At 39.2% G+C, this 105,783-nt stretch carries 101 protein-coding genes, 1 other RNA gene and 1 pseudogene (1 of these 103 only partly in view); 58 read left to right on the plus strand and 45 right to left on the minus strand.

Annotated elements, in window-relative coordinates:
* The 12 genes from LCM09_RS13525 to dacB form a co-directional block, all read left to right on the plus strand.
* Positions 1 to 651, plus strand: partial view of a nitric oxide synthase oxygenase gene (locus tag LCM09_RS13525; RefSeq protein ID WP_318246517.1) — the 3' portion only. 417 nt of this gene lie to the left of the window's left edge; 651 of the gene's 1,068 nt are visible here — the last part of the coding sequence; its start codon lies beyond the left edge, outside the window; the stop codon is at positions 649 to 651.
* Between the two features lie 21 nt (positions 652 to 672).
* The gene (locus LCM09_RS13530) at positions 673 to 966 is read left to right on the plus strand and encodes an antibiotic biosynthesis monooxygenase family protein (RefSeq protein WP_224882645.1); all 294 of its coding nucleotides are present in this window, start codon (positions 673 to 675) and stop codon (positions 964 to 966) included.
* Positions 967 to 1,072: 106 nt separating this feature from the next.
* A complete protein-coding gene (locus tag LCM09_RS13535) occupies positions 1,073 to 1,504 on the plus strand; it encodes a DUF4395 domain-containing protein (protein ID WP_224882647.1) in 432 nt (143 codons plus the stop codon).
* 86 nt (positions 1,505 to 1,590) lie between these two features.
* Positions 1,591 to 2,904, plus strand: coding sequence for a lysine N(6)-hydroxylase/L-ornithine N(5)-oxygenase family protein (locus LCM09_RS13540; RefSeq protein ID WP_224882649.1), 1,314 nt, complete (start codon positions 1,591 to 1,593; stop codon positions 2,902 to 2,904).
* Between the two features lie 76 nt (positions 2,905 to 2,980).
* Positions 2,981 to 3,601, plus strand: coding sequence for a methanogen output domain 1-containing protein (locus LCM09_RS13545; protein WP_224882651.1), 621 nt, complete (start codon positions 2,981 to 2,983; stop codon positions 3,599 to 3,601).
* A gap of 80 nt (positions 3,602 to 3,681) precedes the next feature.
* Complete coding sequence (locus LCM09_RS13550; protein ID WP_224882653.1) at positions 3,682 to 3,873, plus strand: hypothetical protein; 192 nt, start codon at positions 3,682 to 3,684, stop codon at positions 3,871 to 3,873.
* A 90-nt stretch (positions 3,874 to 3,963) separates the two neighbouring features.
* Positions 3,964 to 4,098 (plus strand): hypothetical protein, encoded by a 135-nt coding sequence (locus LCM09_RS20800; protein WP_263622945.1) that lies wholly within the window; start codon positions 3,964 to 3,966, stop codon positions 4,096 to 4,098.
* 124 nt (positions 4,099 to 4,222) lie between these two features.
* Entirely contained in the window at positions 4,223 to 4,861 is a 639-nt protein-coding gene (locus LCM09_RS13555; protein WP_404800825.1) for a sterol desaturase family protein, read from the plus strand.
* Positions 4,862 to 4,945: 84 nt separating this feature from the next.
* Positions 4,946 to 5,491, plus strand: coding sequence for a hypothetical protein (locus tag LCM09_RS13560; protein WP_224882658.1), 546 nt, complete (start codon positions 4,946 to 4,948; stop codon positions 5,489 to 5,491).
* A 110-nt stretch (positions 5,492 to 5,601) separates the two neighbouring features.
* A complete protein-coding gene (locus LCM09_RS13565) occupies positions 5,602 to 6,777 on the plus strand; it encodes an acyl-CoA dehydrogenase family protein (protein WP_224882659.1) in 1,176 nt (391 codons plus the stop codon).
* 180 nt (positions 6,778 to 6,957) lie between these two features.
* Positions 6,958 to 7,101: a hypothetical protein gene (locus LCM09_RS13570; protein ID WP_224882661.1), complete on the plus strand. Its 144-nt coding sequence runs from the start codon at positions 6,958 to 6,960 to the stop codon at positions 7,099 to 7,101.
* Positions 7,102 to 7,273: 172 nt separating this feature from the next.
* Positions 7,274 to 8,725 carry a D-alanyl-D-alanine carboxypeptidase/D-alanyl-D-alanine endopeptidase gene (gene dacB, locus LCM09_RS13575; protein WP_404800835.1) on the plus strand — a complete coding sequence of 484 codons (1,452 nt, stop codon included), beginning with the start codon at positions 7,274 to 7,276 and terminating at the stop codon, positions 8,723 to 8,725.
* Between the two features lie 59 nt (positions 8,726 to 8,784).
* On the opposite strand, the gene LCM09_RS13580 is transcribed toward dacB, so the two are convergent.
* Complete coding sequence (locus LCM09_RS13580; RefSeq protein ID WP_224882667.1) at positions 8,785 to 9,816, minus strand: YeiH family protein; 1,032 nt, start codon at positions 9,814 to 9,816, stop codon at positions 8,785 to 8,787.
* A gap of 106 nt (positions 9,817 to 9,922) precedes the next feature.
* On the opposite strand from LCM09_RS13580, the gene LCM09_RS13585 reads away from it, so the two are divergent.
* The 6 genes from LCM09_RS13585 (at position 9,923) to kynA (ending at position 17,621) form a co-directional block, all read left to right on the plus strand.
* Entirely contained in the window at positions 9,923 to 10,792 is an 870-nt protein-coding gene (locus tag LCM09_RS13585) for a LysR family transcriptional regulator (RefSeq protein WP_224882669.1), read from the plus strand.
* A gap of 325 nt (positions 10,793 to 11,117) precedes the next feature.
* Entirely contained in the window at positions 11,118 to 13,331 is a 2,214-nt protein-coding gene (locus LCM09_RS13590) for a DEAD/DEAH box helicase (RefSeq protein WP_318246518.1), read from the plus strand.
* Between the two features lie 53 nt (positions 13,332 to 13,384).
* On the plus strand, positions 13,385 to 14,608 hold the full coding sequence (locus LCM09_RS13595; RefSeq protein ID WP_404800826.1) for an MFS transporter: 1,224 nt from the start codon (positions 13,385 to 13,387) through the stop codon (positions 14,606 to 14,608).
* A gap of 130 nt (positions 14,609 to 14,738) precedes the next feature.
* Positions 14,739 to 16,127 carry a bifunctional metallophosphatase/5'-nucleotidase gene (locus LCM09_RS13600; RefSeq protein WP_224882671.1) on the plus strand — a complete coding sequence of 463 codons (1,389 nt, stop codon included), beginning with the start codon at positions 14,739 to 14,741 and terminating at the stop codon, positions 16,125 to 16,127.
* A 139-nt stretch (positions 16,128 to 16,266) separates the two neighbouring features.
* Positions 16,267 to 16,626: a nuclear transport factor 2 family protein gene (locus LCM09_RS13605; protein ID WP_224882676.1), complete on the plus strand. Its 360-nt coding sequence runs from the start codon at positions 16,267 to 16,269 to the stop codon at positions 16,624 to 16,626.
* 155 nt (positions 16,627 to 16,781) lie between these two features.
* Positions 16,782 to 17,621, plus strand: a complete 840-nt coding sequence (gene kynA / locus LCM09_RS13610) for a tryptophan 2,3-dioxygenase (RefSeq protein WP_224882684.1) — start codon at positions 16,782 to 16,784, stop codon at positions 17,619 to 17,621.
* An 85-nt stretch (positions 17,622 to 17,706) separates the two neighbouring features.
* Here the strand turns inward: kynA and LCM09_RS13615 are convergent, their stop codons facing one another.
* Positions 17,707 to 18,357: an MtnX-like HAD-IB family phosphatase gene (locus tag LCM09_RS13615; protein WP_224882694.1), complete on the minus strand. Its 651-nt coding sequence runs from the start codon at positions 18,355 to 18,357 to the stop codon at positions 17,707 to 17,709.
* A gap of 169 nt (positions 18,358 to 18,526) precedes the next feature.
* Here LCM09_RS13615 and ilvA point away from each other — a divergent pair, with 169 nt between their 5' ends.
* From ilvA to LCM09_RS13680, 13 genes are all read left to right on the plus strand, one after another.
* Positions 18,527 to 19,783 carry a threonine ammonia-lyase IlvA gene (gene ilvA / locus LCM09_RS13620; RefSeq protein ID WP_224882696.1) on the plus strand — a complete coding sequence of 419 codons (1,257 nt, stop codon included), beginning with the start codon at positions 18,527 to 18,529 and terminating at the stop codon, positions 19,781 to 19,783.
* 180 nt (positions 19,784 to 19,963) lie between these two features.
* Positions 19,964 to 21,889, plus strand: coding sequence for an ATP-dependent DNA helicase (locus LCM09_RS13625; protein ID WP_224882698.1), 1,926 nt, complete (start codon positions 19,964 to 19,966; stop codon positions 21,887 to 21,889).
* Positions 21,890 to 21,954: 65 nt separating this feature from the next.
* Positions 21,955 to 22,908, plus strand: a complete 954-nt coding sequence (locus LCM09_RS13630) for a phosphotransferase family protein (RefSeq protein ID WP_224882700.1) — start codon at positions 21,955 to 21,957, stop codon at positions 22,906 to 22,908.
* Positions 22,909 to 22,986: 78 nt separating this feature from the next.
* On the plus strand, positions 22,987 to 23,949 hold the full coding sequence (locus LCM09_RS13635; protein WP_224882701.1) for an MBL fold metallo-hydrolase: 963 nt from the start codon (positions 22,987 to 22,989) through the stop codon (positions 23,947 to 23,949).
* A gap of 97 nt (positions 23,950 to 24,046) precedes the next feature.
* Positions 24,047 to 25,360 (plus strand): TrkH family potassium uptake protein, encoded by a 1,314-nt coding sequence (locus LCM09_RS13640; RefSeq protein WP_224882703.1) that lies wholly within the window; start codon positions 24,047 to 24,049, stop codon positions 25,358 to 25,360.
* A gap of 16 nt (positions 25,361 to 25,376) precedes the next feature.
* Positions 25,377 to 26,036, plus strand: a complete 660-nt coding sequence (locus LCM09_RS13645) for a potassium channel family protein (RefSeq protein ID WP_224882705.1) — start codon at positions 25,377 to 25,379, stop codon at positions 26,034 to 26,036.
* A gap of 229 nt (positions 26,037 to 26,265) precedes the next feature.
* Entirely contained in the window at positions 26,266 to 29,019 is a 2,754-nt protein-coding gene (ppc, locus tag LCM09_RS13650) for a phosphoenolpyruvate carboxylase (protein WP_224882707.1), read from the plus strand.
* A gap of 144 nt (positions 29,020 to 29,163) precedes the next feature.
* On the plus strand, positions 29,164 to 29,982 hold the full coding sequence (locus tag LCM09_RS13655; protein ID WP_224882714.1) for a CAP domain-containing protein: 819 nt from the start codon (positions 29,164 to 29,166) through the stop codon (positions 29,980 to 29,982).
* A gap of 141 nt (positions 29,983 to 30,123) precedes the next feature.
* Positions 30,124 to 31,494: an FAD-binding oxidoreductase gene (locus tag LCM09_RS13660; RefSeq protein ID WP_224882721.1), complete on the plus strand. Its 1,371-nt coding sequence runs from the start codon at positions 30,124 to 30,126 to the stop codon at positions 31,492 to 31,494.
* Between the two features lie 118 nt (positions 31,495 to 31,612).
* On the plus strand, positions 31,613 to 32,464 hold the full coding sequence (locus LCM09_RS13665) for a 3-hydroxyacyl-CoA dehydrogenase family protein (protein WP_224882723.1): 852 nt from the start codon (positions 31,613 to 31,615) through the stop codon (positions 32,462 to 32,464).
* A gap of 44 nt (positions 32,465 to 32,508) precedes the next feature.
* Positions 32,509 to 33,699, plus strand: a complete 1,191-nt coding sequence (locus tag LCM09_RS13670) for a thiolase family protein (RefSeq protein ID WP_224883077.1) — start codon at positions 32,509 to 32,511, stop codon at positions 33,697 to 33,699.
* 78 nt (positions 33,700 to 33,777) lie between these two features.
* The gene (locus LCM09_RS13675) at positions 33,778 to 34,272 is read left to right on the plus strand and encodes a GNAT family N-acetyltransferase (protein ID WP_224882725.1); all 495 of its coding nucleotides are present in this window, start codon (positions 33,778 to 33,780) and stop codon (positions 34,270 to 34,272) included.
* A gap of 42 nt (positions 34,273 to 34,314) precedes the next feature.
* The gene (locus LCM09_RS13680) at positions 34,315 to 35,799 is read left to right on the plus strand and encodes a flavin monoamine oxidase family protein (RefSeq protein WP_224882727.1); all 1,485 of its coding nucleotides are present in this window, start codon (positions 34,315 to 34,317) and stop codon (positions 35,797 to 35,799) included.
* Between the two features lie 28 nt (positions 35,800 to 35,827).
* Here LCM09_RS13680 and LCM09_RS13685 read toward each other — a convergent pair whose 3' ends face one another.
* Positions 35,828 to 36,280, minus strand: a complete 453-nt coding sequence (locus LCM09_RS13685) for an SRPBCC family protein (RefSeq protein ID WP_224882729.1) — start codon at positions 36,278 to 36,280, stop codon at positions 35,828 to 35,830.
* A gap of 153 nt (positions 36,281 to 36,433) precedes the next feature.
* On the opposite strand from LCM09_RS13685, the gene LCM09_RS13690 reads away from it, so the two are divergent.
* The gene (locus LCM09_RS13690) at positions 36,434 to 36,628 is read left to right on the plus strand and encodes a hypothetical protein (protein WP_224882731.1); all 195 of its coding nucleotides are present in this window, start codon (positions 36,434 to 36,436) and stop codon (positions 36,626 to 36,628) included.
* Between the two features lie 21 nt (positions 36,629 to 36,649).
* Positions 36,650 to 36,898 (plus strand): annotated as a pseudogene (locus tag LCM09_RS20995) (OsmC family protein); the annotation flags it as partial.
* Between the two features lie 73 nt (positions 36,899 to 36,971).
* On the opposite strand, the gene LCM09_RS13695 reads toward LCM09_RS20995, so the two are convergent.
* The gene (locus tag LCM09_RS13695) at positions 36,972 to 37,856 is read right to left on the minus strand and encodes a LysR family transcriptional regulator (RefSeq protein WP_224882733.1); all 885 of its coding nucleotides are present in this window, start codon (positions 37,854 to 37,856) and stop codon (positions 36,972 to 36,974) included.
* Positions 37,857 to 38,024: 168 nt separating this feature from the next.
* Here LCM09_RS13695 and LCM09_RS13700 point away from each other — a divergent pair, with 168 nt between their 5' ends.
* The 5 genes from LCM09_RS13700 (at position 38,025) to LCM09_RS13720 (ending at position 42,675) form a co-directional block, all read left to right on the plus strand.
* Positions 38,025 to 40,199 (plus strand): malate synthase G, encoded by a 2,175-nt coding sequence (locus LCM09_RS13700; protein ID WP_224882734.1) that lies wholly within the window; start codon positions 38,025 to 38,027, stop codon positions 40,197 to 40,199.
* A gap of 185 nt (positions 40,200 to 40,384) precedes the next feature.
* A complete protein-coding gene (locus LCM09_RS13705) occupies positions 40,385 to 40,636 on the plus strand; it encodes a hypothetical protein (protein ID WP_224882736.1) in 252 nt (83 codons plus the stop codon).
* A 100-nt stretch (positions 40,637 to 40,736) separates the two neighbouring features.
* On the plus strand, positions 40,737 to 40,967 hold the full coding sequence (locus tag LCM09_RS13710) for a hypothetical protein (RefSeq protein ID WP_224882738.1): 231 nt from the start codon (positions 40,737 to 40,739) through the stop codon (positions 40,965 to 40,967).
* Between the two features lie 121 nt (positions 40,968 to 41,088).
* On the plus strand, positions 41,089 to 42,156 hold the full coding sequence (gene rlmN / locus LCM09_RS13715) for a dual-specificity RNA methyltransferase RlmN (protein WP_224882745.1): 1,068 nt from the start codon (positions 41,089 to 41,091) through the stop codon (positions 42,154 to 42,156).
* A gap of 138 nt (positions 42,157 to 42,294) precedes the next feature.
* Positions 42,295 to 42,675, plus strand: coding sequence for a hypothetical protein (locus tag LCM09_RS13720; protein ID WP_224882747.1), 381 nt, complete (start codon positions 42,295 to 42,297; stop codon positions 42,673 to 42,675).
* A 2-nt stretch (positions 42,676 to 42,677) separates the two neighbouring features.
* Here the strand turns inward: LCM09_RS13720 and LCM09_RS13725 are convergent, their stop codons facing one another.
* Genes LCM09_RS13725 through LCM09_RS13740 form a run of 4 tightly spaced genes read right to left on the minus strand, consistent with a single transcriptional unit; the run spans position 42,678 to position 46,744 of the window.
* Positions 42,678 to 43,763 carry a GerAB/ArcD/ProY family transporter gene (locus LCM09_RS13725; RefSeq protein ID WP_224882749.1) on the minus strand — a complete coding sequence of 362 codons (1,086 nt, stop codon included), beginning with the start codon at positions 43,761 to 43,763 and terminating at the stop codon, positions 42,678 to 42,680.
* 19 nt (positions 43,764 to 43,782) lie between these two features.
* Entirely contained in the window at positions 43,783 to 44,019 is a 237-nt protein-coding gene (locus tag LCM09_RS13730; RefSeq protein WP_224882751.1) for a hypothetical protein, read from the minus strand.
* A gap of 11 nt (positions 44,020 to 44,030) precedes the next feature.
* Positions 44,031 to 45,191 (minus strand): Ger(x)C family spore germination protein, encoded by a 1,161-nt coding sequence (locus LCM09_RS13735; protein ID WP_224883079.1) that lies wholly within the window; start codon positions 45,189 to 45,191, stop codon positions 44,031 to 44,033.
* 5 nt (positions 45,192 to 45,196) lie between these two features.
* A complete protein-coding gene (locus LCM09_RS13740) occupies positions 45,197 to 46,744 on the minus strand; it encodes a spore germination protein (protein WP_224882752.1) in 1,548 nt (515 codons plus the stop codon).
* 159 nt (positions 46,745 to 46,903) lie between these two features.
* Here LCM09_RS13740 and LCM09_RS13745 point away from each other — a divergent pair, with 159 nt between their 5' ends.
* Genes LCM09_RS13745 through LCM09_RS13755 form a run of 3 tightly spaced genes read left to right on the plus strand, consistent with a single transcriptional unit; the run spans position 46,904 to position 50,606 of the window.
* Positions 46,904 to 48,373, plus strand: coding sequence for a spore germination protein (locus LCM09_RS13745; protein ID WP_224882754.1), 1,470 nt, complete (start codon positions 46,904 to 46,906; stop codon positions 48,371 to 48,373).
* Between the two features lie 26 nt (positions 48,374 to 48,399).
* Positions 48,400 to 49,497, plus strand: coding sequence for a GerAB/ArcD/ProY family transporter (locus LCM09_RS13750; RefSeq protein ID WP_224882756.1), 1,098 nt, complete (start codon positions 48,400 to 48,402; stop codon positions 49,495 to 49,497).
* Complete coding sequence (locus LCM09_RS13755) at positions 49,494 to 50,606, plus strand: Ger(x)C family spore germination protein (protein ID WP_224882757.1); 1,113 nt, start codon at positions 49,494 to 49,496, stop codon at positions 50,604 to 50,606. Before LCM09_RS13750 ends, LCM09_RS13755 begins: the two co-directional genes overlap by 4 nt.
* A gap of 82 nt (positions 50,607 to 50,688) precedes the next feature.
* Here the strand turns inward: LCM09_RS13755 and LCM09_RS13760 are convergent, their stop codons facing one another.
* Positions 50,689 to 52,851, minus strand: a complete 2,163-nt coding sequence (locus LCM09_RS13760; RefSeq protein ID WP_224882759.1) for a GDYXXLXY domain-containing protein — start codon at positions 52,849 to 52,851, stop codon at positions 50,689 to 50,691.
* Positions 52,852 to 53,112: 261 nt separating this feature from the next.
* Here LCM09_RS13760 and LCM09_RS13765 point away from each other — a divergent pair, with 261 nt between their 5' ends.
* The 7 genes from LCM09_RS13765 (at position 53,113) to LCM09_RS13795 (ending at position 60,540) form a co-directional block, all read left to right on the plus strand.
* Positions 53,113 to 54,321: an acyl-CoA dehydrogenase gene (locus LCM09_RS13765; protein ID WP_224882760.1), complete on the plus strand. Its 1,209-nt coding sequence runs from the start codon at positions 53,113 to 53,115 to the stop codon at positions 54,319 to 54,321.
* Positions 54,322 to 54,338: 17 nt separating this feature from the next.
* A complete protein-coding gene (locus LCM09_RS13770) occupies positions 54,339 to 55,112 on the plus strand; it encodes an SDR family oxidoreductase (RefSeq protein WP_224882762.1) in 774 nt (257 codons plus the stop codon).
* A gap of 98 nt (positions 55,113 to 55,210) precedes the next feature.
* A complete protein-coding gene (locus tag LCM09_RS13775; protein ID WP_224882764.1) occupies positions 55,211 to 55,780 on the plus strand; it encodes a TetR/AcrR family transcriptional regulator in 570 nt (189 codons plus the stop codon).
* Positions 55,781 to 55,844: 64 nt separating this feature from the next.
* Positions 55,845 to 56,729, plus strand: a complete 885-nt coding sequence (locus tag LCM09_RS13780) for a 3-hydroxyacyl-CoA dehydrogenase family protein (RefSeq protein ID WP_224882766.1) — start codon at positions 55,845 to 55,847, stop codon at positions 56,727 to 56,729.
* Between the two features lie 89 nt (positions 56,730 to 56,818).
* Positions 56,819 to 57,883, plus strand: coding sequence for a phosphotransferase family protein (locus LCM09_RS13785; protein ID WP_224882768.1), 1,065 nt, complete (start codon positions 56,819 to 56,821; stop codon positions 57,881 to 57,883).
* 51 nt (positions 57,884 to 57,934) lie between these two features.
* Positions 57,935 to 59,674, plus strand: a complete 1,740-nt coding sequence (locus LCM09_RS13790; protein ID WP_224882769.1) for an acyl-CoA dehydrogenase FadE — start codon at positions 57,935 to 57,937, stop codon at positions 59,672 to 59,674.
* Positions 59,675 to 59,748: 74 nt separating this feature from the next.
* Positions 59,749 to 60,540, plus strand: coding sequence for an enoyl-CoA hydratase/isomerase family protein (locus LCM09_RS13795; RefSeq protein ID WP_224882770.1), 792 nt, complete (start codon positions 59,749 to 59,751; stop codon positions 60,538 to 60,540).
* A 432-nt stretch (positions 60,541 to 60,972) separates the two neighbouring features.
* Here LCM09_RS13795 and LCM09_RS13800 read toward each other — a convergent pair whose 3' ends face one another.
* Both LCM09_RS13800 and LCM09_RS13805 read right to left on the minus strand, forming a co-directional pair.
* On the minus strand, positions 60,973 to 61,458 hold the full coding sequence (locus LCM09_RS13800) for a hypothetical protein (protein WP_224882771.1): 486 nt from the start codon (positions 61,456 to 61,458) through the stop codon (positions 60,973 to 60,975).
* Positions 61,459 to 61,661: 203 nt separating this feature from the next.
* The gene (locus LCM09_RS13805; RefSeq protein ID WP_224882772.1) at positions 61,662 to 62,831 is read right to left on the minus strand and encodes a MalY/PatB family protein; all 1,170 of its coding nucleotides are present in this window, start codon (positions 62,829 to 62,831) and stop codon (positions 61,662 to 61,664) included.
* 95 nt (positions 62,832 to 62,926) lie between these two features.
* Here LCM09_RS13805 and LCM09_RS13810 point away from each other — a divergent pair, with 95 nt between their 5' ends.
* Entirely contained in the window at positions 62,927 to 63,571 is a 645-nt protein-coding gene (locus LCM09_RS13810) for a DUF4184 family protein (protein ID WP_224882773.1), read from the plus strand.
* A gap of 48 nt (positions 63,572 to 63,619) precedes the next feature.
* Here the strand turns inward: LCM09_RS13810 and LCM09_RS13815 are convergent, their stop codons facing one another.
* From LCM09_RS13815 to LCM09_RS13835, 5 genes are all read right to left on the minus strand, one after another.
* Complete coding sequence (locus tag LCM09_RS13815) at positions 63,620 to 64,279, minus strand: TVP38/TMEM64 family protein (protein ID WP_224882774.1); 660 nt, start codon at positions 64,277 to 64,279, stop codon at positions 63,620 to 63,622.
* Between the two features lie 100 nt (positions 64,280 to 64,379).
* The gene (locus tag LCM09_RS13820; protein ID WP_224882775.1) at positions 64,380 to 64,877 is read right to left on the minus strand and encodes a metal-dependent hydrolase; all 498 of its coding nucleotides are present in this window, start codon (positions 64,875 to 64,877) and stop codon (positions 64,380 to 64,382) included.
* Positions 64,878 to 65,023: 146 nt separating this feature from the next.
* On the minus strand, positions 65,024 to 67,450 hold the full coding sequence (gene parC, locus LCM09_RS13825) for a DNA topoisomerase IV subunit A (protein WP_224882776.1): 2,427 nt from the start codon (positions 67,448 to 67,450) through the stop codon (positions 65,024 to 65,026).
* Positions 67,443 to 69,425 carry a DNA topoisomerase IV subunit B gene (gene parE / locus LCM09_RS13830; RefSeq protein ID WP_224882777.1) on the minus strand — a complete coding sequence of 661 codons (1,983 nt, stop codon included), beginning with the start codon at positions 69,423 to 69,425 and terminating at the stop codon, positions 67,443 to 67,445. The genes parC and parE overlap by 8 nt, the downstream gene beginning before the upstream one ends.
* Before the next feature lie 247 nt (positions 69,426 to 69,672).
* Positions 69,673 to 70,029 (minus strand): hypothetical protein, encoded by a 357-nt coding sequence (locus LCM09_RS13835; RefSeq protein ID WP_224882778.1) that lies wholly within the window; start codon positions 70,027 to 70,029, stop codon positions 69,673 to 69,675.
* A 263-nt stretch (positions 70,030 to 70,292) separates the two neighbouring features.
* Here LCM09_RS13835 and LCM09_RS13840 point away from each other — a divergent pair, with 263 nt between their 5' ends.
* Positions 70,293 to 70,880 (plus strand): biotin transporter BioY, encoded by a 588-nt coding sequence (locus tag LCM09_RS13840; RefSeq protein WP_224882779.1) that lies wholly within the window; start codon positions 70,293 to 70,295, stop codon positions 70,878 to 70,880.
* A 63-nt stretch (positions 70,881 to 70,943) separates the two neighbouring features.
* Here the strand turns inward: LCM09_RS13840 and LCM09_RS13845 are convergent, their stop codons facing one another.
* The 4 genes from LCM09_RS13845 to LCM09_RS13860 form a co-directional block, all read right to left on the minus strand.
* Positions 70,944 to 72,119 carry an MFS transporter gene (locus tag LCM09_RS13845; protein ID WP_224882780.1) on the minus strand — a complete coding sequence of 392 codons (1,176 nt, stop codon included), beginning with the start codon at positions 72,117 to 72,119 and terminating at the stop codon, positions 70,944 to 70,946.
* Between the two features lie 166 nt (positions 72,120 to 72,285).
* A complete protein-coding gene (locus tag LCM09_RS13850; protein ID WP_224882781.1) occupies positions 72,286 to 73,275 on the minus strand; it encodes a sodium:calcium antiporter in 990 nt (329 codons plus the stop codon).
* 143 nt (positions 73,276 to 73,418) lie between these two features.
* Positions 73,419 to 75,725 (minus strand): ATP-dependent DNA helicase, encoded by a 2,307-nt coding sequence (locus tag LCM09_RS13855; protein ID WP_224882782.1) that lies wholly within the window; start codon positions 75,723 to 75,725, stop codon positions 73,419 to 73,421.
* A gap of 94 nt (positions 75,726 to 75,819) precedes the next feature.
* Complete coding sequence (locus LCM09_RS13860; RefSeq protein ID WP_224882783.1) at positions 75,820 to 77,055, minus strand: aminopeptidase; 1,236 nt, start codon at positions 77,053 to 77,055, stop codon at positions 75,820 to 75,822.
* A 100-nt stretch (positions 77,056 to 77,155) separates the two neighbouring features.
* On the opposite strand from LCM09_RS13860, the gene LCM09_RS13865 reads away from it, so the two are divergent.
* The gene (locus LCM09_RS13865) at positions 77,156 to 77,797 is read left to right on the plus strand and encodes an SIMPL domain-containing protein (protein WP_224882784.1); all 642 of its coding nucleotides are present in this window, start codon (positions 77,156 to 77,158) and stop codon (positions 77,795 to 77,797) included.
* Positions 77,798 to 77,826: 29 nt separating this feature from the next.
* Here LCM09_RS13865 and LCM09_RS13870 read toward each other — a convergent pair whose 3' ends face one another.
* From LCM09_RS13870 to LCM09_RS13880, 3 genes are all read right to left on the minus strand, one after another.
* The gene (locus tag LCM09_RS13870; RefSeq protein ID WP_224882785.1) at positions 77,827 to 78,240 is read right to left on the minus strand and encodes a CoA-binding protein; all 414 of its coding nucleotides are present in this window, start codon (positions 78,238 to 78,240) and stop codon (positions 77,827 to 77,829) included.
* A 61-nt stretch (positions 78,241 to 78,301) separates the two neighbouring features.
* Positions 78,302 to 79,186, minus strand: coding sequence for an alpha/beta fold hydrolase (locus tag LCM09_RS13875; protein ID WP_224882787.1), 885 nt, complete (start codon positions 79,184 to 79,186; stop codon positions 78,302 to 78,304).
* A gap of 42 nt (positions 79,187 to 79,228) precedes the next feature.
* Positions 79,229 to 79,573, minus strand: coding sequence for a carboxymuconolactone decarboxylase family protein (locus tag LCM09_RS13880; protein ID WP_224882789.1), 345 nt, complete (start codon positions 79,571 to 79,573; stop codon positions 79,229 to 79,231).
* Positions 79,574 to 79,827: 254 nt separating this feature from the next.
* On the opposite strand from LCM09_RS13880, the gene LCM09_RS13885 reads away from it, so the two are divergent.
* The gene (locus tag LCM09_RS13885; protein WP_224882790.1) at positions 79,828 to 81,042 is read left to right on the plus strand and encodes an MFS transporter; all 1,215 of its coding nucleotides are present in this window, start codon (positions 79,828 to 79,830) and stop codon (positions 81,040 to 81,042) included.
* A 214-nt stretch (positions 81,043 to 81,256) separates the two neighbouring features.
* Complete coding sequence (cspD, locus tag LCM09_RS13890; RefSeq protein WP_224882799.1) at positions 81,257 to 81,457, plus strand: cold-shock protein CspD; 201 nt, start codon at positions 81,257 to 81,259, stop codon at positions 81,455 to 81,457.
* Between the two features lie 49 nt (positions 81,458 to 81,506).
* Here cspD and LCM09_RS20920 read toward each other — a convergent pair whose 3' ends face one another.
* From LCM09_RS20920 to LCM09_RS13910, 3 genes are read right to left on the minus strand one after another with little or no spacing between them, the layout of a single operon-like run.
* The gene (locus tag LCM09_RS20920; RefSeq protein ID WP_318246524.1) at positions 81,507 to 82,370 is read right to left on the minus strand and encodes a GNAT family N-acetyltransferase; all 864 of its coding nucleotides are present in this window, start codon (positions 82,368 to 82,370) and stop codon (positions 81,507 to 81,509) included.
* The gene (locus LCM09_RS13905; RefSeq protein ID WP_224882801.1) at positions 82,367 to 82,528 is read right to left on the minus strand and encodes a hypothetical protein; all 162 of its coding nucleotides are present in this window, start codon (positions 82,526 to 82,528) and stop codon (positions 82,367 to 82,369) included. The genes LCM09_RS20920 and LCM09_RS13905 overlap by 4 nt, the downstream gene beginning before the upstream one ends.
* The gene (locus LCM09_RS13910) at positions 82,521 to 82,940 is read right to left on the minus strand and encodes a hypothetical protein (protein ID WP_224882802.1); all 420 of its coding nucleotides are present in this window, start codon (positions 82,938 to 82,940) and stop codon (positions 82,521 to 82,523) included. The genes LCM09_RS13905 and LCM09_RS13910 overlap by 8 nt, the downstream gene beginning before the upstream one ends.
* Before the next feature lie 744 nt (positions 82,941 to 83,684).
* On the opposite strand from LCM09_RS13910, the gene LCM09_RS13915 reads away from it, so the two are divergent.
* Positions 83,685 to 85,055, plus strand: a complete 1,371-nt coding sequence (locus LCM09_RS13915; protein WP_224882804.1) for a YjiH family protein — start codon at positions 83,685 to 83,687, stop codon at positions 85,053 to 85,055.
* Between the two features lie 141 nt (positions 85,056 to 85,196).
* Here the strand turns inward: LCM09_RS13915 and LCM09_RS13920 are convergent, their stop codons facing one another.
* The 4 genes from LCM09_RS13920 to LCM09_RS13935 all read right to left on the minus strand — a co-directional run bounded on the left by LCM09_RS13920 (position 85,197) and on the right by LCM09_RS13935 (position 88,382).
* Positions 85,197 to 86,135: an NADP-dependent oxidoreductase gene (locus LCM09_RS13920; RefSeq protein ID WP_224882806.1), complete on the minus strand. Its 939-nt coding sequence runs from the start codon at positions 86,133 to 86,135 to the stop codon at positions 85,197 to 85,199.
* 33 nt (positions 86,136 to 86,168) lie between these two features.
* Positions 86,169 to 87,059 carry a hypothetical protein gene (locus LCM09_RS13925; protein ID WP_224882808.1) on the minus strand — a complete coding sequence of 297 codons (891 nt, stop codon included), beginning with the start codon at positions 87,057 to 87,059 and terminating at the stop codon, positions 86,169 to 86,171.
* A gap of 124 nt (positions 87,060 to 87,183) precedes the next feature.
* Positions 87,184 to 87,588 carry an acyl-CoA thioesterase gene (locus tag LCM09_RS13930; RefSeq protein WP_224882810.1) on the minus strand — a complete coding sequence of 135 codons (405 nt, stop codon included), beginning with the start codon at positions 87,586 to 87,588 and terminating at the stop codon, positions 87,184 to 87,186.
* A 17-nt stretch (positions 87,589 to 87,605) separates the two neighbouring features.
* Entirely contained in the window at positions 87,606 to 88,382 is a 777-nt protein-coding gene (locus LCM09_RS13935; protein WP_224882812.1) for an enoyl-CoA hydratase, read from the minus strand.
* A 160-nt stretch (positions 88,383 to 88,542) separates the two neighbouring features.
* Here LCM09_RS13935 and LCM09_RS13940 point away from each other — a divergent pair, with 160 nt between their 5' ends.
* Complete coding sequence (locus tag LCM09_RS13940; RefSeq protein ID WP_224882813.1) at positions 88,543 to 88,989, plus strand: hypothetical protein; 447 nt, start codon at positions 88,543 to 88,545, stop codon at positions 88,987 to 88,989.
* 38 nt (positions 88,990 to 89,027) lie between these two features.
* On the opposite strand, the gene LCM09_RS13945 is transcribed toward LCM09_RS13940, so the two are convergent.
* Positions 89,028 to 90,551 (minus strand): carboxypeptidase M32, encoded by a 1,524-nt coding sequence (locus LCM09_RS13945; RefSeq protein ID WP_224882819.1) that lies wholly within the window; start codon positions 90,549 to 90,551, stop codon positions 89,028 to 89,030.
* Between the two features lie 171 nt (positions 90,552 to 90,722).
* Between LCM09_RS13945 and yppF the strand changes: the two genes are divergently transcribed.
* Positions 90,723 to 90,929 carry a YppF family protein gene (gene yppF, locus LCM09_RS13950; RefSeq protein ID WP_224882821.1) on the plus strand — a complete coding sequence of 69 codons (207 nt, stop codon included), beginning with the start codon at positions 90,723 to 90,725 and terminating at the stop codon, positions 90,927 to 90,929.
* A gap of 261 nt (positions 90,930 to 91,190) precedes the next feature.
* Here the strand turns inward: yppF and LCM09_RS13955 are convergent, their stop codons facing one another.
* Entirely contained in the window at positions 91,191 to 91,460 is a 270-nt protein-coding gene (locus LCM09_RS13955; RefSeq protein ID WP_224882822.1) for a hypothetical protein, read from the minus strand.
* Positions 91,461 to 91,530: 70 nt separating this feature from the next.
* Complete coding sequence (locus LCM09_RS13960) at positions 91,531 to 91,815, minus strand: DUF4359 domain-containing protein (protein ID WP_224882824.1); 285 nt, start codon at positions 91,813 to 91,815, stop codon at positions 91,531 to 91,533.
* A 113-nt stretch (positions 91,816 to 91,928) separates the two neighbouring features.
* Here LCM09_RS13960 and LCM09_RS13965 point away from each other — a divergent pair, with 113 nt between their 5' ends.
* On the plus strand, positions 91,929 to 92,168 hold the full coding sequence (locus tag LCM09_RS13965; protein ID WP_224882825.1) for a hypothetical protein: 240 nt from the start codon (positions 91,929 to 91,931) through the stop codon (positions 92,166 to 92,168).
* A 48-nt stretch (positions 92,169 to 92,216) separates the two neighbouring features.
* On the opposite strand, the gene LCM09_RS13970 is transcribed toward LCM09_RS13965, so the two are convergent.
* The 12 genes from LCM09_RS13970 to LCM09_RS14020 all read right to left on the minus strand — a co-directional run bounded on the left by LCM09_RS13970 (position 92,217) and on the right by LCM09_RS14020 (position 105,216).
* The gene (locus LCM09_RS13970; protein WP_224882827.1) at positions 92,217 to 93,356 is read right to left on the minus strand and encodes a THUMP domain-containing class I SAM-dependent RNA methyltransferase; all 1,140 of its coding nucleotides are present in this window, start codon (positions 93,354 to 93,356) and stop codon (positions 92,217 to 92,219) included.
* 131 nt (positions 93,357 to 93,487) lie between these two features.
* Positions 93,488 to 93,876, minus strand: an RNA gene (gene rnpB, locus LCM09_RS13975) — RNase P RNA component class B.
* A 155-nt stretch (positions 93,877 to 94,031) separates the two neighbouring features.
* The gene (gene gpsB / locus LCM09_RS13980; protein ID WP_224882836.1) at positions 94,032 to 94,352 is read right to left on the minus strand and encodes a cell division regulator GpsB; all 321 of its coding nucleotides are present in this window, start codon (positions 94,350 to 94,352) and stop codon (positions 94,032 to 94,034) included.
* A gap of 78 nt (positions 94,353 to 94,430) precedes the next feature.
* Positions 94,431 to 95,006, minus strand: coding sequence for an SLOG family protein (locus LCM09_RS13985; protein ID WP_224882837.1), 576 nt, complete (start codon positions 95,004 to 95,006; stop codon positions 94,431 to 94,433).
* Positions 95,007 to 95,057: 51 nt separating this feature from the next.
* Positions 95,058 to 95,606: a CotD family spore coat protein gene (locus LCM09_RS13990; RefSeq protein ID WP_224882839.1), complete on the minus strand. Its 549-nt coding sequence runs from the start codon at positions 95,604 to 95,606 to the stop codon at positions 95,058 to 95,060.
* A gap of 112 nt (positions 95,607 to 95,718) precedes the next feature.
* Entirely contained in the window at positions 95,719 to 95,853 is a 135-nt protein-coding gene (locus LCM09_RS20810; RefSeq protein ID WP_263622960.1) for a hypothetical protein, read from the minus strand.
* A gap of 161 nt (positions 95,854 to 96,014) precedes the next feature.
* On the minus strand, positions 96,015 to 96,737 hold the full coding sequence (locus tag LCM09_RS13995; RefSeq protein ID WP_224882841.1) for a 3'-5' exonuclease: 723 nt from the start codon (positions 96,735 to 96,737) through the stop codon (positions 96,015 to 96,017).
* 2 nt (positions 96,738 to 96,739) lie between these two features.
* A complete protein-coding gene (locus tag LCM09_RS14000; protein ID WP_224882843.1) occupies positions 96,740 to 98,644 on the minus strand; it encodes a DUF294 nucleotidyltransferase-like domain-containing protein in 1,905 nt (634 codons plus the stop codon).
* Positions 98,645 to 98,653: 9 nt separating this feature from the next.
* On the minus strand, positions 98,654 to 99,901 hold the full coding sequence (locus LCM09_RS14005; protein ID WP_224882845.1) for a ribonuclease H-like domain-containing protein: 1,248 nt from the start codon (positions 99,899 to 99,901) through the stop codon (positions 98,654 to 98,656).
* 79 nt (positions 99,902 to 99,980) lie between these two features.
* The gene (locus tag LCM09_RS14010) at positions 99,981 to 102,239 is read right to left on the minus strand and encodes a DEAD/DEAH box helicase (RefSeq protein WP_224882852.1); all 2,259 of its coding nucleotides are present in this window, start codon (positions 102,237 to 102,239) and stop codon (positions 99,981 to 99,983) included.
* Between the two features lie 136 nt (positions 102,240 to 102,375).
* A complete protein-coding gene (locus LCM09_RS14015) occupies positions 102,376 to 103,101 on the minus strand; it encodes a nucleotidyltransferase domain-containing protein (RefSeq protein WP_224882854.1) in 726 nt (241 codons plus the stop codon).
* 51 nt (positions 103,102 to 103,152) lie between these two features.
* Positions 103,153 to 105,216 carry a thioredoxin domain-containing protein gene (locus tag LCM09_RS14020; protein WP_224882856.1) on the minus strand — a complete coding sequence of 688 codons (2,064 nt, stop codon included), beginning with the start codon at positions 105,214 to 105,216 and terminating at the stop codon, positions 103,153 to 103,155.
* A gap of 147 nt (positions 105,217 to 105,363) precedes the next feature.
* Here LCM09_RS14020 and LCM09_RS14025 point away from each other — a divergent pair, with 147 nt between their 5' ends.
* The gene (locus LCM09_RS14025; protein ID WP_224882858.1) at positions 105,364 to 105,636 is read left to right on the plus strand and encodes a hypothetical protein; all 273 of its coding nucleotides are present in this window, start codon (positions 105,364 to 105,366) and stop codon (positions 105,634 to 105,636) included.
* The last annotated feature ends 147 nt before the right edge of the window (positions 105,637 to 105,783 follow it).

Genomic DNA, 105,783 nt, shown 5'->3' on the forward strand with positions numbered 1-105,783 from the left:
GACCCTGCTTCAATCAAACTTACGAAAGAAGTTAACAAACTAGGATGGATAGGGGAAGGGAGTTCTTATGACGTCTTACCGCTAATCTTTCAACTAAATAATAATGAACCATCACTGGTCTCTATTCCGTCAGAATTAGTTCTCCAAGTAGATCTTAGACACCCTGAATACGACCTAACATCCCTACATGCTCGCTGGTATGCTGTTCCGATTATATCTGACATGAGACTTGAAATAGGCGGCATATCATACGACGCTGCTCCTTTTAACGGATGGTATATGGGTACAGAAATAGGAGCTAGAAATCTAGCTGATGAAACGCGATATCATATGCTACCTCAAATGGCAGAAATTATGAAACTAGAAACATCTTCGAATGCAACATTATGGAAAGACAGAGCTTTAATTGAACTCAATCGTGCTGTTTTATATTCCTTCCAGGAAGATCAAGTAAGTATTGTCGATCATCATACAGCTGCACGACAATTTCATAAGTTCGAAGAAAATGAAGCACGTGCTGAAAGAAAAGTGACTGGAAATTGGACTTGGTTGATTCCTCCCATTTCTCCAGCTACGACACATATTTTCCACAAACCATATAAGAATACGATCGTCTCTCCTAATTACTTTTATCAAGATCGACCTTATTAAAGAAGAAAGAAGTGAAAGTAAATGGTAATCGAGAAAGCCTGTTTCACCGTTCATAAAGGGATGGAAGAAGACTTCGAAGAAACGTTTTCAAAGGCTGTAGAGTTTATTTCTGTTACACCTGGATTTATTAATCACCAGTTAACGAAATCCATTGAAACAAAGAGCAAATATGTCATTCTTGTAGAGTGGGATTCGCTTGAAGCGCATACTGAAGGATTCATGAAGTCAGAAAGGTTCAACGAATTCGTATCCATGATGGATCCGTTTTTAGATACAGTAGAAATGGAACATCTTGAGCCGATCTCTGGTAACTAACCCCCGCTGTTAAGCGGGTTTTCTTATGGGCAAAACACTATACAGATTTAAGAAAACACTATACAATTAAAAGTGTATATTCCTATAAGAAAGGTTGGATTTTTAAATGTCTGGTATTCCACGTCCATTAGTACGAGTCAATCAATGGTTTATCTTTATATGTGCGACAGCTTTCATCGTGACACTTCATCCTATGTTCTTAATCATTCCTCTATCTGTAGGGGTTTCAAGTTTGTTTTTTAATTCAAACCCAGTCATGAAGGTAGGTAAGTTATTTTTACGAAAGCCGATGACATCATATCTATTAGAAGACAAAGAGCAACAAGCATTTAATCAAAAAATAGCGGTTAGCCTATTGACGCTCGCGTTAGTAGCAAGCTTCGTAAGTATTGAATGGCTTGCGATTACTTCCGCTATCATGGTAGCTCTTGCTACGTTCATTGCGATCCTAGGATTTTGTATCGGATGCTTTGTTCGATTTCAATGGAAAAGATATCAATATAAGAGGACTCTACACACACAATGTAAAGGCAGCTGACAAGGCTGTTTTTTATATTGAAAAATAAAAAATTCTGATTTCTGCTATACTTATTATTAGAGAGATAGTAGAAAGGATAGGATTGTATGAGAGAAAAAGTATATGATGTTATTGGAATTGGAATAGGACCATTTAATTTAGGCCTTGCTGCTTTGCTAGACCCCATCAAAGAAATCGAATCACTTTTCTTTGAACAAAAAGAGAAATTCGATTGGCATCCAGGTATGTTGATCGAGGGTACTAGGCTTCAAGTTCCTTTCATGGCTGATTTGGTAACCATGGCTGATCCGACAAATGAATTTAGTTACTTAAATTATTTAAAACACCAAAACAGGCTTTATAATTTTTATTTCTTACAAAGACTCGAAATGCCAAGAAATGAGTACAATCATTATTGCCAATGGGCTTCTGAACGTTTGGATAGCTGTCAGTTCAATAGTAAAGTTGTATCGATCACACCACTCGAACAGCCGATCAAACACTACGAGGTGACAGTAGAAAATACTACTAACGGTGAAATTACTACATATCTTACAAAGAATTTGATTTTGGGTGTAGGGACGATCCCTTCTTTGCCTAAATCACTTCAAGGGATGTCTGAAGAAGATGTGTTTCATTCATCAACTTTCTTACATCATGAAAATCGTTGTAAAAGAGCAAAAAGTATTACGGTGATCGGTTCAGGGCAAAGTGCAGCAGAAATATTCAGGGAGTTACTAAAGGAGCGAGCTGATCATGGCTACTCCATCAATTGGATTACAAGATCAAAAGGATTTTTCCCAATGGAAGAAACTAAATTAAGCCTTGAACATTTTTCACCTGAGTATATTGATTATTTCTATGAGCTCCCACAAGACCAAAAAGATGAGATATTCAGTAATCAGCAGCTCTTGTATAAAGGAATAAGCCCTCACACAATAACTGATATTTATAACCTTCTTTATGAGCAAACAGTTGGCGGAAAGGAAATGGATGTCACGCTGATGCCATTAACTGAAGTGAATGGCATATCTCAAACTGAAAACGAAACAGGTTATGAATTAAAATGTCGCCAATGGGAAAAAGGGAAGTCGTTTCTTATTGAAAGTGAAGTTGTGATCGGTGCAACAGGTTATCGTCCTTTTATACCAGATTGCTTAAACGGATTGAAGGATCTAATTCAATGGGATGATTTAGGAAGATACAACGTTTCCAAAGATTATAAGTTGATGTTGAATGAAGAAGCGACTGGTGAAATTTTTGTGCATAGTGGTATGCAGCATACACATGGAGTAGGTTCGACTAACCTTGGCCTTGCTGTTAACCGAAATAAAATTATTATCAATCAAATAGCAGAAAAAGAAATTTATCCAGCTCTCGAAAATAACATTTTTCAAAAATTCGAACATAACATCGATTAATTTTCTAATTATTCTATCAATTTACACCAATTTGCATTATGATTAAAGAAACACGATAGAAGGACAGGTGGTGAGTATGACTGGTAAAGACCCTTTGTCAGCATCTAACTTCTTATGTAAACTGATTACTCAGTATGCTCATATCCATCATCGTACGATTGGTTCAAAAGCTCAAGAATATATCACACAGCTGGGTATCCGTACAGGAGAATGGTTTGAATCTCATTATCAGATAGCGGATTGGACCCCTGATGAGTATGCGAAGGTTATCGTAGACATCAAAAATTCAATTGGTGGAGAATTCTTCATATCAGAAGTAACGTCAACATATGTTATTGTGAAAGCTAATTCTTGTCCATTCGGTGAGTTTGTGAAGGACGCCCCTCACTTATGTAAGATGACGGCTAGTGTTTTTGGAGGAATAGCTGCAAGACATTTTAACTATGGCGAGGTTAATTTGCGAAAACGAATTGCATTAGGGGATTCAGGTTGTGAAGTGTTAATTGCATTTGAACCCGGGATAGAAGACGGATATAAGTTTGAAAACCTAAAGAATATTCCTGATAATAGTGATCCCTTCACTTGGGAAGAAGATACGATAACCCTACTGAATGAAGAGTTAAAACAAAGCGACGCGATGGTTCTTACGCTTTTAGATGAACTTGAAGACCTAAAAGAACAAGTTAATCGATCATAAACTGAGACAGGCTTAGTGCCTGTCTTTTTTGTATGAAATGATTATTTCTAACAAATAATAATAATAAAAGGGGGTACACGATGCAAAAGAATGCAAGAGGGTATTTGCAGGAAACATGCAGGGAATTAAAAGAAGCTGAAAAAAGTCTACAACAAGCATTAGAAACTGTTGAGAAAGAGCCAAATAGACAACGAATACAAGAATCACTTCAGCAATTGAGCGCTGTGCAAGCCTATTGTAGCGAAACTGAAGAAATACTTGAAGAACACTAAAATTTTCTTGTAAGAAATTTTCCAAATTAAGTTTTAACCATAAAAAAATCGGAAATTGGTGTGTAATGTTATTTTAAGGAGGATTCAATTATGAGCCTGTTATTCGGGAAGGGTATGGCAGCATTTGAACAGGATGCGAAATCAGAGAGAGAATTGGTGAAAACATCTCCCGCCGCTCATCAAAATCGTAAATCAAAGCTTAAACAAAAGCCCACTAAAGTATAACCATCCTGTTGGATGGTTTTTTTTTGAAGGGATTTATCTCAACATAGAGAATAATTGTAACAATTGGGTATAGGTCGATTAGATTTAATCGTAAGTATATAAAAACAAGAGAAGAGGAAACGTTGTGGAAATAAATGGCGTTCGGAAGTTTGTTTTTGTAAAGGATATTACAATTATCATTAGTTTACTTATGGTTTGTATGGTTTTCATACTTTTCCAAGGCCTTTCGCTAACCGCTTCTGTCTCATTTATTGCAGGATTATTGGTTTTCATTTTTAATGAGTATTTAACTCACAGATTCCTCTTTCATTTGAGGCCTCCAAAGAACCTCATAGCACTTAAAGTTCTAAAGAGGTTGCACTATGATCATCATAAGGACCCAAATGATTTACACTTGATGTTTCTACCTATCTGGTATAGCCTACCTCAAATTGGTGCTATTTCTCTTTTGTACTACGTTTTATTTTCTTCCTTCCCAAATTCAGTTGCATTCTCATCAGGTCTTATGACAATGCTTCTCGTATATGAATGGAAGCATTTCGTTGCACATCAACCGATCACACCGAAAACGAAATTTGGCAAATGGCTGAAACAAACACACTTACTTCATCACTTTAAAAATGAAAATTACTGGTATGGCGTGTCGAATCCATTTATAGATATGCTGTTTGGCACTCATAAGGATGGAAAAAAGGTGAATAAGAGTAGAACGGTACGGGATATTGAAGGTAACCACTCTAATAAGAATACTGCGAAGTTTTAGTTAAAACAGCCTTTTATTAAAGGCTGTTTTTATTTGGAACTTTTTATATGTGGCTTCGTCTAAATGGTTAGAGGGGGATTATAGATGAAGATGTTATTGATAGGAGTAATGATGAGTTTGTTGATCACGGCATTTTTTACTGGTGCGTGGTATACCATGATTAGGGAGCCAGAAGTGGCAACAGAAAAAACAATTGCAGAGGAGAAAACTGTTCCTAACCAAGAAATGGTGTTTAAGGATGGAGAAGTTTTTATTGAAACCGATCAGGATGATAATGAATTATTTAAACTACAAGTGAAGAAGTTGGACACACTTCCTGAAGATGCAGATGTAGAGGAGCTTTCAAAAACCCAGAATTATGCCATATTTGAATTATATGTAGAGAACTTTGAGGATTACGGTAAGGGGTTTAAAGGGTACTATTCAAACTTAATAGTCGGCAAAGAAAAAATATCGCCCTCGGATTTCGTAATAGTCGATAAAAAGGGGTGGAATAAAATCAGGCTAGAGTCCGGCGGACATGTAAAAATGATTTTGATATACCTCATCGACAACAATACAAACGAAATGGACCTCTTGATCTCACCAGAGTTTTACTATAAGGATATCATCTATCGTTTTGAAGCATAAATCGTAGTAATGTCACATCTTCCTATTTCCGATCAGTATACTAGAGATTAGCGCAAGCATTGGTGTATGATAAAAGATAAGATGAACGGATTGGGAAGGAAGGCAGTGCTATGTATCTATACGATTCTTATCTGAAAGATCATCGTCAAAAGGAATTATTAGACCTTGCGGACGGTTTAGCTAACTCTTTTGCAGAGCGGGCAGACGACATTGACAAAGAAGGACGATTTCCTTTCGAAAATTTCAAGGAAATGAAAGAAATAGGTTATACTGCCCTCACAGTGCCTGAGAACCTTGGCGGTAGAGGAATAAATTTATACGAGTTTGTTATGCTTCAGGAAAGAATTGCCACTGGAGATGCTTCAACAGCTTTATCGGTTGGCTGGCACCTTGGCATTATGCTCGAGATGGTAGATGATCAAGAGTGGTCAGATGACTTATTTGAGCGTATGGCGAAGTTAGTAGTGGATGAGAAAGCCTTGATGAATAGAGCTGCTACAGAGCCTGCTAGCGGTAGTCCTACTCGGGGTGGAATGCCTGAAACAAAAGCAATCGAACATGACAACGGATGGCTAATGAATGGAAGAAAAAGCTTCACTTCCATGGCTCCAGCACTTGATTATGTACTCGTTTCAGCAGAGATTAATCAGTCAGGTAAGAAGGGGTTTTTCCTCGTAGACATGAAATCTGAAGGAATTCGTATTGAAGAGAAATGGAATACCATGTCAATGAGAGGTACAAGAAGTGATGACCTTGTATTACAAGATGTAAAGCTACCACTTGATTCTCTTATTGAGGAGTCTGAAAATCCGAAAGGGATGAAGCTTCCAAAAGCTTGGTTACTTCATATACCTGCATGTTACCTCGGCGTCGCGATCGCAGCAAGAAACTATGCAGTCAAATTTGCTTCTGAGTATAGCCCTAATAGCTTGCCAGGACCAATAAAAGACGTAGCTGAGGTACAACGAAAAATTGGCGAAATGGAATTAGAATTATTAAGAGCAAGGGAAATGATGTACAGTATTGCTTGGCGTTGGGTTACAGAACCTAAAAAAAGGGAGAATATGGCTGGTGAATTAGCTGCTGTAAAACATGTAGCAACAAATGGAGCCTCAAATGTTGTTGATCTTGCTATGAGAATTGTAGGAGCTAGAGGATTATTTAATGAAAGTCCGATGCAACGTTACTATCGCGATGTTAGGGCTGGATTACACAATCCTCCGATGGATGATGCTGTCGTGTCTCTACTTGCATCGAATGCGTTTAAACACCAGGAACCGAAATAATGGTTCATGGTGTTTTTTATCTAAATATAGGCTTATTTTACTGTAAATACTCTAAATTTCGCCATAGCTATAACGCTTTGACAAGCTTTTAGGAAGAAAGATATAATTTTGACTTAAAAAGAGGAAAAAACCATTCGGTTGACGAAAAAGTACACAAACAATCGAAAAGGAGATGAAAGCATGCGTGAAAGAAGGACTGTATCGTTGAGTGGAAGTTTGCTTTTTCCTGACGGATGGGGACTTCAGATGCAAGTAGAAGAAAACAAAAAAGAAGAGAAGATCGCACGAATTAAACATGAACGGGAGCTGAAACATACTAAATGATTGGACATATTCTAACAAATAAACAATATAACTTGTAATGGAGTCAAGCGAATTGAATATAATCGCTATGACTCCATTTTTATTTTACATATAAAAGGAATTTAGAAAAGCAGTAAAGAACTAAGGAGGAGAGAAGCTTTTGAAATTCACATATAAGGTAGGCGTTGGCATCATGCTTAGTGTCATTCTATTACTCTCCAACTTATCATATGGAAAAGAAAACCAATCTGAGGCAGAACAAGATGACCAAGATTTATCTAGAAACATTCATAAGATTCTTTCTGATGAAGGACTTAAGGGAGCTATTGCAGGTGTTAGCGTTCGATCAGCTGATACTGGAGAAATTCTGTTTGATCATCACGGCGGAACGAGATTGACTCCTGCTTCTAATATGAAACTTATCACTGCTGCGGCAGCGTTAGAAACCCTTGGTCAAGACTATCAATTTATTACTGATGTAGCTACAAATGGGAAGATTAAAGGCGACAAATTAATTGGTGACCTTTATCTGATTGGTAGAGGAGATCCAACGATTCTAAAGCAAGACTTAGATGGTTTCGCAACTTCACTAAAAGATAAAGGAATTAATAAGATACAAGGAGATCTTATTGGAGATGAATCTTGGTATGATACTCAAAAACTTTCTGAGGATATGATTTGGACCGATGAAAGTGAATATTACGGTTCTCAGGTTTCAGCGCTAACAACTGCTCCTAATCGAGATTACGATGCAGGAACGATTATCGTTGATGTGTTCCCGGGTACTAGAGAAGGTGAGAAAGCAAAAGTTACCACTTCACCAAAAACAGAGTATGTTACGATACAAAATTCAGCAACTACGGTTAGTCAAGAGCAAGAAACGGATATTCTAATAAACCGAAAGCATGGAACAAACATCATAACCGTCGAGGGTAGTATTTCCTTGGACAATGCAAACGAGAGAAGTTGGATTGCAGTTTCCGATCCAGCAAAGTACGCACTACATTTGTTTGAGCAGTCTTTAAAAGATGTCGGCATAACGATAAATGGGGATTTACGGATTAAAAAAGCTTCTGAAGATGTCACTAGTTTGGCGAACAAAAAGTCAATGGAGCTTCATGAGTTACTCATCCCATTTATGAAACTAAGCAACAATGGGCATGGAGAAATCTTAGTGAAAGAAATGGGGAAGCGGAAGAAAGATGTGGGAAGCTGGGAAGCTGGATTAGAAGTAGTGAATGACTATCTGTTGAAAGAAGGATTACAGCCAGATGATATGCTGATTAGGGATGGGTCAGGAATTTCTCATGTTACCTTGATTCAGCCTCATCAAATTAGTCAATTACTATTCAAATTACAGTCGAGAGAGTGGTTCGATTCCTATTTCACTTCTCTCCCCGTTGCAGGATCCAACGGAAGATTTGTAGGTGGTACGCTTAGAAATCGGATGAAGGGGACTGCAGCAGAAAATGTTGTATTCGCAAAAACAGGGACACTACAAGGTGTTTCGTCACTATCAGGGTTCGTGAAACATGAGAACCCCATGGTCTTCTCAATCATTATCAATCAGTTTTTAGATGAAGATAAAATTGAAGAAATTGAGGATCGAATCGCGATCACGCTAGCTGAATATAACTTTAAATAGCTTAAAGAGGCATCGTCATAGACGGTGCCTCTTTCTTTAGATATACAAAATATTGGAACTTAATAGATTGCTTTTACAATGATAAAAGTAAGCACCGATAGACTAACAGATACTAGTAACAATATAAGTACTGGTTTTAAAGCTTTAGATCTCAAGTCTTTTAAACTTACATTTAGTCCAAGACCAACCATAGCAGCTGTCAAACACCACGTGGTGATGGTATTAACTGTTTGGGCCGCGTTCTCAGAAAATGGTATGACAGGACCTAGAAGGTACGTACCCACTAGACTCATAACAACGAACCCAACTAGAAACCATGGAAATGGAACGGCGTTACTTGTTTCATGCTTTCGTTTTCGATTCATTACATAAATCAATAGTAAACAAACAGGGACCAATAAGAATACTCTCCCTAATTTCGCAAGGAGCGCCATTGCTAGTGCATCCTCACCACCTGGTGCAGCTGCAAGAGCTACATGAGCAACTTCGTGGAGAGAAATTCCTGCCCATACACCATACTCAGCTGGGCTGAGAGGCAGCAAAGGGCGTATCAATGTATACAGAACTGAAAAAATCGTTCCGAATAAGGCAATGATACCGACTCCAATTGCTGTATCTTCATCTTTCGATCTGAAGATAGGTGCAACGGCTGCAATGGCTGCAGCCCCACAAATCCCCGTTCCAGCAGCAAGTAGAGAAGTGATGGAACGATCTGCTTTAAACAATTTCGCTAGCCACATGCTAGTTGCGAAACTGAAAAGTACAACTCCCGCTCCTATCAGTAAGATGGAAAAACCATCTTGTAATATGAAGCCTACATTTAGCTTTATACCATATAGAATAATGGCAAAACGCAGGATTTTTTTAGATGAGAAGGTAATGCCCTCTCGTAAAATTTCTGGATACCCTGCTACTTGTCTATAGATGATCGCGATAAAAATTGCTGAAGCGAGTTGGCCTGTTAGCTGAAATCCAGGTAGTTTTGCTACGTAATACCCTAGAAAAGCAATAGCAAAAGTAAATAAGACCCCCGCGCCATAGCGTATTTTGTATGATAGCTGAAATTGATGTTTCATCGTATTAATGTTCATATCCGCACTCCCCAATCCTACTTCATTGTAAAGCGATGTTTGTTATAAGTGAAATAAATAATTATAATGGTATCTATAATGAATCACTTATAATGGGAGTGTATCTATGGATCAACAGTTAAGAGTATTTGTCTCAGTCGTCGAAAACAAGAACTTCTCAAAAGCTGCTAAAGACTTACATATGACGCAACCTGCAGTAAGCCAGTACGTTAAGAATCTAGAACAAACACTCGGAACGAGGCTACTTGAACGCGATAACCGTACAGTGTCCTTAAACAGAGCAGGGGATATCGTTTATCATCATGCAAAAGAATTATTAAACTTATATACGAAGATGAATGATTTGATCGATGAGTTAACGAATAACACAAGTGGTAAAATTAAAATTGGAGCGAGCTATACATATGGAGAATACGTGCTGCCTCAAGTACTCGCACGAATCCATCAGAGATATCCGCTAATATCTCCCAACGTAAAGATTGGAAATTCAACGGAAATAGGAGACTTAGTCTACTCGCATCAGTTAGATGTTGGCATTATTGAAGGAGATCCTCCTTTGAAAGAGCTATCGGTAATGAACTTTACTGAAGATGAAATGGTTGTCGTTGCGTCACCCGATCACACTCTTGTAAATAATAATCATATAGGATTAACAGACGAAACGTGGATCGTACGTGAAACAGGATCAGGTACGAGAGAAGCTACTGAAAATATGTGGCAAGAACTCAGTGTTACGCCTAAAAAAACTATGGAATTCGGTAGTACTCAGCTTATTAAGGAATCTGTAGAAGCTGGAATCGGAATTAGTTTTTTATCTAAATGGGCGATACGAAAAGAGCTGAAGCTCGGTACATTAGCAGTAATCGATCTCCCAGAGTTTGTATACAAACGTACTTTTTCGATCGTAATGAGATCGCCATTTCAAACGAAAGCACTGGAAATTTTTCTTCGTCATGTTAAAGAGCATCAAATCTAGCAGTAGAGAGATTTTTCAGTCCGTGATATAGTGTTTAAATTGAAAAGCTATATGGCTCAGATCGTTGAGAAAGTAGTAAGGAGCATTCGCCATGGATATGGTAGTGATTTCCGCTTCAGGATGCTCGCTTTCCGCGGGGCGGGCGGTGAGTCTCCTCGTCGCTTTCAAAACGCTCCTGTGACGGCTTTTTGTCGGCGAGGAGGCTCGGGCGCTCGTCCACAGGAATCTTGTGGTATTTAAACTCCTACGGCATAGGGAACATAATAATCAGGTTTTTCTACAAACTGAGCCATGTGGCTTTTTTATTTTGTAAAGGAAGCGATCGATGATGAGAAAGATTCTTGAAGAATGGCAAAAAGCACTTCAATCAGAAATCTCCTTTTTAAGGAAATTTGGAAGTAAACCAAACATAATTCTAAATGGGCAATTATTGTCTAATAAGAATGGAGAATACAGATATTACTTTGAAACTACGATTAACTTACAAATACCGACTGGATCTAAAATACGTATCGAAATTCAGCATATTAAGAAGGAAGGACGAATTCTTTCTTCTGAAGGTAGAAATGTCATAGTTAAACTAGATGGTGGCTTTGGGAATGTGATACCTGAAGCCGAGCTCTTTCATGATCCATGGGAGTTATTAGAAGAATTAATCCTGCGACTCGATGAAGTAAAGAAAAGCGAAAAAAGGCTAGAACGAGTCAAGAGATTAATGAATCCATCAACAATTACAAAGCACCCAAAAGATAAGATAAAAAATAGCTTACATGAACTGATCCTTCGGTCTAAATATAATCCTGTAACATATGTATGGGGACCACCCGGAACTGGTAAAACACATAAATTAGCTCGAACGGCTGCTAACCATTACTTTAAAGGGCATAAGGTACTGATTCTTTCTCATAGTAATCAAGCTGTAGATGTGTTAATGCGAGAAACGGTTAATTTTACAGATAACAAGAGCAAGTATGAAGAAGGAAAGGTAATGAGATATGGGTTACAACGTAATGTGAAATCCCATCTCCCTTTATTTACTGATCAACTACTAATGGAGAAATACCCTGGTTTAGCATCTGAGAAAGAACGGATCTTTGAAGAACGAAAGAAATTAAAAGAAGATCTATCAAAATCTTTCAGTCGCCGTGATTCAGAAGAATTGATTACTCTTGAATCAAAGCTAGCACAAGTGCTGGAGAAGATTCGCGGGAAAGAAACAAAGTTTGTTAAAGAAGCATCAGTTGTTGGAACTACGCTATCTAGAGCTGCTATAGATGAAACGATTTATAAGAAACGGTTTGACTTAGTGATTATCGATGAAGCGAGTATGGCTTACGTTCCTCAAGCTGCTTTTGCTGCATCGCTAGGAAAAAAAGTAATCGTGTGTGGTGATTTCAAACAACTTCCTCCGATTGCTTCTGGGAGAAGTTCATTAATAACGAAATGGTTACGTGAGGATATCTTTCATTGCTCTGGAATTGTTAAAGATATCCATCACTCACACATTCATCCAAATTTATTTTTATTAAATGAACAAAGACGTACACATCCTGTCATTTCAGCATTCACAAATCAATATATCTATCACTCTCTTGTGAAAGATCATGAATCCACGCTTCATTCACGAAAGTCGATTTCAACTAGAGAACCATTCGGGTCCCATCCGTCTGTTCTACTCGATACAAGTTTTACAGGGCAGTTTTGTTTTACTGGTAACTCTTCTAAATCAAGGATGAACCTGTGGCAATTGCTACTATCTTTTCAGGCGATTTTTGAAGCAACAAAAGATGGGATGACTTCAATAGGCTATGTAACCCCTTATCGATCACAAGCGAACCTCATGAGTCTTCTACTAGAAGAGATGTTCGAAGGATACGACGAACTAGATTTATTAGCAGCTACTGTTCACCGGTTTCAGGGGAGTGAAAAAGATATGATGGTGTTCGATACAGTTGATGGTGACCCAATGAACCGTGCAGGTATGTTGATTACGGGGCAGAACAGCGAAAGGCTTATTAATGTAGCAATGACGAGGACGAAAGGAAAGTTTATTCATGTGAGCAACGTGAATTTCGTCCTTAACAACATATCTACCACAAAAACGTTACGTAAACTGGTTGATCATCAAATTAAGAAGGGTGAAAAGGTAAGCCCAGAGGAAATTGGAAGTTGGATAAAAAATCAGCACAAGAAACTAACCTGGTCACATGCAATTAAAACGGATCGAGTATTCGATGAAATGAAAAGGGCGAAAAAAATTTTGCTCTCTATTCCTTCTGGTACTGAACTAACTGTGGAGTGGAAGGAACTTATCGACCAACTAAAAGATAAGGTTACGATCATTACCAACACCAATAGCTCTGGAATAGAAAGCACAATCTCTTTCCCTTTCGTTGCCATTGATCGACAGACCCTATGGGTCGGGATGCCATTTGAAGGAATGAAGGGAACAAAGCCACCCGCTGTTGCAGCAAGATTAGAGGCTCCTAGAGTGGTAGAGGAATTTCTTGCACAAATTATGACGCGCGGTGATTTATAATAAGTGACCTTATATCACGAGCATATTTTACGATATCTCTTGTAGGATGAGTTATGATGAAAAGGACAATGAATAGTGAAAGAAGGTATGTGATGACACAAATCCCAAAGGATAAAATATGGACGCGAGACTTTATTTTTATTTGTTTTTCAAATTTCTTTATTTTCGCTGGTTTTCAAATGACGCTTCCCACTCTTCCTTTGTTTGTGAATAAACTTGGAGGTAGTGATCAGCTTATCGGACTAGTCGTAGGTGTTTTTACACTTTCTGCACTTTTGATCAGACCATGGAGTGGACATATGCTCGAGTCTTACGGCAGAAGGTTCGTATATTTGATCGGTCTTTTTGTGTTTGTCCTTTCAGTTGGTTCCTATGCATTTACAGGTAGTCTTGCTTTACTATTCCTAATGCGAATCGTTCAAGGCTTAGGATGGGGAATGTCTACTACTGCTGTAGGTACCATCGCTACAGATCTTATTCCGCCTAAACGTAGAGGAGAAGGGATGGGATATTTTGGACTTGCAGGTAATTTAGCAATGGCATTTGGACCTGCTTTAGGACTATTACTTATTCCATTCATTAATTTCTCAGGTTTATTTATGATAGCGGCTGGTGGAGGATTAACTGCATTTTTCATTGCAGCATTTATCCACTACAAGCCGACCGATAAGCCGACTGAAAAGAGGAAAAGATGGGATGTTTTTGAGAAAACAGCATTAATGCCATCGGTCTTGTTATTTTTTATTACGATGGTTTTTGGGGGCATCGCTACGTTTTTACCACTATATACGACAAGTTTAGGTGTTGATGGAATCGAACTGTACTTTGTCATTTTTGCCTTTTCTTTGATGTTTGTGCGTACATTTGCGGGCAAAATCTATGATCGAAAAGGACATAAAGCAGTTTTTCTACCAGGAACCTTACTAGTCTTTGTTGCGATGATCGATTTATCTTTGTTAAGTAATGAATTCATGCTTTTAACGGCAGCACTCCTGTTTGGAATGGGATTCGGCACAGTATTACCAGCATTACAAGCATGGGCCGTTCAAGAAGCGCCCTTAAACCGAAAAGGTATGGCAAATGCAACCTTCTTCTCTTTTTTTGATTTAGGAGTTGGACTTGGAGCAATATTGTTCGGACTCATCGCTTCGAAATTTAGCTACTCAGATATTTACTTAGCTTCTGCTGTTTCAGTAGGAATAGCGATGGTCATCTATATGATATACGTTAAACGTCATGCTCCTCAGCAGTCCCGTGAGGCAGTACAATATAAGTAATCGAATCCCTCACATAAAAATGTGAGGGATTCATTATGTCGAATAATGTATAACTATTGCAGGACTTTTATTATTCATTAAGAATACATACTATTGGAAGAAAATAAGCGGTTCACTATTGGAGGCAGCCATGAAGCTAAACATCATACATACAAACGATATTCATAGCCATTTCGAAAATTACTCGAAAGCCGTGTCATTAATTCGGGATTATATGGATGGAAATACGCTCTTACTCGATGGGGGAGATTTTGCAGATTTCAAGAGCATCGAACTTCAGGGAACAAGAGGAGTTGCAGCTGTAAAGCTACTCGAATCTGCAGGATATTCAGCTATTACAATTGGGAACAATGAATTGTTTAATGGAATCGATACACTAGAACATATGGCAACAAATAGTACGTTACCTTTTATTAGTTGTAATTTAACTAGGGTAAATGGAGATCCGATAGTAGGAGTTAAAAGTAGCGTTATTCTTCATCATAATGGGCTACGAGTATTTGTTACTGGAGCTTCTCCTGATCTACAGGACTTTAATGAACTGATGGGTTTTGCAATATCAGATTACAAACAAGCGATTGAAGAAGAAATCAAGAAACACCGTGGTGATTACGATCTTTGTGTAGTCTTGAACCATGTTGGTACCGAAGCTGACTTAGAGCTTGCTGAAGCGATCGATGGAATAGATGTTATTTTATCAGCGCATGACCATGTGTTGTATGATGAAGCAAAGGTCGTAAACGGTACGATCATAAATTCAGCAGGTAACTATGGAGAGCATATTGGGATTATTGAACTAGAAATCACAGAAACATCTGTAGAGTTGCTAGCTTCTTCTACGATTTCGACTGCTAAGGCACAGCAGGACGAAGAGATTTTGGATATTCTAAAAGCAAGCAAAGTTGAAGCGATTAATCAATTGAGCAAGCCTCTTTATGCTGTAGATAAGCCGCTTTGGCATGATGTATTGGAAGAGAATCCACTTTCCAATCTGATAGCAGACGGTTTGCGAGATCGATTTTCGAGTGAAATCGGATTGATTAATAGTGGAATAGCAAATGCAGGAATAATTCAATTCGTTTCGGAGAAGAAACTGATTGAAATATGTCCTTCGCCATTAAACCCGACCTATTTTGAAATACAAGGAAAATTTTTGAAAGAAGCGCTTCAAGATTCACTCGACAGCTCTGTGTGTATGGCTGATGGAAGAGGACCAGGGTTCAGAGGGAAGTATGTTGGACGCCTTCACGTGTCAGGTGTAGAAATAGAATACGATGGAGGAACGGTCGGATCGATAAGAGTAAACAATGAACCATTAGATGAGGAAAGATGGTACAGTGTAGCATCATCAGATTATCTATTACGCGGCTCTGGTTACCAAGCTCTAGCTAATAACAGGAACTATTTGTATCAACCTGATGAAATTAAAGATGTGATCAGAGAATATGCAAAGAAGAAAGAGTATGTATCTCAATCCTATGAAACTAGATGGAAGTCAACAAGTACTGTAGTTAGCTGAGAGGGGAGCATAAGCCCTTCCCGAATAAAAGTCTGACTTTTCAATAATTTCAATTACCGTATTATTTATATAAAATATAATAATAGTTATTAACACTCTCACATCAAATCCATAAAAACAATAAAAAAGGAGCAACTAATTGACCGAAAATGAACCTTTAATCATTGAACTTGAAAAACAATTATTACAACCAGAAATAAGAAGTTCAAAAAAAGACGTTGAAAGATTATTAGATGATGATTTCGAAGAATTTGGTAAATCCGGAAGAAGATTAAATAAAGAAGACGTGTTGAAGGGACTTTCTGAGGAAAAACCAGTCCAATTCACAATGGATAGTTCGAAGGTAGTTGCATTATCGGATGACGTGATGCTGATTACATATTCGTTGATAAAGGACGATTGTCAATCTAAAAGCCTTCGAAGTTCAATCTGGAGATGCAAGAATGGGAAATGGAAAATGTTTTTCCATCAGGGAACCAAAGCAAATAGCACAAGCTAAATGTGATGCTTTTTTATAGTGATGAGAATCTCAAAAACCAAAAGAAGTTTCAACTGAAAATAGTAGAGTGATATACTTTCCATATGAGTTTGCTTGTCACATTTTAGTTAACAAGTAACGAAAATGAATGCGTTTTCAATACTAGGAGGGTTACTTTGGATAAGAAACATATCGATCCTACAGAATCAACCGTACATACGGACTTTAAAGACAACATGACCTATGGTGAATACTTAAGCTTGGATCAGATACTTTCTGGACAAAATCGGCTTTCAGATCATCACGATGAAATGTTGTTCATCATTATTCACCAAGTTAGTGAGCTTTGGATGAAGTTGATACTCCATGAATTAAAAGGGGCGATCAATGCGATCGAAAACGATGAATTATCAACTGCTTTCAAGATGCTTGCAAGAGTTTCGAAGACTCAAACCCAGATTATTCAAGCCTGGGACGTGTTATCGACACTTACTCCTTCAGAATATATGGAATTTCGAGATTCATTAGGGCAGGCTTCTGGTTTTCAATCTTATCAATACCGTATGATTGAATTTGCACTTGGGTACAAAACTCCACATGTATTAAAAATCTATGAAAAAAATCTTACATTACACCAAACATTAAAAGAAGCCTATCACGAACTCAGCATCTATGACGCTGCCATTCGAGCACTTGACCGTGCTGGCATCAAAATAGATAAAGAAGTATTAGAAAGAGACGTTACAAATACATATGCAGGGGATGAGTCTGTTAAGGAAGCCTGGTTAACAGTGTATCGAAACACTGATCAATATTGGGATTTGTACGAACTTGCAGAAAAACTCGTTGATATAGAAGATTGGCTACAGCAGTGGCGATTCAGGCATATGAAAACAGTAGAGCGAATCATAGGGTTTAAGAAAGGTACAGGCGGATCGTCAGGAGTAGGGTATTTGAAGAAAGTATTAGATCACAGATTTTTCCCTGAACTGTGGGATATTCGAACAGAGCTATAAGATAATAGTATTATGTTAATAGACAAAAAGGATGCTAATTTTGCATCCTTTTTGTTATGCAGTACTTTAAAGCACAGAGCGCTCATTATTTTAATCTACCTTTACTTTTAAGATCAGCTTCAATATCCTCGAATGATTCAACAGGGATATAGGGAGTACCACTATTTTTCAAAATATGTTGAAGCACATCTTTTGCGAAGGTTAAGTCTGCCTCTTTTGCTCCATGAGAGTCAGGCTCGCTGTCGCCAGCAAAATAGACCTCATCATAACGTTCCTTCAATTCTTTGATTACGAGAGATTTATCTATCCCATACCTTGCAGAATAGTGTTTATGGGTTGAATCAATCGATAGATGAACATTGTTCTCTTCGTAGTAGCCTTTGTTTGAAAAAACCGGAACGTCTTCGATACCGTAATGAGTTAGTAAATGATTAATATAATAATCCGTACCAGCACTTAAAATATAAAAATCCCCACCATTTTGTTGAACGGTTTTAATAAATGACGGAACATGAGAATCGATGGGTAACGTTTTTATATCTTCAATAATTTGCGCTTCATCTTTATTGATTGATTTGAACACCTTGCTTAGAAAATCAATGTCCTTTATCTTTTCATCTTTCCAGTCTTTATATAACGCTCTTCCTTCAGGATAGTAATTTTCAATAACTAGCCAATAGAAATCCTTTTTAGAAATCGTACCATCAAAATCAGAAACAAATGCCCATGTAGCCATTTCTCTTACCTCCTAATTCTACTCCTATCACTCTTTTACGAATTGTAGCACGAGAGGATGCTAAATGAAATTAAACTCTATTAATACAATAACGTAAAACTGTGCTAAAGTATGTTAAAATGATTTCTAAAAAGTTAGACTATTCTTATTAACTAGAGGGAGAGCGAGAATGAGTAAAACAATTAGCAAAGTACAAGTAGAAGATATCATTATCGCAAATCAGGTGTTGAAGGATGTAGCTGTTAGAACGCCACTTCAGCGCAATGACATCCTTTCAGAACGTCATGATTGCAACGTTTACTTAAAAAGAGAAGACCTTCAAAACGTAAGGTCTTTTAAAATTAGAGGGGCATACAACCATATCCAAGGTTTGAATAATGACCAAAAGGCTAGAGGGGTTGTTTGTGCAAGTGCAGGAAATCACGCTCAGGGAGTGGCATATTCATGTAAAACACTTGGTATACAAGGTCATATTTTTATGCCAGCAACAACACCGAGACAGAAGGTTTCACAAGTAGAGCTGTTCGGGGGGGCTTCCGTTGACGTGATCCTAACAGGAGATACATTCGATGATTCTTTCAAAACAGCGATAGATTTCTGTAACAGTGAAGACAAAACCTTTATCCATCCGTTTGATGATTATCACACAATCGCAGGACAAGGAACAGTTGGCCTAGAGATTATGAATGATTTAGATCATGTTGATGTTGTCATGGTTCCAATTGGCGGAGGAGGTCTTGCTTCAGGGGTAGGATCATTTGTGAAGAGTATCAATCCTGACACAAAGATCATTGGGGTTGAACCTGAAGGCGCTCCAGGTATGAAAAGTTCGATAGATCACAATGAAATGGTTGCTCTCGATTACATCAATAAATTTGTTGATGGTGCAGCGGTCAAACAAGTAGGCAAACTGACACTTGAAATATGCAAACAGCTACTTGATGATGTCGTTCTCGTTCCAGAAGGGAAAATTTGCACGACTATTCTTGAACTATACAACCAAAATGCAATTGTAGCAGAACCAGCAGGCGCACTCTCCATAGCTGCTTTGGATTTCTATCAGGATCAAATTAGAGGAAAAAATGTGGTTTGTATCATTAGTGGTGGTAATAATGATATCAATAGGATGCAAGAAATCCAGGAACGCTCATTAATCTATGAAGGGCTAAAGCATTATTTTATCGTACATTTCCCACAGCGTGCAGGAGCATTAAAGGAATTTATGGCTGATGTACTTGGACCAACTGACGATATTACACGGTTTGAATATACGAAAAAGAATAACCGAGATAAAGGACCTGTACTTGTAGGAATCGAATTAAACAGGGTGGAAGACTATGATCCATTAGTTAAGCGGATGGAAGTGAGTGGCTTCTCTTATATCGAAATTAACAAAGATCAGAATTTATTTAACCTTTTAATTTAAAACGCCTGAAAAGGCGTTTTTTAGTGAGATAGAATCGCTTAGGCCCTTTTCGTTTCTATTCACTGAAAAATCACACCATATGTTAAAGGATAAATCAACACTTTTCCTAGTATATCTGTTATGATAAGGGTTGGTTTTCTTGAAAAAGAGGACGGACCAATCTAGAAGAGGAGACCGTAAATGACTCAACCATTACCGTTTGAAATAACAAAAGAAGATTCATTTTATGATGTGCTAGGGGACTATATTGGAGATGTTTTTTACGACATTCTTCCAGAGCACGGTTATGAGCTTCGCGATGAACAGATCTTTATGGCCTTTCAAATCGAACAGGCTTTCAAAAATAAAAGTGTCGTATTTGCTGAAGCAGGTGTAGGAACAGGGAAAACATTTGTCTATTTGCTATACGCTATTTGCTATGCTAGATACACGAGAAAACCTGCAATCATTTCTTGTGCAGATGAAACGCTTATTGAACAGCTAGTCAAAAAAGGCGGAGACATCGAGAAGCTAGAAAAAGCACTTGGTCTTAATGTCGATGTACGACTAGCTAAGGCAAGAGAACAGTATGTGTGCGTGAAAAAACTTGACTACCTTGCCCATCGTACTGATGATGAAGATATCTTAAGTGTTCATGATGAAATACCAGAGTTCGTCTATGAACCGGCAGCTTCCATGCAGTCATTCTATCGTTACGGAGATCGTAAGGAATATCCGTGGGTTCCGAATGAGAAATGGGAGACAATCGCATGGGATCCTCTACAACAGTGTTCTACATGTGATTGGCGCCACCGATGCGGGCAAACTTTAAACAGAAAACATTACCGTCAAGCAAGTGATCTCATCATTTGCTCACATGACTTTTATATGGAACATATTTGGACGAAGGAGTCACGTAAACGAGAAGGGCAGCTGCCTCTATTACCTGAAGCGAGCACGGTAGTATTTGATGAAGGGCACCTTCTAGAGTTTTCAGCTCAAAAAGGCCTTACGTATCGATTCCACTCTGAAACATTATCTAGTGTCTTAACAGGATACATGGACCAGGATGTCCGGGAAGAGTCACTTACGCTAGTGGAAGATATCCTCGAGCTACATGATGAGTGGTTCTCTCGCCTAAGTAAAAACGCTCGAACCATTGAAGGGTCTGTTCGTAAAGATGTAGAGAGAACAGAATCCATCGTTTCGATGGCTGAAACAATGGTGACTAAAGTTGATGCACTTCTTGAACAGCTTGTATTTGATTCAGAATTATATGTGATGGACGATTATCACGTGAAGATTATGGAAGAATATTTGGAGTTCTTTGCTTATGGATTAAGAACCTTCCTAAAAGATGGCGAAGGAATTCATTGGCTAGAAGAAACGTCTTCCGATACAAGCCTTGTCATTATGCCTCGGCTCGTTGAAGATATTTTGAGGAAAGAAGTATTCTCACAAAAAATTCCGTTTATCTTCTCATCAGCAACGTTATCTCAAGCTGGTGATTTCTCTTACATCGCTAGTAGCTTAGGAATTCAAAAACACGCGTCATTCTCAGTAAACTCCCCATTTGATTATGAAGAACAAATGGAGATAACTGGGAACGTTGAGACAGACGAAGAAGAGAAATGGGCAAGTATTCAAGATTCACTTATTAAAAACCAAGGTCATTCTCTCATTCTCTTCTCATCATTGGAGGAAATGAACCGTTTTAAAACTTGGTCTGGCAACAAAGATTGGGCGTTTAACATGATATTTGAAGGTGATCGTGAAATAAGTGAAACCGTAAGAGAATTCCAAGAAGATGCTTCTTCGGTTCTTTGTTCTTATCACCTTTGGGAAGGCCTTGATGTTCCAGGTGAATCGCTTACTCAAGTGATCATCTCGTCTCTTCCATTTCCACCAAATGACCCTGTTTTCCAAGCCAAGCGAAATCATTCATCGAATCCTGAAGAGCATGTCGATCTCCCATATATGCTGCTTCGACTTCGTCAAGGGATAGGTCGTTTAATTCGAACAAGCCAAGATAAAGGTTCTGTGAGTTTATGGATGTCTAACGATCAAAAGCAGAAATACGAAAAGAAAATCCAAGACGTCATGCCTTTACCTATAAAGTGGGACTAATTCAAAGAGCTCTTTCAAACATGAAAGAGCTCTTTTTCAAAAGAACGCAAAGTGGAGGTGAATAGATGAAAACGAACTGGGAACGTAACAAACCAATTATAGAACCAAATTTCGAAAGCTTTTCGGAAATCATACATAGCTATTATCCAGATGGAAGGATTAATGAAATCGAACTATTAACAGGTGGGTTGAGTCACTCCAACTATAAAATAGAGCTAATAGATAGTACATGGCTTGTTGCAAGATTTACCACGAACAAGAAAACTCTTATACTTGAACAGAACCTGCATAGGATTCTTCCTGAACAGGTAAAAGCACCAAGGTTCTTATACCTTTCACATAAACCAGAGTATAGTGTTGCTCTCGTAGAATGGAAGAGGGGGGTATTACTCCGAGATCGATTATCATCGTCCGCAAATGAAATGTATGCAATCGGTCACTCAGTAGGTGAACAACTTGCGTCCTTACGACAACTTACCTTTCCATCACAAGGGTTTCTCGATAAGCATGTGAAAGTTGAGCAGCCATTTCGCCTTACACCTGAGTCTTTTTATTCTATAATCGAATCTTTTATTGAAAAAGGTCCTATGACATCTAGAATATCAAAGTCATTAACCAATCGGATTCTTGTATTTGCAAAAGAGCACGCTTCACTTTTCCTTGAAGACGAAAGTGAAGCCCGTCTCGTTCACGGTGATTTCAACGGACTTAACATATTGATCGAAGGAACAGAAGTTAGCGCTGTATTAGATTGGGAATTTGCATTTGCAGGTAGTATCTATTTAGATATCGGAAATATGATCAGGTATGATCACTTTCCAAATATGGAATCATTTGAGGATGGCCTATTATCAGGATTAAGAAATAACGGTATCGTGTTATCTCCAAACTGGAGAAAATTAGCAAAACTAGCTGACCTCGTTGCATTGTGCAGTTTGCTTGATAGCAAATATGGTGGAGAAAACAGATTTAAAGATATAACACGCTTGATTGAAAAAACGTTGCGATCTTACTCGTAGGATTATTTAGAGGAATAAGGGGCTAAATCGAGAACCTTTCTACATATAAGGAAAAATTGATAGGAAAGGAAGATTTCGATGACCCAACCTGAACTGATCGGGGAAGACCTATTCCTGGTAGATCTTCATGATTTGAAGCTAGAAAAACGAACAGGAAGCTATATTTTACTTGAAGATGAAATAACGATTATCGAGACGAGTGCTAGCCCGTCAATCCCACATCTCCTAAAAGGATTAGAAGCATTAGAAGTTGATTTAAAAGACATTCGCAACATCGTCGTCACACATATTCACCTAGATCATGCAGGAGGCGCAGGGTTGTTACTTGAGAAATGCCCTAACGCAAGAATACTCGTTCATAAGAAAGGTTATCGCCATCTAGAGAATCCATCCCGTTTGATTCAAGGAGCAAAGGCAGTATACGGAGAGAAGTTCAATAAACTTTTTGACCCTATACTTCCTGTTCCGTCAGACCGCTTACTTGTAATGGAGGATGGTGACGAACTGACACTCGGAGAAAATCGAGTTCTAACATTCATAAATACACCTGGACATGCAAAGCATCACTATTCAATTCATGATTCCAAAACAAATGGGGTATTTGTAGGTGATACGGTAGGTGTCTACTATCCACTCATCGACGTTGATCTTTATTTACCATCCACGTCACCTAACCAATTCAATCCTCATGACATGCTTTATTCAGCAGAACGAATAATGGATTTTCATCCTGACGCCATCTATTTTGGACACTATGGAAAGTCAGATGCACCTCTGGATGTCATTGAACAACTTGCATACTGGTTACCTGTATTTATTAAATCGGCTGAGACAATCACCTTGGCTAATAAAGAAAAAACACCAGAGCAAGTCAGTGAACTCATTGCGAATGATTTATTGTCTGAAGTGAAAACAACACTCGGTAAACAAGGGATTTCAAACGATCATGAGGTATACCGTTACATAACATTAGACTTGCAAGTGTGTGCCATGGGACTTTATGATTACATTACAAAACAAAAAGTAAATCAAACTCCTTAAGTGTTCTTAAGGAGTTTTTTCATGCTTAAACTTTGTTTATGATATAGTGAATATGCTGTAAATAATTGTGAAGATTACCTCTAGTTGGAGAGATGTTATGTATAAGAATAAGTCGACCATTCAATCTTTTCGTTATATTTTCATAATGTACGTAGGGACAATATTATTATTTAGTCTCTTCTATTTTATGCCCTTTTCAAATGTTAGTGGGTTACCATTTGTTGATGCACTCTTTGTGTCTACAAGTGCACTTAGCGTGACAGGGTTATCCGTAATCGATGTTTCGACTGAATTAACAAGAATAGGCCAGACAGCATTGATAATAGAAATGCAGCTAGGGGGAGTGGGAATCCTTGTCCTCATCAGTTATTTATTCATGATGATGGGAAAAAAACTTACCATGTCTAGTATGCTTTTATTATCTAAAGACCAGAATCAATCAAAACTTAAAACGATTAAGTCATTGAGTATCTCTGTTTTAATGATCGCCATCATCGTTGAAGCGATAGGCTTTGCCTTGATGTTCAGTGGCATTCGAAACGAATTTTCCTCTACTAATGAAGCAATATTTGTCACGGTGTTCCACAGTGTTGCTAGCTTTACAAACGCTGGCTTTGACCTCTTTGGAGATAGCCTCATTGGATTTCAGGAAAGCAAGCTTTTTTTATTAACCACAATGGTGATGATCTTCATCGGGAGTTTAGGCTTTCCAACCATTGTAGAATACATAAACCCGTTTCGACGGAAAAGGAGTCTGTTTTCAAGAATCAACATTCGACTCCACACAACGTTATTTCTTACGGCTGCAGTCGTATACTATACGATTGAGCATAATGGTATCTTTGCACACCTTTCATTTCCTGATAAGCTGTTCAACTCTTTTTTCCTTTCGGCCACAACAAGAAATGGTGGGTTAACAACGGTTGATATTTCATCATTACATATCACAACGCTTCTTATCTTGATGATTCTTATGTTCATTGGAGGAGCATCATCTAGTACTGGTGGGGGCTTGAGGTTAACGACATTCTCTGTATTAATGGCAAAGATGGTATCTGTGGCTAAATCACAAGAGCATACCACTTTAATGAAAAAGACCATTTCTCAAGATTCCATCAATAAAGCATTTCTTATTTTTGTAAGCTTTGTATTTCTATTTGGATTGTCTACAGTTGCTCTTTCGTTGTTTGAACTACAGGAAATCGAAATGATCGCTTTCGAAGTCCTTTCTGCACTCACGAATACGGGGCTTTCAATGGGAATTACAGGAGAACTAGCAACTTTTTCGAAGCTATTGCTTTGCATATTGATGATTATTGGGCGAATTGGTATTTTCAGCTTCATTTATGTGGTGTTCAAGATTGAAAAATCCAAAACACGTTATTTAAAAGAAGATCTAGCAGTAGGATAAGAAGGGGTTTGATCGATTGAGAAAACAATTTTTAGTACTCGGTGCAGGAAGATTTGCTAAAGGCATTATTCAAGAACTATACGCACAAAAATGTGATGTCATTGTTTGTGACAAAGATGAGGGCCCTCTTGAAGATATCGAAGAATACGCTACACATTCGATTGTTGGAGACCTAAGGGAAAATGGTGTGATGGACGACTTAAACGTTGAACAATTTGATGCCGTTTTCGTTGCCATCGGTACAGACTCATATTCAGCGATTCTCATCACAAATCGATTGCGTGAGCGCAATGCAAAGGAAATCATCGTAAAGGCAACAAGTAAAGAAATAGGGGAGATCCTATCTAATTTAGGCGCGAATCGTGTGATTTATCCTGAGGAAGAAGCAGGGATGAAAGTAGCTAGACAAATAACGATGCCAAATGTGATCGAGTATATCGAAATCACAAAAAATGTCTCAGCAGTTGAATTAAAAGTTCCTGAAGAATTAGTTGGGAAGACTTTGCTTGAGCTTGATTTCTCAAGAAAATACGACCTGAACGTCTCACTTATCTTGAGAGAAGATTCTCCTATACTGAGCCGTTATGCAGAAGTGGCTTTCCAAAGTGACGATGTAATCCTAATTGTCGGTGAAAACAAAAAAATCCAACAGTTCAGAAAGAAATTTGATTTATAATAGGCCTTTAAAAAACCTGCTAAATAAGCAGGTTTTTTGCTTTAATTATGATAAATTTTCAAAAGTTTTGTATCCGCTTTCATTACTGATTCGATGGTTGTTACCGAAAACACCAAGATCTCTAACCAATTGCTAATCACGTGACAAAAATAAAATTTCTTGTATATAATAGAAATATTGAAATAATTTTAATTATTCGCATTAACAATTTCTGAAAGGATGGTCGTAGATGACGAAACTAGATACAGCAACCACTTCACAACAAAACCACCACGTTGCACTAAGACGTGACATCAACATGTTAGGAAACTTACTAGGTGACGTTTTAGTGCAGCATGGCGGACAACACCTTCTAGACACAGTAGAATCTATTCGTGAAAAAACAAAGTCGATAAGACAAAATGCTCAAGACGAAATAACGAAAGAACTAGAAGATACGATCCAAGGTCTACAATCTCCACTAAGAAAACAAGTTATCCGAGCTTTTGCATTGTATTTTCATTTAGTCAATATCGCAGAACAAAATCACAGAATTCGAAGACGAAAAGATTATCAAATGCTTGATGAAAATAGTTCACAGCCAGGGTCTATTCCGCATGCAATTTCAACATTGAAGGAGAATAATGTACCTGGAGAGCTAATCGAAGAGACGCTACAGTCTCTATCGTTAGAGCTTATTCTTACTGCTCACCCAACTGAAGCCACTCGTAGGACGGTTCTTGAAATCCATAAGAGAATCGCAAATGCTCTCCGTGAGATGGACAATCCGCTCTTAACTTCAAGAGAGAAGAAGAGCATCAAGGACTCCATCTATAATGAAATCACGACGCTTTGGCAAACTGATGAACTTCGCCATAAGAAACCAACTGTCATGGATGAAGTAAATATGGGGCTGTTTTATTTTGAAGAAACGCTATTCGATGTTCTTCCAGAAATTCATGAAGAACTTGAAGAATGTTTAAAGGAACATTATCCAGACGTATCATGGAACATCCCGAACATTCTCAACTTTGGATCATGGATTGGTGGAGATCGTGATGGGAACCCGTTTGTAACTCCTGACGTTACTTGGAACACACTCGAAAAGCAGCGTGAAGTTGTTGTATCAAAATACAAACAATCCGTTAAAGACCTAATGAGAAAGTTAAGTCAGTCCTCAAACAGAGTTCCAATCTGTGGTGAGTTGATTGCATCCATTGAAAGAGATGAAGAACAGCTTCCACATGTTAAGAGGTGGGGAGTTCCTCACGAATCATATCGAGTAAAGCTTTCATATGTTCTTGAGAAACTAGATAAGATCGGTACTCCTATTGGATATCACGATGCAGAAGATTTCATTAGTGATTTAAAGTTGCTAGAAAATAGCTTGCGTCAGCATTACCCAGAAGGTTTTCACTTTGATGATCTCCATAAACTTATTCGACAAGTTACGCTCTTCCGCTTCCACTTAGCGACGCTTGATATACGAAACCATAGTGGTAAGCATGAAGGTGCTGTAAATGAACTATTACAGCGTGTCAATATATCGGATGACTATTCTTCACTGTCAGAAAAGGAAAAAGTTAACCTTCTTGCCGAGGTTCTCGAGGATCCACGACCGGTTTTATCAACCTACGAAGATTACACGACAGACACGCAAGAAATTCTAGATATATTCTCTATGATAAGAAAAGCTCACGTTGAATTTGGAGAAGAATCCATTTCTGTATACTTAATTAGTATGACGCAATCAGCAAGTGATCTACTTGAAGTTCTCGTACTCGCAAAAGAAGCTGGAATTTATCGCCTTCACTCAGATGGCAGCATTGAAAGTAATTTGAACGTTGCACCACTTCTTGAGACGATCGATGATCTTAAAGCTGGAGCAAGTACAATGGAAGAGCTTTTTAATCTAGACGTTTATCAAAAACACCTTGAACAAGTAGGCAATCGCCAAGAAATTATGCTTGGCTATTCAGATGGTAGTAAAGATGGTGGAACATTAACAGCAAATTGGAAGCTATACCAAGCTCAACAAGAGATCAGTCAAATTGCAGTAGAACGAAACATAAAGCTAAAGTTCTTCCACGGTAGAGGTGGGGCACTTGGGCGAGGCGGTGGTCCATTAAGAAGAAGCTTGCTTTCACAACCTCCTGAAACCTATACCGCAGGTGTCAAAATCACAGAACAAGGTGAAGTCCTTTCTTCTCGCTACCTACTTTATGATATTGCTTACAGAAGTCTTGAACAGGCTACGACGACGTTACTCTCTGCAGCTGTTTCAGGAATCAAAAAAGACTCAAGGCAAGACGATTGGCAGAGAGCGATGGAGCATATTTCAGAACTCTCACTCGATAAGTATCAATCGTTGGTGTTTAATGACGAAGGGTTCTTGACTTACTTTACAAATGGAACTCCATTGCCTGAATTAGGAGCTCTGAATATCGGTTCAAGACCTATGAGTAGAAAAGGAACAAATAGCTTTGACGATTTAAGAGCGATTCCATGGGTATTTGCTTGGACACAAAGCCGCCAGCTAATGCCAGCATGGTATGCATCAGGTACTGGGTTGAACCAATTTGCCTCAACTCCAGAGGGACTCAATGAACTGAAAGAAATGTACGATAAGTGGCCATTTTTCGCATCGCTAATCGACAACTTACAGATGGGACTTATGAAAGCCGATTTACCAACAGCTGAAAAGTATATGGCGTTGATTAAAGATGAACAAGTCGCAACACGTATTTTTAATATGATCGTTGAAGAGTATCATCTTACGAAAAACGTGATCCTTACTATTACAGGGCAAGATGAGCTACTGGATGGCACGCCTAACATTAAAGATTCCATTCGTCTCAGAAACCCTTACGTAGATCCATTAAGTTCCTTACAGGTAGAACTAATATCAAAATATAGAGCGAGCGACAGTTCTGATGATGAACTACTGAAAGAAATTCTACTTACCATCAACGGTATTGCCGCTGGTCTAAGAAATACAGGTTGATCAAGAAACCTCTCTGCAACAATTGCGGAGGGGTTTTTTTGTTATTGGGTAATTCATTATGATTTCTCGATTTTTACCACAAATACTTTGCTCTTTTGATGCAAAACTAAGGATGTAAGAAAAATTGCACAAGGAGGGCAAAACATGTACAAAAAACTGATGCCGTTATTACTGCCCGGGTTATTGTTGCTCGGAGCATGTAATGCGAACGGTGATAATGATAAAAACGAAGCGATGAATAATATGAATACTACAAGTGCACCAACTGAAGGTATTCAACGAATTAATTCAGGGCAAATCACAATTGACCCTAACTCTTACAGTACGGAAACGCCTAGTAAAAAATTCCCTCACGGTGAGATCGTTCAAAAGGGACAGTTTGAGTTTAAAGAGGCTATTCCAGGGATTGATCCAAGAGAGTATCTTCCTGAAGGTTTCCCTGAGCAATACGGAATCGGTGGAGGAGATGAGCAAGCGAAGCAACGTGCAAGAGATGGGCAGAACAACAACCAAGGGCAAAATAATCAACAACCAGCCCAAGGTAATGAAGGTAACAATACAAATCAAGCAGAACCTTCAGGGGAAATCAGTAAAGAGGTTCAGCAGGTTATCGATTTAACGAATAAGGAGAGAAGAAAGCAGGGTCTTCCTGATCTGAAAGCATACACAAAGTTAAGTGATGTTGCTCAAGAAAAGTCACGTGATATGCAGGAAAAGAATTACTTCTCTCATACGAGCCCTACTTATGGATCTCCATTCGATATGATGAGAGACTTTGGTGTTGATTTTAACACGGCCGGTGAAAATATCGCTCAAGGTCAACAAACACCTCAATCAGTAGTGGATGCCTGGATGAAGAGTGAAGGGCACCGTAAAAACATCATGAACAAAAGCTTCACGCACATCGGTGTAGGCCTAGTACAAGATGGTCATTATTGGACACAAATGTTTATAGGAAAATAATAAGAGAGCCAGGTACATTAAGATGTGCCTGGTCCTTTTTTAATGTCATCCCATTGTTCTTTCACCACTTTTGGTTCATAATGGAAGGGGTAGTTATCTGAATAATAGTAATTTTACATAAGATTGGAAGGTGTAATCGCTTTGAATATCCTGGACGTTCTTTCTGATCTACTAGAACCAGAACAAATCAGTACAAACGAAACGATTATCGATCAACATAGTAAGGATGAATCGTATCATACACCACACAACCCAGATGTTGTGGTATTTCCAAAGAACGCGGAAGACATTAGTAAAGTAGTTGCAGCTGCAAACAAGAACAATATTCCAATCGTTCCGTTTGGGCTTGGTTCAAGCCTCGAAGGACATGTTATTCCGTATCAAGGTGGGATTTCGATCGACTTCCAGCTAATGAATAACGTAATCGAAGTACGTCCTGATGATTTTCTAGTTCGCGTACAGCCAGGTGTAACACGTTCACAATTAAATAAAGAATTAAAAAAGTACGGATTATTCTTTACTGTAGACCCTGGAGCTGATGCAACAATTGGCGGGATGACTTCAACGAATGCGAGTGGAACAACATCAGTACGCTATGGAGTTATGCGAGATGTTGTTCGTGATATTGAAGTTGTTCTTCCTGATGGGCAAATCATACATACGGGAAGCTTAACGGCTAAGTCATCTTCAGGTTACCACCTCACTAGTCTCTTTGTAGGTTCTGAAGGCACGCTCGGAACATTTTCTGAGATCACCTTAAAGGTATACGGAATTCCAGAGACCATACTTGCAGGTAGAATTGTTTTTCCTACGATCGAGAATGCAGTGACAACAGTTACAAACATTCTCCATGCAGGAATTCCAGTAGCCAGAATGGAACTCGTAGATGCACGTTCCATTCAACAAGTGAACAAAACAAATGAAACGGATTACTTAGAAAAACCGACAGTCTTTATTGAGTTTCATGGGAACGAGGCAGGTTTAAAACAGGATGTCGCTTTTGCAGAAAGCATCGCTCAAGATAACGATTGTGATGAATTTATCTTTGAGCATGATTCAAAGAAACGAGCACAATTGTGGGAGGCCCGTCATAATCTAGCCTATTCTTTCAGTCACAGTTCTCCAGGTAAGAAAATGATGGTAACGGATGTTTGCGTCCCCATTTCAGAACTAACTGGTGCTATTATTGATGCAAGACAAGCAATAGAACAATATGGACTGGACGGCGCATTAGTAGGTCATGTTGGGGATGGTAATTATCATGCTATCCTCATGCTAGACCCTGAAAATCCAACAGAGCTAGAAAAAGCTACTCAATTAAATCAGCATCTTGTGCATTATGCTTTAGATAAAGGCGGTACGTGTACTGGAGAGCATGGCGTCGGAACAGGTAAAATGAAATACCAACAAATGGAGCATGGACCGGCTTTCGAAGTGATGCGAGGTATAAAGAAAACACTTGATCCAAACGGAATCATGAATCCTGGCAAGATCTTTGAGATAAACTCATAATTTTGATTAGCAACTCCTATGCTATCGGTATTCTTTAAAAGTGTGGCGAACTCTTTTGAAGAATACCATTTATTCTACGCAAATTTGAAAGCGTTATCACAAAAGGGGTGGAATGTATATGTCGATAAAGAAAGTAGCTATTATTGGTTCTGGCACAATGGGACGAGGAATCGCTTATGCAGCAGCTATTTCTGGATTATCGGTTAACCTTCAAGATATTAACGAACCTTCGTTAGAAGATGCTAAAGCATATCACAAGAAAGAATTTGATCGAGCAGTAAAAAAAGAAATTTTAACGAGAGAAGAAGCGAACCGATCGTTTGAAGCGATCAACTATACAACAGATATGAAAGAATCAGTAAAAGATCGCGACCTCGTAATCGAGGCAGTATTAGAAATTATGGAATTGAAAGCAAGTATCTTCAAACAACTCGATGAGCTGACGCCTGAGCATGCGATACTCGCAACTAACACATCAACGATGTCTCCAACTGAAATCGCTGCACAAACGAACCGGCCTGACAAATGCATAGCACTTCACTTTTTTAACCCCGTACCACGTATGAAGCTAATAGAAGTGATCTGTGGGTTAGAGACTTCTGAACAAACGATTGAAAAAGCATTCGAATTTGGAGAATCAATCGGTAAGGAATGTGTGAAGATCAATGAATTTCCAGGCTTTGCTGTAAGTCGTATGAATTGCCTAATCGGTAATGAAGCAATGAATATGGTGATGGAAGGAGTAGGCTCTCCAGAAGACATCGACAAGGCGATGAAGTTAGGGTTGAATCATCCGATGGGGCCCCTAGAACTTGCTGATTTAGTCGGACTTGATACAAGGCTCCGTAACATGCAGTACCTCTATGAAACACTAGGTGAGAAATATAGACCTTGTCCGATTTTAACAAAGTATGTGAAAGCTGGGCATCTTGGCAAAAAGACAGGGAAAGGATTCTATACATATTCGTGATAAATAAACCTTTATTAAACATGGCAACATAGGGGGGAACCATGATGAAAGAAAGTATCGTTATTGTTGAATCAGTACGGACACCAGTTGGACGTTATGGAGGCGCACTTAAAGATCTTAATTCAGGGGAGCTAGCCGCGATTGCGATCAAAGAATCGATTAAGAGAGCTGGAATCTCACCTGATATCATCGATGAAGTCATTCTAGGAGAAGTTAGGCAGACAACAGAATCGTCAAATGTTGCAAGAGTTGCTGGACTCAGAGCAGGGATTTCAGAAACAGCACCTGGATTCACGATAAACAGACTCTGCGCGTCAGGGATACAGGCTATTGCATCTGCCGTACAACAAGTGCAATCTGGGCAAGCTGAGATTGTCGTAGCAGGTGGGACCGAAAGCTTGAGTAATGCACCGATCTATTTACGAAACAGTCGATTTGGTGGAGACAAAACACAATTGGTTGATTCCAACACTGAAGCAGGGCAACAGCCAATGGAACTATTTGGCTCTAAGTTAGGTATGGGGATAACAGCAGAAAATGTTGCTGACCGTTACCATATTTCTAGAGATGACCAAGATCGGTTTGCAGCGGAGAGTCAAAGAAGAGCTGCTTCTGCAATAGAGAAAGGCATATTCAAAGAAGAAATAACTCCAGTTGAAATCAAATCAAAACGAAATACTTTTACATTTGATACAGATGAACACCCAAGACCAGGCACAACATACGAGAAGCTTTCTAAATTAAAACCAGTGTTCAAGGAAAACGGTTCAGTAACCGCTGGGAATGCTTGCGGAAGGAATGATGGAGCCGTTGCAATGCTTATTATGAGTGAAGAAAAAGCTAGAGAACTGAATGCAAAACCTCTTGCAAGAGTCGTCGATTGGGCAACCTCTGGCGTATCACCTGAAATAATGGGAGTAGGTCCAGTACCAGCTGTAAAGAAGCTTCTAGAAAAGAGCAACATGTCACTTCAAGAAATCGGTTTAATCGAACTAAACGAAGCATTCGCTGCACAGGCATTAGCTGTCATGAGGGAATTAAACTTGGATGAAAACAGAGTGAATGTTAACGGCGGAGCCATTGCACTTGGTCATCCGCTAGGAGCTACTGGAGCAAGAATATTAACATCATTAATGTACGAAATGAAGCGAAGAAATGAACGGTATGGAATTGCAACGTTATGTGTTGGTGGTGGGCAAGGTATGGCCATGCTTGTTGAAAATATGAATATGTGATGGAATGAAGAGAGACAGTGCTCATTCGCACTGTCTTTTGTTTGTGAAAATGATAAAAAAGTGAGAGGTGTAACTTAAATGGAGATAAGAAGGTTTGTTGAAAGAGATATTCATGCGATACTCGATTTATTTTATGAAACCGTTCATACGGTTAATAAGAAAGATTATTCACCTGAACAGCTAACAGCATGGGCAAGCCCTTTGGAAAGAGAACAAAGGCACCTCGAATGGCTCAGAACCCTTCGCTCTCACTTTACACTAGTTGCTGAGGAAAATAACCAGGTGATTGGATTTATAGACTTAACAGCTGAGGGGCTTTTAGACCGCCTGTATGTTCATAAGGATTTGCAAAGACAAGGGGTTGCGTCAGCATTACTTGATGGAATCCTTCAACATGCGAAGCAACTAGAGTTAAGTGAAATAAAGACGGAAGCGAGCATAACCGCAAAACCCTTTTTCAAAAAGCATGGTTTTAGAGAAATAAAAAAACAGCAGATTGAAAAAAACGGAGTTATCTTGACCAATTTCTTAATGTACCTGGAAATAAATGGTGTCACCTCTCCAAGCATATGAGCACATTCGCCTACATAGGTTGATAAAAAAGGAGGGGGTCAGATGTATCAACCAATATCTCAATCTCTTCGTTACCCTGATGATATGCTTGCCATTATTCGAAATGGACTCAGGGAACAAAACCGCAAGTTAAACGTTACGATTGTAGGTGGTGGTATGTCTGGACTTGTGTCAGCTTCCCTTCTGAAAAAAGCAGGGCACAATGTAACCATTCTTGAAGGGAATAACCGTGTAGGAGGAAGAGTCTATACTGTTAGAGACCCATTTACTAATGGAAAGTATCTTGATGTTGGTGCTATGAGAATTCCCGTCACCCACAAACTAACGTATGAATACATCGATCGGTTTCAATTACCGATTAATAAATTCATAAATAGTTCTCCAAAAGATATTTTATATGCAAATGGCATCAAAGCTAGTAGGGCTGAATACGAAAAAAACCCCGATATCTTAGGATTTCCAGTAGAGCCAGATGAAAGAGGAAAAACAGCTACTGAATTATTCCTTAGTGCAGTACAGCCTTTTTATACGTTATATGAAAATGGTGATCAGAAACAAAAAGAATTCCTTAGAAGAAAATTCGATAGGTATTCTATGGAAAACTTTTTACGGTACAATCCAATCGGGCCGTCCTTATCACCTAATGCTGTTCGAATGATCAAGGTGCTTCTAGGAATCGAAGGATTTTCTGAGCTATCATTCGTCGATATATTAACAGATATAGTAAACACCGTGTTTAATACAGACTTAGAATTCAATGAAATAACGGGGGGCAATGATAAACTACCTGAAAGCTTTATTCACCAACTAGAAGATAATTTTTTATACAATGAAAAAGTACACAGGTTGATACAGAGACCTCGAAACATAGTCGTACAAACGCGCAATCAAAAGACAGGTGACATAAACACATTTAAGAGTGACATCGTAATCATGACGGTACCTTTTTCCGTATTTCAATTTATCGAGGTATTACCATATCATTCTTTTTCATTCGAGAAGTGGAAAGCGATTCGAGAGCTTCACTATGTGGCTTCTATGAAAATTGGAATTCAATTTAAAGAGCGATTTTGGGAGAAAGAAGGTCTTAAAGGAGCGAACCTCATATCGGATTTTCCAAACCGATATACATATACACCAAGTAGAACTGAAGATGATCCATCATCTAGTGGGGTTTTACTTGCGAGCTACAGCTGGGAAGACAACGCCATGCTTTGGAACAGCTTATCATTGGATCAACAGATCACTCAGTCACTAGAAGATCTTGCGAAGGTTCATGGCAAACGAGTATTTGATGATTATCAAGTTGGAACCTCATTTAGTTGGAGTCAGAATGAGTTCTCAGGAGGTTGTTTCACGCTTTACAAACCTAATCAGATAACAGAGTTTGAAAATGTGGTTACTAAACCAGAAGGTCGAGTCCACTTTGCTGGAGAGCATACCTCTTCTTTTCATGGCTGGATTGAAGGGGCAATCGAGTCGGGAATTAGGGCTGCATTTGAAGTCAATAATAGAAAAGATATATAAATGAAAAAAGCCAGAAATTAACTGGCATCTATTCTCTGTTCTCCGAGACACGCTTCACTCTGTTTAAAAATTCATTAACCACTTTATCTCCAGATAATAAAACAAACGGTTTAATGTACCATTTCAACGGTTCATTGAAGCCCGTATATCGAAGTTTCGTTACTTCTTCAGATTGTTTAAACAATTCATATGTACCTTGGATATCAAACATCCCACCTAGGTTAAAAGCAATTGTTAGCTTCTTCTCATCTTCTTTGTTCATGTACGCTAACGTATGTACATCATATTCCATCACGCGTTTTCCTTCGCGATATTTTTGCCTCGAAATACTTCCTACACCTTCATCTGTTACTTTAATGGGTGTATTTTCAACGACGTTCGGCATGATTTTTTGCATATTTTCTAATGATCCATCTAAATAACCCCACACTACTTCAATCGGTGCTTGTATTTCGATTGATTGATCCCATTTCTTAGGCATTCCAATACCCCCTTGAATCTTTATTCTACCTTATTCTTTTTAGCTCATTTGTTTTCCTTCTTTTATTAGTAGGTTTGGGAGGATTTAAGAAATAGTTTATAGAAAGACATGGAGAGGAATGGATGAAGTATTGGAAATAATAGGAGGGGTAGAGTGAGCAAACCGATTGAAATATCAAACATTCGAATCGAGCAAGACAAAGGCAAGGACCGTCGTGCTTATATAGCAAATTTCGAAGAACCTGTTCAATATGGTGTGCATGGAGGTGTAAAGGATTTCTATAACGTCTCTGTTGAGGAAGAACATCCTTCTACATTAGACCATATTGTCGCAGCAGCTGGTGGCTGACTAACCGGTACATTATCAGGTGCGCTGGAAGCGCGCCAAATACCGACGTTTCCAAATAAGCTGTCAGGGCAGTTCGAAGGCATAATCGAAGCACCGGATGGTGTATTAAAAATCACAAAAATAAAATGTACGTACAGTCTTGTGATTCCACAAGGGAAAAGAGATGCTGCTGAACGAGCATTATCTGTTTTTGAACGCGGATGTCCAGTCGCTCAAACCCTAAAGGGATGTGTAGAGTTCGAACACCAGTGGGAAATCACAGAAGAATAGACGACAAAACCCGATGGAGAGAAGCTTCATCGGGTTTTATATTATATCAGGACAACAATCATCCCGCTTCAATTTATTCAATTGCCTCTGGCTTAGCTAGCTTAATAAATTCTCTTACTGCAAAAGATAAATACTTATCCTTCTTCCAAATTAATCCTAGTTCCAGGCTTACTTCAGAGTTTGTAATGTGAAGGGCCTTGATCGAAGGATTTTGGATACTCATAGCAATTTTATCAGGTAGCAATGCAATACCGAGCTTTGCTTCTACCATTTCAATCATGAAATCTTTTTGAGAACTATGACAAACGATAGTTGGGTAAAAACCATGCTTGTCACAAGCTTCGATGATTCGATCATGTAACGTGAAATCTTCACGATACATAATAAAAGGTTCGTTTTGGAGTTCATTTATCGTAACGTTACTAAACTTGCTTATGGGATGATCTACGTGCACAATCAACATTAAAGGATCTTTTATTACAGGAAGTGTCTCGAAGTTTGTTTTTCGTACTGGCAGGTTACATACCATTCCAACATCCAACGACCCATCTTCTACACCTTGCTTAATTCGTTTTGATCCAACTTCTGTTAGTAGAATCGTAACACTTGGATATAATTCTTTAAATTGGCTAATTAGTTTCGAAAAGAACGCTGCCCCTATAATCGGAGGGATTCCTATCTTGATTTCACCTTTCTTTATTGCTGTGATATCAGATAGTTCAGCCGTCATATTATCAAACGATTGAAGCACTTTCTTTGCGTTCACAAGAACAGCTTTACCGGCATCTGTTAACTCCAATTGTTTTGAACGATAAAAGAGTGGGACACCAAGCTCATTTTCTATCTGTTTAATCGATTTACTTATTGAAGGTTGTGAAACATGTAAAGTAGATGCGGCTTTCGTAAAGCTTAGCTGCTTTGCAACTTCAGTGAAGTATTCAAGATGACGAATTTCCATATGTACCACTCCTGCTAGTAGAATAGTAAACTTACGCCCTATAACCAAACCGAATATGTAACATTCCAAATATGTATTATATTTAAGTTAACTTCTATTATAAGATATTACATAACGATAGGACAGTTTGATTTATACAAACTGCAAAACACGGGAGGAGTCTAGCTTATGAAAGATTATGTTCAAGAAGAATATCTACAGGTAGCTAATGAGCTCTATGAATTTATTAATGGTGATGTACTACCAGAAAGCGGCGTATCGAAAGAAGAGTTTTGGAACGGTTTAGGTGAAATCGTTCAAAACCTCGCTCCTAAAAACAAAGAATTGCTCAGAACTCGTGACGATATGCAAGAACGGTTAAACGAATGGCATCAATCGAATGAAACGTACGATCAAGATGAATACAAAGCTTTTCTGAAAGAACTAGATTATCTAGAACGTGAAGTAAGTGACTTTCAAATCACCACACAAAATGTTGATAACGAAATCGCTAATCAGGCAGGTCCTCAGCTAGTCGTACCTGTAAATAACGGCCGGTACGCGATCAATGCTGCCAATGCACGGTGGGGCAGTTTATATGATGCGTTGTATGGAACAGATGTTATCAGTGAAGAAGAAGGCGCAGAACGAACAAGTAAGTATAACCCTAAACGAGGCGCAAAAGTCATTTCTTATGCAAAAGGCGTCTTAGATAAAACAGCTCCACTTAAAGACTTCAGCCATAGTGATGTAAGCAAATATTTCATCGATAAGGGAGAACTAAAAGCACGTGTTGGAAATAATGACAGCGTTTTAGTAGATTCTAATCAATTCGTAGGTTTCAATGGGGATGAATCAAACCCAAGTGCAATTCTACTGAAGAACAATGGCATTCACTTAGAAATTCAACTAGACCGCTCTCACCCGATTGGTTCTAATGACCATGCCGGTGTAAAAGATGTATTCGTTGAATCGGCATTAACGACCATCATGGATTTTGAAGATTCCGTTGCAGCGGTTGATGCAGAAGATAAGGTCGTTGTGTATCGTAACTTCTTAGGACTCATTAAAGGAAACCTATCTGTTTCTTTTACAAAAGGAGCGAAGAACGTATCAAGAACATTGAATCCAGATCGAGAATACATGAATTCCAATGGTGAACGCTTCACTTTACCTGGACGATCACTGATGTTCGCACGAAATGTTGGCCACCTGATGACCACAGATGCGGTTTTAGATCGTGACGGAAACGAAATTCCTGAGGGCATTCTAGATACGGTTATAACAGGGCTAATCGCAAAGCATGATGTTTTAGGACATGGGAAGTATCGAAATTCAAAGAAAGGCTCTATTTACATCGTAAAACCTAAAATGCATGGTTCAAAAGAAGTCGCTTTTGCTAATGAATTGTTTAACAAAACGGAAGACCTTCTTGGTCTAGAACGAAACACGATGAAAATTGGGGTAATGGACGAAGAACGTCGAACAACGCTGAACCTTCGAAACTGTATTAAAGAAGTAAGTGAACGAATCGTCTTTATCAATACAGGATTTCTCGATCGTACCGGAGATGAAATCCATACATCAATGGAAGCCGGCACAGTAATTCGAAAACAGGATATGAAAAACTCAATCTGGCTTCAAAGCTATGAGAAATCCAATGTGCAACAAGGTCTTAAAACAGGCTTCACAGGTGTCGCACAAATTGGGAAAGGGATGTGGGCGATGCCCGACCTTATGGCTGACATGGTAGATCAAAAGGGAAGTCAGCTTATTGCAGGAGCTAATACTGCTTGGGTACCGTCTCCAACTGCTGCAACTCTGCACGCCTTACATTATCATGAAGTAAATGTCCCAACCGTACAGTCGGAGCTTTCAAAGAAGAACGCAAATTATCAGGAAGACATTCTGCAAATTCCAGTAGTCGATGTAGCAAAATGGAGTAAGGAAGAAATACAAGAGGAACTTGATAACAATGCACAAGGTATCCTTGGTTACGTAGTACGCTGGGTAGAACACGGTGTTGGCTGTTCTAAAGTACCCAACATTCATAATGTTGACTTAATGGAAGATCGTGCAACACTTAGAATTTCTAGTCAACATATGGCTAACTGGCTACGTCATGGTATATGCAGCAAAGATCAAGTATTGGAAACGATGAAACGGATGGCAAAAGTTGTCGATAAACAGAACGCAGATGATTCAGAATATCGACCAATGGCAAGCAACTACGACGAATCCACTGCATTCCAAGCAGCTTGTGAACTTGTATTAAAAGGAATCGATCAACCAAACGGGTATACAGAACCGATTCTCCACAAGAGAAGAAAAGAAGCGAAATCTAAAATTCTTGCTAGTAAATAGACTTCTTTGCAAAGTAGTTAAACGTTCTTTTTACGCAAAACATTAAAAGATAAAACGGAAAGAAGCACCTGCTTAATTTGGCAGGTGCTTCTTTCGTCCGAAATATACAGAAAATTTACATTTTTATGTATAAAGGAAATCGCGTCCGTCCATACTGTATTCAAGAGCATAAGGAGGGATAATGCATGGATCGTTATAGAATCATGTTTACATACAGAATGAGAAGTGTTGGATTTTTATGTATCCATTGTTTTGATACCTTTGAAAAGCAGATTGTAACCGTCCCTATTTATAGTAGTTATGATGGAATAGATCCAGCTCATGGAACCTTCACAAAGTTACCTCCTGAGCTTCAGAACACGTTGCTTTCAGAAAAAGAGAACATCAATAGTGGCTATTATTCGATAAGAACATGGGATGTCGAAAATTTAGGTTAAAGAAGTACAGCTGTTAATCAGCTGTTTTTTTATTGTAAAATAAGTGTAGACGAAGCTTATAATGAAATGGAACAGGGAAAAAAAGAGGAGGAGGGATAAGATGTTAAACAAAGTTGATTATTATTTATACAAGGTGGATGTAACGCAACCCACAGGTGCCGAGGTTTCATATTTTTGGGAGATTAGCGTTGCAGAGTTTGATGGTAAGATTTTTTCGTATGCGAAAGCTGATGAATTCGGAAGAAAAATCCGGTGGCATGAAAGTAATGAGACCGATAAAGAAAGTGCTCTTGCTGCTATTAAAGAGAGGTGTAAAGCTCAGAGTAAATAGGAGTTACATGAGTTGATTTTTAATCCTCACATCTAAGGAAACTCGTCTTAGCCCATTGATTCTTGGGCATACTTCTAGTAGTATAGGAACGAATGGCTAAGAATTGAAAAGAGGGTTACAAATGAAACAATCTATATACGGACTGACTTTTGATCAGTTGACCGATTGGCTTATGGAACACGGTCATAAGAAATTCCGCGCTTCTCAAGTATGGGATTGGCTATATAAAAAGCGTGTAAAAGAATTCTCACAAATGAACAATGTTAATAAAGAGTGCATCCAACTACTAAAAGACAATTTTGTTATCCAAACGCTAGAACAAGAAATCAAGCAAGAATCTTCCGACGGTACGATCAAGTTCTTGTTCAAATTGCAGGACGGTAATGTTATTGAAACAGTACTCATGCGCTTCCATTACGGACTATCCGTTTGTGTCACAACACAAGTAGGCTGTAATATCGGGTGTTCGTTCTGTGCGAGTGGACTTTTAAAGAAAAGCCGTGATTTAACAAGCGGTGAAATCGTTGAGCAAATTATGAACGTTCAGCACGCTCTAGATGATAAAGGACAGGAAGAGCGTGTGAGTCATATCGTAATCATGGGTATCGGTGAACCATTCGATAACTATCAGAATATGATGGACTTCCTTCACGTTGTTAACTCACAAAAAGGACTTTCGATCGGAGCTAGACACATAACGGTATCAACAAGTGGCTTAGCAGATCAGATTTATGATTTCGCAAATGAAGACTTGCAAGTTAACCTTGCCATTTCACTTCATGCGCCAAACGATGAAATACGAACGAAGATCATGAAGATCAACAAAGCATATCCACTAAGCAAACTGATGCCAGCGATTGATTACTATCTTGAGAAAACCAATCGCAGAATTACGTTCGAGTATATTATGCTTCGTGACGTTAACGATCATAAGGAAGAAGCTGTACAGCTTGCAAAGCTGTTAAGTGACAAGCGACACCTTTCATACGTGAACTTGATTCCGTATAATCCAGTTGATGACCATTCGTATCAACGGAGTGAGAAGGAAGCTATCCTAGCATTTTATGACACGCTTAAAAAGCACGGTATCAACTGCGTGATTCGTCATGAAAATGGAACGGACATCGACGCAGCTTGTGGTCAACTAAGAAGTAAACAAGTGAAAAAGTTAGAAAAGACCGGTAAGTAAGTACAAGCACACCTTTTGATAGGTGTGCTTTTTTGTGTTTTCAATTTAACAACCATTCACGTTCACCCTCAAAGAGGCTTCTTTCACGGTTTTCATCACAATGAATAAGCTGTAGAAAAAAAGAAGTGAGGGGACGATATGAAAGGGTTAATCATTACTGGGGTACTAATAGTTGTACTCGTTTTCTCAGGAATGTATAAACAACATCAACTTTACATTGCACCGTATGAAAGTGACCAAGACGATATCGGGGTCATGTCAGGATATAACCACATACATGTGTTGATAGATGAAGAGCGTTTCGTTCGACTAGATGTGTACAATAAAGATAAAGAACGTTCGAATAGCTATTCATCTTACGACATGGATCAGCTTTTCCCTTCTGCAGAATTTGTAGAAGTGTTCGAAGAAGAAGAGAGACTTTATGCATTATATAAAGATACTGAGGAAAAAGAATCGATCAAGAAACTAGTTGTAGGAACAAGAGGAAATCTTCAGTTTGCACAAGAGCGAAAGTAAGATTACCGCTTCACTAAACTCCTTCCTGCAACGATTAGTAGAGGTATGAATCCAAGAGATACCGCAAGAATCGTTTCCATTATTAGACCACTCTCACCGAGCTCAATTTCATTATTGAAGCTTGTAGTCGAAAAGAGATAAACGAGTAATCCTAAAGGGAAAACGAACGCTCGTTTATTTGATAAGTCAAATAGCTGTGTAATGATTTCATTGATGATAAATAGCATCATTGTTATTTTCATATAGGTTCCAATGATCAAGGCAATCCCAAACACCGATTCTACCCGCTGAATAATCTCGCCTATTTCAATAATTCTTGCGAGTTGGAAGATCGGAAACTTTTCATACGTTACCATAGGTCCGAATACCATTATCGATGCAATAATGGTGACAGCTAGTATGATTCCATTTAATAAAAGCCCTGCGTACATCCATCGTTTAAAAGGTTTATCTTTTTCTCGTTTCAAATAAGGTAAAATCATCGCAAAATACATGATATCCATGTAAGGAAAGCCAATTCCTACATATGTTGCATGTAATACAGGCTTCCACCCTGATAAGAGTACTGGTTGAAGATACTCTGGATGATAGTGAGTGATATTTAAGACTAATATAGAGAGGATGATGAAGAAAAGGAAGTACAGCATGCCATGAAACATCCGCGCCATCACTTCAATTCCCTGGCGGACGGTTAAGGAAGCAACCATAATGATCAAAAAATGGAAAATGTATAATGGGCTCTCTTTCAACATCGAGGTCGTTAGAAATTGTCCCATACCGTACGTAATGTTTGCTGTGAACAAAATAACGATCAATGCAAGAGAGATACCAAACAAGTAAGCTATCGGTTTCCACATCAAAACCTTTGTATATTGAACATACGATAAAGTAGGATATCGCTCATACATAAATAAAACGATCATCATCACCACAGCACCCAAACCGTTTGCAAGAAGGATCGAAATCCATGCACCGTTTTCTGCAATTCCAATGAATGGTCCTTGAATATTAATAATCGTTGACCCTGTGATAAAAGCTTGAAACAACAGGATCATTTGTAATGTGTTGATCGTTTCTATTTGTTTCATACATGCACGCTCCTTTCGTCTAGGATGTGAAGTAGTTGAAAATCATTCGAGCAGGACGTTCGAACGGAATGTCCAATAAATCATCTAAATTAAACATCGCTTTGCCACTTATAAAGACGAAGCTTAAATACCCAGAAATACATACTAGTCCCATGTAAAACATGAAATCTTTGCGGTTTTTCTTTTCTTTATCTAGGAACCATGTGTAGACAAGTAAAAGATACATAACAACCGTAACAATTATTCGTTCAATCATCTTACACTTCCTTAGTCAAAGAATGCTCTGCCAATATCTGATCCCGAATTACCAATGTCCATTTCGACATTCACCTGGAATTTCGCTTGACTAAAAATCTCTGGCCATTCAGCCTTTATTTTTTTCCACTGTTTAGGATTATCACGATAAATTTCATTTCCAATCCCAATCAAATCAACTTTATCTTCCTGTAAGTCAGTTAGAGTCTTATTAACTGCTTTCTTTACGACACCTGCAACTTTTTTATTGTACTTATTGATCTTTTCAGTAGTATCGATATTCGTACATTTTAACTCACCAATGTCGCCTAACATGCTGATGTCGACTTTTACACTGACGTCATTGGTTTTGGATAACGTTGGTTTAATCGATGTTTCAACATGGTTGATCTCGATGGACTCTTTCAGCTTAGTTTTCGAACCTTCACATGGGACTTCGATAATCCCTGATTGGGCTTCATTCATTAATTTCAGTAGTGACTCTGTTTCTCTCGGAGATAAATGCCCTGTTAATTTGCCTTTTTGGAGATAGGTAATTCCATAAACAATCGGCTCACCTGTAGATGAAAATTTGTAATATGGAAGTTTTGCTGTTGCTGTTTCGCTCTTTAGTTCTCTTCCGAAAATCAATAAATTTATATCGATTGATTTTGAATTATACTTGAAGGAAGACGTTTCAATTTCTTTCAGCTGCTGACTGATCGTATTCTCAATAAATGGCTTATTCTCAAGATAATCTTTTGCCTTTCCCTCCATAATCGCAATGCTGATCATCAATCGCGGTTCATGATCACGATAGAAAAACTCTAATATTTCCCCAACATTTCGTTCTTTTGCTAGTTCCTCGCTTATTAATATAATCCTTGTGTGACTCCACTGAGCTTTACGGCCTAGGTGTGTTGCAATATCTCTAATCGCTTCAAACACACTATCACCTGTTGTTTCAATGTTAAAAAACGCTTTGTCTCCACCACCTCCAGCACTACCGATCTTAGGAGATGGCTTAATAAATTGTGTTGTTAAATCAATTTTACCTTCATCACCTTCATGTAAATCAATTGCTACTGCTTGAACAAACCCAAATTCGGGTAGTTCTTCATGATCCCAACAACCGCTTAGTAGAAGGGAGGTAGTAACTAAACAAGTTAGTAAAGATAAACTCCTTTTGTTCATCAAAGTCAGCTACCTCCCTTTTCATTTGCTTTTGAAAGTACGTTACTTTGTTTATGTTTCCGTAATTGTTTAGAAAGGGGGGACCGAAAGATGAAATCGTATAAAATCCCATTACGAATCGGACCAAGTGGCGCAAAATAAGGTTGTCCAAGAGAGCGCAAGCTGATGAGATGAAGATAGATTAAAATAAACCCAATCATAAGTCCAAAACCTCCCAATGTAGCTGCACCAAGCATTAAAGGGACCCTTAGGATACGAGATGATGTACCAAATTCATACTGAGGAATCGAGAAAGATGCGATTCCTGTTAAGGCCACTACTACAACCATCATCGGAGATGCTATTCCTGCGTTGATCGAAGCATCTCCAATAACGAGAGCCCCTACGATACTTACCGCAGAACCAATCGGGCGCGGAAGTCGTAAACTAGCTTCTTGTAATAATTCAAAGAAAAATAACATGATTAACGCTTCTACTAGAGCGGGGAAAGGCATACCTTCTCGAGTGTCTAAAATCGCGAGCAACAAGACAGAGGGTATCAACTCAGTATGAAAAGTTGAAAGAGCGATATAAATACTTGGTAAGCTTAAGCTGATAATGTACCCCGTGATTCGAAGCATTCTGATAAGGGACGAAAACAATGTCCGCTGATAATAGTCAGAAGGAGATTGAAAGAACTCTACAAATAACCCGGGACATATTAAAACCGTTGGCGTCCCGTCAACAAGCGCAATTATTTTACCACCAAGTAGCGCAGATACTGCAACATCTGGTCTTTCAGTGGTTTTAAATTGAGGGAAAGGAGAATAAGTTGAATCCTCCATAAGCTCAGCAAAATAGGATGTTTCGAGAATTTCCTCATCATTAATTTCATCGAAACGTTTCTCAAACTCTTTTAATGTATCAGCAGGAACCGTTCCTTCTAAGTATGCATAAGCAACTTTTGATTTCGTTTGTTCACCTTTCTTTTGAATTTTCACCTTAAGCTTATCTGACTTCAATCGCGAGCGTATCAAACCCAAGTTTTTCGTTAAGTTCTCGATCGTACCTTCTCTTGGACCGATAACAGATACTTCGTTCTGAGGCTCCCCGACAGATCGCTTTTCAACTGCAAATGCATCGTACGCCAGTGCTTTGTTCCATCCTTCAAACATTACAACGATGAAACCCTCTAACAATTTCTCACTGACTTGCTCAAGCTTATCTATTACATTGACAGCGCGGGACGTTACACCGTGTTCAATAAAAAACTCTTTTATCTCTTTTAGTTCTACTTCCGTAGCGTTGCCAACCTCATGGGGGATAAGATCCTGCATGACCTCTTTGAGAAGATTGGCTTTTTCGTTTTGAACGATCGTTTCACAAAACACCACTAACGCCTTTTCATTGTATTGGCTACTGTATTGAAACTTGTTATAAATAATATCCTCGCAATCCGTAAAAATAGCTTTTATAGCTGTTTCATTATCTTCTAATTTTCTTGATAGTTGCGTTTTTGGTGAACTATCTTCCTGCTGATTATTCTCTGAACGCCTATGCCGTCTCACTTTCATCGTAAAAACTCCTCTACGACTATTTATTAAGTAGTTTCTCAAAAAAAGAAGGCATTATTCATAGAGGGGTGAGGTAGTATTGGCGACTTTCTCATTATGAATAGATGAATTATAGGATGCACATAGTAATAAAACGTAATTTCTGTTGAGGTGACGATAATGAGAAGAAGAAGGAGAAAAATTAAAGATTTAATACAGGAACAAACTCCATCTCAAGATGAGGTTATTTCAACATCTTTAACAATTAACAAAGAATACCTTGACCAAACACCGAACCTTCCAGGACTAACAGTAAGGGAAATAACTATATTTGACGGGCGAAATGCGCTTGTTACATACATTGATAATATTTCAGATACGCCATTTATTAGTCAGAATGTTTTAAGCCCATTGTTATCAACAAGGGAAAAAGATCGGACAGTAGCGAACGTCATAACAGTACCCAAAATAAGATTAGTAAACAAATGGAAAGATATCGAAACACATCTACTTCAAGGCTCCTGCCTTCTTTTTCTCGAAGGCGACAAAGATGCTCTTCTTGTCAATGCACTGAAAACGCAAAAGAGAAAGCCTATGGAGCCAGCAAACGAACGAACGATTCGTGGTTCTCATATTGGTTTTATCGAATCGCTCGAAGACAACATATCTATGCTCCGACATTTTTTAACAAGTGATCAATTACGAATCCAATATACGTTTGTTGGGAAGGAAAATAAAACAAAGATTGGGATCGTATACCTTGAAAACCTTGCAAATCCCGAAGCCCTCGAAGAACTGATGACTAGAATTGAAGGAGTAAAGTACAAAACCATACTCGACTCCGGAGAACTAGAGCAAATGATTGAGGATAATCCATATTCCATTTTTCCTCAGTTTCTCGCATCAGAGAGGCCAGACAGTGTAGCTGCAGACCTACTTCAAGGACGCTATGCAATTATCGTAGATCGGTCTCCTAGTGTTATTGTAGGACCAATAAATTTCAATTCGTTTTTTCAGAGTATCGATGATTATAGTTCAAGATGGATCTCTTCATCATTTATACGAATTCTCCGGTTTATTAGTTTTGTTATCGCTATTTTCTTACCATCTTTCTATATCGCGATCATCTCATTTCATTATGAAATATTACCACTCGAACTCCTTCTTTCTATTGGACAATCGAGAAGAGAGGTACCGTTCCCACCAATCATAGAAGCATTTTTAATGGAGTTTATTCTTGAAATGCTAAGAGAAGCTGGATTACGGTTACCGAAATCAATCGGTCAAACAGTTGGTATCGTTGGAGGTATCATCATAGGACAATCAGCAGTAGAGGCGGGAATCGTGAGTAACATTATGGTAATCGTTGTTGCGATGACTGCAATATCTTCGTTCGTAATGCCTAACCCCGAAATGGCATTCGGTATTCGATTTATCCGATTTCCGATGATGCTCGTCGCTTCTTTCTTCGGAATGGTCGGAATTATCATCGGCTTTATGGTTATCGTGATGCACTTAGTCAGCCTTGAATCACTTGGGACACCTTACGGAATACCATTTGGTCCACTTAAGTGGAAAGACTTAAAAGATTCCGTTATCCGATTTCCTCTATGGGCGATTGAAAAGGTTAAAACATCACGTAGCAACTAGATGCATAACAAATGGAGTTGGTGAACGTGCCTAATTTCAAAAACAATACGATTACCTTAACGCAGTTTTCTTTGCTACTATATGGAACTCAATCTGGAATTGGGATTTTATCTTTGCCAAGAGATTTAGCTGAAATTGGAGACACGAGCAGCTGGATCGCACTATTTATTGGATATGGGTTAAGTGTCTTAGCGTCTATACTCATTGTTCAAGTTATGAAAAATTACCCAGGCGATACGATCATTCAACTTTTCAAACGTTTTTTTGGAAAATGGCTAGGTTCATTCCTTTCTGTTTGTTGGATCGTATACACAACCTTTGGAATGTTTCTTATTACGGTTACAACAATCTTTATCATCAACACTTGGGTTTTGCCTAAAACAGCTCCTTACCTTATTCTTCTGATCATTACAATTCCAAGCTTTTACCTAGCGCGAAACGGCCTGCGAATCATTAGTCGATTCAGCGTACTCGTATTCCTCTTTACCTCATGGATGGCAATTTTATTTATGTATCCTATGTTTACTGGTAATCTTCTGCACTTGTTGCCGATTATCAAGGACGGTATCATGCCAATTTTAAAATCAGTACCTAACATTACTTTTTCTTTTTTAGGGATAGAATTATTATTTATCATTTATCCATTTTTAGAAGATAAATCAAAAGCTGTGAAAGGAATTCTAATTGCGAACGGGATAACCTTATTAAGTTATTTAGTCGTTACATTCAGTTCATTTATCTATTATGGACCGTATGAAGTTGTTGAATATGTATGGCCAACGTTAAATTTAGTAAAGCCAATCGAATTTCCATTTCTAGAACGTTTTGAAATTATTTTCTTATCGTTCTATTTATTAATACTTGCTACTACTGGAATACCGTATTACTTTGCCTCTTCTTTTAGTATTGCACAACTTCTGGGGCGTAAAGACCATCAACTCGCTTTGCTTTTTTTACTACCTGTTGTTTATATCAGCTTCTTCTTCTTCACAAATTCTTTAACGAATCTAGATAAACTCGGAAACATATTTAATAAAGTTGGATTAGGAATTGCGTTTATATTACCAGTCTTGTTACTGTTCTACGGATGGGTATTCAGGCTCTTTAGGAGGGAAAAAACGTGAAGCACTCCTACAAAAAGTTCTTAAAATCATGCATGGTCTTTCTACTAATTTTCTTAGTAGGGTGTCGCTCTGATCAGCTTTCCTTAGAGAGAACTTCCATCGCATTAGTAGTAGGCATTGATCAGAGCCAAGAAGAAGGAGATATGACAATTTACCAAACAAATCCCGTGTTCAGTAGAGAAGCAACCGACACTGTTTCTACATTACAAACAACCGCTCATTCTTTACGTCAAGCAAGAGATAACCTAGATTCCCAAAGTGCTGGAACAATAGTCGGTGGGAAACTTCAAGTTTTATTATTAGGGAAAGAGTTAATGAAAGAGCAAGCAATGTTCGAGGAGTTGGATGTGTTCTATCGAGATCCTAAGAATTCCCCCAACGCAAGAGTTGCAATGGTAGATGGCCCAATACGAGAAATAATGGAATTTAAACCAGAAGACAAGCCTCGTTTAGCCGTTTACTTGTCAGACCTCATCGATACGACTCATTTAAGAGAAAATGCTGTTCTAACCACGTTACAAGAATTTCATTACGCTAATTTTGAAAAGGGAATAACCCCTGCGGTTACAGAAATTCTTTTTAAAGGTGAAGAAATACAAGTTAAAGGGTCAGCTTTGTTAGATGAAAATGGAAAATATGTATTTTCTGCCGGACACCTCGAGAGTTCAATCATTCAGATGCTTAGAAAAGATGTACAAGAACCTATTCCAATTTCTCTTGTAGTCGAAAAACCCAATAAAGTTCTTAGTGTCGGTGTGACACGAATCAAGAGAAATATAGATGTTTCTTACAAAGATGACCAACTTGTCTTTGATATTGACTTCAAACTGAAAGTGTCCATTACTGAGAACACATCTTCTTTAGACCTAATAAAGGATTCCTCGAGAATCGAATCCATAATTTCGAAGAAAATAGAAAAAAAGGCTGATAAGCTTATCAAGAAAGTGCAAGATGAGAAGATCGAACCATTTGGTCTAGGGGTTTATGTTCGAGCTTATGAGTATGATAAGTGGAAAACGTTCGAAGACGATTGGCCGGAAGAATTCTCAAAAGCAAAAGTTAACGTAAAAACATCAGTATCGATTATCGAACATGGAGTAATTCAATAAACCAATGCAGAAACCAGTTCTTTAGGAAGGCCGATTGCAAAGAAAAAGCGCCAGAGCGGGCGCTTTTTCTTTGCAATGGAGCTTATTCTACTAGTTCTGTAAGGATAGCATTCCCGTTAGAACCGACCCTTACGAAGGCGTAATTCATTGTTTCGTAATCATTCCCAGTCCCTTCTGGAATAAAAAAGGTTTCAATTCCATACTGGACTGACCCATCTCCGCTCAACACTCCGTTTATCAGAACATCAGAACTTGCTGGTTTATAGGAGTTGTTCCATTCTCCATTCACCTTATAAAAACCTGAATACTCAAAATATCCCTCGTTGTTTTTCCGCAACACGACGTTTATTTTTTCCTGCCGTTCTGTAGATGCATTGTCGAGATTAGAGATATCATAACTAAGGCGAACGTAGTCACCTTGCAGCATCGACCTAGGGTCAATCGGAGCTAGCTTTAGCTTAATTTCAGTACCATTTCGAACCGTCCATTCACTTTGCACACCTTGATAGGTGAGAAATGCTGCCATCATAACGACGATGAGTAACAATGGCTTCATTTTTATTTTGACGAAAGATGGCGTAACGTCACCGCTCGATTTATACTGTTTCGAAACAAACCAGGTGATCCCAAAGACGAGGAGAGAAGCGATCAATAAGGTGATCGACTTATGAAGTAGCGTCCATACAAAATCATAGTATTTGTAGAGTAGAAATGCATATAGAAATACGATTCCTAGCCAGTAAGAAAAGAGATGCCGCTTCGTCTTAAAGAATACCATGGTAAACACGACGAGAAGAAATAGGCTGTTATAAAACCAGTAGATCCACTCACCCTCGTTCGTGAATGTGAGTGCGAACAGAAGTGTTATGGAATAAACAAGTGCATTATAACGAATCCATTCTCGTTTGATCGCGAAAAAGAAGCCCATATTCACAAGAACCATCAAGAAGAAATAATGATCGAATTCAAGACGAGTCACGCCACGATCTTCACTGAAAACAATAAAAGAAACAAGAATAGAACCATTAAGTAAGAAATAGAGATACATCTCAATCCATCTATGGTGCCAGATTTTCAATAAGACGATAATGAGTATGATTGTGACAAGAGAATAGTAAGGTATCCGAGCCTCATCGTTACTAAAAGCATTTGATATATGATGGATAAATCCGCTTCCAAATACGATTGATATACCAGCTAGAAGCAATATATGAGAAAGAAGTGCAAGGTGTGGCTTAACAAACAATGATGGCAGTAGGAGTAGCCCTATAGCAGATAGAAATACCGCTAAGAAGGAAGATGTACTTAATGCTAGTAGACCTGTGAAGGCACTGATCAGCATCAATGTACAGAATACTGTTACGACTGCGGTAATAGAAGATTTCATTCGTTGTTTCCATGTATCAGAAACCTTGCTAAGTTCTAAACGTTTTAAATAGGTGATGGTCAAAACGATAATCACGACGATTAAGGCGAGAAAGATGAAATATAAGCCGCTTCCAATCACCTCATACACTTCAGATATGCCTTTGAAAAATAAAAATAAAGACAAACCAAGTCCACTTACAATTAACCAAACTCGATTTTCAGCCTTCTTCCACAAGTACAAGCTAGTGAGAATATACCCAATATACATCCATGCGATGACTTGACTATAGGAACTATAACCAAAGCTTTGAGTTAGAAATAAAACGTGCATGATTCCAAAACTTCCGTATTCGATCCACTTCGATTGTAAATATTTCGAGCGCGAGAGAAAAAACCACAGATGACAAAACGATAAAAAGAGTACTAAGAACCCAAACTCCTGAAATTCTGTCCAACCAGGGTCATATGAAGTAGGGAAGACAAAAAAGAAATAGGCGGCAACCGTCAAGAGAAATGCCAAAACAAAAAGCGGCTGGTATCGCGCTAAGATAGCGAACGCTAATACAGGAAGAAGCCATACTAAATAAAGCAAATAAGAGTCTGCATGAGAATTGTAAGTTTGACCGATCACAGCGACACTTATTCCGAATGCTATTGCTCCTGCTACCCATAGCCACCTTTCCAAAAACCTGTGAGAGTGTTGAAACCTTGATAGAACAAAAGAAAATAGGAAGAAAGACACCATAAGAATAGCCGCAAGGAAGATCTTCTCAGTGCGTTCAAATACGTACCAGTTCGAAGCAAAGAAATAAATAATACTACTGATCAATAAAGATATTGCGATTAAATAACCTGTATGGATTCGTTTACGATTCATTGCATGCATCCTTTCTTCAAAGAGCGATCATTCGTTTATGGGTACACTTCCTTTAATGATATGTCTTGTTTCTTGTTTACTTGTTGAAATCCTTTCAGGTAAGTAACATATTTTCAAACTCCATCATTGAGGCAGCAAACGGGTGATAGCTTTTAAACGCTATTTTAACGAATGTATTGAATATTCAGAAATGACTATATATACTAAACATATAAACATACCAACCGGTTAGTTAGTTACGGATATGAGGAGACGGATACAATGAACTTTGCTTATTCCGAGGTTTGCCAAACTTACCTCGAACGAGTAACAACATTTATGGAAACACATGTGTACCCGAATGAAAAAGTATATGAAGAGCAACTCTCAAAGCAGGAAAGCCGTTGGACAGCTGTACCTCCTATCATGGAAGAGTTAAAACAAAAGGCAAAAGACGCCCGCTTGTGGAATCTCTTTTTACCTGATAGTGACTATGGTGCAGGTCTCACAAACACGGATTATGCTCCCATATGTGAAGCGATGGGACGCTCGATGATTGGACCTGAAGTCTTTAACTGTGCCGCACCGGATACAGGAAACATGGAGGTACTCGTTCGGTACGGAACTGGTGAACAGAAAAAGAAGTGGCTCGAGCCCTTACTTTCTGGAGACATTCGCTCATGTTTTTCGATGACAGAACCTGATGTAGCTTCTTCAGATGCGACGAACATTCAGGCTCGCATCGAGCGGGATGGCGATGAATATGTGATCAATGGTACGAAATGGTGGTCGTCTGGTGCTGGAGATCCTAGGTGTAAAATTGCAATCGTGATGGGGAAAAGCGACCCAGCTGCTCCGAAACATGAACAACAATCCATGATTTTAGTGCCTCTTGATACAGAAGGTGTGACAGTCAAACGAATGCTTCCCGTGTTTGGCTATGACCATGCTCCTCATGGGCATGCAGAAATTGTATTCAAGGATGTCCGAGTACCCTCTTCTAATATCATCTGGGATGAAGGAAAAGGGTTTGCAATCGCACAAGGAAGGCTCGGTCCAGGCCGAATTCACCACTGTATGCGTTTGATTGGCACAGCTGAGCGTGCGCTTGAAGATTTATGTAAGCGCGTACATAGTCGTGAAGCGTTTGGTAAGAACATCTCTGAGCAGGGTGTGGTAAGAGAATGGATTGCTGATTCAAGAATTGAAATCGAACAGGCTAGATTACTAACACTAAAAGCCGCTCACATGATGGATACGGTTGGAAACAAGGAAGCGAAAGCAGAAATTGCGATGATAAAAGTAGTGGCACCAAACATGGCCTTAAAAGTGATCGATCGGGCTATTCAAGCATGTGGTGGTGCAGGAGTGAGTGATGATTATACGCTCGCTGCTCACTGGGCTAACGCAAGAACATTACGACTTGCTGATGGACCTGATGAAGTTCATCGGAATGCAGTCGCAAGGCAAGAGCTAAGAAAGTATAGCTAGTAAAGGAGGAATCGCACATGAACGTAATGGAGTTATTCAGTTTAACTGGTAAAACAGCCATCGTGACTGGTGGTGGAAGAGGGCTCGGAAAGCAGATTGCAGTGGGGTTCGCAGAAGCAGGAGCAAACGTTGTTGTTTGTTCAAGAAAGCTTGAAACATGTGAAACGGTTCGTAATGAGTTAGAAGCGATGGGAGTTAAATCACTTGCCTTCAAATGCGATGTGACGAACCAGGAAGACATCCAACGAGTCGTTGACGAAACCTTGAAAGAATTTGGTGGAATCGATATTCTCGTCAACAACAGTGGAGCAACATGGGGAGCATCTGTCATTGATATGCCTCTTCCAGCCTGGCATAAAGTGATGGAGGTGAATGTAACAGGCACATTCCTTTTTGCACAAACTGTTGGCAAAGAAATGATCAAGCAGAAGAGCGGTAAGATTATTAATATCGCTTCTGTTGCTGGACTAGGTGGCGCTGATCCCCGTTACATGAATGCGATCGGGTATAACACGAGTAAAGGCGCAGTTATTACGTTTACAAAAGACCTCGCAGTAAAGTGGGGAGAATATAACATTAACGTCAATGCGATTGCACCAGGTTTCTTTCCAACAAAAATGTCTCAAGGCTTGATCGAAGCTGGTGGAGAAAAAATACTAGATTCGACGCCGCTAAATCGATTCGGGTCAGAAGACGATTTGAAAGGAGCCGCTTTATTTTTGGCTTCAAATGCATCGAGTTATGTAACAGGAGATGTTCTTATCGTCGATGGGGGACAGCACGCGATGTGACCGTAATGTTTCTCTCGTAGCAAGCAAGGCAACATGAGGTGTGCATCGGAGTAACCTCCATGTGATATAAAACAACGATAGATTGAGAGGATACTGCCATGAAACACGAACTAACAGTGAAAAGTATAGAGCTATTTGAGAAAAAGGGATTCAGCGAAACATCGATTCAAGACATCGTTGATGCGATTGGTGTTACGAAGGGAACGTTTTATTACTATTTTAAGAGTAAAGAAGCGTTATTGATGGACATTCATTCTTCTTACATTGACAACATGATCAAGCAGCAAAAGGAGATTTTAGAAGATCGTTCGAAGGATTGTAGGACGAAGCTATACGACATGGTATACATGCTCATTCATAATATTGAGCTTGAAGGAAAAAGTGCTCGCGTTTTCTTCCGTGAAATAAAGAACCTAAAAGAAGAGAATCTATCTAAGATTTTGCCGAAGCGAGACCAAATTCGCTATTATTTTGAGGACCTTTTAAAACAAGGCGTCGCAAATGGAGAATTTCGAAACGACCTGAACATTGAAATTGTCACGTTTGGCATTCTAGGAATGACAAATTGGACCTACCAATGGTATCAACCAGACGGACCAGTGTCAGATAAAGAGGTCGCTCAAATGTTCGTGGATATGGTGCTAAATGGCATAGAGGAAAGTAGCTAAGTTTTTTGGAAACGATTACTAAGTAACCATTCTAACCGGTCAGTACTTTAAAGGAGGAACTAAAATGAATCCTAAAGAAATCAAGAAGATCACAGTCCTAGGATCAGGGTCGATGGGGCATCAAATTGGTATGTTATGTGCTCTCGGAGGATATGAAACAACCATTCAGGATATTAACGAAGCGGCTTTACACGATGCACGTGAGAAGCTTAATGCCATCATGACGAAGTGGGTGAAGAAGGGGAAAATTACTGAAGAAACGTTAGAATCTGCTTCTAGTAGATTACAGTTTACTACAAGTCTTGAAGAAGCGGCTGTTAGAGCTGATTTTATTATCGAAGCGATCGTTGAAAAGTTGGATGCGAAACGTGAAGTGTTCGAAAAAATCGACGTATACGCTGCGCCAGATGTTATTTTCGCAACAAATAGTTCAACGATCGTGAATTCATTGATTGCTTCTGTTACGAATCGTAAAGATAAGATCGTAAACATGCATTTCTTTTTCCCACCACTTGTCATGGACTGTGTGGAAGTAGTAAAGAGTGACGACACGTCAGAAGAAACAGCTAATGTAACGATGGAAGTGTGTGATCGCATCAATCGAACGGGTGTCTTATTGAAAAAAGAGATTTCAGGATTCGTTGCTAACCGCATTCTAGGTGCGCTCCAAAAAGAAGCGATGTATCTTTACGAAGAAGGCATCGCAGATTTTGAGGATATCGACCTAATCTGTAGAAAAGCACTCAATCATCCGATCGGTCCGTTCGAATTAATGGATCTATCAGGTATTGATGTTGGCTACTATGTGATGCAGCAACGGTACAATGAAACTGGTAATCCTGAGGACAAACCTTCCCACTCGATAGAGGAAAAGGTAAAAGCAGGGACACTAGGACGAAAAACCGGTAAAGGCTGGTATGATTACACAAAAAGTCAGGTGAAAAATTAATTGGCCGCTACAATGCGAAGCTCGTAAATAAAAGAACGAAATCAATGCTAGGCACAAATTCGAAGATTTAGTTAGCAGGAGGGTAACCTATGTCGATTTCACTTGATACGATTCCTGTCCGTGATGGAGAAGAGCTGAATAGACGAAAGCTAGAATCCTTTATAAGAGAAAACTTCGACCAATTAAGTGATGATTCACTCACTATTCGGCAATTTGGTACGGGAAGCTCAAATTTAACATACCAAGTGTCCATTGGTGATTGGGAAGCCGTACTTAGAAGACCTCCTCTTGGACCAGTTGCTCCAAAAGCACATGATATGAAGCGAGAATTTACTATCTTGAAGGAATTACATCCTATTTTCCCCCTTGCTCCTAAGCCATATCTCTATAATGAAAGTTTGTTAGATGCTCCATTCTTCCTAATGGAAAGAAGAAGAGGAATTGTCCTTGATACCTCATTCCCTGATGGTTATCAACCAACAGAAGCTCTATGCAGAAGCATTTCTGAAAAGATGGTGGACACGCTTGTAGATCTTCATAGTATTAATCATGAACATACAAAATTGGGTGAGATTAGTCATCCAGATGGGTTTATGGAACGGCAAGTTCATGGATGGATCAAGCGCTACAACCGTTCGAAAACAGATGACATTAAAGGAGTTGACGAGCTAACGAATTGGATGGCGGCTAATATACCAAAGTCGCAAAGTCCCGCTGTGATCCACTATGACTTTAAATTAAACAATACAATGTTCTCACACGATGACTACAGCAAACTAGTTGGTTTGTTTGATTGGGAAATGGCTACAGTTGGAGATCCTCTCGCAGATCTCGGTGCTGCGATGGGGTACTGGCTACAAGAAGATGATCCTGAAATACTCAAAAAAGGTATGGGAAAGCCACCAGTTACCGTGATGAAGGGGTTTATGACAAGAGAGGAATTTATTGAATCGTATGCAAGTAAATCCGGTCGCGACGTTTCACAAATGAACTTCTATTTAACTTTTGCTTATTTTAAGCTTGCTGTTATTTGTCAGCAAATCTACTACAGGTGGAAAATGGGACAAACATCCGACGAACGCTTTCGTCATCTGAATCACTTTGTTGCAAGCTTAATCAGTCATGCCAGGAACAATGCGAGTGTAAATCGGTAGTAATATTAGAAAATACTACAGTTTTTCATCACCATCTTGAGGAGGTATCCTATGGCAAAAACAAAGTCTAATCAGCCTAGGGCTGACTTTCTTAATAAAAGGACATTACCAGATGATGTTTATACTCCTGAAGAGTTTACAGAAGAACACCGCATGATTGCAAAGACAGCTTACCAATTCGTTGAGAAGGAAGTTGATCTTCATAGAGAGGCAATCGAGCATCAGGACTTTGACCAGGTCGTTTCCCTACTTAGAAAAGCGGGTCAACTCGGGTTACTTGGTCACAGTATTCCTGAAGAATATGGTGGGTTAGGGCTCGATAAAATCTCAAAATGCATCGTAGGAGAAATCATTGGGAAGACGAGCAGTTATGGTGTGGCGCATTCCAACCATACATGTATCGCTACGTTACCTATCACCCATTTTGGTACGCAGGAGCAGAAGAGTAAGTATTTACCTAAGCTTGCTTCAGGTGAGTATATCGGCGCTTATTGTTTAACAGAACCGAACGCGGGGTCAGATGCGCTAGCGTCCCAAACAACAGCGGTACTGAATAAAGAAGGAACTCACTATCTTCTGAATGGAACAAAACTCTATATCACCAACGCCGTATTCTCAGATACCTTCATCGTGTATGCAAAGATTAATGGAGAACAGTTTTCAGCATTCATTGTAGAGCGGGATTTTCCTGGACTATCACTAGGACCAGAAGAAAAAAAGATGGGGATTAAAGGCTCATCGACGAGATCAGTGATTTTTGAAGATTGTATGGTTCCGGTTGAAAACCTCCTAGGTGAAGCTGGGAAGGGCCATGTGATTGCTCTGAACGTGTTAAATTTAGGACGATTTAACCTCGGGTCAGCTTGTACAGGAGGAGCAAAGCATGGGTTTAGGTTAGCGCTACAACACACAGATGAACGTAAGCAGTTCGGTCGAACCATTTCTAAATTTACAGCTACTCAAGAAAAAGTTGCCCGTATGATGGCAAGAATCTACGCTTCTGAATCACTTCAATATAGAACCGCTTCCTTATTAGAAGAAGCTATGAAAGGGCTTTATGAAGAAACGAATCATACCATCGTTCGGGACCAAATGATGGAATATGCTGTTGAGTGTGCCATCTGTAAAGTATTTGGCTCTGAAACACTTGATGAGGTCGTAGATGAATCTCTTCAATTACATGGTGGTGCCGGGTTTATACAAGAATATCAAATCGAGCAGATGTACCGTGACTCAAGAATCAACCGTATTTTTGAAGGTACGAACGAAGTGAATCGATTGCTTATCATTGGAACGCTCTTAAAGAAGGCAATAAAGGGAGACATTCCACTTGAAGAGTTAGTGGAGAAAGCGACACGTGATTTAACAGAGCGTAATCATGCACCAATGAATGAAGAATCCGCCATCCAAAGCATACGGAATGTCTTTCTGTTTTGTGTTGGAAAGGCGTTCGAGAAACACGGAGAGCGGTTGATGGATCACCAGGAAACTGTGATGAAGCTTTCAACAATTGCGATTACCTTATTTGCAGCTGAATCTGCTGTACTTCGAGCTGTAAAACACGAGAGTGAACTAAAAACCATGCTAGCAAGAACGGTTTTAGAAGAAGCTCTCCTAACTGTTGAATCATCATCTCGTATGCTGCTTATGAGTATTCTATCGAATGAAGAGAAACAACAGGCTGTTAGACTGGTCTTTAACGAAATCTCAATGTACGATTTCGGAAGCTCGATGGAACGGAACAGGCAGATTGCACATTTTAGCTACAAGAAACAAAAATATGATGTGTAGAGACCAGAAATTGTAAGAAAGCTGTAAAAAATAGAATCGATGACTAGCTCATCATAAAAAAGGGAGAGATCGATATGGAAACGACAGTAAAAACAGATCATCTAAACGTAAATGTTCAGGGTGCTGTACTTCACCTTACTCTAAACCGTCCTGAAGCTTTAAATGCATTTAGCGAAGAGATGATTCTAGGGCTGATAAATGTCATTCAAGAGGCAAAAGAAAACGATGAAATTCGTGTTGTCATGCTTTCTGGCGCTGGTCGATCCTTCAGTGCTGGAGGAGATGTTAAGACAATGGGGGATACATCTCCAACCGAAGTATATGAACACATAGGGAAATTGAATGAACTGGTGCTTGCCATGAAAGATCTCGATAAACCAATCATTTCAGTCATTCACGGATTTGCTGCTGGAGCTGGATTTAACCTCGCGCTTGCGAGCGATATTATCCTAGCAGCGGAAGACAGTAGCTTTGTCTTAAGCTTCTCACAAGTAGGGCTAATCTCTGACGGGGGAGGACTTTCGTTTTTACCTCGTTTAATCGGTCCATACAAAGCAAAAGAACTTTTCTTCTCAGCACAGCCAATCACAGCAAAAGAAGCAAAAGAATTAAGAATCGTTAATCAAACATATCCATTATCACAGCTACAGGACGAAGCGATCGCATATGCAGAGAAACTCTCTAAAGGGCCTAGTAAAGCATTTGGATTTATCAAGAAGATCGCAGATTCATCACTCACTGCATCGCTACCAGAGGTTCTCGAGCAGGAACGAATCACGCAGGCTATGATGGTAACCACGGAAGATCATAAAGAAGGTGCTGCAGCATTCAAAGAAAAGCGCGCACCACAATTTAAAGGGAAATAATCAGTTCAAACCGGAGATGCAATGCATTTCCGGTTTGGTGTGAAGGTTTATGGGTTCGCATATGAGAATGAGTGAAATTATACACTAAAAGCAGATTAAAAATACGAAGTAATTGAAACATAAGGAAACTTGAGATCTAAATTAGAAATCGTTAGTTACGAGTGAAATATTATAAAGCTATAGGAATGTAAAATCGATGTAGAATAATTTGAATGAATTTAATGGTTAAGAAACTTATAACTTCATTGTTATAGAATTACTTTGGAATCCCAACATAAAGAGGGGGAAGTTCAAGAATGGATGATATAAGAAAGTACTCTGTTATTATTTTATTTCTTAGTTAACATAATATATATTATAGGAAGTCAGTCAAAATAATTAAATTCCGTCTCAATCGTTAAGTAAACTTAAGATAGTGAGACGGAATAAAATTTATTTTCCTAATAGATTTCTAATATCTTCCGTTAAGCTATAATCATTTACTAAATAACTTTTAAACTTCTTATTCTCGTTATCGTTTCTGGAAATCACAATTGAATCATCATCGACGTTAATTCGCATTTCTTTACCTGTTTTAAAATAAATAATGATGTCTGCTTTTTCAACAGTTACTCGATGTGTTGGCACCTCAGTAATGTTGTTACGTTCAAATTTGTTGATCCACTTGATTAACTTTTCTTCATCTTCGTTTGAAGTCACCACTTCTTTAGCAGCATTTTCCAAACTATGTAAGTGGATTTCGTAAATATTCTGTTCTTCGATCTTCTGGTGCAAACTGATATCGAGACTAATTGCACTCGCAGTGTTTTTATATTTATCATTCTTATAGTCTACATATACTTCAGCAACTTTTAGATAACTAAATGCAAGAACAGAGAAAAGTAGGATGGTTAAGAGTCCTTTAGTGGCTTTTTTCACATCATCACCCGCTTTCCTTATCTAGCGACTACTGTATAAATCCAACCTCTACTATCATAACAAAAATTCAGATTCTTCGGGTGAATATGTAACAACTTCTATAAGTTACACAGATTTGTAACAAAATTCACTTCCTAGAAACAATAATTGAGCACAGAAAGGCACCTGTAACATAGCTAAAGGTCCCTTCTATGCAATGATTCTTACTTTCTTAACGCTTGCTCTAACCGTTTGAGACCTTCTTCCAACGTGGAACGAGTACAAGCGATATTAATACGTTCAAACCCCTTCCCTCCATCTCCAAAGATATATCCTTCATCTAATGCTAACATGGCATCATTTTGTATAAATTTCTCTAACTCTTCGTGATTCAAATTGAGTGATCGGAAATCTACCCATACAAGGTACGTTCCTTCGGGTTGAATAACACGAATTTCCGGCAATCGTTCTTCAATAAATGATGTCAAAAAGGTAAGGTTTTCTTCGAGATAAATAAGAAGTTCTTCTAACCATTTCTCCCCATGGGTATAAGCTGCTTCAACCGCTAGAATCCCAAGCGCATTTGGAGCAAACAGCCCCATCTTTCCCATATATGCTTCGTACTGTTCTCGTTTCTTTTCGTCAGGAATAATGATTGTCGACAACTGCAATCCAGCAAGGTTAAAGGTCTTGCTTGGTGCAATACATGTAATGGTATTCGCCTGAATATCAGATGAAATTGTTGAGATTAACGTATGATGATGCCCTTTGAAAATTAAATCAAAGTGAATATCATCTGATACGATCAATACATCATGTTCAACACATAGATTTGCTAGTGTTACTAGTTCTTCATAACTCCACACTCTTCCTACTGGATTATGAGGATTACAAAGAAGAATCATCTTAACCGCTGGATCTTTGACTTTTGTTTCAAGGTCTTGAACGTCCATCTTATATGTATCTGAATCTAGTACAAGTGGATTATCAACCACGACACGATCGTTCTTTTCGATCATATCACGAAACGGATAATAAACTGGTGACTGTATTAAAATTTTATCTCCTTGTGAGGTATACGTATTGATCGCTGCTGAAATTGCTGGAACGACGCCTGGCGTAAAAACAATCCACTCTGTATCGATCGACCAATTATGCCTACGATCTAACCATTTTTGAACGGCGAATTTCGTATTGTTCGTGGGCATCGAATACCCGAAAATTCCGTGCTCAACCCGCTCTTTAATAGTATCAATCACTGCTTTTGGAGCTTTGAAATCCATATCAGCTACCCACATCGGAAGCAGTCCCGCTTTTTGATAAATCTCTTCTGTATGATCCCATTTTACTGAATGTGTGTCATATCTATTGATTTCTTCATCGAACGTGGTCATAAGATCCCTCCAAACGAATGTCCTTATAGAATACTCTATCAAAACTTCTCTTAGGTGTCTGACTGTACGCTTGTGAAAAATTGCTAGGCGTTTTGGTGAGCAAAACGATACTGAGTGATGATAAGATAGGTGTCAATGCTAGTACTAAGCGAGGTATCGATATGAATACATTGCACCATGCGTTTTGGAGTTATTTCTTTTTTAGAAAGAAGCAGCGTAAAACAGTCAAATCAATTGTTATAGGTGGAATTGCGCCTGATATCATTTATTATGTTATGTTTCTGTACTTGATCACAGAGTATGGAATTCAAAAACTATTAGGTTCAGAGCAAGCGTTCTCGTTGCATTTTATCGTCCATGGGTTATTCGACCACCCTGTTGTTGATGTTCTTAGGAAGTTAGGTCATTCTATCGTAATTTGGCTCATCGCTTTTATTATACTCATGATCCTTCATAAAGGCTTTAAGCTTACGCCTTTATCAGGTTTTGTTTGGGGCTGGTTCCTACACGTGTTCGTTGACTTCTTCACACATGTTAGTGACGCTGTTCCTATTTTTTATCCCATAAGTGACAAGGTTATCCCAGGTATTGTGTCCTACTGGCATCCAGATTACTACGGCTATGAATTCGGAATTTCTCACTCGATCGTACTCGTTTCCACTATTATATATTTAGTCATCGAGCGGCGTAAGTCTAAGAAAGCAAAAAAGCTTATGAAAGAAAAGAAATTCGATATGTAAAAAAAGGATCCAACCACATGACGTGGTGAGATCCTTTTTTTCGTTCATTCACTTCTTCTGTAATGAAGGGTCCTTCTTCGCATACTTATTTCTGATTAAGATAGGAATGACAGATAATATGAGAAATACTACGACTGCAGTCCCTATTACCATCGGATCCCCTGACACAAGACTACTGCCTAGAAAGTTGTATGCAAACGTTCCTGGAATAATTCCAATTAATGTACCAAATAAATATGATGAGAACTTTACTTTTGATAAACCCGCTGAATAACTAATTAAATCAAAGTTGAACAACGGAACAAATCGGAAAAATAGTACATAGAAAAAGCCATTTTTCTCAAGCTGTTCTTGTAACTTACGCCCTTTTCCTTGCCAGTCTTTGTTCGCAATTGACTTTCCTAACGTTCTTGCAACGATGAAAGATAATACTGCACCAGAGGTCGCACCTAATACCGTATAGATTGTCCCAAATAATGACCCGAAAGCAAGTCCCCCCGCGATCGATAAGACACTTGCAGGAAAGAATATTAACGGTCGTATCGTGTAGATGACGATGTATACAATTGGAGCTAAAATTCCGAATGATAAGATCCAGTCGCGTATATCATTTACACGGAAATTTAAGTAAGTACGGCTAAACCAGATGAGTCCAATAACGACTAGGATGATGCCGCCCCACTTTAACCACGTACTTGGTTTCTTCATAGTTCCATCCTTTCTACATTTGCCTAAACTCTACCTTACTATAGGTCAGTCATTTTTGAATGTAATCCGGCTTACATTGAGATAAAGTGCCATTTTTACGCTATGAGAACATTTGTTTGTATACAAAGAATAACGTTAAGAGCATTAAGCTACTGTTTACGGCCGCTTCCCCTTTTGAAGCTGTTTTTAAGTAGAGAGGAAATCGAACTCTTACAGGAATCGGGTAAAATAACTGAATTCCTCTTACTGTTAGCGCGTCAAGGACTAAGTGACTTGCTATTCCGACGAGTAAGCCTGTTTGCACCACCTCGTTATACGTAAAAGTAAATGTTGTGGTTAACCAATAGATCAAGATGAGGAACAATACACTATGTGTAATCGTTCTATGACCAAAGAAGCGGCTTATGTTTTTGGATAATAGCTTTGCTTTTCTACCTGTCCATGACCCAGGGTGACAGATATCAGGTAGCAATGCTCCAAACAAACAACTTCCATAAAAGACGAGGAGCTCTGGGATAGGCAATAGTTCAGTTATGTAGTAACTATGAGCGGCTGCCCCAAAACAAAGACCTCCCATCAAGTGTGTTTTTCCTTCCATTCTTCTCAACTCCCTTGTTGTTTTAGTCTTAGATGAGTAAAAAAGTGCGAGTTTACGGGAGGGCAATCATATGTTCGCATTCTATAAGTATAGCATATTTTAACAAACGAAAAGAACCTGTTCTTCAATGAACAGGTTCTAGTCAATTATTCAGTGTTTGTTTCTTTCTTTAATTCACAGGCATTACCTGTCTCTCCTACATCTACGATAAACGATCCGTTACTATACCGGTCATTTGGTCGATAGCTTGAAGGATCAACGATAACAGGTTCTCCTTTTTCTGTTCGAACGATAACTTTATCCCCTTTCGTGACAGTGGTTACACCAATGACTCGATGAGGATTTGATTTCAGTTCTCGTAGCATGACGACTCCTCGTTTTGCTCGTGACGTGATGTCAAATTCACTCAATGGCATCTTCTTCACAGCACCTCGTTGCGTGAGTAAGAATAAATCGTTCTTGGTCGTTGAATCGAACAATATCCCGCTCACAACATAGTCATCATCTTTTAAATTAATTCCTTTTACTCCACTAGCCCTCTGTCCAACAACATTCACATCTTCTTCTTTAAAACGCAATCCATATCCAGTATGGGTCGCGATGAATACTTCATTCGTACCGTTCGTTACATACACATCAACAAGTTCATCTTCTTTTTTCAGCTTAAGTGCCATCAACGGTTTTGAGTACCGCTGAGCTTTATACTGTGATAGCTCCGTTTTCTTTATCATACCTTGCTTGGTCACGAAAACGAGGTATCGCTCTTCATCAAATTCATTGATCTCCATCGCCTCGATGATTCGCTCATCAGAATCAATCGCGCATATATTCGCAACATGCTGACCAAGATCTTTCCACCTTATATCAGGAAGGTTATGCACTGGTAAGTAGATATAACTTCCTTTATTCGTAAAGAGGAGAAGTGTGTTTGTTGTATTGCTATCAAACTGACGAAGTAATGAATCGGTTTCTTTCATTCCGAATTCTTTTCCGTTCGAAGCTGCATAGGACCTTGGACTTGTACGCTTTACGTATCCGTCTTCTGTAACGGTAACGACCACATCTTCAGAAGGAACCATCACTTCAAGGTTGACTTTGATTTCTTCAATTTCTTCCTCGATTCGAGTCATGCGTCCATCTGCATACTTTTTACGAATTTCGAGAAGTTCTTTTTTAATGACTGAAACAAGCTTCTTTTCACTTCCAAGAATCGCTTCAAGCTTTTGAATCAATTTATCTAGTTCGTTTGATTCTTTTTCAAGCGTTGTGATATCTGTATTTGTTAAGCGATAAAGCTGTAAAGTTACGATCGCTTCAGCTTGAGCCTCTGTGAAGGAGTATTCGCTGATCAAATTGTTTTTTGCATCACGCTTGTCGTTAGACGAACGGATCGTTGCGATTACTTCATCTAGAATTGAAACCGCTCGTATTAGTCCTTCAACGACATGTTGGCGGTCTTTTGCTTTTCTAAGGTCATGCTCAGAACGACGTGTAACAACTTCTTTCTGATGTTCGATATACGCTTTAAGGATTCGTTTCAATCCCATTTGCTTAGGCGTTTTATTGTAGATCGCAACCATATTATAGTTATATGTGATCTGAAGATCTGTCGCTTTATATAAGAACTTAAGAATGCCTGATGCATCTGCTTCTTTCTTAAGCTCAATAACAAATCGAAGCCCAGTTCGATCTGTTTCATCTCGTACTTCAGAAATGCCTTCTACTTTTCGATCGACTCGTAGTTCATCGATTTTCTTAACAAGATTCGCTTTATTCACTTCGTAAGGAATTTCCGTTACGACGATTTGCTGACGACCTCCGCGGAGATCTTCAATTTCCGCCTTCCCTCTAAGGATGAATTTCCCTTTACCGGTTTCAAAAGCCTTTTTAATCCCTTCTGTACCTTGAGCAATTCCTCCAGTAGGAAAATCCGGTCCTTTAATAGCCGTCATTAATTCATCTACCGTGACATCTGGGTTTTCCATCTGCATGACCGCTGCATCGACGACCTCACCTAAATTATGCGGTGGAATATCTGTAGCATAACCCGCGGATATTCCAGTTGATCCATTAACAAGTAGATTTGGGAAACGAGCAGGAAGAACGATCGGTTCCTCCTGTGTATCATCAAAGTTAGGCGCAAATTCAACCGTATCCTTCTCGATATCTCTTAACAACTCAGAAGAGATCGCAGCAAGACGTGCTTCTGTATAACGCATAGCAGCAGGCGGGTCTCCGTCGACACTACCATTGTTACCGTGCATCTCAACAAGCACGTTCCGAACTTTCCAATCCTGACTCATACGAACCATCGCGTCATAAACGGAAGTATCACCATGTGGGTGGTAGTTACCGATTACGTTACCAACTGTTTTAGCAGACTTTCGGAAAGGTTTATCTGCGATATTCCCTTCATGGTGCATTGCGTATAAAATACGACGCTGCACTGGTTTCAGTCCGTCTCTCGCATCAGGAAGCGCACGGTCTTGAATAATATATTTACTATACTTACCGAATGCATCACCAAGGACGTCTTCTAGTGGTAAATCTAAAAATTTCTCTGCGTTAGCCAATGTTATCCTCCTCAATGATGGAAATATTCTCGTTTTCGATGATGTTGGTATCTTCATTCAACCCGAAGGCCACATTTGATTCGATCCATTGTCTACGAGGTTCAACTTTGTCCCCCATCAGAACTGAAACGCGTCTTTCAGCTCTTGCAATGTCCTCAATCTTCACACGGATCAATGTGCGGCTTTCTGGATTCATCGTTGTTTCCCATAATTGATCGGCATTCATTTCACCAAGACCTTTGTAACGCTGGATCGTATAGCCTTTTCCTACTTTTTTCATCGCTTCTTTCATGCCTTCTTCATCCCAAGCATATTCCACGACTTCCTTCTTGCCTTTTCCTTTACTTACTTTATAAAGTGGAGGAAGAGCGATAAAGACTTTACCATGCTCGACAAGCTGCTTCATATAGCGGTAGAAGAATGTTAATAAAAGAACCTGAATATGAGCGCCATCCGTATCCGCATCCGTCATGATAACGACTTTGTCATAGTTCGTATCTTCAATGTCAAAGTCAGGACCGACTCCTGCTCCGATCGCATGAATGATCGTGTTGATCTCTTCGTTCTTAAATATATCCTGAAGCTTTGCTTTCTCTGTATTGATTACTTTCCCTCGTAAAGGCAGTACAGCTTGAAAACGACGGTCTCGTCCTTGCTTTGCTGAACCTCCCGCCGAGTCACCCTCAACAAGGTAAAGTTCATTCTTCTTAGGGTTACGAGAAGTAGCTGGTGTAAGCTTACCACTCAAAATGGTTTCTTTACGTTTGCCCTTCTTCCCTGAGCGTGCATCTTCACGTGCCCTTCTAGCTGCTTCTCTCGCCTGAGCGGCTTTGATCGATTTCTTAATAAGCATCTCACTCGTCGATGGGTTCTCTTCTAAGAAATAGGAGAATTGACCAGAAACAACTGCATCTACAGCAGAACGTGCTTCACTTGTGCCGAGCTTACTTTTCGTTTGCCCCTCAAACTGAAGAAGGTGTTCTGGGATTCGAACTGACACAATTGCAGTAAAGCCTTCTCGAATATCATTACCTTCAAGGTTCTTATCTTTTTCTTTCAAGAGATTCACTTTTCTAGCATAATCATTGATCACACGAGTAATCGCTGTCTTCATGCCTGACTCGTGCGTACCACCGTCTTTCGTTCGAACGTTGTTAACAAACGAAAGAACGTTTTCAGAAAAGCCGTCGTTATATTGAAACGAGAAGTCGAGCTCGATGCCATTGCTTTCGCCTTCAAAGGCAACAACAGGATGAAGCGTTTCTTTATCTTCGTTCAAATAGTCGATAAAGGCTTCGATACCCGTTTCAAAATAAAATTGTTCACTTCGATCATGACGCTGATCTTCAAGCGTAATTTTTAACCCTTTTAGAAGAAAAGCGGCTTCACGCAGTCTCTCACTTAGCGTGTCATAATTGTAATTCAACGTGCTGAACATCCCTGTATCGGGTTTAAAGTGAATCAATGTGCCAGTCTTGCGTGTTTTTCCGATATTCTCAAGGGTTGTTGCAGGTTTACCTCCATTTTCAAATCGTTGCTTGAATGTAAACCCATCACGATGGATCGTTACTTCAAGCCACTCCGATAAGGCATTGACTACTGAAGCCCCAACTCCGTGTAAACCTCCGCTCGTTTTGTATCCACCTTGGCCGAACTTACCACCTGCATGAAGGACTGTTAAGATGATCTCAGGCGTCGGTTTACCAAGCTTATGCATTCCGACAGGCATACCTCGTCCATTGTCTTGAATGCTTACACTGTTATCTTCATATATCGTTACTTTAATTTCATCTCCATATCCCGCTAGTACTTCATCTACGGAATTATCAACAATTTCATATACGAGGTGATGCAATCCTCTTGAGTCCGTACTCCCAATGTACATTCCTGGGCGTTTCCTAACTGCCTCAAGACCCTCAAGCACCTGAATCGAATCATCACTGTATTCGTTTGCTTGTTTTTGTTTTGTTGCCATGTTTTTCCCCTTTCAAAACTCTGTATAGAATAGCCTATCATATGAGAACAAGTGTTTCTATCTCTTTTTTATATCTCATTTTGTTCAGCATTGCCAGTTATAGACCGTTTTAATAGTTTATCGACTACTTAGCAGGTCAGTTCACAACGCCATGACATCACTTATATTCGAAATAAAGTCGTTGTATATAAAAAATCCTGCACAGTGGCAGGAGAGAAAAACATCGAACCGTATTGTACCTTATTGTCTATTCTTCATCAATTGTTTTTAATCTATGTACATTGCCAGGTTCATACCCAATCGTGACGTGATCCCCTTCATCAACCGTGTTCCATAGGGATTCATCGGTTAGATAGGGCGTTTTATTTACAATAAGATAAAAATAAGGTTTTTCAACAACCGAATCAGTTGTTTCTTCTGCGTTCCCGCTCTCGTCTTTTTTGTTTTCCGTTAGTTGTGGTTCTTCATACCGCACCATTTTCTTTTGTACTTCTCCAGTCACAAAAACCAGCTCATCCTTTTTCTCATTACTAAAGGCAGTTCCTATAGCAAGAACAATACAAAGGGATAGAACTGATAGAATGGTACCTCTCAGTAAATTCATACAGAGGCTCCTTTCAACGTACTTTCGTAATTAAGTTTACCATACATTATGAATTAAAGTAGTAGTTTTCAAGGCGAAGCCTGACATTTCGATCCTGACCTTTTCCGTCACGCTAACATATTTCACATCCTTTTACGCTGTCTTTCTTCTATGTCGGCATTATGAAAGGGATTTATTAATTGTTAACTAATTAAAAATATAAGTTGACACTAAGTGTGATTTCTTTTACGATTCTTTATAGAAACTGAAAGAGAGGGCTACTGATGAAAAAAATGAAAACGATTGATCTAGTATACGCAGGCATGTTTGCTGCCTTAATGGCGGTTGGAGCAAACATTGCGCAATTTTTAGTCGTAGGTGGAATTCCCATCACGCTTCAAACATTTTTCGCAATTCTAGCAGGACTACTACTTGGAAGTCGCCTAGGCGCGATTTCAATGACTGTGTACGCATTGGTGGGGTTTGCAGGTGCACCTGTGTTCGCTCAGTTCACAGGAGGTCCTGGCATTCTTCTTAAACCGACTTTCGGATTCATCTTATCTTATATTTTAGTAGCTTATATTGCAGGTAAGATCGTTGAATCAAAAGCAAAACCTACAGTACGCACATTCATGATCGCAAGTTTTACTGCATTTATTCTCAATTACGTACTCGGCACAAACTACATGTATTTTGCTTATAAATTCTGGGCGATGGCGCCAGAGGGCTTCACATATGGCATGGCATGGACGTGGATGTTAGCGCCACTTCCTAAAGATATCATTCTCTCCATTGTTGCAGCTGTTATCTCTCCTCGAATTTACAAAGCGGTCTCCAAATCATCTCAACGATCTGAACGTCGCGTCGCATAGCACGACTTCAATATCACGTTAAAAGCAAGAAACCCGTTGGTCACTAGACCAACGGGTTTCTTATTACTCACTTTGTGTTTGACTAGACTTTTTCGTATTGAGTAGCAAGGAACTAATAAACATAAGTCCTAGGAATACGATGATTAAGCTAAATCCACCTTGATCACCGAATGCTTCAGAAACAATACCGATTAAATACCCGGCAAGACCGCCACCTATACCAGCAGCTACATAAATTAGACCAAGTGCTGAACCTGGATTTTTTGAGATAGTTGTTCCGAATGCAGTAGCGGTTGGAAATAGCGCTGAGAAGAACAATCCTGCACCAGCAAAGAGATAAGGCATCTGATTTGCGAATAAGAAGCTAACTCCGACAATAATCACAGAACCAAGCGAGAATGTAATCATGATGAGTCTTTCGTTAATTTTGTTCGCAAGATACGCAACCCCAAGTCGACCGATCATAAAGAAAACCGAAAATAGAGATAGGATTGTAGCGACCATATCAGACTTCGCTTCTTTTGAGATTCCGCCAAGATCAAGAGACTTCAAATAAGATGGAAAGAAGTTTGTAAACGAAACTTCAGCTGACACTTCAAAGATAAGGAAGAACATCAGAAAGACCATTTGAGCATCTTTTAGCATAGGAATAAATGCTTTCAAGTTAACTTTCTGTGGCTTACCTTGAGGAAAAGCAACTGACGTAACATAGAAGATCACGAGTACGTTAAGTGCTGCGATTCCGACATAAAAATATCTCCATGATGCAAATTGGAATAAGAAATTTAGTACTTGCGGAAATAGAATCATTCCGAGTCCATAAATACCCATCGCTAAATTGAACATCTGGTTTTGCTTATTCGGATATGCAGCAGGAACGATCGCGTTCGACGCTACCCCGAGAGCTCCTAGACCGAAACCGATCAACATATAGAAACCAAGAAAGAACGTAATGGTAGGAGCGAAACCTGTACCTAAGAATCCAAGTGCCATTAAAGCAGTTGCAACGATTACCATGATCCGGAGTCCTTTTTTATCCGTTAGATAACCGAAGATTAAACTTGCAAATGTAAAACCAAGTTGGAAAATCAGAACCACGAGTCCAAATTGACTCATATCTAATCCTATATCTGTTTCAACCTGATTTAGGACAATCCCTTTTGTGTTTGTAACTCCCCCAGATATAAACTGTGTGAACAGTAAAATGATGAGAGCGTGAATGCTTTTCCCTTTTGACATGTGTGTAACCTCCAAGATGTATTCTATCTCGGGGGATTCCACGTGGTTACCATCTGTAAACCTGTTTGAATATTTATTACATTTATGTAAAGCGCTCCCACTACCACTGTGTCAACTTTTATTTTGTTTAAAAAAAATGACAGAAGGGTTGGAACCCCTCTGTCATTCACCTCATTTGATAGACCGCGAAGGTCGCAATAAAATAAATAACCACAATGGTTAACGGAGGTAGCACGTAATAAAACGTCGTTCGATGATTTCTTCTTGTAATGCTATATAAAATGACCAGAATCACGAGGACAGATGATAATGTCGTAATGATATTTGACGTACTCGCATGCTTGAAAATATTTGTTTCTAAATACAGGACATCTGTAAAGGACAATAGCATGATATTAAACGCATTACTCCCTAGTAATGAACTAACTCCCATATTGTAATTCCTCAATTTCAATGCTGTAGCAACACTTACAGCATCTGGAAGAGAAGTACTTGCTCCTACTAAAAATGATCCAACAAACGAAGCACCAAGACCCGTTACGGATGCAATTCGATCTGCTGTTAAGGTTAGGACCGTTCCTACAATCATTATTCCAACTGCTGAAAGAATGAACCGTGTAAGAACCTTTTTGTACGTGAAATCATTGTATTGCTCATTCTTCCGACTCTTTCGCTTAACCTTTTCTTCAGTCTTCTTATTGATCAGCTTTATCCCTACGATATAAACAAAGACGAGGATGACGGAACTGTATCCTATATGAAAGACTGAGGCTGGCAATGTTAATGACAGCCCTGCCACTACAATTAACGTCATCAGAATAACAAGATAAATGTATAACTTACTGCCGATATCTGTCTTTCCCATTATCTGTTCTTTACGGTAGACGATATCTAGAACTGCTAGGGCTAATAAGTTAAATAAGTTACTCCCTAACAGGTTTCCAATCGCAAGATCCGGGCTATCGATCGCAATAGCAGTGACGCTCGACGTTAGCTCAGGCAATGAAATAGCTGCACCTATAATGATCCCCATGAATGCTGAGGATGTTTTTGTTTTTTCGCTAAGGGCATCACCATACATGGCGAGCCGTGTCGCAACAAAGTATGTTGCGATTGCTGCGACAATAAATAAGACAAAGACCAAGATAATGTTCATTTAGTTTCTCCTTCAAGTTTGATTCATCTTAATCTATTACCTGTTATGTTAGGTGCTAAACTTGTAATACAATACCGGTTATAAATTGCAAAGTTTTGAGAAAAATGAAATACAAAAACCCGCTATAAGCGGGTTAGTACTCTTTACTCATCATCTACGAACCTCTCTCCCTGATTAATCACAGTGTAATCCCGCCATTCCTCAGGTAGCAATTGTGTATACCGGGGTTCTAGATAACGGCTATCAACTAAAATAAGAACTCCTTTGTCTGATTCCGTACGAATCAAACGACCACCTGCTTGCTGGACCCTATTCACCCCTGGATAAACATACGTATATTCAAAGCCATTCCTTCCATCTAGATCAAACCGTTCTTTCATCAGTTTACGTTCCGTATCAAAGTTGGGCAAGCCAACGCCAACAATAACGACACCATTGAGGCGATCTCCTTTTAAATCGATTCCTTCAGAGAAAATACCACCTAGCACTGCAAATCCTACGAGACTTCTAGAACGATCTGATGTGAACGTTTCGAGAAACTCTTCCCGCTCAGGTTCTGTCATATGTTGCTGCTGTATAATCGTATCTGTAGGTGTTTCACGTAAGAGGAACTCTTCATAAACGCGTTCCATATAGCCGTAAGAAGGAAAGAAAAAGAGATAATTCCCTTCTTTATCTGTAACCACCTTTTCTAACAAATCGACGAGCGGCTTCATCGTCCTTTCTCGATCCCGATATTTTGTAGATAAGGGCGAAACATAGACCTTTGTATTCTCTCTTGGAAAAGGTGAAGGAATTGAAACCTTGTAGTTTTCATCCTCCCATCCAAGCATGTTTTGGTAGTATGATAAAGGCGAAAACGTCGCCGAGAAAAAGACAGTCGAAAGAAAGCCTTTCCTCATTTTGTTGAGCTGATTAGAGGGATCGAAACAAAACAATTTCATCGTAACTTCTGATTTTCCTACATGTACGAGCGTGAAAAAGTGATCATCGTAAAGCTTTGCGATGCGAATGAAAGTTTGACAAAGAAAATATGCCTCCAACAGTTCTTCATCATTTCCCCCTAGAAGCAATTCCTTCTCACTTACCGAGACGAAGGTATCGAGCTGTACGAGTAATTCTTCATCGACCTCATTTACTACTGCGATACCACTATCTGCAGAGTTTCTTAATTCGATAAAAAATTTATTGATCGCACCAGCAGCATCCGCTATTTCTTTATTGCTCGATTGAAAAGCTCTCTTAATCTGTAAAAATACGGACTTTTGTAATTCTGCAGAATACATCCCTCTGGCTCGATCAACAAGATTATGAGCTTCATCAACCAATACTGTGGTTTGCTTCTTCTGTTCTTCAATCAGTCGTTTCAATGATACACGTGGGTCGAAGATATAATTATAATCACAGATCACTGCATCGACTACGTACGCAGCATCTAACGATAGCTCAAATGGACAAAGGCGATGTCTATGCGCGTATGTTTCTAGCACATCTCTTGTAATTCTCGTTTCATTTTGCAGGAGATCTAATAGCCCTTCATTAACACGATCATAGTAACCATCGGCGTATTCACAATAATCTTTTTGGCAGATGGTTTTTTCCTTAAAACAAATCTTGTCTTTAGCCGTAATCGTGATAGATGAAGCGTGAAGTCCCTTTTCCTCCATCATCTTGAATGCTTCTTGAGCGGTTTCACGCGTGATTGTTTTCGCAGTAAGGTAAACGATTTTCTTACCGTACCCTTCACCGATCGCCTTTATCGTTGGAAAAAGAGTACTGATGGTTTTGCCTATCCCAGTTGGCGCTGTCGCAAAGAGGGTGGCACCTTCTTGAACCGATTTATATACAGTAGCTGCAAGCTTTCGTTGTCCATCACGATAAGAATCGAATGGAAACGTTAATGCCTGACTGCTTTCGATTACTTGTTGGATATGATTCTGTTTCCACATAGCAAAAGGAGCGTAAATTCTTAAAACTTCTTCGATGAATTGAGAGAGCTCATCCAAAGTGAATGATTTTGTAAAGCGACGAACTTCTTTTGATTCCGATTGTATGTATGTGAGTTGAACATTGATTGTCGATTGATCATATTTTACAGCTGCCATATAGGCATAGCATTTCGCTTGAGCCCAGTGAACAGAATATGAATCCTCATCAATGTCTCCTAGAGGGAGTGAAGTGGATTTTATTTCATCAACAACATAAGAATTGTCTCTTTGTAACAACCCATCACATCTGCCCTCGATGTGGTAGACAAGATCGCCATATGGGTAGTCCATTTCAAATGAAACTTCTTTCAGGTCATCTTCACCGTATGTTTTCTGAATAAATTGATGGAGTTTTGTTCCTTCTGACATCGTCGTAGCGGTTCGAAAGCGGGCATCGATGCTTCCACTTCGATAAGCATATTCAACAAGAGGACGCACAGAAACGTTAACGTATTCTGACATGGTATCACCTAATTTATGTATTTACTGCTCTTCATTCTATTATAACAGGTGCTCAAACAAAAAGAGCTCTGACAGTAGCCAGAGCTCTTTCACTTTAATTTACATCGATTGCCCAATTCCCATTACGGAAAATCGCTTCAGTCGTGCCATCTTCTAACACACCATCGATATCGAGTTCACCAGACCCCATCATAAAGTCAACATGAGTAATACTGTTATTCACACCATTTTGATCTAATGCATCATCATCCATGTTTGCTCCACCTTTTATGCTACTTGGGTATGCTTTTCCAAGAGCAAGGTGACAAGAAGCATTTTCGTCGTACAAGGTATTAAAGAAAATAAGCCCTGATTGGGAAATAGGGGATTCATGAGGAACGATTGCTATTTCTCCAAGTCTACGTGCGCCTTCGTCCATGTTCAATAGACTCTTAAGTGTTTCGATTCCTTCTTCAGCTGTATAATCCACAACTTCTCCATCCTTAAATGTTAATGAGAAATTGTTGATTAAGTTCCCGCCGTAACTAAGTGGTTTTGTACTTGATACTTTACCATTCACACCATATTTGTCTGGAAGCGTAAACACTTCTTCGGTAGGCATATTGGCATTGAACTCTGTTCCTTGTTCAGAAAGGGAAGATCCGCCTTTCCAAATATGTCCTTCAGGTAATTCGATTTCAAGGTCAGTACCTGGCGCTTTATAAATAAGCTTTTTGAATTTACGATCATTCAACACATTACGTGCTTTTGCTAGGGTAGCGTTATGTTCATTCCAAGCTGCGATCGGATCGTCCTGGTCCACACGAGTAATCTTGAAGATTTGGTCCCAAAGCTTCTCAACCGCTTCTTCACCCTTGTCAGGGAAGACTTTCTTCGCCCACTCTTCATTAGGAACGGCTACGATAGACCATGTGATTTTGTCATTCATCGTATATTTGCGGAAGTTCTTCATTGCTTCACCCGCAGCTTTATTCGACGCTGAAATTCGATCAGAATCAATTCCCTTTAATAGATCAGGATTCGTAGAGCGAATAGAGAGTAAAGCGGCGCCTTCCTGAGCGAAATGATCAAACATCTTCACGCGCCATTCAGGTACGTTTTCAAGCACATCCTGGGCTGCATTTTCATACCATAAACGATCAAGAGTATCATCAGTCCAATTAATATGTACGGTCTTTGCTCCGATTTCGTAAGCTCTCTTCGCTACCAATCGTGCAAAATTTGCGCTCTCGACTGGAGCATTTACAACGAGCATTTGATTTTCTTGTAGGTTAACTCCTCTTTTTAATGCAAGCTCTGCATACTTTTGAAGCATTTCTTGTTTAGACATGTCCATTCCTCCTTGTTTAGCAACAGCTTAAGTTTAACAAATAAAGAGGAGAATGTCCTCATGATACAAAAAGCATTATTGAGAAAGAGGTGCTGTTAGGATGGACGAAAAGAAAGCGATGGATGATTGCGCCTGTGACCATACGATAACTGTAATGGGAACTGGATCGATCGATGCAACACCAGATCGCGGTATTGCCGTGTTAGGAGTGGAAACGCTATCTTCTTCAATAACGGAAGCTCAGCAAGAAAACGCAGCCACCACATCATCGATTATTACATCATTAACGAATATGGGAATACCACCTAACCAGATTGGAACAGCGGTGTACCAAATCGAAGAAGAATATAAGTACGAAGATAATAAGAAGATATTTCTTGGCTACAAAGTAACGCATTTGCTAAAAGTAGTGATCGATGATGTGGCATTAACAGGTATGGTTGTTGATTCTGCAGTAGAAGCTGGGGCAACAACGATCTCGAGTATTACGTTTGATGTGCAGAATAAAGAACCTTATTACAGAAAGGCGCAAAGGAATGCCATCAAACAAGCAAAATCAAAAGCCAAAAACATATCAAAAGCACTTGAACTACCTTTGCCAAAAGCTCCTTATAGAGTCATTGAATCTGGTGTCCCTTCAACGATTAGTGCAAGAAGTGTCGCGTACTCCGCCACACCAATCCAACCTGGGCAAATATCGATTACAGCTGATATTACCCTTATCTACCTTTTAGCAACATAAAAAAGACGTCCTCAGGGACGTCTTTCCTATTATTTCGTCATGGCATGCTCAACTTTGATGCAACGGTCCATTATGATTGTAATATCATGGTCTTTCCCGTAATCGTAAGCTTCTTCATTGGAAACGCCAAGCTGTGCCCAGAAGACATTCGCTCCAATATCCACAGCATCTTTCATAATTTCAGGTAAATACTCACTTCTTCTGAAGACATTCACAATGTCTACATGCCCCTCGATGTCTTTTAATGAGTTAACAGCTTTAACTCCAAGCGACTCATCGATTGTGGGATTAACGGGTATGATTTCATACCCTGCATCTTGCATTGCTTGAGATACCATATAAGATGTTCGAGCGGGATTATCCGATAGTCCAACAACGGCAATTCGTTTATTATCCTGTAGTATTGTCTTAATCTCATCTCGAGATGGGTTCTTAAATGCCATTACACACACTCCTTTTCCACTATATTATCTCTATTATAAATAATTCCTCATTAAAGCTATATTAAAACGCTCTATAGTGTTGAAGAATCATTTCACATGAATGGTGTATAAGATCAGGTCGGTTTAATGGAATGTGATGGCCTGAACCTTCAGCTACATAAAAGTGACTGTCAGGAACTAGATCCCTCTGATCTTGAATCAGTTCATTCCAAACTTTTTCGAGTTCCTCAGTTTCCTGCTGATTTGCTCCAGCATCTAGTTGCTCACGCAAAGAATGCTTTTGGTCTCTTGCTAGCACAACGAGAGGAACTTTAGGAAAAGGAAGATGATGAAGTGACTTTGCATATTCTCCCCAAACCTTTAGTTCTTTACCGACCGAAGCATACAACAGCGGGTTAGTGTCATGGTCAAGTAGCGCTTGTTGTACATCCACATTCCATTCTTTTTGATTCGGATGTAACTGTGGTTTACGTTCACGCCTAATTTCAGCTGGTGTTAATGTAGATAGGTTTGAGCACATCCTAATCCAATAGTCATCATTGAATGTTTCATCGCTCAGATCTACTTCATCTAATCGATGCATATGAGTGGACGTAGAATCGATCAGGATGATGCCTGCTACTTTTTCTGGATAATTCATCGCAAAACCCTGTGCGATCAATCCACCGTATGAAAAACCAGCAAGTACAGCTTCCTCGATATGTAGAGCTTGCAAAAGAGAATGTAACTCCTCATGAGGTGTTGCCACTGTATAATCACATATAGGTTCTGAGTTTCCATATCCTGCTCGGTTATAAGCTAGAAATGAAAACTCAGAATCAATGATCTCATTCCACTCATAAAGCGATCCACCCATTCCAGACAACAAAACAATCGTTTTTCCTTTTCCGCTCTTATAGTAATACTCTTTTACTCCCGATGAAGTGGTAATAAGAGATGTATTCATGAAATCCTCCTCCCATTATCCATTTCATGGTAACACAGTAAACTATCTCTGTCTGAGCTCTTTAAGTATTTCAAGTCCTTTCGTTACTCCTTGACTCATGGCAGAACCTCCACCATATGCTGCCGATACAAGCATCGTTTCATAAATCTCCTTGTCGCTACACCCTAACTCTACACATTGATCCATATGATACGTTATGCTCTCCTGATCACCATCCTTCATGCTGATTGAGAGCGCCATCAAATGCTTCGTTGCCTTAGCTACCTCACCTTCCTCGAAACACTCACCAGTAAACTGATTGTATTGAGTTATGGCTTCAGGTAACACCTCGTTTAATGTTTCAATCCCAGAACGGTATGCCTCTAATCTTTTCTCAGCTTTTTTCATATGATCTCTCCTTTTCATTACCTTACTAATACTCATACCATCTTTCTTTTCCTCACTAAACAAATGAATGTGCAAACATGTTGGTATATTTGTATCGATTGTAATTTGCTATAATTTGTTTATTAACCAATAGGAGGAAAACATATGTTAAAAAACCTACTTTCTACTCACTCAAGCAGGAAAGGTGTGAGCAACTAGTTTTTATCACCTCCTGCTTTCAACTTGCCGGAACATAACATGAAAGTTGGAGGACAATGTACTCGATTTCGAAACGGAACATTACTGTCTTATTTTGGGTGAATTTCTTTGGTGCAATAAGTTTCTTGCAACCTGTATTAACCCTGTTTTATTTGGAGAACGGATTATCAGAAGCCAATATACTAATGATATTGATGTGTTGGAGCGGAGCGGTTTTGATTGGAGAAATTCCAGCGGGTGTTTTTGCTGACCGTTTCGGCCCGAAGATATCGTTTTTGGTGGGTTCTACAATCAAGCTGATCAGTGTGGTTGTGTTACTGCTTTCACACGATTTGTTGTTATTTATGCTTTTTAGCTTCTTGAACGGTTTATCTGTCACCTTTTTCTCTGGAGCTGATGAAGCATTGATATACGAATCCCTAAAGAAAGACAACAAGCAGAGCAAGATGGATGAAGCGATGGGGAAAATTCAGTCAGCTGGATTTATCTCGATGATTCTTGCTGTTTTGTTAGGTTCATTTGTTGCAAAAGATTTAGATCAACAGCAATTTCAGCTTTTGATACTATGTAGTCTTATCGCATACCTGATTGAGTTGATCCTTCTCTTCTTTATACACGAACCTGACGTCGAGATCACGGTATCGGAAGCTTCTGTCAATAAAGTAGTTGAAGGAATATCCGTCATTAAAAAAGCACCACAACTTCTATTGATGTTTCTCAACCTCACGTTGGTATTTATACCTACAGTAGCGGTTTTCGAGAAGTTTGACCAACCACTCATGACAGATGCTGGATTGCCTGTCTATCTAATTGGACCTATCTACGCAGTCGGGGCTTTACTTGCGTTCTTTTCTTCTAGGAACATCGCCTTTCTAACTAAGAAGGTCTCTAGAGTTGCCCTCATGTATGCATCAGGCTTTTTGAGCGCTGGGGGACTATTAATAGCAGCTTTGTTTCAAGATACACTATGGCTTATATTAGGTGTTATTCTCTTCTTAAGGTGGATCGGTGCGATTCGTTATCCGATTTATTCACAACTGAGTAACGATGTGATCCCTTCACACGTCCGTGCAACAACAATCTCATTATTATCAATTTTAGACTCCATTTTTGATCTGATTGTTTTTGTATCCCTACTATTATTTGCTGTCGAGGGTGTATCAGGAATCTTAATAGGCGCTGCTGTCATCGCTCTTCTTGGATCCATGATCCCTATTCACAATGCGCGAGTTAGAAGAGGTAAAGTAGCAATCCCAAAAGAATTCCAATAAAGGTTTGCATTCCGATTTAGTGAGTGATATTATATATTTAAACCATTTTACTTTGAATATATTTAGGATTTAAATTAGCTGTAACTTCTAGAGGAGGTAACAAAGTTAAATCCTCGCCACTGAAGTTGCAGTTTTTTAATGAAGAAAACGTATTACTTAGTGAATGGTGAATTTTAAATTATGTACGATCTGGTACATTAGGAGGCAATTTTCTATGCAAAACGGTAAAGTAAAATGGTTCAACGCTGAAAAAGGTTTCGGTTTCATCGAAGTTGAAGGAGCAGACGACGTATTCGTACATTTCTCTGCAATCAACGAAGAAGGTTTCAAAACTCTAGACGAAGGCCAAGAAGTTAACTTCGAAATCGTCGAAGGTAACCGTGGACCTCAAGCTGCTAACGTAACGAAAGCATAAATAGCACACATCCATAAGAGCCCGGTGACTTGTCACCGGGCTCTTATTTTTATTTAAACCGCTTTGTTAACAGGAGTTCATCATGAATAGGAATATCATGATACCCCTTTTCAGGTATTTCTTTTTTTATATTGCGAGCTTCATCAACTGCCCCAGAATGCACGTCTGTTATTCGATACCCTCTTTTTTGATAAAACTTTAAAGCATGAAGGTTATCATTGGTGGTTAGTAAAGTAACTTTCTCCAAACCTTTCCGAAAAGCAGCGATTTCCACTTCCATTAATAGCCTAGTCGCTATACCCATTCCTTCATTAAAGCTATCGAGCGAAATGATCTCACACTCGTCATCATGAAAAACATATGTGATGATCCCTTCGACTTCACCTCCATTGTTCTTTACAAAAAAGCCATCTAATTCATTGCAATGATAAATCCCTGAGGAAATGACCATAACATCACTACCCCAGCTCTTTTCAAACAACTTTTTTATGTATGTTCTGTCCTTATCTTTAATGGGAATTATTGAGGAAGCATCATCATAAACCATTAGCTGGCAGTCCCGCATCGCTCCTTCATGCCATTCGTGTTGTTTTAACATACACAGTTTCTTGAAACCTGCACTTTCGTAACATGCTATCGCTCTTCTATTCCAAGCTTGAGGATCCATCACAACAAACGTTGCCTTTTCTTTCTTAACAAGGTAATCGACAATCGTAGTCACTAGCTTAGTACCAATTCCTTTATTCCAATAGCCAGGTTCACCAATAAACTGATCTATTCCATAGGTGTTTTGAGGTAGTGTCAGCCATTCAATACTAGAAGAACGGTAGAACTGTACATATCCGATTGGAACAGCTTGGAAAGAAACAATACAACCGGAAACATCCTCCCTGCCAATATAATCCTCTCTTATTTTTCTAACGTATAATGGGAGTCTCTTCCCTCGTAATACTGTAAAACGTTCTCGTCAGTAAGCCATCTTAATAATAACGTTTCATCTTCAGGACCCAATTTCCTAATAGACATCGACCCGGATTGAATAAATGATTCATGATCGCTTAGATTATTCACCTCCACCACCTCCATCAGATCCTCCAATTTCATAACTTTCAGAACCACCCTTGTAATGAAATGATGCGTCTACATAGCTTGAATCAAAGGAAGACTCTATTGTTGGTGACAGAAGCTGATCTTTTAATGATGTTTCGTCTGAACTAGAGATCCAATCCTTAGCAACCGCATAAGCTAGGATGCCTTCTACATCAAGTTGTTCCATTTCCTTTCGTTCTTCAGGGGAAATCTCAACACCATCTCCAATTGAAGTAATCACATACTTACTTGCGCTTGAGCGAGACTCCCATGAGGAGCGAACGATCTTTTCGTGTGGTCTCATTTTCCATTTCTTGCGATTTCGGTCAGCGAAAAAAGCAAGCGATACTACACCTAGGACTAAAATTAGAAGAAACCATGCTATTCCACTCATCCCATTCCTCCCTTTGCTTTTTCCTTTAATTACGCAAAAATGTAATAAAAGTTTCACCTTTGAAATTTCTTTTAGAAAAAGCACAAAAACAGTAATATTTTTCATTAAAATGGGGTATAATAGATAATTTACCCTATATCATTGTTTTTAGCCATGTGTTACACTATAAGAAATCTTCTTATAGATGGGAATTGATATAACAATATGGGAAAATACATGATTGACCACCAAAACCGAATTGTCCATAGGACAGCCTATGCTGGTGATGAATGCCATTTGCCTGAAACACCACTTAAAGATCGGTCTGAGGTTAATCTGGACACAGAACTTGAGGTATTAGTTGAGCAAAAAGGATACCAAAAATGTTCTTCCTGTTTTTTCGGTTCTACATTTGAAAGTCATCTTGAATTTAATCGCCCGAGCAGACATGTTAAACATATATAACGCGAACTATAAAATAGCATTGCTTTAGGCAAGGACTCTAATAAAAAGGGATCCTTGCCTTTTTATGTATGATATTGTTTCCACCCTCCTTTTCTTCGCAGAGCCTTCTCGATAAAACCTTTATTTACGCGACTTTTAAAGGTATAATAATAAATGGTTTCTATTTTCAGAACAATGTCTATATTCTTGAACTTTATTTTTCGCTGTTACTTTACTAGCTTTGTGTTATATTTATAACTATGTTTTTATAAACATACAGTTATACATAAAATTATTTATATACAACAGAGGTGACCGTCAATGAAAACTAGTAACCAACAAGAAAACGTAACAACTTCCGGAATCTTGAAATTCGCTATACCATCTTTGATTGGTATATTCTTATTCATGATTCCTATACCTGCCAAGGAAGGTATAACGATTCCAATTGCAAAACTGGCAGATTGGCTTCAAGTTTATGTTGCCAAATCACTTCCAGTAACGCTGCCTCAAGTGATGACACTTATAATCTCGATTACCGTTATACTTAGCTTTATAGCAGTAGTGGTAAAACCTAAATGGGTAACAAACTCTCCTTTTCTTGTGAATTTATTGCAAGTCACGCCGGTCTGGCTTATCGCACGGACTCTAGGGATGATATTTGCTATTCTCACACTCTATAAGATCGGTCCTGAATGGATCTGGTCTGATGCAACGGGAGGCTTGTTACTAAATAGTCTTATACCTATACTATTTTCTGTATTTTTATTTGCTGGCCTGTTCTTACCACTACTATTGAATTTCGGTTTACTCGAATTATGCGGAGCGCTTCTTACTAGAATAATGAGACCGCTTTTCACGCTACCTGGTCGATCTTCAATCGATTGTCTCGCTTCTTGGATGGGTGATGGAACGATTGGTGTACTTCTTACAAGTAAACAGTATGAAGAAGGATATTATACAAAAAGAGAAGCGGCTGTTATTGGGACAACCTTCTCTGTTGTATCCATTACCTTTAGTATTGTAGTTTTAGCTGAAATGAAACTACAGGCTTATTTCCTTCCATATTACTTAACGATTGCACTTGCTGGTGTGGTTGCTGCGATTATCATGCCGAGAATTCCGCCACTATCTAGAAAGCCAGATGAAACGCATGAGAATGTATCTGACAAACAAAGTGATGCGATTCCAGCGGGTTATACGCCTTTTCGTTGGGGTATTGTAAAAGCGACAGAAACAGCAAAGAAAAACCGAGCCTCAGATGTAGCAAAAGGCGGCGTTCAGAATGTTTTAGATATGTGGATGGCCGTTATCCCTATCGTAATGGCTATCGGTACAATTGCACTAATCATCGCTGAAAACACTCCATTATTCAGTTATTTAGGAGCACCATTCGTTCCACTACTGAATTTAATGCAAGTACCTGAAGCTGCTGAAGCTGCTCAAACCATGGTGATTGGGTTTGCAGATATGTTTCTACCCGCAATCATCGGCTCTAGTATTGAAAGTGAATTAACTCGTTTTGTGATTGCATGTCTATCTGTTTCTCAGCTTATATACATGTCTGAAGTTGGTGGTCTTCTATTAGGATCTAAAGTACCAGTTCGCTTTTGGGATCTCGTCATCATCTTCTTAGAACGAACGTTAATTTCACTACCAATTATTGTAATAATGGCACATATCATATTTTAATTTAGAAGCCAGGATACTCTATCCTGGCTTTTATTAATGGGTTATCATATATATTTATAAATAAGTTTTTTTAAGATCGTTTATATTACGGTATGTGAAATTTAAAATTTATAAATAAAAAAAGACAGCCGTAGCTGCCTTCTATTTATCAAACACGATTACGATTTTGCCTCTAGCATGGTGAGACTCACTTAGTCGATGAGCCTCAATGATTCCTTCTTCTCCAAATGGGAAGCGATGTCCAATTGTTGCTTTTATGTGACCATCAGCAATTAGTTCACCAATTTGCTTCAGCTGTGCACCGTTCGGTTCTAACCAAACCGTTCCTGAGCGCACACCTTTTTCCTTCGCCTTCTCTTTGTCTGGCATAGCCACAATAGAAGCAAGTCGTCCGCCTCCATTTAGTACTAGGAAGCTCTTATCTAACACTTCTCCACCTATCGTATCTAGAACGACATCATACTCCTCAAGCACTTCTGAAAAATCCTCTTCCTTGTAATTGATAGCGCGATCTGCACCTAACGACTCTACATACTCGATGTTCTTCCCGCTACACGTAGTTGCTACATAAGCACCTTTGTACTTCGCTAGTTGGATCGCAAAGCTTCCAACACCACCAGAGCCTCCATGAATAAGGACTTTATCATCCTTTCTCACATCCGCAAAGTCTATTAAGCACTGCCACGCTGTAAGTCCTACTAATGGAACGGAAGCCGCCTCTTCAAACGAAATATTGTCAGGCATATGTGCAAGTAAATGAGCATCCACCACAACCTCTTCTGCATATGTTCCATTCGCTGTAGTGGCCGGTCTAGCAAATACACGGTCGCCTTCACTGAATTCTGTAACGTTCTTTCCAATTCGCTTTACTTTACCTGCTATATCCCAACCTAAAATGATCGGGAAGTTGAAAGGTAATTTCTCTTTTAAATACCCCTCTCTTACTTTCCAATCGATTGGATTAATCGAAGTTGCATAACTTTCTACAACTACCTGGTCATCTTGAGGAGTCAGGGAATAAAGCTCAACTTCTTTTAACTGTTCACTTCCTCCATATGATTCAATAACTACAGCTTTCATGAAAGGTACCTCCCTTTTTAAATCATTTATCCTTTACTTTTCAATTCGATCAAATTTGCTCAACGTGATGATCTGTTGAACAGTCAAGCTCCCTTTCCATTCTCGCTTAGCCTGTTCCCAGTCTTTTTCGTATTGTCCCCATTCCCATGTAGGTTCCCAACTACCGTCTTCATTTTGTTGATCTACGATGTAATCCAGATTCACAAGAAGCTCCTGATTTAATTCATCTACGAATGGAGATTCATCTGATTCCACAAGTACAACTGGTTGAACGCCGTATGAATCCCACTTTTCCGGACGGTCGACTATGTACGGAAGCTGCTTATGAACCTTGTCTGTGATTACTTCTTTTATATCTCCACCTGCTAAATCAGCAAGTCTTAAATAGCATAGAACTTCATGTATCTCGTATTCATTCAAATCACTCAAATGATCCATCACTTTCATCAGCATCTCAGATTTAGGCTCTTTATCATCACTGAACGCTAAAAGGTAACCAACGATTTCCGCATCTGGGTTCGCTGAGTACTTCTGTTCCCCTGGATGAACACTCCACCATGGTGCATGAGGTACATCATTTACTGCTTCAGGTACAGCTTCCCAGCCCTCTCCTACACGGTAAGTATCTTGAAAATATTCGATTCCCTTTTTTATAAAAGGATGGTTCTTTGGCAAGCCGAGCTTTGTTAAATATTGAAACGCAACAGATGTAGCCATCGGAGATGACTCTTCAAGACGAAAGTCCGGTTCTAAGCTATGACCAAACCCTCCATCTTCATTACGGTACTTCTCAAGTTCATTTAAAACTTGTTCTTCGTTTCCTTCACCCTTCCAGTATTTAAAAAAGGCGCGGTCGATCCCTCTCGCCTCATTTTCAATATACGAACATGCTTTTTCAAATTGCGCTTTCGTTAATTTCTTCATTCAAAACCGTCCCTTCGTTTGTACTTGTCCATACAATACACAATATCCATAATTCTCTCTTCTAAATCATCATTTTCAATAAAAAAGAAAGAGCGAGGCTTTACCACGCTCTAAATGAAACAGACTAACTTACTTGAAAACTTTCCTCAAGAGCTTTACGTAGCTCATCAGGGATTTGCTCGCTTTTTTGTTCTTTAAAATTAAAGTACACGATGACAGACTCTCCCTCTGCAACAAGCGTACCGTTTTTAGCGTTTCTCATTCGATGGCACATGACAAAACTCTTTGTTCCGATCTTCTTAATAAATGTTTCCACCGTAAGACTTTCTCCGAAATACACCTGGGCATGAAAATCACAATTTGTAGATACCAAAATGAATTTCCAGTCTTCTGTACTAGAGTCCCCTCTATGTTGATTTAAAAACTCAACTCTAGCTTCCTCCATATATATAAAATAACTTGTATTATTCACATGCCCTAGTGCATCCGTTTCGCAAAATCTAACCTTCACATTCATCTCGTGGCTCATGTTCTTCCCTCTCTCTATCACCTATGTGTAAATTGTGGTTTTCTCTTTTCAAAGAAAGCAGTCACACCTTCTTTAATATCATCTGTTTGAAATACTTGATCGAATAACTCTGCTTCAAGATCAATCCCTTTTTCCATCGGCAGTTCTGACCCTTTATTGACAGCTTTCTTAATTCTAGAAAGGGACTGAAGTGATTTATCCGATATTTTTGAAGCAAGACTTTGCGCATATGTCATACCTTGTCCAGTCGGCACGACATGATTAACAAGCCCATACTGCTCTGCCTTTAGTGCACTGATTGGTTCACCAGTGAACATGATTTCTTTTGCTCGAGCTTCTCCAACCAATCGTGGCAGCCTCTGAGTACCCCCACCACCTGGGAACAAGCCTAACTTAATTTCAGGAAGCCCTAACTGAGCTTGATCTTCTGCAATACGGATATCACATGTCATCGCAAGCTCGCACCCTCCACCAAACGTTAACCCATTTAATAGAGCGATCGTTGGCTTAGGAAAATCATCGATATAGTTAAACATGCGATGGGTATCCATCACGATATCCTTGAAATTGCCCTGCCCCATCCATTCAGGAAACTCCTTAATATCAGCTCCCGCTACAAAAGCCTTGTCTCCAGCACCTGTCAAAATAATTGCTACAGCTTCATCATTCGATTCAAGCTCTCCAAAAACCTCAAAAAGATTCGTAATTACTTCTTTACTTAGTACATTGAGGGGAGGGTTATTAATTGTGACAATTGCTGTTCTTTCTTTAATCTCATATGTTACCTTTTCCATTCCAAATCACTCCTTTGTTATGTAGAACATTTTTCAACGATAATAAAGAGCTACATATCAATCTTACATGTAAACGTTTGTAATTTTCAATATATTTAAACTGTTTTATTTTTAGATAATCGGGAATTCCAGTTTTACATTTTATGAAAGGAGTCTTATTATGAATGAAAACCTATACCGCCTCACACTTGATTATGAAGAATCAATAGATTCTTGTGAGGGCAAAACAGTACCAGAATTTATTGCTAATTTCATCTATGGATCAATGGACTATAACAAGGATAATTTCGATAAACTACAAGAAGAAATGAGTAAACAAGCTCAAAATCAAGAACCAGAGGAATTTAAGCGCGCTTTTGATGAGATGCTATTGTACTTAAGAGATAAATTCATTGAACTAGATCCAAATAAAGAGTATTGGGCTCTTCATTACAGAGAAGGAGTGAGCGCATTCATCGCGATGATCGATGGATTGGTTATACAATATTTCTCTGGTTTATACTCGGTCGATGATTTAAAAGAAAGATCCCAGTTATTTGCAGATATTATTGTAAGAGGTTTTGTTGGAGTAAAAGAGCACCATACAGATGTGATGTCTAGAGACTAATACAATACCCTGCCACTCATGTGGCAGGGTGTCTTATTTTAGGAATTCAGTTGATAGACGTCCGAGTACTTATTCTCTAGATACTCGATTAAGTACTTCGCATTAAGGCCTTCGCCAGTAATATCTTTAATAATTTCAACAGGCTTCTTCATCTTCCCATACTGATGGATATTTTCAGTAAGCCACTCTTTTATTGGTAAGAGGTTGCCTTCTTCTAATAACTTGTCAAAATGAGGAAGGTCTTTTTTGATAGCATGTTTGATTTGTGCTGCGTAAATATAGCCTAGTGCATAGGACGGGAAATACCCAAAAGCTCCACCTGACCAGTGAACATCTTGAAGAACACCATTCGCATCGCTGTCTGGCGTTATACCAAGGTACTCTTCCATCTTCTCATTCCAAATCGACGGAAGATCTTTCACTTCTATCTCCCCATTGATCAACCCTTTTTCGATTTCATAGCGAACCATAATATGAAGAGCATACGTCATTTCATCTGCTTCAATTCTGATAAGAGAAGGACCCGCCACGTTAATCGCACGGTAATAGTCATCCAAGCTAACATCGTCGAATTGACCAGTTGAATATTCCTTTAATGTGTCATAGTTATCTTGCCAGAACGACTTATGACGACCTACGAAATTCTCCCAGAATAGTGATTGAGATTCATGAATGCCCATTGATGTTCCTGAGCAAAGAGGTGTTCCTATTAAATCTGGAGAGATGTTTTGTTCATACAATGCATGTCCACCTTCATGAATCGTTCCAAAAACAGCTGTGCGGAAATCAGTTTCATCATATTTTGTAGTCACTCGAACGTCTCCAGGGTTCAGTCCTGTAGCGAATGGATGGACTGTCTTGTCAAGACGACCTGCATTAAAGTCATACCCCATCTTCTTCAGTATTTCTAAACTGAATGCCTGCTGCTTATCTTCAGGAAAATGCTCAAACAAGAAGTCCGTCTTTGGCTTGTCTTTTGACTCCACTACCTTTTTCACGAGAGGGACGATGTGTTCACGAAGTTGTCCAAACACGCGATCGATCATATCCACCGTTACGCCAGGCTCATACAAATCTAAAAGAGTATTATACTTATTCCCTTCGTAACCCCAGTACTCCACAAACTTTTGATTAAAGGCTACTAGTTTTTCAAGGTACGGACGAAAGAGCTCAAAATCATTGTTTTCCTTCGCTTCCTCCCATACGCTTTCAGCCTTTGAACTCAAGATGACGTATTCTGAATATTCCTCTGCGGGAATCTTTATATTTCTATCGTACTCTTTTTGACATTCTTCGACAGTTTTCTTTGTTTTCTCATCTAACTTACTCATGACATCTTCTTCGGAAAGTTTAGATAAAAATTCTTTCATTTCACTGGATACGGACATGTTAAATACCTCAGACGACATCATCCCGATAACTTCTGAGCGTTGCCCTGCACCTTTTTTTGGAGCTCCTGTTCTTAAATCCCAATACATTAATCCGATTGCTTCATTAAAGCCTGTCATCTTCTTCGTATAGTTCAAAAAGTCTTGTTCAATTTGATTTAAATCAAATTGCATCCTTATTCCTCTCCCTTTTATTAAATAGTTTGATTACACTACCGCACATTCGACAATGCTCGTGAAAATATGTAACGTTTTGTCGGAAGTTAAAAAATTCAAAAACAATAGATATTGAAAAACTCATGTTATCCTTTTTATAAGGAAAATATAGTTCAAGGAGGGGTTAGATTGTCTATCAAAGATCTGATCAGTACATTCGAAGAGGTTAAAGGAAAGCAACCAGCTTCTGCAGACGAGCTACTAGATTTTGCTCAGGCGAACTACTTACGAGGCCACATTTCATTGCATGAATACCAATGCTGCTTTAAAGAATTGAATGCCCAAGGTGCTAAGAAACCCGAATATTTCTCTGAAAAAGAACTGAAAACAACTTGACCCTCTATATAACTATCCTACCATAAACTGTTTACCTAAAAACAAACTAGCACGAAAAAAAGACATGGGCTGCCCCATGTCTTTTCTAATGCTGTAACGTAATTTCGAGATTAGTAAAACGATCATTCATGCATAAAGGGCATTCCTTTTGCGATCTATTTAATATTGCACAACACTGTTTACAATACTTCATCTTCATACCTCCATTGTGAATTCCAATGAAGAACTAATTCCCGAATCTATACCGTTCAAAACGGGTACTTACACACCTGCGCCCCCGCTTGAAATCACAGCGATCAAGATTCCTATGAATGCAACGGTACCAATAATGGAGAGAATCGATAACGCTACAAAGATCCACCCAGCAACCTTGCGATTCGTTTTAATCAAATAAATCCCAAGTGGAAGTAGTGTGAATAGAAAACCTAATATTCCCCATAGCCATGGATTCTTACCATGCTTTGGTGCATCTATAGCAAGATACACAGCAACTATGATAGGAACTAGAAAAGTAAAAAAGCTTATTTCCATGCATATATCCCCCTTTCTATTGCATCGACCAATAGAAACGATACATCAAAATGCTTGATGCGTCTACAAATTACCTTGAAGAAAGCACAAAAAAATGATTCATCATACCTACCGAAGTAATAATTTTCCCATCATAGTTTTTTGTACGATAAAGTGAAAAAACATACCAGTTCGATCGCTCAGTGTTAGAAGATAGATAAGGGACTACAGCAAGGTCGATTCCAATTTCGACTAATGTATTCTGATCCTTTTTCAATTCATCCGAAGCCCATTCTACATAACCTTCAGTGTCTGGATTCGTAAATAGCATTCCTACCATAACCAATACACAAATAAAAAGTCCTGTTCTCTTCATGGTATCCTCCCAAAAGTGTGCCTCTTTAAACTTATCCATATTTATCCGTTTACATGCAGGTTGTTCTCGGGTAGAGAATACTAGAACGCAATTCTAGATAGGAGGAATTATTCATGAGACAACACCGTATCAATACGCTTAAACCTGGAGAACATTATACTGCTAAGGAACTGGATAGCTTTGTATCCACGACTGATGTTGTGTTACTAGCAAGTAATGCATCACAACTTTTTTCTGATCCTGAAAGAGAATATAAAGTAGTGAATGAACTAGAAGGATTTTTTGAACATTCCTCAGATGACGGCGAGAAATATTTTCGAGATAAACGCGCATACATCGTTGAAAAAGTATAAGTAAAAAAAGCCCCTAAGCGATACAAACGCTTAGGGGCTTTTCATATTTTAATCCTTGGGTGGTCTCGGACCAAAGAACTGATAATAATGTGTTTTGATATCACCGTTATAAAGCTTACGGTTCTTCGATGATTTCTTACCATATAGCTCTTCGAATTTCGGATGAGAAGTTAGGATGTAGATCGACCATGTATCGAGACGGTTACGGAACGCTCGTCCCATGTCTTTATACATCTGTTCAACTTCCTCACGGTCACCAAGACGTTCACCGTATGGCGGGTTACCAATTAAGCAACCATACTCCATCTTAGAACTAACATCAGAAACCTGCATCTGTTTAAACTGAAGCATATCTCCGAATCCAGCTTCAAGAGCATTGTTCTTCGAAAGCTCGACCATCTTCGGATCAAGATCACTGCCAAAGATATGAAGAGGCTGATCATATTTTGCGAGATCCTCTGTTTCGATCATCGCCTCTTCCCATTTTTTCTTACCGATCCAAGCCCAGTCTTCAGAAGCGAACTCCCTGTTAAAGCCTGGCGCGATGTTCTGTCCAATCATAGCTGCTTCAATCGGAAGTGTACCTGATCCACAAAACGGATCGATAAATGGCTTATCTGCGTTCCAGTTTGTAAGCATGACCATTGCAGCTGCCATCGTTTCTTTTAACGGAGCTGCACTGTGTAGGTAACGGTATCCTCTTCTATGCAATCCTTTACCGCTTGTATCGATAGTAAGTGTCGCAGTATCTTTATGAATGGCCACTTCAATCTTAAATAGCGGTCCATCTTCATCAAACCAGGACACATTGTATTTTTCTTTCATACTCTCAACGATAGCTTTCTTCACGATAGCCTGGCAATCCGGAACACTATATAACGTGGATTTCACCGATTTACCTGAAACAGGGAACTCAGCATTTTCTGGCAAGAGATCTCCCCAAGGAAGTGCTTTTGTTGCTTCAAATAGTTCGTCAAAAGTGGTTACTTTGAATTCCCCTACCTTCAGCTTCACGCGATCAGCCGTTCTTAACCAATAATTCGATCTGCAAATTCCGAGCTCATCACTTTCATATGTAACTTTTCCATTATCAATTCTTACGTTCTCAAAGCCTAGATCTTTTACTTCTCGCCCTACGAGAGATTCAAGTCCCATAGTAGCTGTTGCAATCAATTCATATTTTGCCATTCTCTTCAACTCCGATCGTATGACTACATCTTAATATGATAATATACCGTTCATTTTGCCGACTTAATCATACAGGAATTCCTCTAAACATGCAAAAAAGCCCTATTAGGGGCTTTTCAAAGTAGATAACGTTCTGTAAGCCATGTTCTGTTCCTTCGTACTGCAAGCGGGTCTCCCCTCGCACTTAGGTGGTAATCATCTATCTCCAGACGCGTCCTCCGTCTGGCTTTCTATCCGTTAAATTCCTTCAAGAAAGCTCCCCTACCATAATTTGGGTTTCTCGCTCGTGGGGTTTACCTCGTTCCACTCTTAATGTTTCCATTAAGACTTCGTCACTGTGGCACTTTCAGAGTATTCAGGCCATATCTCGAAAGACGTAGGCCCTTTCCCCGCCGTTAGCCCTAAAGGACTACCCTGACTTATTTTTTCATCAGGCACGAACACTACGATCATCTCAGATCGTGCGAGCATGGACTTTCCTCTACATAAGAAATAACTTATGCAGCGATCACCCGAACGTTATCTTTATTAGGACAGCAAACTTAATTATAGCGTAATTAATAGAATTATGCAAGAAACTGTTTGTAGAACTGGTTTATATATTATTTTCTATTATTAATACGGTAAGTGAAATTTATTGTTCAAGTTAAGAAAAAACCACCTCATTTTGGCGGTTTATTCATATAGCTTACTTCCAAAGACGTGCTTCTCTAGATTAGATAATCGCTTTAAAATATCATAGTTTGTGTTTCCAGGTTGCGTTTGAGAGCGCGTTTGCTGGCGCTTTTGTTGTTCAGACATACGATCCATCTCTCTTCTTAACCTGGTGTTTTCTTGACGAAGTTGATCGAGTTCATTTTCAAAATTCTCATAATCCTTGATTACAACATCTAAAAATTTGTCTACATCATCTTGATCATATCCACGGAAGCCACTTTTGAAATCTTTTTCAAGAATATCTTTAGCTGTTAATTGTAACGATTGCTGCTCTGCCATAATATCACCTCAGTATGTACACAGTTTTTGTCTTTATTTTATTCTTCCAAAAGTCGCTCGACTTGTCAATTGGAATGTTTACTGCTTGTAAAAATCTGGATCACTTTCCTGCATGTCCTGCTGAAGCAAATCAAGATCGATAGGGGTTATCGTATACACTTCGTACCCACCTTGCTGTTTATTTCTGTTCTCTGCTTCTTTTAAATAATAATCTGGTGATCCTGGCGTGTCTTCGTCATAAAGAATCAGCATCGCATTGCTCTTCTTTATTAAGAATTCGTTTTTTGCTTTCAGTTGACCAGGGTTTTCATACGGCCTATTCGTTATGGATTCTACAAAATCAGCTTCTGAGAGGATCATTTGATAATATTCTTGAGAGGACTCTTTCCACTTCTTCTCTTGATCAAGAAATGGTGTTAACACAGCTAATTTAAGATCTGGAAACTCCTCTCGTAAATCGAGGGCTACTTCCCCTGCCCATAGTTCGATACCTGTTTGTCCACTAATTAGAACCCATTCAAACTGCATATCTTCTATCAATTGAGACATTCTAGTTCTGAGGGCCGTCTTTATGATGTGCAATCCAGGATGATCATCGTTAAAAATCCCAATTTCATGAGCTTTATATCCTGTCACGAGCAGTACATTCGCCATTTTTTCAACTCCTACTAAAAAACGAACTGGAAACCAGTTCGTTTTTTATGATTATCTTCTTCTTTTTTGAGCAGGACCTTGACCAGGTCCACCAGGACCCTGCATCGCTCCTGCAACTTGTGATGGATCTCCACCATATCCTGCTGGCATTGCGCCAGTCGGGCTTGGAGGTGGATAGTTATTTTGATGCGAAGCCAATACTTCGTCAGACTGTGTTAGTGGGTACACATGGTTGTGCTCATACATATGATGATGAACGTTCTTGATGTGTGTTGGATGGATGTGTTCCACTTGATGCTTGTAGCAGTAGTTCTTTACACATTGCTTTGTAGGATAAACAAATGGACCTGTAGGACAAGGACCTTGATTCGCTGGACTTACTTGACCATTTCCACCCTTCATAGCAGGACTGACTTGGTGTGGCATGTTTGCATTAGGACCTTGCATAGCCGGACTCACTTGGTTCGGCATATTCGCATTTGGCCCATGCATTGCTGGACTTACCTGATTAGGCATGTTTGCGTTCGGACCATGCATCGCAGGACTTACCTGATTAGGCATGTTACCGTTTGGACCCATATGATCATTACGTCTAAACATTTAGTAGGTTCCCCCTTCTAGAATAAAGATTTCCCTACTAATTTATGTAACCACCTGCGTACATGTACTGTGTGTTTGTCCTTATTTCCCGTTTGAAACGTAAAGAAAGAGCCTATTTTTGTTGGACAATCTCGGAATCATCAAACAATTGAGCAGACTCGCTAATTTCACTCATAACAACTACTGTTAATGCAATTACCAAAAAAAACAACACCATGATGACCTGTTTCACTTTCCATCTCTCCATTACGTTATTACTGAATCGTGTTAATTCGCAGAATGTTTTTTCCTATTCAAAGTTACAACAAGATACGACAATTGTAAACGCAGAAAAGACAAGTTTTTGCATAGATTACGTCGAAATGAACATTATTATGCGCTTACCCGGGAAATGATTTATGTTCTTCATTATTTCCTGCCAAAAACCAGGTTTTCTCGCTGTATTCGTTGCATTATTTCCTCATCTAGTGAATTCTCGACATCTAACTTATTAAACAGCTTCAAGCACAATTCCGCAGTCATCTTCGCATCATTCAATGCATGGTGCCTCTCATGACGCTCAATGTTCAATCTCCGTATCAATGAATCGAGCTGGGGATTACCTGAAGGAAATACTTCTTTAGCTAAAGCTTCCGAATCTAAATAAGGAGGCAAATAGTCTGGAAGGTCCCATTTCTGAACGAGAGCTTGTAATACGTATACATCGAATTTCACGGGATGAGCAATAAGAGTTGTGCCCTCACTAAAGGAAATGAATTCTTCTAGCGCTTCAAGGAAAGACCATCCTGCTCTAATCTCTCCAATTGATAACCCTGTAAGTTGCCTAACAAACCTTGGAACTTTGTTAAAAGGCCGAACGATCCGATAGAATGACTCGTCCAAAATGCGACCTTCTACTAAATCAATCTTTACCGCTCCGATCGAAATGACTTCATCTCCGATCGCTGGATAGAATCCAGTCGTTTCTAAGTCAAACACTGTGAAATAACGCAGACTCTCTGACTGATGTTGCGGTAACTTTTCTTGAAGCCGTTTATAGACAGGAGAATCAACTTCTTTTCTCATTTTCTTTTTCCATTTTCGTCGATCAAATAAAACATATCGTAATAGTTTATATCCTATTGAAGGCATAGCTAAATACTCCGGTTTCTACGGAAGCTTAGTTCACTTACTTGTTGCATTCGCTTTGCAACGAGCAATGCTTCCCTCATTTTCCTTCTTTCTTCTTTATCCCATTCTTGAGGTTTAACGATATTTGTTATCTCAATATCCTTACTTAACTGATAGAGATTTTGCCTGATCCTAAAGCTATATAAGTAGTGAAGAGCTGTTTCAATATTTACTACATCACGATGATGAAAAATTTCCTTTCGCTTCAATTCATTTAGGCGTTTGATCGTATTCACTTCTTCAACGCCGTATTTCATAGCGAAAATTCGAATCCCATTTACGATTTGCATAATGGCGGACTTTTTCAAATCAAGCGTTTTTTCTTTTCCTCGCAGCTGCAGCTTTCCTATTGGATTCAACGGAACGCGAAAACGAATCGTATCCTTCATCAATAGCATTTGGAGAGTATGAGCCTTTTTAATCCTGTCCGTAATGGAACGACGTAAACTTCTTGATAAATCAAAATCACCGTAGACTGGTCGAAAGTCCATAAAGATCGTAAAATTACGGATTTCTTCTGCGTCCGTCTCTGTAATCCATCGATTTACCTCTTTTTTCCAATCGGTAAGCGATCGTCTCCATTTTGAGTTCTTCGCCATAATCCCGCCTGAACACTCTGGTAAACCACATTCAGTTAATCGTTCATTGATTTTAATCGTTAACTTACTAAAATAAGCGTCGATTTCATCTCTGTGAGAAAGATGCTCATAATCATCGATAATCATGCCGTTGTCTTGATCTGTACTGAAGGCCTGCTCTTTTCTACCTTCACTTCCCATCACGATAAAACAATAATTTACAGGCGGTCTGCCGTGCCCTTCTCGAAGCATTTCCTTTTCGGCAAGGAGAATGACTCTTCTGTGGATCTCATCATTGTAATTAGACATCATCTCACAGATCTCATACCCTAGCGTATTTTCGTTTAGTAAATCCTCTATGAAAGAGTGGAATTCTTTATGATTTGGAGGAGAAAGACTTACTATTTCTTGAAGCTCTTTTGCTCTTGAGAGCCTATACGAAAGGTCAAGATAGGCTGACTCCTGTATACCTAGGAACGACTTAGCGGATACCATTCCTACGAGCTTATCTCGTTTCACCACAGGTAGAAGAGAGACTTTATGAAATTTCAAATAAGCCAGTGCTTCATAACTAAACGCATCTTCCTCAACGAGATTAGGATTTTGATACATCCACTTATGAATAGGATCTTGAAAATCACCGTGAGTGAACGCGTTAAACAATTCGAGCGGCGTGACAGTTCCCATCACACTTTCTCGATCCTCGCTCACGATCACACCATCATAGTTGTTCGTTCTAAACAACTCTGCAGTTTCTAGAACGCTATAAGTCGGTGGAATCGTTACTTTTGAATCCATGATCGAACTCACTCTCGTACGATAAAGTGCGATATTTTCCCCTTCTGTCTCACGATCTCGCTCTTGCTTGATCTCATCATAAAGACTCCTCATACGCTCACCGATCGTATCGAGAACGTTATGAGAAAACGCAGGGTTTTCCGTCATGATCTTAAGCATGACTTCCTTCTTAATTCGGATTACTTCACAATCATCGTTCGCTTGAACAGAAAACGTCATCGTCTCATCTGTAAGCATAATCATGAGTCCGATCAAATCCCCTGGATAATAAAAGCGCATCGTAGCCTGTTGACCATTCGATTTATGGACAATATTTTTTGCAATACCTGACACTAACAAATAGAGAGCATCTGCATCCTCATCTTCATGGTACAGAAATTGGCCCTTATGGTAGGTGGAGAAACGGGCTGAAGCGATTAACTCCTCAACTTCCGCATCGCTTAGCGAGTGAAAAGGTTCTTTTTTCTTTAGTACATCATAAAAGTCCTGCATAATAACCTCCTACCGTTTGCGAGCTTCTTTCAGCTCTAACCGTTCGATTCGTTTCATATAGTGATTCCGTTCTTCTTCTGCTTTATCTTTCATGATCCGCTTCTTGCTTTTCCATTTCTGATAGCCTGACAACGCATAATGCAACGCCTGTTCATAGTCTTTCTCTTTATGCTCGTAATATTTAGCTAGCTCGATATCACACTCTTCATCGTTCGTGGATTGTGATAATTGGATCCATATTGAGATTGCCCTTGCTAACTCTCCTTGCTTTTTGTAAATCATTGCGAGTGCTTTTTTTGCTTCTCGTTCATATTTCCCATTCATTGAGAGCTGATAAAGAGAAGCTGCATGATCATCTTCACCGATCGCTTCCCACCATCTCGCTGATTGGAACTGCTCACCAGCTGTTAAGAAATCCCCGCTGATGTCGAGTAGTAAATTAGACAAGTGGATATAAAGGGTGATCAGTGAAAGGATATCTTCTTCGTTATGCTTCATGACGCTTGAGATTAAGTCAGGGTCAGGATCTTTCACAAACTCGAAATACAGCATTGGCGCTAAATAACCAGGTGTGTCTTCTTTACGAGTAAAATGAAGCTTCTGTTCCTCAACGTTCGAGAGTCTGACTGATTCCATATCATTTTTCCAAAACCTTCGCGCACCATGGAGAAGGTCGAAATGACCGAATTGAGGGAGGTTAGGAACTTGTTCTCGAATAAGCGTATGTCTTGTTTTAACCTGTGGCCAGTCAAATGCCTTTCCGTTATACGTCACAAGGTTCTTCAAGTCTTGGACATCATCAAGGAAAGCTTTATACATCGGAACTTCTGCTCCTGGCCCAGGGAGAAAATACTGATTCATTGAAATACCTTCATTAGTATACTGACAATACCCTAGTAGAAAGATCGTATTCCCAACCCCTCCACCGAGACCTGTCGTTTCAGTATCAAAAAACAAGAGGTCATTAGGATTCAAATCCTTTGATGAGAGTGGATGAGTTCTATGAAAGTTGTTCCACCGCTCGATGACACACTCAAGCTCATTGAATACATAGCGACCATGCTTATGTTCCATCGGATATGTTTTCTTTCTGATCATGGCATACTCATCATCAAAGAAGAATGGTTCTGCATCAAGACGTGACCATTTATCAAGATGAGGAACAGTAAGGCTAGTTTCCTTAGGCCTCACACCTTCTTTCTTTTCGTCAGTGTTTATATGGTTTTTCATTCGGTTTAGCTTCGCTTTAAGTGACATATACACGTTCACCTCTTACCTATTTAAGAGAGCAAAGAGTGGTCTTTCCAGTCACAAGTGTCGCTAAACACAGGAACCGTCACTCTTCAATCAGTCTTCTTAATAATTTCATACTCAGTTCTTTTGCATGACTTGCCTCATGCTCTGTTCCGATGCATGCAGGACAACCGTCCTCACACGGACATTGCTTGATAAGATTCTCGGCTGATCTTATCAGTTCTTCAAATCGTTTATACAATTCATCTGAAAGGCCAATACCACCAGGATAACGATCATAAAGAAAGATCGTAGGTAGATTGTTATGTGTCGCTTTGATTTGTGGAACGACGTGAACATCGTTTTGGTCACACATAACGAGTACAGGAACGACATGTTTGATCACGTTTGAAATTCCAGAAAGAACTTGTTCCATCGTTTTCGTTCCAAGCTGATCTTTGTCTTCCTTCAAACTAACCCAAGTAGAGGTTGTGTGGAGCTCTTCTTCAGGAAGGTGGATTGGTCCAGAACCAATATTTTCAAACGTACTCATCTTGATTTTCTTGAAAATAGTCGGCATCGCATTTACTGTAACATCACCAAAGCCAACAGTAGATGTATCGTGCTCACTAAGCTTGTCTTCTTCTAGAACTTTCAAGCTAACTGCAAGGTTCGCATCAGTAAAATATTCCACATCAACTTGACGCACATAAGCTTTCTTTTCGTCCCAATCTAATTCCTCTACTTGATATTGAATCCCTTGATGTAAATATATCGCTTCATCATGTAGTAGCGTCATGGCACTAAACCGGTCCATTTCTCCGATTACAGTATGATCGGCAACATTCGACTGGTCGATAATAATCACATTCTCCTGTGATGCAGACCTAAGACTGATGTTGTGAGCCGGAAACGAATCGTTCATCCAAAAGTACTTATCGCCTCGATGATGCAACAGATTCTCCTCAGCAAGATATTCTAGTATTTCCTCTACTTCCATCGAACCAAATCGATCGTCTATTTTAAAAGGAAGTTCATAGGCTGCGCACTTGACGTGATCAACAAGAATCACTAAGTTATCAGGATTTATTCGTGCAGATTCAGCAGGACGATCAAAGAAATACTCTGGGTGCTGTACAATGTACTGATCGATTGGAGTAGATCCAGCGACCATCACGATCAGCGATTCCTTTTCTCTCCGACCAGCTCTTCCAGCTTGTTGCCAAGTACTTGCAACACTACCTGGATAACCCGTCATCACACAAACTTGCAGTTGTCCGATATCAACCCCAAGTTCGAGCGCGTTTGTACTTACGACGCCCATAATGTCGCCACTACGAAGACCACGCTCAATTTCTCTTCTTTGTTTTGGTAGATAGCCCCCTCGGTAACCTCTTATCGATTTAGGTCCAATATCTTTTTTCACAAGTTCTTGTAAGTGGCTTAATATGATTTCAACCCGAACGCGACTTTTCGCAAAAACAATCGTTTGAATCTTGTTTTGCAAAAAGTCCTTTGCGATGCGATTTACTTCAACCGTAGCACTTCTTCTTATATTTAATGGCTGATTCACAATAGGAGGGTTATAAAACACAAAATGTTTTCGACCTCTAGGTGCCCCGTTGTTTTCAATAAGAAACATGTTTTCTTCAGTCAACTGCTCAGCAAGCTCTTTTGGATTTGCGATTGTTGCAGACGTACAAATAAAAATGGGATCACTGCCATAGAAATTGCAAATTCGCTTCAATCGCCTTATTACATTCGCAACATGACTCCCAAACACGCCTTTGTACGTATGAAGTTCGTCGATCACGATATATTTTAGATTCTCAAATAAAGAAACCCATTTCGTGTGATGTGGAAGAATAGCAGAGTGTAACATATCTGGGTTCGTTATCACGATATGACCTGCTTTTCTTACGACCTGTCTAATATTTGGAGCGGTGTCTCCGTCATATGTGTAGCTCTTTATATCGATCCCCATGTCATCAATCATTTCTGTCAGTTCACTACGCTGATCCTGCGCCAGAGCTTTTGTTGGAAATAAGTATAGCGCACGGCTATTCTCGTCTTCAGCGATCGACTGTAGCACAGGAAGATTGTAACAGAGGGTTTTCCCAGAAGCTGTAGGCGTAACAGCTACAATACTATTACCGTTCTTCACCTCATTATAAGCGTCATACTGGTGGGTATAGAGCTGTTCGATCCCTCTTTCACTAAGGGCATTTTTAATTCTATGATCAAGGGAACCAGGCATCTCTCTCATCTTGGCAGGTTTTGGTTCAATCTCATGCCAATGAGCTATGTTTTCATCTTGCTTTAATTCATGTATTAATGTTTCTAACGTTTGTTTTCGGTTCATCGCTCTCACCTCATATGTTCTATGCCTATTGTAGCGAATGTCTGTTTGCAATTCTACCTATATGCAATAGAAAAAGAGGCCATGCGCCTCTTCTTTACAATCTCCATTCGGTTCTATATGGTAGAAAGCCTCTTCATCAATCTTCAATTAACTTTCGATATATACGATCGATCTTCTCTTTATCGATTTCATTTTTATCTAATAACCCTTTTGCTTTATTTTCATAACCCTTTAGAACTGTCTCAATATAACTCAAAACGGGTTCAGGATTCCGTATTGGTTTTCGATTTAACAGATCATAACTATACATTTTAATTTCCTCTGGTATGTTTGTTGTTTCCAAAAGAGCGGTGAGATTCATTTCAGGCATGGTTTCTTCAACAGATATCCATTGTACAAGTAAAAGTGACTTCAGAGCATACAACAAATGCTTTTGATTTGCTGTTTTTCTGAAACTCTTACAATTCCCTTTTCCCAACTTAACATAGTGAAATAAAATCGGTTTTACCTTTATCAACTCAGTAGCAAGAGTTCGGACTGGGAGAAACTTAGCACTTTCTTTGTAAATGATCTGTGAATGCAGCCATTCTAAAAGTGTAGGGTTCGATTTGCTTAGGAGCCAAAGCGTTTTCTTGATGTCCCATCCATGCAGTTCGATGTCTCCGATCGTGCTTTCAATAACGTCTCTTTTATCAAAAAGTGAAAGGTACCACTCTCTTGGATGAGTATAAATGAACCTTACATCATAATCGCTATGTTCTGACTCATACCCAAAAGCGCGACTTCCCGCTTCGCATGCATATAAAATCTCAACATTTCTCTCATGTTCTATGGAACGTAATGCTTTCTTAATCTTTTCCATCACCATACCACCTTAAGAAAAGCTACCAGGATCGGCTCCCGGTAGCTTTTTCTACTTCAGTTTATTCATAATTTGATCGATATCCGCTGTTGGCATACCACAAGTAAAATTCTCACATAGATAAACCATTGTTTCATTTCGCTTCTCAAACTCTGAAGCAAATGCAGCAGTTTCCCGTAATTCAGAAGGATTATCGGTCATGTGGGTAGTGAGCTCTGGCAAAAATGAACGTTGGAAAAACTGCTGGATCTTCTTCGTCTGATCATTTTCTAATTCCCCAATGACAACCGCTTCCTTTGGAGAAGAAATCGTAAGAAGCTTGCTCATTAAGAAATACGCATGACCGCTCGGATAAGATGACACATCTCCTGCGAATGCTGTAAACATCTTATTGCTCCACTCCTCATACTCCGTTTCACCAGTAAGCTTCGCTAGACGGAGAAGTTGAAGCGCTGCAACGCTGTTTCCTGATGGTAGTGCGCCGTCATGAACATCTTTTGGTCTTGCGATCAACTTGTCCGCATCATGCCCATAAAGGAAGAAACCGCCACTTTCTTCATCCCAAAAAAAACGATACATATCGTCTGCCAACCGCTTTGCTTTTTGTAGATGAACCGGGTCATATGTCGCTTCATAGAGCTCAATCAGCGCCCATAAACCATAAGCATAATCATCATGAAATGCTTTAAACTTCACTTCACCATCTCTGTATCTCGCCATTAGACGATCGTTTTCTACTAGGTTTTCTTCTATGAAAGCGTAAGCACGTTCCGCATAATGCTTGTAATCATCGTTATTGAATACTTTGCCAGCTTTTGAAAATGCAGCGATCATAAGCATGTTCCAGCTAGTCAAAATCTTATCATCTTTGTGAGGATGAATACGCTTTTCACGTTCTTCGAACAGTTTTTCATGTGCTGTGCTAAGCATTTCACGGTATCCTTCTTCAGTATAACCATATTCCTTTGCTAGCCTTCTTACATTTGTCTTTATGAGGTTCGGTATATTTCGTCCTTCAAAGTTACCATTTTCCGTAATATCGTACGTTTTGGCGTATAAGTCTCCTAATTCATCACCTAGGATAGAAATCACTTCTTCTTTTGACCACACGTAGAATTTACCTTCTTCGCCCTCCGAATCAGCATCTTCGGCAGAATAAAACGCACCTTCACTTGACGTCATATCTCGCTTCACGTACTCAAGGACGTTCTCTGCGATTTCCTTATAACGTTCGTTCTTAGTCACTTGATAGCCTTCAGTATATGCGATTGCGAGCATCGCATTGTCATAAAGCATCTTCTCGAAATGTGGGACAAGCCATTCTTGGTCGACTGAATAACGAGCGAAACCATAGCCGACATGATCATAAATCCCGCCGTTCGCCATACCATCGAGCGTTCTCGTCACCATTGTAGACGCTAGTTCATTGTCAAACGTACGAGCATACCGTAACAAGTACATCAACATGTGTGGCGAAGGGAATTTAGGTGTCGTGCCAAACCCACCAAAAATAGTATCGAACATATTCTGCATTTGATCAAAGCTTTTATGAAGAGGTTCTTCCGTAAGAGCCGTTCCTTCTGACCTCATCCGTTCTTGCAGGGACAGCGTGATCTTATCACCGATTCTGGTGATTTTATCAGGGTTCGTTTTATACTGTTCTGAAAGCTGCAAAATCGCATCTTTGAACCCTGGAATATTATAACGGCTTTCTTTAGGAAAGTACGTGCCCGCATAAAACGGCTTTTGATCCGGAGTCACAAATACATTCAACGGCCAGCCTCCCTGTCCCGTCAATCCCTGACAAACCTTCATATAAATTGAATCGATGTCCGGTCGTTCTTCTCGGTCTACTTTAATCGCTACAAAGCGTTCATTCAATAGCTTTGCCGTTTCCTCATCCTCAAAGCTTTCGCGCTCCATCACGTGACACCAATGACAGGTCGAGTAGCCTATAGATACCAGTACAGGCTTATTTTCCTTCTTCGCTTTTTCAAACGCTTCTTCTCCCCAAGGATACCAATCGACGGGGTTATGTGCATGTTGTAATAAATACGGTGACTTTTCTTCGATCAACTTATTCACATACGTGTACCCTTTCTCTTCTTCACTCATACCTTCACCTCCCAAAGTTTTAGTAGACATTATAAGTGTATCAAGAAAACGAAATGATGAAAAAGCTGAACTTGCCAATTTTTTCTTAAAGATGATGAGCATGTCCTCCACCTCATGCATACTCTATTATGTAAGGAGGTGCTACCCTTGAAGAATAATCAACCCTATATAAAGAGACTATCAAAGCGTCCTCGTCTTGCCGGAGACCGCTCTTGTTCATATAGACCTGATACAGGCGGAGAAAGTACAAGCGCAGGAGACTGCTCAAGATTTTGTTCATCCGTTTGTCGTAGGTTATTTCCTTTAAGCTTTAATCAATGTGTGAGAGATTGCCAATCATGTCAAACTGGACTACTCTTTGAAACTGATGAAGAGTACCTAGAAGATGACGACGATGATGATGATAGAGACGAAGATTAATAACAAAAGTCACCTACTCGGTGACTTTTCAGGTTGTCGAGAAAGTCTCGACAACCTATTTTTTTGCCTTTTTTTATCTCGCCCTTTTGTTAAGCTAGAGATAGATTCTTTTTAGGCGGTGATGTAATGTTTCAATCTAAGAAAGAT

This window comes from Guptibacillus algicola, assembly GCF_020171805.1.
GTDB lineage: Bacteria > Bacillota > Bacilli > Bacillales > Guptibacillaceae > Guptibacillus > Guptibacillus algicola.

Bases quoted from the DNA above. Each gene is read 5' to 3' on its own strand.
- ppc (WP_224882707.1), top strand. From the start codon at position 26,266: ATGACGAAACTAGATACAGCAACCACTTCACAACAAAACCACCACGTT.
- LCM09_RS13720 (WP_224882747.1), top strand. From the start codon at position 42,295: ATGAAAGGGTTAATCATTACTGGGGTACTAATAGTTGTACTCGTTTTC.
- LCM09_RS13990 (WP_224882839.1), bottom strand. From the start codon at position 95,606: ATGTTTAGACGTAATGATCATATGGGTCCAAACGGTAACATGCCTAAT.
- LCM09_RS13815 (WP_224882774.1), bottom strand. From the start codon at position 64,279: ATGAAGAAACCAAGTACGTGGTTAAAGTGGGGCGGCATCATCCTAGTC.
- LCM09_RS13940 (WP_224882813.1), top strand. From the start codon at position 88,543: ATGAATGAAAACCTATACCGCCTCACACTTGATTATGAAGAATCAATA.
- LCM09_RS13730 (WP_224882751.1), bottom strand. From the start codon at position 44,019: ATGATTGAACGAATAATTGTTACGGTTGTTATGTATCTTTTACTTGTC.
- LCM09_RS13885 (WP_224882790.1), top strand. From the start codon at position 79,828: ATGTACTCGATTTCGAAACGGAACATTACTGTCTTATTTTGGGTGAAT.
- LCM09_RS13765 (WP_224882760.1), top strand. From the start codon at position 53,113: ATGAACTTTGCTTATTCCGAGGTTTGCCAAACTTACCTCGAACGAGTA.
- LCM09_RS13580 (WP_224882667.1), bottom strand. From the start codon at position 9,816: ATGAACATTAATACGATGAAACATCAATTTCAGCTATCATACAAAATA.
- LCM09_RS13630 (WP_224882700.1), top strand. From the start codon at position 21,955: ATGAAAACGAACTGGGAACGTAACAAACCAATTATAGAACCAAATTTC.
- LCM09_RS13595 (WP_404800826.1), top strand. From the start codon at position 13,385: ATGATGAAAAGGACAATGAATAGTGAAAGAAGGTATGTGATGACACAA.
- LCM09_RS13930 (WP_224882810.1), bottom strand. From the start codon at position 87,588: ATGAGCCACGAGATGAATGTGAAGGTTAGATTTTGCGAAACGGATGCA.
- LCM09_RS13570 (WP_224882661.1), top strand. From the start codon at position 6,958: ATGCGTGAAAGAAGGACTGTATCGTTGAGTGGAAGTTTGCTTTTTCCT.
- LCM09_RS13875 (WP_224882787.1), bottom strand. From the start codon at position 79,186: ATGAATACATCTCTTATTACCACTTCATCGGGAGTAAAAGAGTATTAC.
- LCM09_RS13785 (WP_224882768.1), top strand. From the start codon at position 56,819: ATGTCGATTTCACTTGATACGATTCCTGTCCGTGATGGAGAAGAGCTG.
- LCM09_RS13695 (WP_224882733.1), bottom strand. From the start codon at position 37,856: ATGGAAATTCGTCATCTTGAATACTTCACTGAAGTTGCAAAGCAGCTA.
- LCM09_RS13945 (WP_224882819.1), bottom strand. From the start codon at position 90,551: ATGCAATTTGATTTAAATCAAATTGAACAAGACTTTTTGAACTATACG.
- LCM09_RS13820 (WP_224882775.1), bottom strand. From the start codon at position 64,877: ATGGAAGGAAAAACACACTTGATGGGAGGTCTTTGTTTTGGGGCAGCC.
- LCM09_RS13760 (WP_224882759.1), bottom strand. From the start codon at position 52,851: ATGAATCGTAAACGAATCCATACAGGTTATTTAATCGCAATATCTTTA.
- LCM09_RS13585 (WP_224882669.1), top strand. From the start codon at position 9,923: ATGGATCAACAGTTAAGAGTATTTGTCTCAGTCGTCGAAAACAAGAAC.
- LCM09_RS13565 (WP_224882659.1), top strand. From the start codon at position 5,602: ATGTATCTATACGATTCTTATCTGAAAGATCATCGTCAAAAGGAATTA.
- LCM09_RS13770 (WP_224882762.1), top strand. From the start codon at position 54,339: ATGAACGTAATGGAGTTATTCAGTTTAACTGGTAAAACAGCCATCGTG.
- LCM09_RS13675 (WP_224882725.1), top strand. From the start codon at position 33,778: ATGGAGATAAGAAGGTTTGTTGAAAGAGATATTCATGCGATACTCGAT.
- LCM09_RS13670 (WP_224883077.1), top strand. From the start codon at position 32,509: ATGAAAGAAAGTATCGTTATTGTTGAATCAGTACGGACACCAGTTGGA.
- LCM09_RS14020 (WP_224882856.1), bottom strand. From the start codon at position 105,216: ATGAGTGAAGAAGAGAAAGGGTACACGTATGTGAATAAGTTGATCGAA.
- LCM09_RS13740 (WP_224882752.1), bottom strand. From the start codon at position 46,744: ATGAAAGTGAGACGGCATAGGCGTTCAGAGAATAATCAGCAGGAAGAT.
- LCM09_RS13680 (WP_224882727.1), top strand. From the start codon at position 34,315: ATGTATCAACCAATATCTCAATCTCTTCGTTACCCTGATGATATGCTT.
- LCM09_RS13775 (WP_224882764.1), top strand. From the start codon at position 55,211: ATGAAACACGAACTAACAGTGAAAAGTATAGAGCTATTTGAGAAAAAG.
- LCM09_RS13710 (WP_224882738.1), top strand. From the start codon at position 40,737: ATGTTAAACAAAGTTGATTATTATTTATACAAGGTGGATGTAACGCAA.
- LCM09_RS13735 (WP_224883079.1), bottom strand. From the start codon at position 45,191: ATGAACAAAAGGAGTTTATCTTTACTAACTTGTTTAGTTACTACCTCC.
- LCM09_RS13880 (WP_224882789.1), bottom strand. From the start codon at position 79,573: ATGAAAAAAGCTGAGAAAAGATTAGAGGCATACCGTTCTGGGATTGAA.
- LCM09_RS13590 (WP_318246518.1), top strand. From the start codon at position 11,118: ATGATGAGAAAGATTCTTGAAGAATGGCAAAAAGCACTTCAATCAGAA.
- LCM09_RS13655 (WP_224882714.1), top strand. From the start codon at position 29,164: ATGTACAAAAAACTGATGCCGTTATTACTGCCCGGGTTATTGTTGCTC.
- LCM09_RS13685 (WP_224882729.1), bottom strand. From the start codon at position 36,280: ATGCCTAAGAAATGGGATCAATCAATCGAAATACAAGCACCGATTGAA.
- LCM09_RS13535 (WP_224882647.1), top strand. From the start codon at position 1,073: ATGTCTGGTATTCCACGTCCATTAGTACGAGTCAATCAATGGTTTATC.
- LCM09_RS13540 (WP_224882649.1), top strand. From the start codon at position 1,591: ATGAGAGAAAAAGTATATGATGTTATTGGAATTGGAATAGGACCATTT.
- LCM09_RS13640 (WP_224882703.1), top strand. From the start codon at position 24,047: ATGTATAAGAATAAGTCGACCATTCAATCTTTTCGTTATATTTTCATA.
- LCM09_RS13530 (WP_224882645.1), top strand. From the start codon at position 673: ATGGTAATCGAGAAAGCCTGTTTCACCGTTCATAAAGGGATGGAAGAA.
- dacB (WP_404800835.1), top strand. From the start codon at position 7,274: ATGCTTAGTGTCATTCTATTACTCTCCAACTTATCATATGGAAAAGAA.
- gpsB (WP_224882836.1), bottom strand. From the start codon at position 94,352: ATGGCAGAGCAGCAATCGTTACAATTAACAGCTAAAGATATTCTTGAA.
- LCM09_RS14000 (WP_224882843.1), bottom strand. From the start codon at position 98,644: ATGCAGGACTTTTATGATGTACTAAAGAAAAAAGAACCTTTTCACTCG.
- LCM09_RS14005 (WP_224882845.1), bottom strand. From the start codon at position 99,901: ATGTCACTTAAAGCGAAGCTAAACCGAATGAAAAACCATATAAACACT.
- LCM09_RS14015 (WP_224882854.1), bottom strand. From the start codon at position 103,101: ATGGAAAAGATTAAGAAAGCATTACGTTCCATAGAACATGAGAGAAAT.
- LCM09_RS13625 (WP_224882698.1), top strand. From the start codon at position 19,964: ATGACTCAACCATTACCGTTTGAAATAACAAAAGAAGATTCATTTTAT.
- LCM09_RS13865 (WP_224882784.1), top strand. From the start codon at position 77,156: ATGGACGAAAAGAAAGCGATGGATGATTGCGCCTGTGACCATACGATA.
- LCM09_RS13615 (WP_224882694.1), bottom strand. From the start codon at position 18,357: ATGGCTACATGGGCATTTGTTTCTGATTTTGATGGTACGATTTCTAAA.
- cspD (WP_224882799.1), top strand. From the start codon at position 81,257: ATGCAAAACGGTAAAGTAAAATGGTTCAACGCTGAAAAAGGTTTCGGT.
- LCM09_RS13790 (WP_224882769.1), top strand. From the start codon at position 57,935: ATGGCAAAAACAAAGTCTAATCAGCCTAGGGCTGACTTTCTTAATAAA.
- LCM09_RS13915 (WP_224882804.1), top strand. From the start codon at position 83,685: ATGAAAACTAGTAACCAACAAGAAAACGTAACAACTTCCGGAATCTTG.
- LCM09_RS13955 (WP_224882822.1), bottom strand. From the start codon at position 91,460: ATGGAAATAAGCTTTTTTACTTTTCTAGTTCCTATCATAGTTGCTGTG.
- LCM09_RS13910 (WP_224882802.1), bottom strand. From the start codon at position 82,940: ATGAGTGGAATAGCATGGTTTCTTCTAATTTTAGTCCTAGGTGTAGTA.
- LCM09_RS20810 (WP_263622960.1), bottom strand. From the start codon at position 95,853: ATGGAGAGATGGAAAGTGAAACAGGTCATCATGGTGTTGTTTTTTTTG.
- LCM09_RS13600 (WP_224882671.1), top strand. From the start codon at position 14,739: ATGAAGCTAAACATCATACATACAAACGATATTCATAGCCATTTCGAA.
- LCM09_RS13935 (WP_224882812.1), bottom strand. From the start codon at position 88,382: ATGGAAAAGGTAACATATGAGATTAAAGAAAGAACAGCAATTGTCACA.
- LCM09_RS20800 (WP_263622945.1), top strand. From the start codon at position 3,964: ATGAGCCTGTTATTCGGGAAGGGTATGGCAGCATTTGAACAGGATGCG.
- LCM09_RS13860 (WP_224882783.1), bottom strand. From the start codon at position 77,055: ATGTCTAAACAAGAAATGCTTCAAAAGTATGCAGAGCTTGCATTAAAA.
- LCM09_RS13705 (WP_224882736.1), top strand. From the start codon at position 40,385: ATGGATCGTTATAGAATCATGTTTACATACAGAATGAGAAGTGTTGGA.
- LCM09_RS13965 (WP_224882825.1), top strand. From the start codon at position 91,929: ATGAGACAACACCGTATCAATACGCTTAAACCTGGAGAACATTATACT.
- LCM09_RS13835 (WP_224882778.1), bottom strand. From the start codon at position 70,029: ATGAATTTACTGAGAGGTACCATTCTATCAGTTCTATCCCTTTGTATT.
- LCM09_RS13745 (WP_224882754.1), top strand. From the start codon at position 46,904: ATGAGAAGAAGAAGGAGAAAAATTAAAGATTTAATACAGGAACAAACT.
- LCM09_RS14010 (WP_224882852.1), bottom strand. From the start codon at position 102,239: ATGAACCGAAAACAAACGTTAGAAACATTAATACATGAATTAAAGCAA.
- LCM09_RS13545 (WP_224882651.1), top strand. From the start codon at position 2,981: ATGACTGGTAAAGACCCTTTGTCAGCATCTAACTTCTTATGTAAACTG.
- LCM09_RS13870 (WP_224882785.1), bottom strand. From the start codon at position 78,240: ATGGCATTTAAGAACCCATCTCGAGATGAGATTAAGACAATACTACAG.
- LCM09_RS13960 (WP_224882824.1), bottom strand. From the start codon at position 91,815: ATGAAGAGAACAGGACTTTTTATTTGTGTATTGGTTATGGTAGGAATG.
- LCM09_RS13795 (WP_224882770.1), top strand. From the start codon at position 59,749: ATGGAAACGACAGTAAAAACAGATCATCTAAACGTAAATGTTCAGGGT.
- LCM09_RS13550 (WP_224882653.1), top strand. From the start codon at position 3,682: ATGCAAAAGAATGCAAGAGGGTATTTGCAGGAAACATGCAGGGAATTA.
- LCM09_RS13840 (WP_224882779.1), top strand. From the start codon at position 70,293: ATGAAAAAAATGAAAACGATTGATCTAGTATACGCAGGCATGTTTGCT.
- LCM09_RS13700 (WP_224882734.1), top strand. From the start codon at position 38,025: ATGAAAGATTATGTTCAAGAAGAATATCTACAGGTAGCTAATGAGCTC.
- LCM09_RS13780 (WP_224882766.1), top strand. From the start codon at position 55,845: ATGAATCCTAAAGAAATCAAGAAGATCACAGTCCTAGGATCAGGGTCG.
- parE (WP_224882777.1), bottom strand. From the start codon at position 69,425: ATGGCAACAAAACAAAAACAAGCAAACGAATACAGTGATGATTCGATT.
- LCM09_RS13805 (WP_224882772.1), bottom strand. From the start codon at position 62,831: ATGACCACGTTCGATGAAGAAATCAATAGATATGACACACATTCAGTA.
- LCM09_RS13920 (WP_224882806.1), bottom strand. From the start codon at position 86,135: ATGAAAGCTGTAGTTATTGAATCATATGGAGGAAGTGAACAGTTAAAA.
- LCM09_RS13560 (WP_224882658.1), top strand. From the start codon at position 4,946: ATGAAGATGTTATTGATAGGAGTAATGATGAGTTTGTTGATCACGGCA.
- LCM09_RS13985 (WP_224882837.1), bottom strand. From the start codon at position 95,006: ATGGCGAATGTACTGCTCGTGACAGGATATAAAGCTCATGAAATTGGG.
- ilvA (WP_224882696.1), top strand. From the start codon at position 18,527: ATGAGTAAAACAATTAGCAAAGTACAAGTAGAAGATATCATTATCGCA.
- LCM09_RS13845 (WP_224882780.1), bottom strand. From the start codon at position 72,119: ATGTCAAAAGGGAAAAGCATTCACGCTCTCATCATTTTACTGTTCACA.
- LCM09_RS13855 (WP_224882782.1), bottom strand. From the start codon at position 75,725: ATGTCAGAATACGTTAACGTTTCTGTGCGTCCTCTTGTTGAATATGCT.
- LCM09_RS13635 (WP_224882701.1), top strand. From the start codon at position 22,987: ATGACCCAACCTGAACTGATCGGGGAAGACCTATTCCTGGTAGATCTT.
- LCM09_RS13850 (WP_224882781.1), bottom strand. From the start codon at position 73,275: ATGAACATTATCTTGGTCTTTGTCTTATTTATTGTCGCAGCAATCGCA.
- rlmN (WP_224882745.1), top strand. From the start codon at position 41,089: ATGAAACAATCTATATACGGACTGACTTTTGATCAGTTGACCGATTGG.
- LCM09_RS13925 (WP_224882808.1), bottom strand. From the start codon at position 87,059: ATGAAGAAATTAACGAAAGCGCAATTTGAAAAAGCATGTTCGTATATT.
- LCM09_RS13665 (WP_224882723.1), top strand. From the start codon at position 31,613: ATGTCGATAAAGAAAGTAGCTATTATTGGTTCTGGCACAATGGGACGA.
- LCM09_RS13970 (WP_224882827.1), bottom strand. From the start codon at position 93,356: ATGGCAAAATATGAATTGATTGCAACAGCTACTATGGGACTTGAATCT.
- LCM09_RS13725 (WP_224882749.1), bottom strand. From the start codon at position 43,763: ATGAAACAAATAGAAACGATCAACACATTACAAATGATCCTGTTGTTT.
- LCM09_RS13995 (WP_224882841.1), bottom strand. From the start codon at position 96,737: ATGCCTTCAATAGGATATAAACTATTACGATATGTTTTATTTGATCGA.